The sequence below is a fragment of the Pikeienuella piscinae genome (assembly GCF_011044155.1).
In the GTDB taxonomy this organism is placed as follows: domain Bacteria; phylum Pseudomonadota; class Alphaproteobacteria; order Rhodobacterales; family Rhodobacteraceae; genus Pikeienuella; species Pikeienuella piscinae.
Window position 1 is genome coordinate 2481537 of the sequence record NZ_CP049056.1, and the last position, 115343, is coordinate 2596879.

General features: G+C 66.6%; 96 protein-coding genes and 2 pseudogenes (2 of these 98 cut by a window edge). 48 read left to right on the forward strand and 50 right to left on the reverse strand.

The window, feature by feature from the left end; genetic code table 11:
• A protein-coding gene (gene rpsB / locus G5B40_RS11860) for a 30S ribosomal protein S2 (RefSeq protein ID WP_165098855.1) crosses the window boundary here: on the reverse strand, positions 1 to 447 show its 5' portion. It extends 402 nt beyond the left edge of the window; the window shows 447 of its 849 coding nt (coding positions 1-447); it begins with the start codon at positions 445 to 447; the stop codon falls past the left edge of the window.
• A gap of 371 nt (positions 448 to 818) precedes the next feature.
• On the opposite strand from rpsB, the gene G5B40_RS11865 reads away from it, so the two are divergent.
• Both G5B40_RS11865 and G5B40_RS11870 read left to right on the forward strand, forming a co-directional pair.
• Positions 819 to 1706: a PfkB family carbohydrate kinase gene (locus G5B40_RS11865; protein WP_165098858.1), complete on the forward strand. Its 888-nt coding sequence runs from the start codon at positions 819 to 821 to the stop codon at positions 1704 to 1706.
• Positions 1703 to 2614, forward strand: coding sequence for a pseudouridine-5'-phosphate glycosidase (locus G5B40_RS11870; protein ID WP_165098861.1), 912 nt, complete (start codon positions 1703 to 1705; stop codon positions 2612 to 2614). Before G5B40_RS11865 ends, G5B40_RS11870 begins: the two co-directional genes overlap by 4 nt.
• Before the next feature lie 4 nt (positions 2615 to 2618).
• Here G5B40_RS11870 and G5B40_RS11875 read toward each other — a convergent pair whose 3' ends face one another.
• A complete protein-coding gene (locus G5B40_RS11875) occupies positions 2619 to 3230 on the reverse strand; it encodes an HAD family hydrolase (protein WP_165098863.1) in 612 nt (203 codons plus the stop codon).
• Positions 3231 to 3361: 131 nt separating this feature from the next.
• Here G5B40_RS11875 and G5B40_RS11880 point away from each other — a divergent pair, with 131 nt between their 5' ends.
• From G5B40_RS11880 to G5B40_RS11930, 11 genes are all read left to right on the forward strand, one after another.
• On the forward strand, positions 3362 to 4210 hold the full coding sequence (locus tag G5B40_RS11880) for an FAD binding domain-containing protein (protein ID WP_165098865.1): 849 nt from the start codon (positions 3362 to 3364) through the stop codon (positions 4208 to 4210).
• Entirely contained in the window at positions 4203 to 6962 is a 2760-nt protein-coding gene (locus G5B40_RS11885; RefSeq protein ID WP_165098868.1) for a molybdopterin-dependent oxidoreductase, read from the forward strand. The genes G5B40_RS11880 and G5B40_RS11885 overlap by 8 nt, the downstream gene beginning before the upstream one ends.
• Positions 6959 to 8440 carry a 6-hydroxynicotinate reductase gene (locus G5B40_RS11890; RefSeq protein ID WP_165098871.1) on the forward strand — a complete coding sequence of 494 codons (1482 nt, stop codon included), beginning with the start codon at positions 6959 to 6961 and terminating at the stop codon, positions 8438 to 8440. The genes G5B40_RS11885 and G5B40_RS11890 overlap by 4 nt, the downstream gene beginning before the upstream one ends.
• 3 nt (positions 8441 to 8443) lie before the next feature.
• A complete protein-coding gene (locus G5B40_RS11895; RefSeq protein ID WP_165098873.1) occupies positions 8444 to 9316 on the forward strand; it encodes a UPF0280 family protein in 873 nt (290 codons plus the stop codon).
• Positions 9309 to 9893: an amino acid synthesis family protein gene (locus G5B40_RS11900; RefSeq protein WP_165098875.1), complete on the forward strand. Its 585-nt coding sequence runs from the start codon at positions 9309 to 9311 to the stop codon at positions 9891 to 9893. The genes G5B40_RS11895 and G5B40_RS11900 overlap by 8 nt, the downstream gene beginning before the upstream one ends.
• Complete coding sequence (locus G5B40_RS11905; RefSeq protein WP_165098878.1) at positions 9890 to 10474, forward strand: amino acid synthesis family protein; 585 nt, start codon at positions 9890 to 9892, stop codon at positions 10472 to 10474. Before G5B40_RS11900 ends, G5B40_RS11905 begins: the two co-directional genes overlap by 4 nt.
• Before the next feature lie 19 nt (positions 10475 to 10493).
• A complete protein-coding gene (locus G5B40_RS11910; RefSeq protein WP_165098881.1) occupies positions 10494 to 10943 on the forward strand; it encodes a MarR family winged helix-turn-helix transcriptional regulator in 450 nt (149 codons plus the stop codon).
• 80 nt (positions 10944 to 11023) lie between these two features.
• Positions 11024 to 12535 carry a YifB family Mg chelatase-like AAA ATPase gene (locus G5B40_RS11915; protein ID WP_165098883.1) on the forward strand — a complete coding sequence of 504 codons (1512 nt, stop codon included), beginning with the start codon at positions 11024 to 11026 and terminating at the stop codon, positions 12533 to 12535.
• 689 nt (positions 12536 to 13224) lie between these two features.
• On the forward strand, positions 13225 to 13860 hold the full coding sequence (locus tag G5B40_RS11920; RefSeq protein ID WP_165098885.1) for a primase 1D-like protein: 636 nt from the start codon (positions 13225 to 13227) through the stop codon (positions 13858 to 13860).
• Positions 13861 to 13883: 23 nt separating this feature from the next.
• Positions 13884 to 14597, forward strand: coding sequence for a hypothetical protein (locus G5B40_RS11925; RefSeq protein WP_165098887.1), 714 nt, complete (start codon positions 13884 to 13886; stop codon positions 14595 to 14597).
• Positions 14590 to 15141: an HD domain-containing protein gene (locus G5B40_RS11930; RefSeq protein WP_165098889.1), complete on the forward strand. Its 552-nt coding sequence runs from the start codon at positions 14590 to 14592 to the stop codon at positions 15139 to 15141. Before G5B40_RS11925 ends, G5B40_RS11930 begins: the two co-directional genes overlap by 8 nt.
• Positions 15142 to 15417: 276 nt before the next feature.
• Here the strand turns inward: G5B40_RS11930 and dapB are convergent, their stop codons facing one another.
• From dapB to G5B40_RS11970, 8 genes are all read right to left on the reverse strand, one after another.
• Positions 15418 to 16230 (reverse strand): 4-hydroxy-tetrahydrodipicolinate reductase, encoded by an 813-nt coding sequence (gene dapB, locus G5B40_RS11935; protein ID WP_165098891.1) that lies wholly within the window; start codon positions 16228 to 16230, stop codon positions 15418 to 15420.
• Positions 16231 to 16335: 105 nt separating this feature from the next.
• Positions 16336 to 17475, reverse strand: coding sequence for a TFIIB-type zinc ribbon-containing protein (locus G5B40_RS11940; RefSeq protein ID WP_165098893.1), 1140 nt, complete (start codon positions 17473 to 17475; stop codon positions 16336 to 16338).
• A 7-nt stretch (positions 17476 to 17482) separates the two neighbouring features.
• Positions 17483 to 18598 (reverse strand): SPFH domain-containing protein, encoded by a 1116-nt coding sequence (locus tag G5B40_RS11945; RefSeq protein WP_165098895.1) that lies wholly within the window; start codon positions 18596 to 18598, stop codon positions 17483 to 17485.
• Positions 18599 to 18612: 14 nt separating this feature from the next.
• A complete protein-coding gene (locus G5B40_RS11950; RefSeq protein ID WP_165098897.1) occupies positions 18613 to 18999 on the reverse strand; it encodes a DUF805 domain-containing protein in 387 nt (128 codons plus the stop codon).
• Positions 19000 to 19013: 14 nt separating this feature from the next.
• Entirely contained in the window at positions 19014 to 19871 is an 858-nt protein-coding gene (locus G5B40_RS11955) for a DUF2927 domain-containing protein (RefSeq protein ID WP_165098899.1), read from the reverse strand.
• Positions 19871 to 21040, reverse strand: coding sequence for a toxic anion resistance protein (locus G5B40_RS11960; RefSeq protein ID WP_165098901.1), 1170 nt, complete (start codon positions 21038 to 21040; stop codon positions 19871 to 19873). The genes G5B40_RS11955 and G5B40_RS11960 overlap by 1 nt, the downstream gene beginning before the upstream one ends.
• Before the next feature lie 49 nt (positions 21041 to 21089).
• Complete coding sequence (locus G5B40_RS11965) at positions 21090 to 22001, reverse strand: 5-bromo-4-chloroindolyl phosphate hydrolysis family protein (RefSeq protein ID WP_165098903.1); 912 nt, start codon at positions 21999 to 22001, stop codon at positions 21090 to 21092.
• 173 nt (positions 22002 to 22174) lie between these two features.
• The gene (locus G5B40_RS11970; RefSeq protein WP_165098905.1) at positions 22175 to 22570 is read right to left on the reverse strand and encodes a GFA family protein; all 396 of its coding nucleotides are present in this window, start codon (positions 22568 to 22570) and stop codon (positions 22175 to 22177) included.
• Between G5B40_RS11970 and G5B40_RS11975 the strand changes: the two genes are divergently transcribed.
• Entirely contained in the window at positions 22569 to 23495 is a 927-nt protein-coding gene (locus G5B40_RS11975) for a ChaN family lipoprotein (RefSeq protein ID WP_165098907.1), read from the forward strand. The genes G5B40_RS11970 and G5B40_RS11975 overlap by 2 nt on opposite strands.
• 3 nt (positions 23496 to 23498) lie before the next feature.
• Here G5B40_RS11975 and G5B40_RS11980 read toward each other — a convergent pair whose 3' ends face one another.
• The 3 genes from G5B40_RS11980 to G5B40_RS11990 form a co-directional block, all read right to left on the reverse strand.
• On the reverse strand, positions 23499 to 23723 hold the full coding sequence (locus G5B40_RS11980) for a sulfurtransferase TusA family protein (protein ID WP_425500061.1): 225 nt from the start codon (positions 23721 to 23723) through the stop codon (positions 23499 to 23501).
• A 2-nt stretch (positions 23724 to 23725) separates the two neighbouring features.
• The gene (pth, locus tag G5B40_RS11985; protein ID WP_165098913.1) at positions 23726 to 24415 is read right to left on the reverse strand and encodes an aminoacyl-tRNA hydrolase; all 690 of its coding nucleotides are present in this window, start codon (positions 24413 to 24415) and stop codon (positions 23726 to 23728) included.
• A 92-nt stretch (positions 24416 to 24507) separates the two neighbouring features.
• A complete protein-coding gene (locus G5B40_RS11990) occupies positions 24508 to 25161 on the reverse strand; it encodes a 50S ribosomal protein L25/general stress protein Ctc (RefSeq protein WP_165098916.1) in 654 nt (217 codons plus the stop codon).
• Positions 25162 to 25275: 114 nt separating this feature from the next.
• On the opposite strand from G5B40_RS11990, the gene G5B40_RS11995 reads away from it, so the two are divergent.
• Positions 25276 to 26811 carry an AMP-binding protein gene (locus G5B40_RS11995; protein WP_165098919.1) on the forward strand — a complete coding sequence of 512 codons (1536 nt, stop codon included), beginning with the start codon at positions 25276 to 25278 and terminating at the stop codon, positions 26809 to 26811.
• Positions 26812 to 26905: 94 nt separating this feature from the next.
• Here the strand turns inward: G5B40_RS11995 and G5B40_RS12000 are convergent, their stop codons facing one another.
• The 3 genes from G5B40_RS12000 to G5B40_RS12010 all read right to left on the reverse strand — a co-directional run bounded on the left by G5B40_RS12000 (position 26906) and on the right by G5B40_RS12010 (position 30320).
• Complete coding sequence (locus G5B40_RS12000) at positions 26906 to 28003, reverse strand: PA0069 family radical SAM protein (protein ID WP_165098921.1); 1098 nt, start codon at positions 28001 to 28003, stop codon at positions 26906 to 26908.
• A gap of 200 nt (positions 28004 to 28203) precedes the next feature.
• Positions 28204 to 28884: a polyamine aminopropyltransferase gene (locus tag G5B40_RS12005; protein WP_165098923.1), complete on the reverse strand. Its 681-nt coding sequence runs from the start codon at positions 28882 to 28884 to the stop codon at positions 28204 to 28206.
• Between the two features lie 1001 nt (positions 28885 to 29885).
• On the reverse strand, positions 29886 to 30320 hold the full coding sequence (locus tag G5B40_RS12010; RefSeq protein WP_165098925.1) for an SRPBCC family protein: 435 nt from the start codon (positions 30318 to 30320) through the stop codon (positions 29886 to 29888).
• A gap of 140 nt (positions 30321 to 30460) precedes the next feature.
• On the opposite strand from G5B40_RS12010, the gene G5B40_RS12015 reads away from it, so the two are divergent.
• Together G5B40_RS12015 and G5B40_RS12020 are read left to right on the forward strand one after the other, a co-directional pair.
• The gene (locus G5B40_RS12015; protein ID WP_165098927.1) at positions 30461 to 31462 is read left to right on the forward strand and encodes an LLM class flavin-dependent oxidoreductase; all 1002 of its coding nucleotides are present in this window, start codon (positions 30461 to 30463) and stop codon (positions 31460 to 31462) included.
• Positions 31463 to 31496: 34 nt separating this feature from the next.
• On the forward strand, positions 31497 to 31862 hold the full coding sequence (locus G5B40_RS12020; protein ID WP_165098929.1) for a Rieske (2Fe-2S) protein: 366 nt from the start codon (positions 31497 to 31499) through the stop codon (positions 31860 to 31862).
• A 39-nt stretch (positions 31863 to 31901) separates the two neighbouring features.
• Here the strand turns inward: G5B40_RS12020 and G5B40_RS12025 are convergent, their stop codons facing one another.
• From G5B40_RS12025 to G5B40_RS12050, 6 genes are all read right to left on the reverse strand, one after another.
• Entirely contained in the window at positions 31902 to 32792 is an 891-nt protein-coding gene (locus G5B40_RS12025) for an NAD(P)-dependent oxidoreductase (RefSeq protein WP_246209487.1), read from the reverse strand.
• 13 nt (positions 32793 to 32805) lie between these two features.
• Positions 32806 to 33687 (reverse strand): phytanoyl-CoA dioxygenase family protein, encoded by an 882-nt coding sequence (locus tag G5B40_RS21225; RefSeq protein ID WP_165098934.1) that lies wholly within the window; start codon positions 33685 to 33687, stop codon positions 32806 to 32808.
• Complete coding sequence (locus G5B40_RS12035; protein WP_165098936.1) at positions 33687 to 34781, reverse strand: mandelate racemase/muconate lactonizing enzyme family protein; 1095 nt, start codon at positions 34779 to 34781, stop codon at positions 33687 to 33689. The genes G5B40_RS21225 and G5B40_RS12035 overlap by 1 nt, the downstream gene beginning before the upstream one ends.
• An 8-nt stretch (positions 34782 to 34789) precedes the next feature.
• A complete protein-coding gene (locus G5B40_RS12040; protein WP_165098938.1) occupies positions 34790 to 36373 on the reverse strand; it encodes a TRAP transporter large permease in 1584 nt (527 codons plus the stop codon).
• 4 nt (positions 36374 to 36377) lie between these two features.
• Positions 36378 to 36941 carry a TRAP transporter small permease subunit gene (locus tag G5B40_RS12045; RefSeq protein WP_165098940.1) on the reverse strand — a complete coding sequence of 188 codons (564 nt, stop codon included), beginning with the start codon at positions 36939 to 36941 and terminating at the stop codon, positions 36378 to 36380.
• Between the two features lie 78 nt (positions 36942 to 37019).
• Positions 37020 to 38039, reverse strand: a complete 1020-nt coding sequence (locus tag G5B40_RS12050; RefSeq protein ID WP_165098942.1) for a TRAP transporter substrate-binding protein — start codon at positions 38037 to 38039, stop codon at positions 37020 to 37022.
• A 165-nt stretch (positions 38040 to 38204) separates the two neighbouring features.
• On the opposite strand from G5B40_RS12050, the gene G5B40_RS12055 reads away from it, so the two are divergent.
• The 4 genes from G5B40_RS12055 to pcaB all read left to right on the forward strand — a co-directional run bounded on the left by G5B40_RS12055 (position 38205) and on the right by pcaB (position 43672).
• Positions 38205 to 38891 carry a GntR family transcriptional regulator gene (locus tag G5B40_RS12055; RefSeq protein ID WP_165098944.1) on the forward strand — a complete coding sequence of 229 codons (687 nt, stop codon included), beginning with the start codon at positions 38205 to 38207 and terminating at the stop codon, positions 38889 to 38891.
• Between the two features lie 64 nt (positions 38892 to 38955).
• Positions 38956 to 40164 carry an acetyl-CoA C-acetyltransferase gene (locus G5B40_RS12060; RefSeq protein WP_165098947.1) on the forward strand — a complete coding sequence of 403 codons (1209 nt, stop codon included), beginning with the start codon at positions 38956 to 38958 and terminating at the stop codon, positions 40162 to 40164.
• Positions 40165 to 40167: 3 nt separating this feature from the next.
• On the forward strand, positions 40168 to 42312 hold the full coding sequence (locus tag G5B40_RS12065; protein ID WP_165098949.1) for a 3-hydroxyacyl-CoA dehydrogenase NAD-binding domain-containing protein: 2145 nt from the start codon (positions 40168 to 40170) through the stop codon (positions 42310 to 42312).
• A gap of 49 nt (positions 42313 to 42361) precedes the next feature.
• Complete coding sequence (gene pcaB, locus G5B40_RS12070; RefSeq protein WP_165098952.1) at positions 42362 to 43672, forward strand: 3-carboxy-cis,cis-muconate cycloisomerase; 1311 nt, start codon at positions 42362 to 42364, stop codon at positions 43670 to 43672.
• A 2-nt stretch (positions 43673 to 43674) separates the two neighbouring features.
• Here pcaB and G5B40_RS12075 read toward each other — a convergent pair whose 3' ends face one another.
• Both G5B40_RS12075 and G5B40_RS12080 read right to left on the reverse strand, forming a co-directional pair.
• On the reverse strand, positions 43675 to 44967 hold the full coding sequence (locus G5B40_RS12075; RefSeq protein ID WP_165098954.1) for a dipeptidase: 1293 nt from the start codon (positions 44965 to 44967) through the stop codon (positions 43675 to 43677).
• A gap of 13 nt (positions 44968 to 44980) precedes the next feature.
• Entirely contained in the window at positions 44981 to 45601 is a 621-nt protein-coding gene (locus tag G5B40_RS12080) for a flavin reductase family protein (protein ID WP_165098957.1), read from the reverse strand.
• Between the two features lie 120 nt (positions 45602 to 45721).
• Between G5B40_RS12080 and G5B40_RS12085 the strand changes: the two genes are divergently transcribed.
• The 3 genes from G5B40_RS12085 to miaB all read left to right on the forward strand — a co-directional run bounded on the left by G5B40_RS12085 (position 45722) and on the right by miaB (position 48388).
• Positions 45722 to 46231: a GNAT family N-acetyltransferase gene (locus G5B40_RS12085; protein WP_165098959.1), complete on the forward strand. Its 510-nt coding sequence runs from the start codon at positions 45722 to 45724 to the stop codon at positions 46229 to 46231.
• 245 nt (positions 46232 to 46476) lie between these two features.
• A complete protein-coding gene (locus tag G5B40_RS12090; RefSeq protein WP_281350501.1) occupies positions 46477 to 46953 on the forward strand; it encodes a Ros/MucR family transcriptional regulator in 477 nt (158 codons plus the stop codon).
• Between the two features lie 97 nt (positions 46954 to 47050).
• Positions 47051 to 48388 (forward strand): tRNA (N6-isopentenyl adenosine(37)-C2)-methylthiotransferase MiaB, encoded by a 1338-nt coding sequence (miaB, locus tag G5B40_RS12095; protein ID WP_165098961.1) that lies wholly within the window; start codon positions 47051 to 47053, stop codon positions 48386 to 48388.
• Positions 48389 to 48466: 78 nt separating this feature from the next.
• On the opposite strand, the gene G5B40_RS21400 is transcribed toward miaB, so the two are convergent.
• Positions 48467 to 48682 (reverse strand): hypothetical protein, encoded by a 216-nt coding sequence (locus G5B40_RS21400; protein WP_281350502.1) that lies wholly within the window; start codon positions 48680 to 48682, stop codon positions 48467 to 48469.
• Between the two features lie 145 nt (positions 48683 to 48827).
• A pseudogene (locus tag G5B40_RS21405) lies at positions 48828 to 49067 on the reverse strand (hypothetical protein); the annotation flags it as partial.
• 144 nt (positions 49068 to 49211) lie between these two features.
• On the opposite strand from G5B40_RS21405, the gene G5B40_RS12105 reads away from it, so the two are divergent.
• Positions 49212 to 50852, forward strand: a complete 1641-nt coding sequence (locus G5B40_RS12105; protein ID WP_165098964.1) for a thiamine pyrophosphate-binding protein — start codon at positions 49212 to 49214, stop codon at positions 50850 to 50852.
• Here G5B40_RS12105 and G5B40_RS12110 read toward each other — a convergent pair.
• Both G5B40_RS12110 and G5B40_RS12115 read right to left on the reverse strand, forming a co-directional pair.
• Positions 50806 to 52074, reverse strand: a complete 1269-nt coding sequence (locus tag G5B40_RS12110; protein WP_165098967.1) for a glycosyltransferase family 4 protein — start codon at positions 52072 to 52074, stop codon at positions 50806 to 50808. The genes G5B40_RS12105 and G5B40_RS12110 overlap by 47 nt on opposite strands.
• Positions 52071 to 52586: a hypothetical protein gene (locus G5B40_RS12115; RefSeq protein WP_165098969.1), complete on the reverse strand. Its 516-nt coding sequence runs from the start codon at positions 52584 to 52586 to the stop codon at positions 52071 to 52073. Before G5B40_RS12115 ends, G5B40_RS12110 begins: the two co-directional genes overlap by 4 nt.
• Positions 52587 to 52682: 96 nt before the next feature.
• Between G5B40_RS12115 and G5B40_RS12120 the strand changes: the two genes are divergently transcribed.
• Together G5B40_RS12120 and G5B40_RS12125 are read left to right on the forward strand one after the other, a co-directional pair.
• The gene (locus tag G5B40_RS12120) at positions 52683 to 54788 is read left to right on the forward strand and encodes an HAD family hydrolase (RefSeq protein WP_246209849.1); all 2106 of its coding nucleotides are present in this window, start codon (positions 52683 to 52685) and stop codon (positions 54786 to 54788) included.
• Positions 54789 to 54820: 32 nt separating this feature from the next.
• Entirely contained in the window at positions 54821 to 55723 is a 903-nt protein-coding gene (locus G5B40_RS12125; protein WP_165098973.1) for a sulfotransferase domain-containing protein, read from the forward strand.
• Positions 55724 to 55738: 15 nt separating this feature from the next.
• Here G5B40_RS12125 and G5B40_RS12130 read toward each other — a convergent pair whose 3' ends face one another.
• A complete protein-coding gene (locus G5B40_RS12130; protein ID WP_165098975.1) occupies positions 55739 to 56644 on the reverse strand; it encodes a ribokinase in 906 nt (301 codons plus the stop codon).
• Positions 56645 to 56807: 163 nt separating this feature from the next.
• Here G5B40_RS12130 and G5B40_RS12135 point away from each other — a divergent pair, with 163 nt between their 5' ends.
• Genes G5B40_RS12135 through G5B40_RS12150 form a run of 4 tightly spaced genes read left to right on the forward strand, consistent with a single transcriptional unit; the run spans position 56808 to position 61478 of the window.
• Entirely contained in the window at positions 56808 to 57812 is a 1005-nt protein-coding gene (locus G5B40_RS12135; RefSeq protein ID WP_165098978.1) for a BMP family lipoprotein, read from the forward strand.
• 2 nt (positions 57813 to 57814) lie between these two features.
• A complete protein-coding gene (locus G5B40_RS12140) occupies positions 57815 to 59398 on the forward strand; it encodes an ABC transporter ATP-binding protein (protein WP_165098981.1) in 1584 nt (527 codons plus the stop codon).
• Complete coding sequence (locus G5B40_RS12145; protein ID WP_165098983.1) at positions 59395 to 60507, forward strand: ABC transporter permease; 1113 nt, start codon at positions 59395 to 59397, stop codon at positions 60505 to 60507. Before G5B40_RS12140 ends, G5B40_RS12145 begins: the two co-directional genes overlap by 4 nt.
• Positions 60504 to 61478, forward strand: a complete 975-nt coding sequence (locus G5B40_RS12150) for an ABC transporter permease (RefSeq protein WP_165098985.1) — start codon at positions 60504 to 60506, stop codon at positions 61476 to 61478. Before G5B40_RS12145 ends, G5B40_RS12150 begins: the two co-directional genes overlap by 4 nt.
• Positions 61479 to 61484: 6 nt before the next feature.
• Here the strand turns inward: G5B40_RS12150 and G5B40_RS12155 are convergent, their stop codons facing one another.
• From G5B40_RS12155 to G5B40_RS12180, 6 genes are all read right to left on the reverse strand, one after another.
• Positions 61485 to 62180 (reverse strand): ABC transporter ATP-binding protein, encoded by a 696-nt coding sequence (locus tag G5B40_RS12155; protein WP_165098987.1) that lies wholly within the window; start codon positions 62178 to 62180, stop codon positions 61485 to 61487.
• Positions 62180 to 62893 (reverse strand): ABC transporter ATP-binding protein, encoded by a 714-nt coding sequence (locus tag G5B40_RS12160; protein ID WP_165098989.1) that lies wholly within the window; start codon positions 62891 to 62893, stop codon positions 62180 to 62182. The genes G5B40_RS12155 and G5B40_RS12160 overlap by 1 nt, the downstream gene beginning before the upstream one ends.
• Entirely contained in the window at positions 62890 to 63834 is a 945-nt protein-coding gene (locus G5B40_RS12165) for a branched-chain amino acid ABC transporter permease (RefSeq protein WP_246209488.1), read from the reverse strand. The genes G5B40_RS12160 and G5B40_RS12165 overlap by 4 nt, the downstream gene beginning before the upstream one ends.
• Positions 63831 to 64712 carry a branched-chain amino acid ABC transporter permease gene (locus G5B40_RS12170; RefSeq protein ID WP_165098992.1) on the reverse strand — a complete coding sequence of 294 codons (882 nt, stop codon included), beginning with the start codon at positions 64710 to 64712 and terminating at the stop codon, positions 63831 to 63833. Before G5B40_RS12170 ends, G5B40_RS12165 begins: the two co-directional genes overlap by 4 nt.
• Before the next feature lie 36 nt (positions 64713 to 64748).
• Positions 64749 to 66053, reverse strand: coding sequence for an ABC transporter substrate-binding protein (locus G5B40_RS12175; RefSeq protein WP_165098995.1), 1305 nt, complete (start codon positions 66051 to 66053; stop codon positions 64749 to 64751).
• A 97-nt stretch (positions 66054 to 66150) separates the two neighbouring features.
• The gene (locus G5B40_RS12180) at positions 66151 to 67554 is read right to left on the reverse strand and encodes a hypothetical protein (RefSeq protein ID WP_246209489.1); all 1404 of its coding nucleotides are present in this window, start codon (positions 67552 to 67554) and stop codon (positions 66151 to 66153) included.
• A 36-nt stretch (positions 67555 to 67590) separates the two neighbouring features.
• On the opposite strand from G5B40_RS12180, the gene G5B40_RS12185 reads away from it, so the two are divergent.
• The 3 genes from G5B40_RS12185 (at position 67591) to G5B40_RS12195 (ending at position 72206) form a co-directional block, all read left to right on the forward strand.
• The gene (locus G5B40_RS12185; protein WP_165098998.1) at positions 67591 to 68352 is read left to right on the forward strand and encodes a copper chaperone PCu(A)C domain-containing protein; all 762 of its coding nucleotides are present in this window, start codon (positions 67591 to 67593) and stop codon (positions 68350 to 68352) included.
• A 66-nt stretch (positions 68353 to 68418) separates the two neighbouring features.
• The gene (locus tag G5B40_RS12190) at positions 68419 to 70479 is read left to right on the forward strand and encodes a hydantoinase/oxoprolinase family protein (protein WP_165099001.1); all 2061 of its coding nucleotides are present in this window, start codon (positions 68419 to 68421) and stop codon (positions 70477 to 70479) included.
• On the forward strand, positions 70476 to 72206 hold the full coding sequence (locus G5B40_RS12195) for a hydantoinase B/oxoprolinase family protein (RefSeq protein WP_165099003.1): 1731 nt from the start codon (positions 70476 to 70478) through the stop codon (positions 72204 to 72206). The genes G5B40_RS12190 and G5B40_RS12195 overlap by 4 nt, the downstream gene beginning before the upstream one ends.
• A gap of 33 nt (positions 72207 to 72239) precedes the next feature.
• Here G5B40_RS12195 and bfr read toward each other — a convergent pair whose 3' ends face one another.
• From bfr to G5B40_RS12210, 3 genes are all read right to left on the reverse strand, one after another.
• A complete protein-coding gene (gene bfr, locus G5B40_RS12200; protein WP_165099006.1) occupies positions 72240 to 72725 on the reverse strand; it encodes a bacterioferritin in 486 nt (161 codons plus the stop codon).
• Positions 72722 to 72967 (reverse strand): (2Fe-2S)-binding protein, encoded by a 246-nt coding sequence (locus tag G5B40_RS12205; RefSeq protein ID WP_165099009.1) that lies wholly within the window; start codon positions 72965 to 72967, stop codon positions 72722 to 72724. Before G5B40_RS12205 ends, bfr begins: the two co-directional genes overlap by 4 nt.
• Before the next feature lie 377 nt (positions 72968 to 73344).
• A complete protein-coding gene (locus G5B40_RS12210) occupies positions 73345 to 74565 on the reverse strand; it encodes a cation:proton antiporter domain-containing protein (RefSeq protein ID WP_165099012.1) in 1221 nt (406 codons plus the stop codon).
• A 401-nt stretch (positions 74566 to 74966) separates the two neighbouring features.
• On the opposite strand from G5B40_RS12210, the gene G5B40_RS12215 reads away from it, so the two are divergent.
• Both G5B40_RS12215 and G5B40_RS12220 read left to right on the forward strand, forming a co-directional pair.
• The gene (locus tag G5B40_RS12215) at positions 74967 to 76451 is read left to right on the forward strand and encodes a BCCT family transporter (RefSeq protein WP_165099014.1); all 1485 of its coding nucleotides are present in this window, start codon (positions 74967 to 74969) and stop codon (positions 76449 to 76451) included.
• An 810-nt stretch (positions 76452 to 77261) separates the two neighbouring features.
• Complete coding sequence (locus tag G5B40_RS12220) at positions 77262 to 79955, forward strand: right-handed parallel beta-helix repeat-containing protein (RefSeq protein ID WP_165099016.1); 2694 nt, start codon at positions 77262 to 77264, stop codon at positions 79953 to 79955.
• Positions 79956 to 80339: 384 nt separating this feature from the next.
• On the opposite strand, the gene G5B40_RS12225 is transcribed toward G5B40_RS12220, so the two are convergent.
• Entirely contained in the window at positions 80340 to 81611 is a 1272-nt protein-coding gene (locus tag G5B40_RS12225) for a DUF445 domain-containing protein (protein WP_165099018.1), read from the reverse strand.
• Positions 81612 to 81924: 313 nt separating this feature from the next.
• Here G5B40_RS12225 and G5B40_RS12230 point away from each other — a divergent pair, with 313 nt between their 5' ends.
• The gene (locus tag G5B40_RS12230) at positions 81925 to 82383 is read left to right on the forward strand and encodes a phasin family protein (protein WP_165099021.1); all 459 of its coding nucleotides are present in this window, start codon (positions 81925 to 81927) and stop codon (positions 82381 to 82383) included.
• A 104-nt stretch (positions 82384 to 82487) separates the two neighbouring features.
• On the opposite strand, the gene G5B40_RS12235 is transcribed toward G5B40_RS12230, so the two are convergent.
• From G5B40_RS12235 to G5B40_RS12275, 9 genes are all read right to left on the reverse strand, one after another.
• Positions 82488 to 85583 carry an efflux RND transporter permease subunit gene (locus G5B40_RS12235; RefSeq protein ID WP_165099023.1) on the reverse strand — a complete coding sequence of 1032 codons (3096 nt, stop codon included), beginning with the start codon at positions 85581 to 85583 and terminating at the stop codon, positions 82488 to 82490.
• On the reverse strand, positions 85580 to 86671 hold the full coding sequence (locus tag G5B40_RS12240) for an efflux RND transporter periplasmic adaptor subunit (RefSeq protein WP_165099025.1): 1092 nt from the start codon (positions 86669 to 86671) through the stop codon (positions 85580 to 85582). Before G5B40_RS12240 ends, G5B40_RS12235 begins: the two co-directional genes overlap by 4 nt.
• 276 nt (positions 86672 to 86947) lie before the next feature.
• Entirely contained in the window at positions 86948 to 90097 is a 3150-nt protein-coding gene (locus G5B40_RS12245; protein WP_165099027.1) for an efflux RND transporter permease subunit, read from the reverse strand.
• A gap of 6 nt (positions 90098 to 90103) precedes the next feature.
• The gene (locus tag G5B40_RS12250; RefSeq protein WP_165099029.1) at positions 90104 to 91279 is read right to left on the reverse strand and encodes an efflux RND transporter periplasmic adaptor subunit; all 1176 of its coding nucleotides are present in this window, start codon (positions 91277 to 91279) and stop codon (positions 90104 to 90106) included.
• A gap of 376 nt (positions 91280 to 91655) precedes the next feature.
• Positions 91656 to 93176: a hypothetical protein gene (locus G5B40_RS12255; protein ID WP_165099031.1), complete on the reverse strand. Its 1521-nt coding sequence runs from the start codon at positions 93174 to 93176 to the stop codon at positions 91656 to 91658.
• 174 nt (positions 93177 to 93350) lie between these two features.
• On the reverse strand, positions 93351 to 98321 hold the full coding sequence (locus G5B40_RS12260; protein WP_165099033.1) for a cadherin-like domain-containing protein: 4971 nt from the start codon (positions 98319 to 98321) through the stop codon (positions 93351 to 93353).
• Between the two features lie 376 nt (positions 98322 to 98697).
• Positions 98698 to 99795, reverse strand: coding sequence for an acyltransferase family protein (locus G5B40_RS12265; protein ID WP_165099035.1), 1098 nt, complete (start codon positions 99793 to 99795; stop codon positions 98698 to 98700).
• Positions 99796 to 100286: 491 nt separating this feature from the next.
• Positions 100287 to 101147: a VOC family protein gene (locus G5B40_RS12270; protein WP_165099038.1), complete on the reverse strand. Its 861-nt coding sequence runs from the start codon at positions 101145 to 101147 to the stop codon at positions 100287 to 100289.
• Between the two features lie 16 nt (positions 101148 to 101163).
• A complete protein-coding gene (locus G5B40_RS12275) occupies positions 101164 to 101892 on the reverse strand; it encodes an SDR family oxidoreductase (RefSeq protein ID WP_165099041.1) in 729 nt (242 codons plus the stop codon).
• A 183-nt stretch (positions 101893 to 102075) separates the two neighbouring features.
• Between G5B40_RS12275 and G5B40_RS12280 the strand changes: the two genes are divergently transcribed.
• The 11 genes and pseudogenes from G5B40_RS12280 to G5B40_RS12330 form a co-directional block, all read left to right on the forward strand.
• Entirely contained in the window at positions 102076 to 103674 is a 1599-nt protein-coding gene (locus tag G5B40_RS12280; RefSeq protein WP_165099044.1) for an ABC transporter substrate-binding protein, read from the forward strand.
• A gap of 45 nt (positions 103675 to 103719) precedes the next feature.
• Positions 103720 to 104694 carry an ABC transporter permease gene (locus tag G5B40_RS12285; RefSeq protein ID WP_165099047.1) on the forward strand — a complete coding sequence of 325 codons (975 nt, stop codon included), beginning with the start codon at positions 103720 to 103722 and terminating at the stop codon, positions 104692 to 104694.
• Positions 104691 to 105572 (forward strand): ABC transporter permease, encoded by an 882-nt coding sequence (locus tag G5B40_RS12290; protein WP_165099049.1) that lies wholly within the window; start codon positions 104691 to 104693, stop codon positions 105570 to 105572. Before G5B40_RS12285 ends, G5B40_RS12290 begins: the two co-directional genes overlap by 4 nt.
• Positions 105569 to 107230 carry an ABC transporter ATP-binding protein gene (locus G5B40_RS12295; RefSeq protein WP_165099051.1) on the forward strand — a complete coding sequence of 554 codons (1662 nt, stop codon included), beginning with the start codon at positions 105569 to 105571 and terminating at the stop codon, positions 107228 to 107230. The genes G5B40_RS12290 and G5B40_RS12295 overlap by 4 nt, the downstream gene beginning before the upstream one ends.
• A gap of 15 nt (positions 107231 to 107245) precedes the next feature.
• The gene (locus G5B40_RS12300) at positions 107246 to 108553 is read left to right on the forward strand and encodes an NAD(P)/FAD-dependent oxidoreductase (protein WP_165099053.1); all 1308 of its coding nucleotides are present in this window, start codon (positions 107246 to 107248) and stop codon (positions 108551 to 108553) included.
• Between the two features lie 21 nt (positions 108554 to 108574).
• A complete protein-coding gene (locus tag G5B40_RS12305) occupies positions 108575 to 109042 on the forward strand; it encodes an L-2-amino-thiazoline-4-carboxylic acid hydrolase (RefSeq protein ID WP_165099055.1) in 468 nt (155 codons plus the stop codon).
• A gap of 5 nt (positions 109043 to 109047) precedes the next feature.
• Positions 109048 to 110220, forward strand: coding sequence for a M20 aminoacylase family protein (locus G5B40_RS12310; protein ID WP_165099058.1), 1173 nt, complete (start codon positions 109048 to 109050; stop codon positions 110218 to 110220).
• 439 nt (positions 110221 to 110659) lie between these two features.
• Positions 110660 to 112018, forward strand: coding sequence for a hypothetical protein (locus G5B40_RS12315; protein WP_165099060.1), 1359 nt, complete (start codon positions 110660 to 110662; stop codon positions 112016 to 112018).
• On the forward strand, positions 111936 to 112595 hold the full coding sequence (locus G5B40_RS12320; RefSeq protein ID WP_165099062.1) for a hypothetical protein: 660 nt from the start codon (positions 111936 to 111938) through the stop codon (positions 112593 to 112595). Before G5B40_RS12315 ends, G5B40_RS12320 begins: the two co-directional genes overlap by 83 nt.
• An 89-nt stretch (positions 112596 to 112684) precedes the next feature.
• Positions 112685 to 113017: a hypothetical protein gene (locus tag G5B40_RS12325; RefSeq protein WP_165099065.1), complete on the forward strand. Its 333-nt coding sequence runs from the start codon at positions 112685 to 112687 to the stop codon at positions 113015 to 113017.
• Positions 112951 to 113271: pseudogene (locus G5B40_RS12330) on the forward strand (ATP-binding protein); the annotation flags it as partial. The gene G5B40_RS12325 and the pseudogene G5B40_RS12330, both read left to right, overlap by 67 nt.
• 376 nt (positions 113272 to 113647) lie before the next feature.
• Here the strand turns inward: G5B40_RS12330 and G5B40_RS12335 are convergent.
• On the reverse strand, positions 113648 to 114649 hold the full coding sequence (locus G5B40_RS12335) for a glycosyltransferase (protein WP_165099068.1): 1002 nt from the start codon (positions 114647 to 114649) through the stop codon (positions 113648 to 113650).
• Between the two features lie 5 nt (positions 114650 to 114654).
• Positions 114655 to 115343 carry the 3' portion of a class I SAM-dependent methyltransferase gene (locus G5B40_RS12340; protein ID WP_165099070.1) on the reverse strand. It continues 406 nt past the right edge of the window, so the window shows 689 of its 1095 coding nt (coding positions 407-1095); its start codon lies off the right edge, out of view; it ends in the stop codon at positions 114655 to 114657.

A 115343-nucleotide genomic window follows, 5' to 3' on the forward strand; every position in this document is an offset into this window, starting at 1 on the left:
CGAGGCGGTGAGCTTGGTGCGCTCGCGGTCGAGATTCAGCCGCTCCTTCTTGGTCAGCGCCGCCGCGCCGCCACCGTCGAGCAACTCGTCCAGCTTCTTCATCCGCGAGATCGAGTTGGAAACGGTCTTCCAGTTGGTCAGCGTGCCGCCGAGCCAGCGGTGATTCATGTAATACTGCGCACAGCGCTCGGCCGCCTCCGCGACGCCTTTCGCGGCCTGCCGCTTGGTGCCGACGAATAGGATGCGCCCGCCCTTGGAGACGGTGTCGCGCATCGCCTGCAGCGCCGCGTCGAGCAGCGGCACGGTCTGCGTCAGGTCGATGATGTGGATGCCGTTGCGATCGCCGTAGATGAACTGCCCCATCTTGGGGTTCCAACGATGCGTCTGGTGGCCGAAGTGCACGCCCGCTTCGAGAAGCTGACGCAGGGAGAATTCTGGCAGTGCCATGTTCCGGTCGTCCTTTTCCGGTTTCGCCGCTGCGGGGTCAGGGCGCAAGCCCAACCGGCGGACCGCGCGGGATGTCTCCCCGTTCGGCCCAATCCCCGCATGTGGATTTCGTGCGCGGCCCTTAACGCCCCCCGGCGCGGGATGCAAGGGGCGCGCCGGCGCGCGAAGCGGCGCCCGGCCGGCCATCTGCGCCCCGATCCGGGCGGTGAAACCCGGCCGCAGCGGCCGTTCCGGCCGGTAAACGAAACACCAATTTTTTGATTCCATATATACTTCAATGCCTTGACCCCCCTATCGCGTGCGATAACGCACTTTTCCCGTCGCCGCCCGCCGCCCTTGCGCGCCGGGCGGACGCGGGTCAGAAGTTGAGAATGCGCCCGCGTCCCCAAATCCCCTGCATCGGCGCCGTCCTCTGGGACGTGATCGGCCACACCTGGGTTTCGATGCCGCCCGGCGCCGACCGCCCCGGCCGGATTCACCGCCGCCCCGGCGGGGTGGCGATGAACGTCGCCGCCGCGCTCGCCCGCGAGGGCCGCCGCCCCGCCCTGCTCGGCCAGGTCGGAACCGACGCCGAGGGCGAGGCGCTGATCGCCGCCGCCGCCGCGCTCGGGGCCGAGACCGGATTCCTCGTCCGCGATCCCGCCATCGCCACCGATGTCTACATGGCCGTCGAAGGCCCCGAAGGGCTGGTCGCCGCCATCGCCGACACGCGCGGACTGGAGGCCGCCGGCGCCGCGATCCTCGAACCGCTCGGCGACGGACGGCTTGGCTCGGCGGCGGCGCCCTTTTCCGGCCTCGTGGTCCTCGACGGCAATCTCACCACCGCGCTCCTCGCCGAGATCGCCGCCTCGCCGCTTTTCGCCGCCGCCGATCTCCGCCTCGCGCAGGCCTCGCCCGGCAAGGCCGAACGTCTCCGCCCGTTCCTCGCCCATCCCGGCGCGACGCTCTATGTGAACCTCGAGGAAGCCGGCCTGATCGCCGGCGCGTCCTTCGTCGACGCGCCCGCCGCCGCCGCCGGGCTGGTCGCCCGCGGCGCCCGCCGCGCCCTCGTCACCGACGGCGCCCGCGCCGCCGCGGATTGCGGCCCGGCGGGCGCGGAGACGGCGATCCCGCGGCAGACCGTCGCCGCGCACGTCACCGGCGCCGGCGACGCCTTCATGGCCGCCCATATCGCGGCGGAACTGCGCGCCGAGCCGCCGGGCGCGGCGCTGATCGCCGCCCTGAAGGGCGCCGCCCGGCATCTGGAGGAAGGCCCATGACCCCGCCCGTCGCCACCCCGCCGCTGGTCTTCTCGCGGGAGATCGAAGCCGCCCGCGCCGAGGGCCGGCCGGTCGTCGCCCTGGAAAGCACCATCATCACCCACGGGCTGCCGGCGCCCCGCAATGTCGAGGTGGCGCGCGAAGCGGAGGCGGTCATCCGCGCCGCCGGCGCCGCCCCCGCCACCATCGCCGTCCTCGACGGCGCGCTCCATATCGGCCTCGACGCGGCCGCGCTCGACAAGCTGGCGGCGGCCCCGCGCGTCATGAAGCTTTCGCGCGCCGATCTCGCCGTCGCGCTCGCGACCGGGCGAACCGGCGCCACCACCGTCGCCGCCACGATGATCGCCGCTCGGCTCGCCGGAATCGCGGTTTTCGCCACCGGCGGGATCGGCGGCGTCCATCGCGGGGCGGAGCGGGACTTCGACATTTCCGCCGATCTCGAGGAACTGGCCGAGACCCCGGTCACCGTCGTCGCCGCCGGCGCGAAGGCGATCCTCGACCTGCCGAAGACGCTGGAGGCGCTGGAAACCCGCGGCGTGCCGGTGATCGGCTACCGGACCGACGAACTCCCCGCCTTCTGGTCCCGGTCCAGCGGCCTCAGGGCGCCCCTCCGGCTGGAGAGCGCGGCGGAGATCGCCGCCGCCCACCGGTTGCGCGCCGCCCTCGGCATCCGGGGCGGGCAGCTTGTCGCCAATCCCGTCCCCGCCGAAGCGGAGATCCCCGCCGGGGAGATCGGCCCGATCATCGACGCGGCGCTCGCCGCCGCGGCGAACGTGAGCGGCAAGGACGTCACGCCCTTTCTACTCGCCCGCATTCTTGACGCGACCGGGGGGCGGAGTCTCGAGACGAATATCGCCCTCTATCTGAACAATTGTCGACTCGCAGCCGAGATCGCGCAAGCGCTCTGAGCGATCAGATCTCCACCCCGGCGGCGAGAAGCGCCTCCCGCGCTCCGGCGGCGCCTTCAAAGACATGGCCGCCCCAACCCCTGGCCCGCGCCGCTTCGACATTCGCCGGCCGGTCATCGATCAGGAACAGTTCCGCCCCCGACCGGCCCGCGCGCCGTTCCAACGCTTCATAGATCTCCGGGTCGGGCTTCACGGCCTTCACATCGCCGCTGATCACCAGCCCGTCGAACTCCTTGAGCTCGGGGTAAAGCCTGACGCAGCGCGCCCAACTGTCGGCGGCGAAATTGGAGAGCGCCCAGACGCCCAGCCCCGCCCGCCGCGCCGCATCGCGGATCACGACGCTCTCCGCGATCAGCCCGCCGCACATCCGCTCCCACCCCGCCCACCAGGCGAGGATCAACGGCGCATCCTCCGGATACCGCTCCGCCATCGCCTCCACCGCCGTCTGCAGCCCCCCGTCCCGGTCGCCGGCGAGATTCATCTCGTCAAGCGGAAGACGGGCGAAGAACGCGGCGCGCAGCCCGTCGTCGGGGATCAGCCGCCGATAGAGATGGGCGGGCGACCAGTCGAGCAGAACGTTACCGATGTCGAAGACGATGATGGTGGGCGAAGTCATATTGGGCGCTCCTTTTGCGGCTCATCCTTAGCGCTCCCTCGGCCGAGGGGAAGCCGCCCGGCAGAAATGATTTGACAGCGCCCGGCGCCGGGCTCGACTATTCGTACACTAACGGTTTCAGGAGCTGAGAGATGGCTTACGTCGCGGCGCGGTCGCTGGACGAGGCCTTCGCCGCCCTCGGCGCGGAGGGCGCGATCGTCGTCGCTGGCGGGACCGATGTTTTCCCCGCCCACGCCGGAAAGCCCGCTCCTTCGCGCATCCTCGACATCACCCGTATCGACGAAATGCGCGGAATCGAGGCAAGCGCCGCAGGCTGGCGGATCGGCGGTGCGACGCGCTGGAGCGAGATCATCGCGGCGGATCTGCCGCCCGCCTTCGATGGCCTGAAAGCGGCGGCGCGCGAGGTCGGCTCGATCCAGATCCAGAACGCCGGCACAATCGCCGGCAATCTCTGCAACGCGTCCCCGGCGGCGGACGGCGCGCCACCGCTTCTGACGCTCGACGCCGCGGTGGAGATCGCTTCGGCTAATGAGCGCCGAACCGTCCCGTTGGCGGATTTCATCACCGGCCCGCGGCGCACCGGCTTGAAGCCGGGCGAACTGGTCACGGCGATCCTTGCGCCTCCGCAGCCGACAGGCGCGCGTTCGGCGTTCCTGAAGCTTGGAGCCCGCAAGCATCTTGTGATCTCCATCGCCATGACCGCCGTCCTGATCTGGCCCGACGCGGCCGGTCGGGTCGGCGGCGCGCGGGTGAGCGTCGGAGCCTGCGGCCCGGTCGCGCGCCGGCTCGGCGAGCTGGAGGCGGCGCTTCGCGGGCGCGCCTTCTCCGATCTGGCGGAGCCCGGTCTGATCGCGCCGGGCCATCTCGCCCCGCTCGCTCCGATCAACGACATTCGCGGCGGCGCCGGATACCGGCTTGACGCCGCGGCGACGCTGATCCGCCGCGCGCTTCTCGAAGCCGCCGGAGCGCGGCATGGATAAGCGCGTCGCCAACGATCTGACGGCGTTCCGCCTGAACGGCGCGCCAGCCGCCGCCGCACCCCGCGCTGGCGAGCGGCTTTCCGAGACGCTGCGCGAACGGCTTGGCGCGCGCGACGTGAAGGTCGGCTGCGACGCCGGCGATTGCGGCGCCTGCACCGTTCTGATCGACGGCGCCCCGGTCTGCGCCTGCCTCACGCCCAGCCTGTCCGTCGCCGGCGCCGAGGTGGAGACGCTCGCCGGGCTGATCCGAAGCGCGCCGGAAGCGCGGGCGCTGGCCGAGGCGTTTCAGGATCACGGCGCCGCGCAATGCGGCATCTGCACACCCGGAATGATGGTTGCGGCGGTCGCCCTGCTTCGGCGCGCGCCGGCGCCGGGGGTCGCCGCCGTGGAGCGGGCGCTGGCCGGCGTCCTCTGCCGCTGCACCGGCTATCGCAAGATCATCGACGCGGTGATGGACGTGGGCGCGCCCGCCAGACACGCGCCGGAATCAGGCGAGGTCGGCGCCGCCATCCGGCGCATCGACGGCGCCGCCAAGGTCGAGGGGCGGGAGTCGTTCGGCGACGATGGCGCCCCGCCGGATACGCTGGCGCTCCGCGTGATCCGTTCGCCGTATCCGCGCGCCAGCTTCCTGATGGGCGATCTGGATGACTGGGCGGCGGCGCGTCCGGGCGTCGTCGCGACGCTGACGGCAACCGACATCAGGGGACGGAACGCCTTCGGGGTGATTCCGGCCTTCGTCGATCAACCCGTCTTTGCGGAACGCGAAGCCCGGTTCAGAGGCGAAGCGGTGGCGGCGGTGATCGGCGCGCCGGACGCCATTGCGGCGCTAGACGATAAGGATTTCCCCGTCGAGTGGACGCCGCTCAACGCCGTTGAGACAGTTCCGGCGGCGCTTGACGCGGGCGCGCCGCAACTGCACCCGGACCGCCCCGGCAACATCATGTGCCGCGGCTTCGTCCGGACCGGCGACGCCGAGGCGGCGCTGGCGCGCGCCGACATCGTCGCGGAAGGCGTGTTCGAAACCGGCTTCGTCGAGCACGCATATATCGAGCCCGAAGCCGGCTACGCGACCCTCGAAGGCGACCGCGTCGAGATTCACGCCTGCACCCAGGCGCCGGTGATGGACCGCGACTCGCTGGCGGAGATCCTCGACATGGATCGCGCGCACGTCCGCATCGTCCCCACCGCAGTCGGCGGCGGCTTCGGCTCCAAGCTCGACCTGTCAGTGCAACCGTATCTGGCGCTCGGCGCGCTCAAGACGGGCCGGCCGGTGCGGCTGACCTATTCGCGCGGGGAATCGATGCGCTCCACGACCAAACGCCACCCGGCGACGATGCGCGTCCGGATCGGCGCAACGCGGGACGGCCGGCTGAGCGGGCTGTCCTTCAGTGGCGATTTCAACACCGGCGCCTACGCCTCCTGGGGGCCAACGGTGGCGAACCGGGTCCCGGTGCATGCGTCCGGACCCTACCGGATCGCCGACTATCTGGCCGAGGCTCGGGCCGTCCACACACACAATCCCCCTTCCGGCGCCTTTCGCGGCTTCGGCGTGCCGCAAGCCGCCATCGCGCAGGAATCGCTCTTTGACGAGCTGGCGGAGCGGTTCGGAATCGATCCGCTGGAGTTCCGCATCCAGAACGCGCTGGAGAACGGCGCACCGACCGTATGTGGGCAGATATTCAGGCAAGGCGTCGGCGCCCGCGCCTGTCTTGAAGCACTCCGCCCGGCGTGGAAGGCGAGGCGCGCAGAGGCGCGGGCGTCCAACGACGCGGCGAAGCGAGGAGGACGGCCGGAGCGGCGCGGCGTCGGCGTCGCCGCCGGCTGGTATGGCTGCGGCAACACTTCGCTGCCCAATCCCTCCACCATCAAGGCGGGCGTCGATGCTTCGGGCGTCATCACCCTCCATCAGGGTGCCATGGATATCGGCCAGGGGGCGAACACGGTGATCGCGCAGATCTTCGCCGAAGCGCTCGGCGCGCCGGTGGAGCGCCTCCGGCTGCTCGGGGCCGATACCGACATCACACCGGACGCCGGCAAGACCTCCGCCTCGCGCCAGACCTTCATCACCGGCAACGCCGCCCGCCTCGCCGGCCAGGCGCTGCGCGCGGCGCTCCTGAAACTCTGCAACGCCGGGCCGGAGGCGCGGATCGAACCCGAAGCCGGCGCGATCCGGGTGATCGAGGACGGGCGCGCACATCTCCTGCCGCTCGCCGGCATGGCGACCGACAGCGAGGGCTACGTCCTGAAGGTCACGGAGACCTACGATCCGCCGACCAAACCGCTGGACGAGAACGGCCAGGGCGAGCCTTACGCGCAGTTCGGCTACGCCGCGCATCTCGCCGTGGTCGAAGTCGATATCGAGCTTGGAACGGTGCGGGCGACCGGCTTCACCGCCGCCCACGATGTCGGCAAGGCGATCAACCCGATGCTGGTCGAGGGGCAGGTCCAGGGCGGCGTCGCGCAGGGGCTCGGCATGGCGCTGATGGAGGAATACCTGCCGGGCCGCACCGAGAACCTGCATGATTACCTGATCCCGACCATCGGCGACGTGCCCCCGATCGAGACGATCATCGTCGAGGAGCCGGACGAGCACGGCCCTTACGGGGCCAAGGGCCTTGGCGAGCATGCGCTCATCCCGACCGCGCCGGCGCTCTTGAACGCGATCCGCGCCGCTTGCGGCGTCCGGATCAGGCGGGTTCCGGCGACGCCTTCGCGGGTGAGGGCGTTAATCCGGGGAGAGGAGCTGGAATGACGGCGCAGGGTAAGGTCATCCCGCCAGCGGAAAAGATCCGCTGCGACGCCTGCCCGGTGCTCTGCTTCATCGCCGAGGGAAGGAGCGGGGCCTGCGATCGCTACGCCAATCACGGCGGCGCGCTGGTCCGGCTCGACCCGCTAACGGTGATAGAGAATGGCGCCCCGGCGACGCCGTTCCTCGACGCGGGCGAGGATGCGGACGAATGGGATGGCGACATCGTCAAGGGCGCGCGTCCCTTCGTCACCGCGCTCGGCGCCGGCACGACCTACCCGGATTACAAGCCCGCCCCCTTCATCGTCAGTCAGAAGATCGAGGGCGTCGACATGGTCACCGTCGTGACCGAAGGCATTTTCAGCTATTGCGGCGTCAAGGTGAAGATCGACACCGACCGGCATATCGGCCAGGAGCGCGCGCTGGTGCGCGCCGATGGCGAGCCGGTCGGCCATGTGACGACCACGGAATACGGCTCGAAGATGCTCTCCCTCGGCGGCGTCGAGCATCTGACCGGCGGCGGCAAGAAGGAGGGGCGCGTGACCTGCGACACGCTGCTCAGGCTGTGCAACCGGCAGGAGGTCGAACTGACCATCGACGAGGGCGCGGCGCTCACCCTCGCCGCGGGCAAGGCGCCCATCATCGATGGCGAGGCGGAGCGGCTGATGCGGGTCGGCTGCGGGTCCGCCGCGATCGGCATGTTCGCGACGCAATGGGCGCCCCATGCCGACGAGGTGATCGTCGTCGACGACCATATCACCGGCGTCCTGACCGAACATCAGGCCGGCAAGATGCTCGACGCCCGCCCGAGCGGGTTGCGGGTGAAGGGCCGGCGCTCCACTCCGGGCCGCTATTTTCAGGTCGCCGGGCCCGGATCGGGATGGGGCGGAACCGATATCTCCGACCCGCTGTCGATCCTTCGCCCCGCCGATCCGAAGATCGCCTGGCCGGGGCTCCGGCTCTTCATGATCTCGACGACCGGAGAGGACTGGGCCTATTTCGTCCTCAACGACAATCTCGTCCCAGAGCCCGCCGAAACCCCGCCCGCGTTGCTCGCCTCGGCCACGCGGGTGGCGGAGAATTGCGAGCCGGCGCTGGCGTCGGTCCTCTTCATGGGCGGCGCGGGCGGCTCGCTTCGCTCCGGCGTCACGGAAAACCCGGTGCGCCTCACGCGGTCAGTCCGCGACGCGCTGGCGAACGTCACCTGCGGCGGCGCGCCGACCTATATCTGGCCGGGCGGCGGCATCACGCTGATGGCGGACGTGATGGCCATGCCGGAGAACGCCTTCGGCTATGTGCCGACGCCGGCGCTGGTCGCGCCGATCGAATTCACCCTTCGGCGCGAAGATTACGCCGCTCTCGGCGGACATCTCGATCAGATCCGCGAGATCGGGACGGTCGTCGACGACGGCGTGCGCCGGATCGGCGCGACCGGAAACGGCGTCGACCCGCGCGATCGGCGTAATTTCAGCTGGGGGCGGTGAGGGGTGGAGCGCCCCTTCGCCCGATTCTTGCCCGATGAACGGCGGCTTCACCTCAGACACGGGCCGATCGACCTCGTGATCGACGCCGAGGGGCCGGGCCGAATCGCGGCGCTCGGCGCCGCCGAGGCGCGCTTCGCCACCATCCTTGAAGAACTTGTCGCAGAGCTGCCGCGGCTGCGACGCCAATCCGGTGGCGCGCCGCCCAAGGGCGCCGTCGCCCGCCGGATGTTCGCCGCCGCCCTGCCCCACGCCGCGCGCGTTTTCGTCACGCCGATGGCGGCGGTCGCCGGCGCCGTGGCGGATGAAATCCTCGCCGCGATGCGCGCCGCAGGCCCCCTCTTGAAGGCGCATGTCAACAATGGCGGCGATATCGCGATTCATCTCGCGGACGGCGAAAGCGCCGCGGCGGCGATCTGCGGCCTCGATGGCGGTGAGATCGGACGCATCCGCATCGGCGCGAGCGATGGCGTCGGCGGCGTCGCCAGCAGCGGACGGGGCGGACGCTCGCTCTCGCTCGGGATCGCTGAGAACGTGACCGCGCTGGCGTCGAGCGCCGCCGCCGCGGACGCCGCCGCGACGCTGATCGCCAACGCCGTCGACCTGCCCGGCCATCCCGCGATCGCCCGCACGCCGGCGCGCGCTCTCGACCCCGACAGCGACCTTGGCGAACGGCTGGCGACCACGGGCTGCGGCCGGCTCGCGCCGGGCGAGGTTGCGGCGGCTCTGGACGCCGGGCTCGTCGAAGCGCGACGGATGCAGGCGGCCGGCCTTATCAAGGGCGCCGCGCTGACGCTTCAGGGCGTCACCATCGCCGCGACGGACGGCGCCGGCCGGATCGAGATGAACAGAATGAAGGGAATCGCCGAACATGCCTGAGGTCGAGATACGAAAGATCGTCACCGTGCTGGAGGAGATCCGCCACGAAGGCGGCCCGCCGCCCGCAATCCCCCTCCGCCGGGCCGGGATCATCGCCGTGATCGCGAACCCGTTCGCCGGCCGCTTCGAGCCGGAGATTACCGGCTTCATGGAGAACCTGAAGCCGCTCGGCCTCGACATGGCGGGCCGGCTGGTCGCGATGCTCGGCGGCGATGCGGGCGTTGTCGAGGGCTATGGGAAAGGCGCGGTGATCGGCGCGGCGGGCGAACTTGAGCACGGCGCGCTCTGGCATGCGCCGGGCGGCTACGCGATGCGGGAATTGCTCGGCGACGCGAAGGCCATCGTCCCTTCGGCGAAGAAGGTCGGCGGCGTGGGCGCCCGGCTCGACGTGCCGGTCACCCACATAAATGCGAGCTATGTCAGAAGCCATTTCGACGCGATGGAGTTGGGCGTGAGCGACGCCCCCCGCGCCGGTGAGATGGCGCTGATGCTGGTGATGACCACCGGCGCGCGCATCCACGCCCGCGCCGGCGGGCTCAGCGCCGCGGATGCGAGGGGCGGGGACGGTCTGCGATGAAAGCCACCATCCGGAAGATCGTCGTCACCGTGGAGGAGACCCGGATCGAAGCCGGCCGCGCCATCGCCCCGCCGACGCGAAAGGCCGTGGCGGCGGCGATCATCGCCAACCCGTTCGCAGGGCGGTATGTCGACGAGCTTACCCCGCTGACCGAGATCGGCGAGGAACTCGGCGCGCTGCTGGGGAAAGCCTGCGTCGAGGCGCTTGGCGTCGCGCCGGCGGCGGTGGAAAGCTACGGCAAGGCCGCGCTGGTGGGCGAGGATGGCGAGATCGAACATGCGGCGGCGATCCTCCACCCGCGCCTCGGCGCGCCGCTCCGCGCAGCGGTAGGCGGCGGCGCGGCGCTGGTGCCGTCCGGCAAGAAACGTGGCGGACCGGGGCGGACACTCGACATTCCCCTCGGACACAAGCGCGCCGCTTACGTCCGCTCTCATTTCGACGGCGCCGAAATCACCATCCATGACGCCCCGCGCGCCGCCGAGATCGTCGTCGCCATCGCCGTGACCGATAGCGGCCGCCCCGCCCCGCGCGTCGGCGGCCTGACCGCAGAGGGCGCGGAAGGGCGCGACGGGCTTCGTTAAGGCGATCCGGAGGAAGCGAATGACGAGCGACGCGACCGCCGACCAGACGCAGACGACGCCCCGTTACCGGCTGGACAAGCAGGTTGGTTTCCTCCTGCGGCTCGCCAACCAGCGGCACACGGCGATCTTCCAGCAGAACGCGCTGCGCGAACTCACCCCGACGCAGTTCGCGGCGCTGATGAGGATCGCCGAGATCGGCCCGGTTTCACAAAATCAACTCGGGCGGATGACGGCGATGGACGTCGCGACAATCAAGGGCGTGGTCGAAAGGCTTCGCCGCAAGGGGCTGGTCAGGTCGGGCCCCGATCCGATCGACCGGCGGCGCACCCGCATCGCGCTGAGCGAGTCCGCGGAGGCTCTGCTGGACGACCTGCGCGACATGGGGCGGCGGATCACCGAAGAAACCCTCGCCCCGCTCTCCCCGACCGACCGCCGCGTCTTTCTCGCACTGCTCGCCCGGATGATCTGAGCCGCGGACATTTCGAAGCTTAACGTTTCGTTAACTTCTCGCCCGACCAAGTGGCGACCAATCCGGGACGGAGGATTCTCATGGCGTTGGCCTATACGGTCGCATTTCAGGGCATGGAGGCGCGCGAGGTCGAGGTGCAGTGCCATCTCGCCGCCGGCCTGCCGGCGTTCACGCTGGTCGGCCTGCCGGACAAGGCGGTGGCGGAGTCGAAAGAGCGGGTGAGGGCGGCGCTGAACGCCATCGGCCTCGCGCTGCCGCCGCGGCGGATCACCATCAATCTCGCGCCGGCAGACCTGCCCAAGGAAGGCGCGCATTACGACCTTCCCATCGCGCTGGCGCTGCTCGCGGCGCTCGAGGTCGCGCCGGCGGAGGAAGTGGCGCGTTGCACGGCGATGGGGGAGCTTTCGCTCGACGGGCGGATCGGGGCGGTGGCGGGGGCGTTGCCCGCCGCACTCGCTGCGGCGGAGGCGGAGCGGGACTTCATATGCCCGGCCGTCTGCGGGCCGGAGGCGGCGATCGTCGGCGCGGTGCGGGTGCTGGCGCCTGAGACGCTGGTTGCGCTGATCAACCATTTCTCGGGCCGCCAGCCGCTCGCGGCGCCGGAGCCGCTGGCGCCCACGAATGACGGCGCGCTGAAGGACCTTGCGGATGTGCGGGGCCAGGAGATGGCGCGCCGGGCGCTGGAGGTGGCGGCGGCCGGCGGGCACAACATGCTGATGATCGGGCCGCCGGGCGCGGGGAAGTCGATGCTGGCGGAGCGGCTGCCGGGGATCCTGCCGCCGATGGAACCGGGCGAGGCGCTTGAGGTCTCGATGATCCATTCCGTCGCCGGGCTGATCCGGGACGGGCGCATCCCGCGGCGGCGGCCGTTTCTCGACCCGCATTACGGGGCCTCGATGGCGGCGATGGTCGGCGGCGGGCGGCGCGCGGCGCCGGGGCAGATCAGTCTGGCGCATAACGGGGTCCTCTTTCTCGACGAGTTGCCGGAGTTCGCCCGGCCGGTGCTGGAGAGCCTGCGCCAGCCGCTGGAGACCGGGGAGACCTTCATCGCCCGGGCCAACGCCCATGTCCGCTACCCGGCGCGATTCCAGCTGGTGGCGGCGATGAACCCATGCCGGTGCGGGCAGTTGTCGGATCCGGCGCTGGCCTGTTCGCGGGCGCCGACCTGCGGGCTGGATTACCAGGCGCGGATTTCGGGGCCGCTCTTGGACCGGCTCGACGTGCAGATCGAATTGCCGGGGGTGACGCCGCGCGATCTTTCGGAGGCCCCGAAGGGGGAGCCATCCGCCCCCGTCGCGGCGCGGGTGGCGCGGGCGCGGGCGGCGCAGCGGGCGCGGTTCGAGGAACGGGAGGTGAAGCTGCGGAGCAATGCGGAGCTTTCGGGGGAATTGCTGGAGGAGATGGCGGCGCCGGACCGGGAGGGGCGGGAGCTTCTGGACCGGGCGGCGGAGAAATTGCGGCTGACCGGGCGCGGCTATCACCGGGTCATGCGGCTGGCGCGGACCATCGCCGACCTTGAAGGGCGAGAGAAGGTGGGGCGGGCCCATATCGCCGAGGCGGCGGGCTATCGGCGGGCGCCGTTGAAACGGTGAAAAAGGGGAGGCCGAGTGCGTTATCGCACGCGATAAGGGTTTAATATATTGATTTTATTGTATAAATTAATTAACGTGCGAAATCTATCGCATTTGACGCCTCCCATATGAACTGACTGGCGTGGTCACGGCGGCGCTTCCGTCGCGAATTCCACCGGGAAAAATCGGGGGGAGAGCCATTGGGGGCGGCGCGTCAATCTCCGCCTGAACGCGACTTTCTATGTGTTGCGTGATTTATCCGCACTTCCTTCGTACTCGCCGTGCGGTAGAGTGGCTTCTCAGGATTTATTGGCCGCAATGGGCGGAGAACGGTCGTCCGCTGCAACGCAGCATAGGTTCTCAAAATCACCAGTCCAGACATACAGCCTTTAATCCGCAAGCCCCAGAGTTAAGCAACACAGGGTTTATGGAGTTGAGATACTGTGATCCACTTGGGTAATTTTCAACGGAATTGCAGTCATTTGCGATTCCGGTCGGTCGCCAGAATGACATGCCTTATGAAATGCTTGCCTTCAGGAAGGTCGCCTAACAGATTTTCATGCTCAATCGGATTAATCTCGGTCATGAGAACCCGATAGTGGACATCTTGCGAGGGGTGTTGCCAGCAATCTGATACTTCCAGCTGCATGAAAGGTGTGTCTATCTGTTGGAATCTCGTTTGGGCATGTCAATTTTGGATTGATTTACCTATGAAAGACTTCGGAAAAAGTTCACTGGAATTGGGTGCAGAAGCTTCGCGTGTTGTCGCACATATATGCCATCGACAGGGGGTCGATGAGGTGACCATGCTTTGCCATGCTGCGTCGACGAATTGGCGCCAGCGCTATACGACCACAAGGCAAAGATTAGATAATTTGGAGGCGTGTCTTGAGTACAAGGTTACTAAAAGGCAACCAATAAATCTCCTAACTGAGCAGGTGTCACAACTTGGAACCGACGGCCTCAAATCAACTTGCGATACTACATTTGGCGGTGGTGTTATGTCGATTACATCTTCGGTGCATCACGGTATCGCTCATATTCCTATGATGAATTTGCATCCGAATGAAGGTGTTTTGATTGAAGATATTGTAACGTTTATTAGGCATATTTATCCGGGAAGGCCGGGATATATACTAAGTAGTGGGCGTCATTTTCACTATTATGGCGACTTCCTAGTTGACGAATCCGGATGGCGAGAACTATTAGGCTACTTCTTGATTGCATATGATTTTGTGCATCCCGGATACTGTGGATTCAGGTTATTTGACGGATATTCAACCTTAAGATTAACTGCCCAACCACCCTACAAACCACATGTTCCAAAGCTGGTGGCCACAATATGAGAGTTTTCAGAGATTCAATAAACATGGCAATCTATGTTATTGCTAGTATTATCGCTCTGGCAACGGCGTTCGCCTTTGACCCATCAGCTTACCTTGAAGTCCTCTTTCAAGGCATGACCCCACAAATGAGTTATGAGAATCTAATTGGTTGGGTCAGCCTCACCCTCAAGTTTATATTAGTGTTAATAATTTTTTCGATCTGTTTCTGGACTACCAAAAGGCGTGCTGGCCCGAAAAGCTTCACATACGAAAATTTGGCGGACGAACTTCTGAAACTTCGCAAGAAACATGTGAAGATCGAGTTGATTGGTTACTCCCTTGGGTTTGCGAACCCAATTAAATTCCGTCTTGAAGACCGTCCCTGGAACGATCTGGATGTCACGATCTACACCATGAAGAGGGACGCCATCATTGCAAACTTCCACGAACAAAAATCACTTGACCATCGAGTGGACGTGATATCGGAAAGATTGGGTGAATGGAGAGCGCTTAGAGACCAAGGAAATATTGGCTCATTAAAAGATGTTGAGGTTTCGGAGCTAATGCCATTTGCGGCTATTGTAATCGACGGTGACCGACTTTTTGTATCCAACTACAAGTGGAAAACTAAAGATGGTCGGCTGGGCCTTCAAAAACTCCCAGCCCCCGAGCGGTTGTTTTTCGAGATAAGCAACGTAGATGGAGCGTATGAGACGGTGATGGCAGTCATAAAAACGTTTAGGCGACACGTTGGATAACGAGAATCTTATTGCAGTAAGAGATTACGCTCGCAAGATCCACAATGGACAGCTACGAAAAGGCGGAGATCCCTACTTTCATCATGTCGTCGAGGTTGAAGAATTGTGTCGCGAGTTATTCGACGGCAACCAACTCGGCCTCCAGGGCGATGACGAGAGATTTAACGTTCTTGCGACCGCATTACTTCACGACAGCATTGAGGATACGGCAGCAGACTATGAAGACATAGAGCATGTGTCTAATCGCCAAGTCGCTGACTGGGTCAAACTGCTTTCTGAAGATAAAAGAAAGCCAAAGATAATTCGACGGCGCGAATACCTTGAGGTATTAGGCGCGTCGTGTTCCGTGGTCCAGGCGATCAAACTCGCTGACATATACTCAAACGTTACAGGAATTACGTTCAGAGAGGAAAATGACTGGATTAAACGTTACCTTGAATTATCCCTTGAGGTTATTGAAAGATTACGGTTAGTTAAAGAGTTAGATTTGTATTTTAAATGCCTCGATGCGATTTCGGTCGTTGAGTCAAAGCTCACAATATAGACCTGCGTAGTTATAATAAATCGCAAATACCCCCCAATGGGATCCATTAACACATGACCTAACTTAGGTCTTGATATATCCGCCATCCTGCTTAGCCGACTTTTTTCCCGGTAATGCTACACGACATCCGAATGACTGTATTTGAAGATCTGCACTGCGGCATGGGGCAGCGGGTGAATGTCCGCTATGGGCCGAAAGCCGAAATCATGCGTCGCGCGAAGCCGTGCCGCTCCGGGCTCCGAACGATCCACCAAACCACTCGACCACCGACGCCCTCTACTTCCCCAACTCCAGCACATCCATCATGTCATACTCCCCCGGCTTCCTCCCCCGCGCCCAGAGCGCCGCCTTCACGGCGCCCCTCGCGAACAGCATCCGGTCGGTGGCGATGTGGCGGAGGATGAGGCGTTCGCCTGTCCCGGCGAAGATCACGTCGTGTTCGCCGACGACGTCGCCGCCGCGGAGGGCGGCGAAGCCGATATGGCCGCGGGCGCGGATTCCGGTCTCGCCGTCGCGGCCGCAGTCGGCGACGGCGTCGAGCGCGACGCCGCGGCCGGCGGCGGCGGCTTCGCCGAGCATCAGCGCGGTGCCGGAGGGGGCGTCGATCTTCATGCGGTGATGGGACTCGACGATCTCGATGTCGAAATCGGCGTCGAGGGCGGCGGCGACCTTGCGGGTCAGCGCGGCGAGGAGATTGACGCCGAGCGACATGTTGCCGGCCCGCACGATGGCAGTGTGGCGGGCGGCGGCGGTGAATTTTTCGAGCTGGCCGGGCTCATGGCCGGTGGCGCCGACGACATGGACGGCGCGGGCCTGGGCGGCGAGTTCGGCGTGGGCGACGCTGGCGGCGGGGGTGGTGAAGTCGAGGACGGCCTCGGACCGGGCGAAAACTTCCAGCGGGTCGGTCTCGACCTTCAGGCCGCGCTCCGGGCCGCCGAGGCAGGTCCCGAGGTCGCGCCCCGCCCAGTCGTGGCCTTCGCGCTCGGTCACGCCGACAAGGCGCGCGCCCTCGTTCTCGTCCACCGCGCGGATCAGCATCCGGCCCATGCGGCCGGAGCAGCCCAGCACTGACACGTTCATCGGCTCCATCGCGCTCTCCCTCTCCGGTTTTCCCTCGCCTATGCCGCGCGCCGGGTCAGCGCAAGCCGCCTCACCGCGCTTCGCGTTGATGCAGAGGCCGCATGTGAGTCAACGTCAACGCAAGCCGCCGGAGGCGTGGAGCGCGTAGCCGACGGCGCCGGCGGCGACGAGGCCGAGGATCACGGCGGCGGCGATCTTCCAGGCGGACCAGGGCCGCTCCCCCTGCACGGCGCCGGTGCGGCCGTTGACGATGAAGCGGTAGGTCTGGCCCCGGTATTTATAGGCGGCGAGCCAGACCGGGAGGAGGATATGCTTGAAGGTGGCGCCGGAGATCGTCGTCTCGACCGCGTTGATGCGCTGCTGGTCGCCGCCGATGTCGAAACGGATGTCGCGGCGGATGACCTCGTCCATCTTCGCGCGGGCTTCGGCGTAGCCGTCCTGCAGGGGCACGGTGTAGGCCTCGGCCCGGAAGCCGGCGAGAAATGCGGGGCGGTACGGGCGAAGTTGGGAGAGATCCCAGGGGCCGAGCTTGTCGGCGTATTCCTTCGGGAGCGAGCGGGAGGCGAGGACGAGCACGTCGTCGAAAAAGCGCGCGACGCGGCCGGAGGCGGCGGACCAGCGGATTTTCGGGACCTGGCGCAGCTGCATCTGCGTCTTGCCATTCACCGTCACCGGAACGCGCCGGGTGACGTAGTAGACGTCGCCGCGCTGGCCGCGATAGCGCGTTTCGGTGTCCGCGTCATAGGTCCAGTAGGGAACGTAGAGCCCCTCCATCGGCCGGCCGGCGCGGGCGTAGTCCTTGAGGCCGGAGGGCGCGAACCAGAGGCGGCCGAGCCAGTCGGTCATCGCCTTTCGCGCCTCGCGCTCGGTCAGGCCGAAGGGGAGGACGCCCTTCGGCTTGATGTGCCGGTTGGCGGAGGTTTCCGTCACGATGGGCGAGGCGCAGAACGGGCAGGTTCCGGCGTGGGTGTCCGCGTCGAACTCCACATCGGCGCCGCATGAGTCGCAGTGGACGGTGCGGGTCTCCTCGATCTCGGCTTCGTCCAGCTTGCCTTCGAGGGCGCGGGCGAGGTTCTGCTCGTCCAGCGCGGCCTCGCTTTTCTCGACGGCCCAGGGGTTCGCCGGCTCCTCGATCCGGTTCTCGGCGCCGCAGAACGGGCAGCGGGTGACGGCTTCGCCGGGCGCGAAGACGAGGGCGGCGCCGCAGGTCTCGCAGGGGAATTTCCCGGGCTGCGGGGCGGTTTCGTCCGTCACGGGCGGCTCACGCGGAGGGCGGCGGGGGGGGCGGCGCGATGGTGAAGAGCTGGGCGAGTTCGGTGATCTCGCCGGCCGGCTTCCAGCCCTCGTAGCCGGGCGACCAGACCAGGGTTTCGCGGCTGAACGCGCCCTCCTGAACCATGCGGCCGAGATCGCCGCGCCCGTAGGGGCCCTTTGTCGCGCCGTTCTCGGCGAGGTGCCAGACCCGCTCGGCCGGGGGCGGCGGGGGTGGAGGAGCGGCGGCGGGGGCCTGGCCCCAGGGGCCGGGTTGCGCCATCCCTCTCGCCATGCCCATGCCCATGCCCATGCCGATCCCGGCGCCCATGCCGCCGCCGGCGGCGCCGGGGTTCTCGGCCGCAGCGCGCATGGCTTCGGCGGCCTGGAACTGCGCGTATTTGCCAAGATCGCCGACGACGCCCATCGAGGTCCGCCGGTCCAGCGCCTTCTCGACCTCCTGCGGGAGGGAGATGTTCTCGATCATCAGCGCCGGGGTTTCGACGCCATAGGCCGCAAGCTCCGGCGCGACGCGTTTCCGAAGAAGCTCCGCCAGTTCATCGGTGTTCGCCGCCAGATCGAGCGCGGCGATGCCGGAGGAGGCGAGGGCGTTGGAGAAGCGCGAGACGATCACGTTCCGGAGTTGGAAGGCGACCTCTTCCGTCGTCACCTCGCCATCGGTGCCGACGATCTCGGTCAGGAAGAGGGCGGGGTCGATGACCCGCGCCGAGTAGGTCCCGAACGCCCGGAGCCGGATCGGGCCAAACTCCGGGTCGCGCAGCATGACCGGGTTCTTCGTGCCCCATTTCAGGTCCTGGAACCGGCGGGTGGAGACGTAATAGATCTCCGACTTGAAGGGCGACTGGAAGCCGTGATCCCAGTGCTGAAGCGTGGTCATCACCGGCATGTTGTTGGTCTCGAGCATGTAAAGGCCGGGCTGGAACACGTCCGCGAGCTGGCCCTCGTGGACGAAGACCGCGGCTTGCCCTTCACGCACCGTCAGCTTTGCGCCGTACTTGATCTCGGCGCCGTGGCGTTCGAACCGCCAGACCATGGTGTCGCGGCTGTCGTCCGTCCATTCGATGACGTCGATGAACTCGCCGGTCAGCTTGTCCCAGAGGCTCATGGGGTCGTCTCCCTCTATTGCGGTGCGGCCGCGGCGGCGAGCGGATCCGGACCGAAGCGGTTCTCGCCGGTCGTGCCGCGCTGGATGTAGAAATAGATCAGCACAAGAAAGCCGATGACCGGAACGAGTACGATCAGCAGCCACCAGGCCGAGCGGTCGGTGTCGTGGAGCCGTCGGCCGGCGACGCAGATGTTCGGCAGGAGGATCGCCAGCGCGTAAAGCCCGCTGAGCGGCCCGCCGCCATCCGGGGAGCCGATGCCGAGAACGGCTTCGAGAAGGCCGACGCCGAGCCCGACGAGCCATGTCGCAAGCACCCACCACCAGAACTCCGAGCGCCGGGCGCGGCCGGAGATCGTGGCGTATTTGCTGAGGCAGGTGGAAACCGCTTCACCCAGTTCCATCGTTACGTCTCCTCTCATTCGGCGGCCGGGTCGGCGCCGCCGGGCCGCAGTTCATCGACAATCCCCGCCACCAGCGGCAGCGCCTCCTCCGCCGTCATGCCCGGCCGGAGGCGCGGATGATAGAGGATGCGGAGGAGATATTCGTCATGCTCGGTCAGCAGCGCGAATTCCTGATCGTCGTTGAAGATCGACGGCCGCACGTCCGGATCGTCATTCATCAGGCCGAGCGTCTGCGCCAGTTCTTCATGGATGCAGCTGCGCCGCAGCATCCCGTCAAGCTCGGCCTTGATCATGATCATCGCGCCGGAGATCCGGCCGCTCTCCGCATCGTCGTACCCGACCTGGCCGATGCAGGGATAGGCGACGTCGCCGGCCCATTGCAGAACGAGCGGCAGGCGCGCGGCGGCGCCGTCCTCCTCCAGCGCCTGGATGAAGGCGTAGCGCTCCGACGGGCCGAGAATGAGGATCGAGAGATTCGGCGCGCCGGAAGTTTCCGCGAGATCGAGCCCGGTCAGCGCGCCGATCCGCCGCGCCAGCATGGCGTATTCCGCGCGGTCGGCCTCGGTCGCGCCGGCGCCGACGATCTGGTAGCGGATCGGGTCGGTCCAGCGGCTGATCCGCGTCGGCGTCAGCTCCTGCACCAGCCGCCCGTCATCATCGCGGCGATATTCGCGAAAAAGCGCGATGCGGCCGAAATCCATCGCGAGATCGGCGTTGGTGAAGGGCGCGTCCGCCGGCGCGGTGTCAGACCGAAGCCCGCCATCCGCCGCCAGCATCGCGGCGTATTCGCGATAACTCGCGCCCTGATCGGCGGCGCAGGCGCAAAGCGCCAGGACCGCGAGCAGAGCCGGAAGGACGGCGCGCGGGCGCATCAGGCCTGCGGCGGGGCCGGGCGGCCGGCCTTCGCGGCGGCCAGCGTCGATTTCAACTCGCTCTCCATCGTCTGAAGCTCGGCCTCGGCGGCGGCGCGCTTCGCCTTGCCTTCATCGGCGATACGGAGGCTTTCCTCGATCGTCTCGATCAGCGTGCGGTTCGCCTGCTTCACCGCCTCGATGTCGAAGACGCCGCGCTCCATCTCCTTCCTGACTTCGCGATTGGCGTCCTTCAGGTTGGCGGCGTTCTTCGTCAGCAGCTCGTTGGTGAGGTCGGTCGCCTCCTTCACCGTCCCGGCCGCTTCGCGCGAGCGGTAGATCGTCACCGCCTGCGCCAGTTGCGTCTCCCACAGCGGGACGGTGTTGACGAGCGTGGAATTGATCTTGGTCACCAGGCTCTTGTCGTTCTCCTGCACCAGGCGGATCGAGGGGAGCGACTGCATCGTGACCTGCCGCGTCAGCTTCAGGTCGTGCACCCGCCGTTCGAGATCGTCGCGCGCGGCGCGAAGATCGCGGAGCTCCTGCGCCTCCATCACGCCGTCGGGGCCGGTTTCGGCCTCCACCTGCGCGGCTTTCGCGGGGATTTCATCCTCGTCGAGCCGGCGCAGCTTTTCCTCGCCCGCGGCGATGCAGAGCGCGAGATGATTGTAGAAATCGAGGCTCGTCTCATAAAGCTTGTCGAGCGACTTGATGTCTTTCAGCAGCACCGTCTCATGGGTCAGGAGCTGGTCCGATATCCGGTCGATCTGGCCGCGCACGCCTTCGTATTTCTCGATGAAGTCGGCGACAGGGCGGGCCTTGCCGACAAGCCGCTCCCACCAGCTGCGCTTGCGGTCGGGGTTCAGTTCATCGACATCGAAGCCGCGGATGTTCAGCACCATCTCGCGCAGCGACTGCCCGGCCGGGCCGACATCCTTGTTGCGCACGCCGTCCAGCATCGCGGAGGAGATCGTCTGCAATTCGGTCTGCGTCGACGAGCCGAACTTGATGATCGACTGCGCGTCGGACATGTCGAGCTGGTCGATAAGCGCTTCGACCTCCTTCGCTTCCTCCGGCGTCATCCGGTCGGCTGCGACGATATCGGCGGCGGGTTCGGCCAACGGCGCGGCGGTCACCGCCTCCGCCTCCGCGACCGCCGCCTTGGCTTTCTCGCGCATGTCTTCGGTCATCGTGTCATCCTTTTGATCGGGCGTTCCTGTCGGGTTTCCCTGTGTTTCATCAAAGCGCGCCTTCCTGCTTCAGCCGGTCGCGGAGCACTTCGATCTCCACTTCCAGCGCGGTCTGATCGCTCGCCACAAGGCGTTCGCGCTGTCGGGCGAAACTTGTCTCCAGGTCGCCAAGCAGAGCCTCGTATTCGCCGCGCAGCGCTTCGGCAGCGCCCTTTTCCCGCGCGGCGGCGAATTTCAGCGTGGAATCGCGCAGGCCGACAAGGTGGACGGAGAGAAAGCGCCGGGCGCGGACCATGTCGCGCGGGTCGCTCTCGATCTCGCGCAGGATATCCCTGGCGGCGAAGGCGAGCCGGTCGATCCGCTCGCTCAAGCCGCGGTCGCGAAGCCGGTCGGCGGCGGCCGCTGTCTCTTTCACCACGGCCTCGGCCGTCTCCAGCTTTTCCGCCACACGGTCGAGATCGACCGACGAGACCCCGGCCCCGCCTTTCGCGCGCAGCGGGTCCGGCCCGAACGCGGCGACATGCGCGCCAGCGGCGAGCACGCCGTAAAAGAGCGAGATCGGCAGACCGAGACCGGCGCCGATGAAGCAAAGTCCGGCGATACTCAGCCCGGTCAGGGCGGCCGCGACCAGTTTTCGCGGAAAGGCCGGCGGGCGGGCGATGATCCGTTCGTCATAGGCGGCGGCGGCCTTCACCCCTTCGCCGGTCAGCCTGGCGGCGAGGATCAGCGCCGCCCAGCCGCCCATCGCCCAGAGGATGCGCGGCAGATCGGCGGTGAGGATCGCGCCGACGCCGGTGAGAAGAAGCGGCGAGGGCGCAAGATAGAGGCCGAGGATGCGCCAGCTGAAGCCCCGCGTCTTGCGCCCGGAGAACCATGATCGGCGCGCCGGACCCGCAGCGCCGGGCGTCGGCCGCGCGTTTCCGGGCGAATGGGCGCCGCCAAAACGCTTCGCCCCGCTCATTCCGATACCGCCACGGCGGGCGCGCGCGCCTCATGATCGGCGACGAAGGCCGCGCAGGAAGCGGTGAAGATGGTCAGCGCCAGAACGACATAGGCGAGCGTTTTCACGCGAATTTCCCTTTCTGCGGCCGCCGGTGCGCGACTGGCCCAATATAGGCGCCGATGCGCCCCGCGTCAGTCGGATTCGGGAAAGATACCCGCTCCGTCCGCCAGGTCGTAGTAATCACCCTTGTATCGGGCGAAAATATGCCGGGTGAGCGAGAGGCCGGTCGGCGCGTCGAGCGTGCCCGCGAAAATCGAAATCGTCGCGCCCCCGACGCGCCGCCAGAAGAGGTTGCCGCCGCAGCGCCCGCAAAAGCCGCGCTCAGCCCCCGCCGAGGAGCGATACCAGCGGAGAGTCTCCTCCGCGGTGAGCCTGTGCGCCTCCGCCGGCGCCGCGGTGGCGGCGACATGATGGCCGGATGTCTTGCGGCATTGCCGGCAATGACAGCCCCAGACGGCGCGGAGCGGGCCGTCGACCTCATAAGCGACCCCGCCGCAGAGGCACGATCCGGTGTGCGTTTCGGTCATGTGCTTGGCCTTTCATATCCATTCGGTCTATCTCACGATCATGCTTTCGCGCGTCGCCGCCCTCTTCGCCCTTTCGGCCGTCCTGGCGGCGCCCGCCGCGGCCGCGCCCTGCGCGCGCGATGTCGGCGCGATCTGCGCCGGCGGCGCGGCGCTCACCGAGGCGGAGATGATCGACCGCCTCCGCGCCGCCGATATCGTCATCCTCGGCGAACGGCATGACAACCCGGCGCATCATCGCTGGCAGGCGAAGATCGTCGGGGCGCTGGCGCCGAAGGGCCTCGCCTTCGAGATGATCCCGCGTTCGCGCGAGGCCATCGCCAACGAGGCGCGGGCCCGCGGCGCGGACCTGGGCGCGGCGCTCGACTGGGCGCATTCGGGCTGGCCGGACTGGGCGCTGTACGCGCCGATCTTCGCCGCCGCGCCGGAGGCGCGGATCGCTGGCGGCGGCGTTGAACGCGCGGCGCTGACAGCGGCGGTGAAGGACGGCGCGGCGCGTGCGTTCGGCGCCGGAGCCGCGCGCTACCGGCTGGAGGAACGCCTTCCCGAATCGGTGATCGACGACATGCTGGCGGAGCAGAAGGCCGCGCATTGCGACGCGCTGCCGGAGGCGATGCTGCCCGGCATGGTCGAGGCGCAGCAGCTTCGCGACGCCGCCTTCGCGGACGCCGCGTTACGGCTGGTCGAGGCCGGCCATGCGCCCGCCGCGCTGATCGCCGGGAACGGGCACGCGCGCGCGGACCGGGGCGCGCCGCTCTATCTGCGCCGCGCGGCGCCTGCGCTTCGCGTCTCTTCGGTGGGGATGATCGAGGTCGGGCGGGATGAAGCGGCTGGGGACGGCGCGCTCTTCGACATCGCGATCTACACGGAGCCCTTCGACCGGGGTGATCCCTGCGCGGACTTCATCGAGTCGCGACAGAAGCCTTGAGCCTCAGCCGCCCTTCCTGATCCGGTAAAGCGTCGCGCCCGCGTCCCGCGGCGTCGCCGAAAGGAGCTCATGCCCGGCTTCGGCGCAGAAATGCGGCACATCGACGATCGCGGCGGGGTCGTCCGCCAGCATCTCCAGCACCGCGCCGGGGGCGAGTGGGCCGAGGCGCTTTCGCACCTTGAGCACCGGAAGCGGGCAGAGCAACCCGCGCGCATCCAGCACCGCCACGGTCAATTCCGAAACCGGTCCAGAAGCCGCGCGAAGGGAGAGGCGGAGGCCGGGTCCGGCGCTTCCGGCGCGGCGGACGGCGCCGGCGCTTCACTCTTGGCGGGCTTCGCGGGCTCTGGTCGCTGCGGCCGGGTGCGAAGCGCGACGGCGTTCATGAAGCCCGCGTCGTCGCCCGCGGCGAGAAGCGGCGCGCCGTCGGCGACGCCGCGCAGAAGATCGTCGAGCCAGGCTTCGTCGGCCTTCGCAAAGTCGTGGAGGACGTAATTCGCCACCGCCGCCTTGTCGCCGGGATGGCCGACGCCGATCCTCACCCGCACGTAATCCGGCCCGATATGCTGGTGAATCGAGCGCAGACCGTTATGGCCGGCATGGCCGCCGCCGCGCTTCACCCGGCATTTCGAGGGCGCGAGGTCGATTTCGTCATGAAGGACGATGACGTCTTCGGGCGCGATTTTCAGGAAACGCGCGGCCTCGCCCACCGCCTGGCCGGAAAGGTTCATCATCGTGCCGGGTTTCAGGAGAGTGCATTTCGCGTCGCCGAGGCGGCCCTCGGCGATCTCGCCCTGGAACTTGCGCCGCCAGGCGGAAAAACCGTGAGCACCGGCGATCCGGTCGACCGCCATGAAACCGACATTGTGGCGCGTGCGCGCATAGCGCGCGCCGACATTGCCCAACCCGACGATCAGTTTCATCGCGCGGCCCTCCGCTCAGGGCGAACGCCGCCCGGAATCCGGGCGGCGTCTGTCGCAATCGGCAAACGGCGCGGGCGCATGGCCCTGCGCGCTTACTCCTTGGACGCTTCCTCTTCAGCCTCTTCGGCGTCGGCCTCGGCCTCCTCGCCCTCATCCTCTTCCGCATCGGCGGAGAGAAGCGCCGACGGCGCCGAGATGTTGGCGATCATGAAATCGCGGTCGGTGATCATCGGCCGCGTGCCCTTCGGCAAATCGATCTTCGAGATCGTAATCGTATCGCCGATATTCATCCCGGAAAGATCGGCGATCAGCTTCTCGGGGATCGAACCGGCGGTCACCTTCAACTCGACCTCGTTGCGCACCACCGTGAGAACGCCGCCGGCGCGCAAGCCCGGGCAATCGTCTTCATTGATGAACTCGACCGGGATGTAGAGGTTGATCCGGCTTCCTTCGCTCAGACGCAGGAAATCGGCGTGGATCGGCAGATCCTTGACCACATCGCGCTGCACGTCGCGGCAGATCACCCGGTTGTCGACGCCGTCGACGCGGACATTGATCAGGGTCGAGCGGAACTTGCCCGCCTTCAGGGCGCGCATCAGGACGTTGTCCTTGATCGCGATCGGCTGCGGGTCTGCGCCGCCGCCATAGATCACGGCAGGCACCATGCCCTCGCGCCGCGTCCGTCGGGCAGCCCCTTTGCCCGCTTCGGCCCGGGTCCGGGCCTCGATGATTGGCATGTCAGCCATTTTTCTGTCTCCTTGACATGGCGGCGATCCTCCAGGGGTGTAAGCGCCGCGAAGGCGGGCTTATAGTCGAAACGTCGGCGGTGTCAAAGCCGGGCTCGGGGCGTGAGGGATGCGATGACGGGAACGGTCGCGAGCGACGCGGACGGTTCGATCGACCGCAACGCGCTGGAGGCGCGGGGCGCGAAGGGCGCCGGCGCGCTGATCGCGCTCGGCGTCAGGCCGGACGACGTGGTCGCCACGATTCTGCGCAACGATCTGGCGCATCTCGAGGTGATGCGGGCGACGGCGCTGGCGGGAGCGGTGCTCTGTCAACTCAACTGGCACGGCGCGGCGCGCGAGGTCGAGGATATCCTGACGGATTGCGACGCCCGCGCGGTCATCGTCCATCGCGATCTGGTCGACCCGCTGGCGCAGGCGCTGAAAGGCCGGACGGTGATCGCGGTCACGCCGGGACGGGCGATGCGCGCGGCCTACGGCGTCTCGCCCGAAGCGGCGGCGGCGCGCCCCGATCTCGGGGAATGGGCGGCGCTCCGCGACGCCGCAGCGCCCTTCGCCGGAAACGAGCTGATGCGCCCGATTCTCCGCTACACTTCCGGCTCCACCGGCAGGCCGAAGGGCATCAGGCGCGCCACGGCCGGGCTGACGAAGGACAGCGCGGAGACACGGCGCCGGATCGCGGTCGAGATGATGCGGATGCGGCCCGGCGGGCGATTTCTGACCGCCGCGCCGCTCTATCATTCCGCTCCGTCGTCGCTGACGACGATGGCGATGGCGACGCCGGAGACGAGCGTTCATATCCTGCCGCGCTTCGACGCGGAGGGGTTCCTGCGCGCCGCGACCGAAACGCGGGCGACGCATATCTATCTCGTCCCGACGATGATGAGCCGGATGTTGAAGCTGCCCGACGAGGTGAAGGCGCGCTACGACCTCTCGGCGGTCGAATTCTGCCTCTCGACCGGCTCGCCCTTTCCGCACGACCTGAAGACGGCGATGATCGACTGGTGGGGGCCGGTGTTCTGGGAAAGCTACGGCGCCTCCGAGATCGGCTTCATGACCATGGTCTCCTCGGCGGAGGCGCTGGCGCGACCGGGGACGGCGGGGCGGGTGCAGATGGGCGGCTCGATCCTGATCCTCGACGCAGAGGGAAACGCGCTGCCGCCCGGCGCGGTCGGCGACATCCATGTGCGGGTCGAGGCCTATGGCGATTTCGCCTATTCGAACGACCCCGAGGGCCGGAAGGAGGCTGAGCGGCGCGGCCATGTCTCGGTCGGCGACATGGGCTGGCTCGATGAAGAGGGTTATCTCTTCATCTCAGACCGGAAGAAGGACATGATCATCTCCGGCGGCGCGAACATCTTCCCGGCGGAGATCGAGGGCGCGCTCATCGAGGCGCCGTTCATCGCCGACGCCGCGGTTTTCGGCGCGCCCGACGTGGAATTCGGCGAGCGCATCGTCGCCGCGATCCAGCCGGCGGCGGGCTGGTCCCCCGACCGGGCCGAGGTACTGGCCTGGCTCGACGGACGGCTCGCACGGATGAAGCACCCGCGCGTCATCGAATTCCACGACGCGCTGCCGCGAGAGGACAGCGGCAAGATCTTCAAGGCCCGGCTGCGCGCGCCATACTGGCGAGACGCGGGGCGCAATATCTGACCACTAGGAAGCGCCGCATCAACTGCGTCGCCCGCGGCGACCGGACGCCAGCGGCGCGCCGCAACGCCGGCGCGCGCGGCGACGGGCGCCCGGATCAGCTGTCGAGCCGGTCGAGAAAGGAAAGTTGCGGCGCGACGGGGATCGCGGCGGGCGGTGTGAAGAGATCGGTGCGGAGCGGCTTCACGGGCCGGTCGAGCCCGTGCGCGGCCGCGGCGCGGCGAAAGCGGCGGCCGATAAGATCGGCGTAAACCCCTTCCCCCTTCAGCCGCTTGCCCCATTCCGGGTCATAATCGCGCCCGCCGTGAATCTCGCGCACATAGCGCATCACCCGCGCGGCGCGGTCGGGGAAATGCGCCTCCAGCCATTCGACGAAGAGATCGCGCACTTCGAGAGGCAGACGCAGAACGACATAGCCGGCGCTCGTAGCCCCGGAGGCGGCGGCGGCGCGCAGGAGCGCCTCGATCTGCTGGTCGTTGATCGCAGGGATCAGCGGGGCGGTCATCACGCCGACCGGACAGCCCGCCGCCGCCAGTTGGCGCATCGCCCAGAGCCTGCGGTCGGGCGTGGCGGCGCGCGGCTCCATCTTCCGTGAAAGACCGGCGTCCAGAGAAGTGAGAGAGAGCGAGACCCGCGCCAGCCCGCGCCGCCCCATCGGACCGAGAAGATCCACATCGCGCGCCACCATCGCCGATTTGGTGACGATGGTCACCGGATGGTTGAACTCGGAAAGAACCTCCAGCAGCCCGCGCATGACGCGGTGGGTTTTCTCGATCGGCTGGTAGGGGTCGGTGTTGGTTCCGATGGCGATCGGCTCCGGCCTGTAGCGGGGGCGCGAGAGCGCGCGGCGCAGGAGCTCAGGCGCCCTTGGCTTCACCGTGAGTTTCGTTTCGAAATCGAGGCCCGGCGAAAGGCCGAGATAGGCGTGGGTCGGCCGGGCGAAACAATAGACGCAGCCATGCTCACACCCGCGATAGGGGTTGATCGAGCGGGTGAATGGCAGATCGGGCGAGGCGACGCGGCTGATGACCGATCGCGATCGGTCGATACTGATCTCGGTCTTCAGCGGCAGGGGTACGTCCGGCGTCCAACCGTCGTCGAACGCCTCACGCGTCGTCGGCTCGAACCGACCCGCGCGATTGGAGACGGCGCCGCGTCCGCGTCGCGTCCGGCTGCCGATTTCCGACCCGTTCATTCGAATCGACGCTCCTCAATAAGAGGAACATTATAGGAACATTTAGCGTGGTGAGCGAGTCCGGAAATTGACGCGGCCCGATCCGGAGACGCCGGCGGAGATTCTTCATATCCGCCATGCGGCGCGCAGGCCCCTATCGCGCTTGCGGCGCGCCGTTCAGAGCCGACCGAGGGCCCGCCCGGCCGGATCGCCGCCAGACGTCACTCACTTCGCTGCGTGGCGAGCCAGACCGTATGACGCGCGCCGCGTTTCGCGCGCACCGCCCGGACCTTCGTCACGCTGGTCGCGAACCCGCAATGCGACAGGCGTCGCGAAAAACCGGGGTCGGGCGCGGCGGACCAGATGGCGAGGACGCCACCGGGCGTCAGCGCCCGCCGCGCCGCCAGCAGGCCCGCCTCCCCATAGAGCGCGTCGTTGCCGGCGCGGGTCACGCCGTTCGGCCCGTTGTCGACATCGAGCAGAATCGCGTCGAACGCCGCCCCCGCCGCGCGGATCACGGCGCCGACATCGCCGGTGTTCAGCTCGACTCTCGGGTCCGAAAGGCAGTCTCCGAACACGTCCGCCATGTGCGCCGTCGCCCAGTCGATCAACTCGGGAACGATCTCCGACACGATCAGGCGCGCATCGGAACCCGCAGCGGCCTGCGCGGCGCGGAGAGTGAAGCCCATGCCGAGCCCGCCGATCAGGATGCGGGGCGCCCGGCGTCCAGCCAAACGCTCGATGGCCAGGGTCGCGAGCGCCTCCTCCGAAGCGGCGAGACGGCTGTTCATCAGTTCGTTGCCGTCGCGGAGGCGAATCGAGAACTCCGCGCCCCGACGCAGAAGCCGCAGCGTGGCGCCGTCCGGCATCGTCGCCGTCGCCAGATGTATCCACGGCAGCATGCAGGGGCGTCCCTTGTTCAGGCGAGGCCTCCGCGTACCCGATCGAGGGACGGAGGTGAAGGCCCGTCGTCGGTTGAAGTCAGACGGCTGTCGCTGTTCGGCCGCCCGTATCCGTCAGCGCGGGCCAGCGGGTTTCAGGACTCCGAAATCCGGCTCGTTGACGGCCTCACGGCACGACGACGCGCCGGTTCCACATCTCACGGGATTGCATCTGAGCGCGTTCAGCGGCTCAACAGGTCTTGAGAATCTCCGCCGGCGCCCCGGGATATCCGTGCGCTCTCAATCGGCGTGTTCGGTGATGAATTGCTGGCCGCGCGGGATCGCCCCGCCGGCGGGGAGGGTCCGGCGCGCCCCACTGGCCGGACCCTCCCTGGCGCTTCGCTTCAGGCAACAAACACGCCCGTCGAAAAGCTTGCACCCACTTCCACACAGGCCCGGCGCGCCCCACTGGCCGACCCTCCCCCAGGCGTTCCTCTCCGCGCAACAAACACGCCCGGCTAAGAAGCCCAACTCGCTTCCACACAGGTTGGGCGCGCCCCGCCACCCGACCCTCACACTCTCTCACCCCAGGCAACAAACACGCCCGACGAACAACCCGGAGCCGCCACCACAATGCTTCGCTCCTGCATGGTGTTTCGCAAGGCGCGTGCCAAAACCATCGCGGGCGGCGCCAATTGCGGCGCCACCATGACGTGCGCGCGCTAACGGGTTGTATTGACGGCATAACTTTATCTCAGCGCGAGCAGACCGCGCTGGATCAGCGGGGACGCCGGGCCCGTCCGAGACCTTTGCATTCCGCAAATCCATCGCGGTTCGCATTGGCGGAATGCAATTCCGGCGCATACGAAACCGCAAAGGTTGTCCCGCGGCGCGTTCCGGCGGGTGCGATTGTCGCGCAGGTTGTCCTGCGCGACGTCCGATGGGCCGCGCGGCGGAATGATCGGGGCCGGCCATTCCTTTCACCGGCCCGGCGCAAACGCATTTCGCGCACGGCGCGCGCTTCAGCCGAAACGTTCCCGAAGCGCCCTGAGTCCGATTTCGTAGAACGCGCCGACGATGTCGTCGGGAACCCGTCCCGCGTCCTCCGCCGGGGTGAAATAGGCCGACCAGAAGACCCGGCAGCCGTCCGCCTCGGCGACGCAGCTCAGCGTCGCGCGATAGTCGCTGACCGGCAGCGGCCCCTCGACCACTTCATAGGTCAGATGGTGCGGCCCGACCTCGATCAGCCGTTCGAAGAACAGTTCGTCATCGGTGGTGGTGAGATGGCGAAACGTGCGGCCCTCGATTTCGGTCAGTTCCACCGAGGCGATCAGCGGATGCCAGCCGGCGATCGCGCCGAAGCCGCCGATCTCGGCCCAGACGACGTCGCGGTCGGCGGCCAGTTCGACCATGCGCTGGACCCGGTCATGGTCCGCCTGATGACGGTTGTCGTTCATTCTTCGCGCCCTCCGGGCTCTGCCGACGTTCATTCGCCGCTCGCCCGGAGCGTAGCGCCCCCGGCCAGCGCTGCAAAGCCGCCCCTTTCGCGGCGCCTGCCGGACCATTAGGTTCCCCGGCAACCTGAAAAGGACGTCAGATGCGTTATTCGATCCTCGATCTTTCACCGATCCCCGAAGGAAGCGACGCCGCGACGGCGATCGCCAATTCGGTGGCGCTCGCCCGCCATGCCGAGACGCTGGGCTATCACCGGTTCTGGATGGCCGAGCATCACAACATGCCCGGTATCGCCAGCGCTGCGACCTCGGTTCTGCTCGGTCACATGGCGGCGGCGACGTCCACGATAAGGGTCGGCGCCGGCGGCGTCATGCTGCCGAACCACGCGCCGCTCACAATCGCGGAGCAGTTCGGAACACTGGCGACGATCTATCCGGGCCGGATCGACCTCGGGCTCGGCCGGGCGCCGGGCGGCGACATGGCGGTGATCCGCGCGCTGCGCCGGGGCATGGATAATTCCGACCGGTTCCCGGAGGACGTGGCCGAGCTTATCGCCTATCTCGGCCCGGCGCGGCCGGGGGCGGAGGTGCGCGCGGTGCCGGGTGAGGGAACGGAGGTGCCGGTCTGGATCCTCGGCTCCTCGCTCTATGGCGCGCAGCTTGCGGCGCATTTCGGCCTTCCCTACGCTTTCGCCTCGCATTTCGCGCCGGATGCGCTGGAGCAGGCGCTGGAGCTTTACCGGGCGCGCTTCCAGCCTTCCGTCGCGCTTTCGAAACCCCGGTTCATGCTCGCCGTGAACGTCTTCGCCGCCGCCGACGATGAGACCGGGGCGTTTCTGCGCACGACCATGCAACTCGCCTTCGCGCGGCTGAGAACTGGCCGGCCGGGCAAGCTGCCGCGCCCGGTCCGCGATATCGACGCGGAGATCGGGCCGGAGATGCGCGCTGCGGTCGATCACGCGCTTCGGGTCTCCGCCGTCGGATCGCAGGAAAGCGTGCGCCGCAAGCTCGCCGAACTGATCGAACGCTACGAGCCGGACGAGTTGATCCTGACCGGGCAGATTCACGATCACGCGGCGCGGCTCGAGTCATTCCGCATCGCGGCCGCGGCGCTGGCGGAGATCGCCGGAAACAAGGCGGCCTGAGCGGTGAAGCGGACGGAAGAACGGGCGCGGGCGCATGAGCGAGACCTGGAAAACCTACGCCCATGCGCCCGCGCCGGGCGCGCGGGTTTGCGCCGCCGGCGACGTGCCGGCTTCGGGGACGCTCTGCGTCAATCTTGGCGGCTATCCGCTTCTGATCCTCCGCGCAGGCGGGCGGGTGCGCGCCTATGTCAACGCCTGCCCGCATCAGTATCTGCCGCTCGACCATCGCGGCCCGAAGCTGCTTTCCGCCGATGGAGGGGTTCTGCGCTGCACCAATCACGGCGCAGGCTTCGACGCCCTCACAGGCGAGGGCGTGGAGGGTTTGGGCCTCGGCGCCGCGCTCGACCCGGTGCCGGTGGAGGAGACCGCCGACGGCGATCTCGTCATCGGGGCGGGCTGAGCGGGCGCCGCCCCGGTTCGCTCCCGGGGCCGCGACGTCCTATTTCGTGGCGAAGAGCTTCTCGAAGAAGCCGACCATCTCCGGCACCATCTTCTCGCCATACCCTTCGGCGACGCCGAGTGAGAGCGTCTGACGCGCCGCACCCGACATCAGCGACACCGCGCCGGCCGCATCCGCCATCGCGCCGTAATAGCCGACATCCTTTTTCGCGTTCTTCACCGCGAAGGAAAGCTGGTTCGGATCGCCATCGACGGCGGCGGCCTTGATCCAGTCCATCATGCCGGAGCGCAGCGGGCCGGCGGACATGATCTGGTAGAGATTCTCGCGCGGAACGCCGACCTTGTCGGCCATCGCGAAGGCCTCGGACATCGCCATCGCCGTGGTCATCGCGAAGAAGTTGTTGATCAGCTTGATCTTGTGGCCGGACCCGAGCGGGCCGACATGGAAGGCGTTCTCGGAGATGTCCTTCAGCACCGGCTGAACCTTGCCGAACGCCGCCTGATCGCCGCCGATCATCAGATTGATCTTGCCCTCGAAAGCCTGCGCCGGGGTGCGCGAGATCGGGCTGTCGAGATAGACGCCGCCCGCCGCCGCGACTTCCTCGCCGAGCGCCGTCGTGCTGTCAGGGAGAGAGGTGCCGAAATCGATCACCACGGCGCCCGGCTTCAGTCCGGCGATCACGCCCTCCGCGCCGCGCATCCGGCTTTCGACATTGGCGGATGTGTCCATGCAGAGCATGACGATATCGGAGGCGGCGGCGACTTCCTTCGCCGTCTTCACCTCTTTCGCGCCGCGCTCCACCGCCTTGTCGACCCAGGTGCGGGTGCGGTTGGCGATCACCGTCAGCGGATAGTCCATGTCGAGCAGGCGCTGACACATGGCGCCCCCCATCAGGCCGAGCCCGATGAAGCCGATTGCGGGTTTGGACATGGATGTCTCCTTTTCAGACTTTTTCGAAGGACCGGGCCCTGAGCCCGGACTGCAATTCGTAGATCGAGCCGGCCTTGGCCGGCTTCGGCAGCGGGATGCGGACCGGAACCGGCGCGAGGCGCGGGCGGTCGGTCGGCGACCCACATAGCATCCGCTCATTGTAGTCGTCGAGAGAGGCGAATTTCGTGTCGGACCCCATGATCGGAAACGCGTCCGCCGCCATCATCTCGTAAAACAGCATCCGCCGGTCGCGATCCGAGCGGTTGAGCGCCGAGCCGTGGACAGCCCGCCCGTGATGGATCGAGATCGACCCCGCCGGGCCGGTCAGCACGGCGGCGTCCTTCACATCGAACCCGTCTCGCGCCAGATCCATCGCGCCGACGAAGACGCCATCGTCGAAATGGTCGTGGATCGGCCCCTTGTGGCTGCCGGGAAAGACCATCAGCGGCCCGTTCTCTTCGGCGAGATCGTCGATCAGCACGCCGACCGCGAGCACGTCGTCATTGGTGTGCGGATAGAATGCAAAATCCTGATGCCACTCCACCGCCGCGCCATAGCCGGCGGATTTCATGTTGAGCTTGGTGGTGTGGAGCCGCAGATCCGGGCCGATCAGGTCGCGCACCGGCGCGAGGACATGATCCGATTTCATCAGCCGCGCGACCGGATCGCTCAGCGTATGCGGAAGCTTGATCCTGCGGACGCGCGGCTCGTCGGGCCGATGGCTGTCCTCAAGGTCGAGCCGGTCGTTGGAGGCGGTCATGCCGCGCGCTTCTTCGGTGAACCGGGCGATCTCGGCGCGGATCTCCTCGATGATCGGAATCGGAATTCGGCTCTCCAGCATCAGATAGCCGTTTTCCTCGTAAAAGGATTTCTGCTTCTCCGTCAGCGCTTCCATCATGTCCTCCTGAGACTTTCGAGACCGGTCCAGTCGAAGTTCACGCCGTGGCCGGGGCGCTCCGGCGCCATCGCGACGCCGTCGCGAATCTCCATCGGATGCTCGATGAACGCATCCAGCCCGAAACCATGCGCCTCGAGATAGGAGGCGTTCGGCGCGGCGGCGAGCAGATGGACGGTGAAGTCATGCGCGCCGTGGCTGGTGACGGGGAGGCCGAACGCTTCGGCCAGTTTCGCGATCTTCATGAAGGCGGTGACGCCGCCGCAATTGGTCACGTCCGGCTCCGGGAAACTGACCGCGCGCATGGCGATGAAATTGCGGAAATCCTGCACCGTTCGCAGATTCTCGCCATTGGCGATCGGGAGGCCGCCTTCGGCGAGAACGCGGGCGTTGCCGGGAATGTCGTCCGGCTCGCAGGGCTCCTCCAGCCAGTAGGGGTCATAGGGCAGAAAGGCGCGGGCGGCGCGGATCGCCTGGTCCGCGGTCCACTTCATGTTGGCGTCGAGCATCAGCGGAAAGCCGGCGCCGAGGTGATCGCGCATCGCGGCGACCTTGGCGACATCCTCCGCCAGATCGTCGCGCCCGACCTTCATCTTGATCGCCCGAAACCCCTTGGCGAGGTTCCCTTCGGTCTGCGCGATCAACTCGTCCGCGGAAAGCATCAGATCAATCCCGCCAGCGTAGCATTTCACCGCCGGGTCCGCGCCGCCAAGATGCCGCCAGAGCGGCTGGCCGGCCCTTTTCGCCGCCAGATCCCAGAGCGCGATGTCGAAGGCGGAGAGCGCGAGCACCGTTGGCCCGCCACGCCCGCCGTAATGCGTCGCCCACCAGATCTTGCGCCAGAGATGCGCGATCCGGCTCGGCTCCTCGCCGGCGGCGATCTCGGCGATCTCGCGGCCCAGAATGTCGTGGACGGCGCCGCCGTTGTGTCCGCATGTATAGGTGTAGCCGACGCCCTCGGCGCCGTCCGAATCCGTCACACGCGCGGTGATGATCTCGAAACCCCGCATCTCCCCATGCATGGAATCGGTCAGCGGGACTTCAAGCGGAATGACGTAATGATCCGAACGGACCCGGTCGATCGTCGCAGCCATGGCGGACCTCAGAGGAAGACGGTGGTGATTTGCGGAAAGCAGAGGATCACCGCGAGCACCAGCAGCTGGATCGCGATGAACGGCAGGAAACCGCGGAAGATGTCCGGCAGCGTGATATGCGGCGGCGCCACCGATTTCAGGTAGAAGGCCGCCGGACCGAAGGGCGGCGAGAGGAAGCTCACCTGCATGTTGACGCAGAAGAGGATGCCGAACCAGACCTTGACCAGGGTCGTCGCCTCCAGTCCGCCGAAGAGGCCGAGCTCCTCCTTCGGCAGTTTCAGGACGATGGGAAGGAAAACCGGCATCACCAGAAGCACGATTCCGGTCCAGTCCATGAAGGCGCCGAGAAAGAGGAAGATGAGCATCATGAAGAGAAGGACGCCCATCGTCGGCAGTTCCATGCCGAGGATCAGGTTGGCGACATAGGTCGGTCCGCCGGCGATGGTGTAGGCCCCGGCCAGGGCGGTGGCGCCGAAGGTCACCCAGATGATCGTGCCGGTGGACTTGAATGTCCGCATGGAGGCTTCGCGCAGAAGCGTGAACGAGAACTCCCCACGTATGACAATCAGGACGAGGACGGCGACCGAGCCCATGCCAGCCGCTTCGGTGATGCCGGTGACGCCGCCATAGATCGAGCCGAGAACGACGAAGACGATCAGCAGCGGCGCCACGAGCCCCTTGCCGTTCGCCCAGGCGGCGGCGGCGATCTCCCGCCCCATGAACGCGAAGATGTAGAGGAGGCAGACAATGAGCACCCCGCCCCAGGTGATCGCGGTCCGCATGTCGAGCATCCGGCTCTGATCGTCGAAGGCGCCCGTGATGTTGAGAACCACCATGCGCAGCAGGATCGCCGCGGCGACAGCGCCGATCATCAGCATGATGAGCGTCGAGCCGTAACGCCGCTTGTCGGCGCCGGTCATGTCGGTCTCACTCGGCTCCGGCAGCGGCGCTTCCTCCGGCCTGAGCCGGGTGCGGATCATGATGTAGACGATGTAGCTTCCCGCGAGCAGGAAGCCCGGCAGAAAGGCCGCCGTGAAAAGCGCGCTGATCGAGGTTTCGGTGATGAGGCCGTAGAAGATCAGCACGATCGATGGCGGAATCATCGTGCCGAGCGACCCGGAGGCGCAGATCGTGCCGATCGCCAGGTTCTGGTTGTAGCCGAGCCGCAGCATCTGCGGCAGCGCGATCAGGCCGAGCAGCACCACCTCGCCGCCGATGATGCCCGACATCGCCGCCATGACGATGGCCATGATCGCGGTCACCATGGCGATGCCGCCGCGGGTGCGCGACATCCAGGCGTTGAGCGAGGTGTACATGTCGCGCGCGATGCCGGATCGCTCCAGCAGCGTCGCCATGAAGATGAATAACGGGACCGAGATCAGCACGTAATTCGTGGTGATCGAGTAGAGCCGCTGCGCGAGAATGTTGAGCGGGCCGGTGCCGAAGGTTCCGAAAAGCAGCTCCGGCCCGAATTTCAGCACCATCACGACGACGGCGAGAAAACCCGAGGCGAAGCCGAGCGGCATGCCGATCGCAAGCAGGACGAACATGCCGATCAGCACGATGAGGGAGATCGTTCCGATGTCGAGCATCGTATCAGTCCCTCGGCTCGTCGGCGCCGATCGCGGCGCGGATTTCCTCGATCTCGTCGTCCTCCGCCTCGTGCGTCTCCTCCCGGTTCCAGTCGTAGAACAGGTTCGAGACCGACTGGATCGCGAGGATCACCAGGGTGAGCAGGATAAGAGGCTTGATCGTCGCCGGAATCGGCGGGTTCCAGGCGGTGCCGAACTTCTCCCAGCGCAGCAGCTTGGCCCAGGCCTCGCCAAAGCCGCCCCAAACGACGGCGAAGGCGAAGATCAGAACGCAGGCGACGGAGAGAACGTCGCAGGTTTTCTTCAGCCAGCGCGGCGCCGCGTCGTAGATGATGGTGATGCGGATATGGCTTCGCTGCTGGAGCGAATAGAGCCCGGAGACGAGATAGATGCCGCCGGCGATCCAGAGCGACATCTCGTTCACCCAGATTGTCGGCTTGGCGAAGACATAACGCATCGTCACTTCGTAGAAGATGATGACGACGACGAAGGCGGGCGCCCACATCGCGATCCGGCTGAACCCCTGTGTCACCAGATCGACGGGGCCGGTGCGCTCATGCTCGATCATGGCCGTTTCCCTGAAATCGCCGGACGCGAGGGCGGGCGGCCCGTATGGGACCGCCCGCCGACAGTCGTGATCGCGCCCCTATTCGATGAGGCCGAGAACCTTCAGGTAGGCCCTGTGGCTCTCGACCAGCGCCTGCGCTTCCGGCGTGGAGGCGAAATCGTCCCACTGGCCGAGCGCGGCCTCGCGGAAGGCGGCGCGGTCTTCGGTCGACCATTCGGCGACATCGACGCCTTCCTCACGCAACTTCGCGGCGGCCTCGTTGTTCGACTTCTCGAAGGTCAGCGCAGTCTGCAGCGCCAGCGATTCCATCGCCCGCTCCATGATCCGGCGGTGATGCTCCGGCATCGCGTCCCATTTCGCCTTGTTGCAGGCGAGATGGTCGGACGGCATCGAGTGGAAGCCCGGGAAATTGGTGAACTTCGCGATGTCGTAGAGCCCGAGCCCGACATTGTTGGCGATGCCCGAGGCGTCCGCGCCGTCGATGATGCCGCTTTCCAGCGCGGTGAAGATCTCGGTGAAGTCCATCACGATCGGGCTGGCGCCGAGCGCGGCGAAGATGTTCGTCTCGAGACCCGGCGGGGAACGGAATTTCCAGTCCTTCAGATCGGCCACGCCGCGAATCGGCTTCGTGGAGGCGAGGCTTTCCTGCCCGTAGACCCACCAGCCGACGAGCTGCATATCGAACTTGTTGTAAAGTTCCTGCGCCGCTTCGAGGCCGCCGCCATAATAGAGCCAGGAGAGCTGCTGATAAGGCGTGTCGTAGCCGCCCATGATGTCGCCGACGAACTGGAAGGCCGGGTTCTTGCCGGTCTGGTAGGCGGCGCCGGTCATGTCGCAGTCGAGAATGCCGGTCGCGGCCGCGTCGAAGGTCTCCACCGAATTGACGACGGAAGAGGAGAAGAACATCTCGATCTGGATCTCGCCGTTCGACATGATCTGCACGTCATCGACGAAGCGTTGCGCGAGCTTGCCGGAGACGGTTTCGGGCGCGTAATGCGTCTGGATCCGAAGCGTCGTGGTCTCCGCCGTCGCCGCCGAAGCGAGCATCGCCGAAACCGCGGCCGCGCCGAGCGCGGATGCGAGATGGTTCAGTTTCATGGTATCCTCCCTGGGATGGTTGACGTCTCGTTGGGCGCCCCGACTTTCGCGCCGCAGCTTGACGGGAACGCTAGCAAGCCGATTCCCCCCCGACAACTTCATTCTCGAAATTATTGGGAATTTCGAAATTCTTTCGTATGTTCGCGCGAACCAGTCGGAGCGCGGATGTCCAGCGAAATCGATGAAGGCGGCCACAGCGAAGCCATGGGCGTTTACGCCCGGCTTCGCGAGGTTCTGGTCGCCGGCGGCGTCGCGCCCGGAGAGAAACTGATGCCGCGCAGCCTCGCGCCGCGCTACGCGGCCTCGGCGGCGACGGTCCGTGAGGCGCTCTTGCGCCTGGCGGCCGAGGGGTTCGTCGACAGCGCGCCGCAGCGTGGCTTTCGCGCCGTGAAGCCGAGCGCCGGAACGGTCTGGGAGATCGCGCATTTCCGCGTCCTCCTGGAGGCGGAAGGCGCCCGGCTCTCGATCGAGCGGGGCGGGATGGAGTGGGAGGCGAACCTCACCGCCGCGCATCACCGGCTCTCGCATCTCGAAGCGCGGATGCGCGGTGAAGCGATCGACCCGGCGCTGCTGCGCTTCTGGTCGGGCTGCGATCGCGCCTTTCACGAGGCGCTGATCGCCGAATGCGGCTCGCGCCGGCTCATCGCGGAGCACCGCACGGTGTTCGACCAGTTCAAGCAGCATGTCGTCGCCCGCGACCCCTTGCTCGGGTTTCGCGGCCCGGATCTGGTGCGCGAGCATTCCGATATCCTCCGCTCCGCGCTCGACCGCGACCCGGTCGGCTGCGCCGACGCGTTGCGCCGGCATTTCGAGGCGTTCCGGCGTTCCGGCGTCGCGCAGGCGGAGATTTGAGGGGCGTTTCCCTCCGGCGCGATCCCCCATATAGAGGTCCGTGACGCCGGAAGGAGCCCCCGCCATGACCGAAGCCGCCTATATTTTCGACGCGATCCGCACGCCCCGTTCGAAAGGGAAGCCGGACGGAACGCTGCACGAGGTCAAACCCATCAGCCTTGTGACGACCCTGCTGGACGAGATGAGGGCGCGGCACGATCTGGACACCAGCCGCGTCGACGACGTGATGCTCGGTTGCGTGATGCCGGTGATGGAGCAAGGCTCGGTTCTGCCCAAGGTCGCGCTGCAAAAGGCCGGTTGGGACGAAAGCGTGCCCGGCGCGCAGGTCAACCGCTTCTGCGCCTCCGGGCTGGACACGTTCAACACCGCGGCGGCGAAGGTCGCGAGCGGGTGGGAGGACCTGGTCTGCGCCGGCGGGTTCGAATCGATGTCGCGGGTGCCGATGGGCTCCGACGGCGGCCCCTTCGCCGAGGACCCGGAGACCGCCATCGCCACCAGTTTCGTGCCGCAGGGGATCGGCGCCGACCTGATCGCCACCATCGAGGGCTGGAGCCGCGACGATGTCGACGCCTTCGCGATGGAGAGCCAGAAGCGCGCCGCGCATGCGCGCGATTCCGGCTGGTTCGACCGCTCGGTGGTGCCGGTGCGGGACGAGAACGGCGTCGCCATTCTCGAAAAGGACGATTTCATCAAGCCCGACACCGACATGCAGAAGCTCGGCGCGCTGAAGGCCAGCTTCGCCGGGCCGGGCGCCATGGGGTTCGACGCGGTGGCGCTGGCGAAATACCCCGAAGTCGAGCGGATCGACCATGTCCACACGCCGGGCAACTCCTCCGGCATCGTCGACGGGGCGTCGCTGGTCATGGTCGGCAATGAACAGGTCGGCAAGGATCTCGGCCTGACGCCGCGCGGCCGGGTGCTCTCCATCGCGCTGACCGGGACCGACCCGACGATCATGCTGACCGGCCCCGGCCCGGCGTCGCTGAAGGCGCTGGCGAAGGCCGGGCTGACCATCGACGATATCGACCTCGTGGAGATCAACGAGGCCTTCGCCTCCGTCGCGCTGCGGCTGCAGAGGGACCTGAACGTGCCGGACGAGAAGCTGAACGTCGTCGGCGGGGCCATCGCGATGGGCCATCCGCTCGGCGCGACCGGCGGCTGCCTTGTCTCGACCATGCTGGACGAGCTGGAGCGGCGGAAGCTGAAGCGGGCGCTGATCTGCATGTGCGTCGGCGGCGGCATGGGCGTCGCCTCGATCATCGAGCGGGTCTGAGCCATGAGCGACCGGAACGAGGATATCCGCTACGAGAAGGATTCGGACGGGATCGTCACGATCACGCTCGACATGGCCGGCCAGTCCGCCAACACGATGAGCGCGCGCTATCTGCCGGCGATGGACTGGGCGCTGGCGAAACTGAGGGCGGAGGACGGGCTGACGGGCGTCGTCTTCGCTTCGGCGAAGAAGACCTTCTTCGCCGGCGGCGATCTCAATCTTCTCGGCTCGATGGAGAAGGCCGACGCCGAAACCCTGCGCTATGTCGAGGAGAACAAGCGCCCCTATCGGGAGATCGAGAAGCTGCCTGTTCCCTGCGTCGCCGCGATCAACGGCGCGGCGCTCGGTGGCGGCTATGAGCTCTGCCTCGCCTGCAACCGCCGCATTCTGCTCGACGATCCGAAGGCGGTGGTGGGCCTGCCGGAAGTGACGCTCGGCCTTCTGCCCGGCGCAGGCGGCGTCGTGCGCCTGACCGCGCTTCTGGGCCTGCAAAAGGCGCTGCCGATCCTGCTGGAAGGCAAGCATCACGCGCCGGAACAGGCGCTGAAGCTCGGCCTTGTCGACGAGATCGTCGCGACGCGGGAGGAACTGATCCCGGCCGCCAAGGCGTGGATCAGGGCCAACCCGGAGGCGCATCAGCAGCCCTGGGACGCGAAGGGCTTTCGCTATCCCGGCGGCGACGCGACCAGCCCCCAGCTTCGCCCGGTGATCCAGATGGCGCCGGCGATGCTGGTGAAGAAGACCCGCGGCCTGACGCCCGCCCCCGAGAAGATCCTCGACATCGCGATCAACTCGATGCGGATGAGCTACGACGCCGCGCTCCGGGTGGAGAGCCGCGGCCTCGTCGCGCTGATGGTGACGAAGGAATGCAAGGCCGCGATCGGCACGTTCTTCTTCGGCATGCAGGCGATGAAATCCGGCAAGGCGCGGCCCGAGGGCGAGGTCTGGACGCCGAGATCGGCCGCCATTCTCGGGGCCGGGATGATGGGCGCCGGCATCGCCTGGGCGAACGCCGCGGCCGGGTTGCCGTCGGTCCTGAAGGACACGAGCATCGAGAACGCGGAGAAGGGCAAAGCCTATTCCGCCGGGCTCGCGGGGAAACGGGTCGAGCGGGGAAGGATGGACGAGGCCGGGCGCGACGCGCTTCTCGTCCGGATCACGCCGACGGCGGCGGATGCGGATTTCGACGGCGTCGACCTGATCATCGAGGCGGTGTTCGAGGATGTCGCGCTGAAGGAGAAGGTGATTCCCGAAACATTCGGGCGGCTCGCGCCCGGCGGGATCTATGGCTCCAACACCTCGACCCTGCCGATCAGCCTGCTGGCCGAAAGCTGCCCGGAGCCGACGCGCTTCATCGGTCTGCATTTCTTCTCGCCTGTCGACAAGATGAAGGTGGTCGAGATCATCCTCGGCGAGGAGACCTCGGACGAAACGCTCCGCAAGGCTTATGATTACGTCCGCAAGATCGGCTACATGCCGATCGTGGTGAGGGATTCGCGCGGTTTCTTCACCTCGCGCGTCTTCGGAACCTACATGGATGAGGGCCAGGCGCTGCTGATCGACGGGATGAGCCCGGCGGCGATCGAGCGGGCGGCCTGGAAGATCGGTATGCCGGTCGGCCCGCTCGCGGTGCATGACGAGGTCTCGATGGTGCTCTCGAAGAAGGTGCATGACACGCATCTCGCGCTCGATGAGCGGCTCGGGGTGAAGGACGGCTTTCCGGCCGACGCCTCGCACACGAAAGCGGTCGGTCACGAGATGGTCGCGATGGGCCGCGGCGGGCGCCGTTACGGCGGCGGCTTCTATGACTATCACGCCGACGGAACCAAGACGCTCTGGCCCGGTCTCGCGCAGTTCAGCCAGGGCAACGGCGCGATCCCGATGCAGGAGGCCGAGGATCGGCTGATTTACCGGCAGGCGATCGAGACGCTCCGCTGCCTCGACGAGGGCGTGCTTCGGTCCGAGGTCGAAGCCAATCTCGGCGGCATTTTCGCCATCGGCTTTCCGGCCCATACCGGCGGCGCGATCCAGTTCATCCGCGGCGTCGGGATCGAGGCGTTCGCGGCGCGCGCGGCCGAGCTGGCCGAAGCGCATGGCGACCGGTTCAAGGTGAAACCATCGGCGCTGGAGCGTTTGCGCGCCGCCTGAGGCCCGGCCCCTGCGCCTGGCCGCGGGATGCGGAGGAGGAGCGCCAGAGATGGCCGTAACACCTTTCGACAGCGCGCTCTGGCGCGAACTTTATGGCGACGCGGAGCTTCAGGCGCTCTTCACGGACAGCGCCGAGATCCGCGCGATGCTGCTGGTCGAAGCCGCGCTGGCGCGCGCGCAGGCGCGGCTCGGCGTCGTGCCCGAGACGGCGGCGGCGGCGATCGGGCGGGCGGCGGAGACGGTGATGATCGATCCGGCCGCGCTGGCGCCCGGCGCGGCCTCCGCCGGCGTGCCCGTTCCGGCGCTGGTGGCGGCATTCCGCGAGGCGATCGCGGCCCCCGAACATGCGCGGCACGTCCATTTCGGCGCCACCAGTCAGGACATCGTCGACACCGGGCTCACGCTGCGGCTCCGCCGCGCGCTCCAGATCATCGACACGCGGCTCGAGGCGCTGACCGCCACGCTTGGCGAAAAGGCGCGCGCGGAGGCGGATACCGCGATGGCCGCCCGCACCCGCAGCCAGATCGCGACGCCAACGACGTTCGGCGCGCGGATCGCGGTCTGGCGCGCGCCGCTCCTGCGCGCCCGTGACCGGCTGGCGGAACTGCGCCCCCGGCTCTTGCGCATATCTCTCGCCGGCGCTTCCGGTACGCTCGCGGCGATGGGCGCTTCCGGGCCGCAGGTCGCCGCGCTGATGGCGGAGGATCTGCGCCTTGGGCATGATCCGGTTCCCTGGCACGCGGCGCGCGACAATATCGCCGAACTCGGCGGCGCGCTGACGCTGATCACCGGCGCGCTCGGCAAGATCGGGCTGGACCTGACGCTGATGACCCGCTCGGAGGCGCGCGAAGCCGCGGCGGGGGCGCCGGGCGGCTCCTCTACCATGCCTCAGAAGGCGAATCCGGTGGGGCCGGAGACGCTGGTCGCGCTCGCCCGCGCCAACGCCGGTCTGATCGGGCGGCTCTACGAGGCCCAGCTTCACGCCGAGGAGCGCGAGGGCGCGGCCTGGGCGCTCGAGTGGCTGACGCTGCCGCAGATCGTTATCGCCGCCGGCGCAGCGCTTCGGCATGCTCAGGCGTTGGCCGACACCCTGGAGGCCCGGCCCGATGCGATGCGCCGGACGATGGCGGCGACAAACGGGCTGATGCTGGCCGAGGCCGCGACATTCGCCCTCGCCCCGCATGTCGGGCGACCGGAAGCCGAGGCGCTGGTAAAGGCGGCCTGCCGGCGCGCGGCGGCGCAGGAGCGGCCGCTGGCGGCGCTGCTGGCGGAGATGAGCGACGCGCCCGTCGACTGGGCGGCGGCGCTCGACCCCGGGGCCTATCTTGGCGCCGCTCCGGCGATCGCGCGCGGCGACTGAATTCAGTTCAACGCCGACTGAAGCACGCGCCGGGCGTTCTCTCCCGCGATCAGCGCCAGCTTCTCCGGCGGGAACAGGGGCTCGCCGGCGCCGTCATCCGCCGCCGCCAGCGCCGCGACGACATGACTGACGCCGGTCACATCGAAGGCGGTGGTCACCGCGCCGTCGAAGTCGGAGCCAAACCCGAGATGCTCGTGGGGGTCGTAGCGCCCGAAACGGCCGATCATCTCCTCCTCGAAATCCTCGGCCGAGAGAATCGCCAGCGCGGCGCGGAATGTCTCAACGATCCGCCCCATCTTTTCCGCGAAACTCTGCGTGTCGCTCCAACCCATCGCGCCGCGCCAGAAGCCGATCCCGATCATGCCCCCGGTCGCGGCGACGGCGCGGATGTCGCCGACCGAGAGATTGCGCGAGATCGGGTTCACCGCCTTCACGCCGCAGTGCGAGACGATGACCGGGCGCGGTCCTTCGTCCCGGGTCAGCGCGATGCCGCAGGCCTCGCGAATCACGGCGGGCGAAGCGTGCGCGAGATCGAGCGCGATCCGCCGCTTCAGGCAGGTCTTCACGAAGCGCCGGCCGGCGGCGGAAAGCCCGACGCGGCCGTCGGAATCCTCGTTCGAACCGCCGAGTCCGTTCGAGAACCGATGCGTCGGCGCCATCATCCGGTAGCCGGCGGCGTAAAGCTCGTCGACCGCGGCCTCGACCTTTTCCCGGGGCGCGCTGGCGCGCTGCCAGTGCAGCCCCTCCAGCGCCAGCATCACGCCGATCTCGGGCCGGGCCGGGCCGGCGCGCGGCCTCAGCCGGTCGAAATCCGCCGCCTCCAGAATCGGCAGCGCGCGGAACGGCGCATGCCGGTCCTGGCTCGCCTCGATCATATCGTGAAACCGGCGCGCGATGCGCAGCGCCCGACGCCGTTTCAGCCCGTGCCGTCGACCGCGACTGAATATCTCGGTCGGGAAAAGCGCATGCGACTGGTCGAAGCCGCGCGCGTTCACGACCAGGCGTGAATCCTCACGCCGGAAGGGCAGCGGCGTCCAGGTCGGCGCGGCGAAGACCTGAAGCCCGACGCCGGACGCCGCCAGTCGCGGCCCGTCGAGATGCCCGCCGGAGCGCGGCGCCAGCGGCTCTATCCCCCAGAGCAGCGTGTCGGCGTGAAGATCGGCGAGGAAAAGCCCGGACGCCGCCTCATGATAAGGCAGGTCGCGCAGATCGGTGTGGTTGGAGGCGCGTTCGGCCATCCGGGCGATGGCGCCGGGCAGGCCGCGCGGCAACGTCGTGGCGTCGACGGGTGTCATGTCCGATCTTCGTTCAGTCGGGACGATTCATCGCGAAGACGTCCTCGATTATTGCGTAATCCAGATAACCCATTCGCGCCAGAGGTCTGAACAGCGACGGAACGACGAATCCGTCGCGCAGGATCTCATCCGCGATATGGACCCCGACCACCTGCCCGAACACTGTCGTGTTTTCGCCCGGCCCGTCGTTCGGCAACTCGACAAGCCGGATCAGGCGGCACTCGAAGCAGGCCGGGCTTTCCGCGACCCGAGGCGCGGAGATCAGCTCGCAGGGGGACTCGGTCACACCGACCGCGTCAAACTCGTTCTCGCCGGCGGGCAAATGAGCGGAGGAGGCGTTCATCTCATCCTTGAGCGCCGCCGGCACGATGTTGACCGCGAACTCCCGCGTTGCGCGGATATTGGCGAGCGTATCCTTGCGCTCGTCCTCCAGATCCCCGGTCTTGGCGCCGGTGAAAGCGACGGAGACGATCGGCGGCGTGTATGCGGCGGCGTTGAAAAAGCTGAACGGCGCGAGATTGGCCGCGCCGTCCGGGTCGCGGGTCGAGACCCAGGCGATCGGGCGCGGGGTGATCAGCGCGTTGAACGGATTGCGCGGCAGGCCGTGATCGTCCTGGCCGGGACGGTAGAACATAAATCTTCCCTCGGTTTCCCGCGCTGGACGCGGCGGTCGCGCGCATGCTACCGCCCGGCGGGACGGGCGCAAGGGGGCGATGGAGACTCCCGGCGGCGCCGGGCGGCAGGTGCAGGCGTCATGTTTACCTTGAGTGAGGAACGCGCGGCGGATCAGGATGAGGTCGAATGGCTTTACGACCTCGCTTTCGCGCCGGGACGGCGGGCGCTCTCCTCCTATCAACTCCGTGACGGCGTGGCGCCGGTCGCCGATCTTTCTTTCGTCGCGCGCGACGAGTTGGGGGTTCTCGGCGGCGCCATCCGCTACTGGCCGGTGAGGATCGGCGCCGCCGGCGCGCCGGCGTTGCTTCTCGGTCCGATCGCGGTGCATCCGACGCGGCAGGGAGAGGGGCTGGGCGCGCTCCTGATGATGGAGACGCTGACGAGGGCGCTGGAGCGCGGCTGGGGCCGCGTCGTTCTGGTCGGCGACGAGCCCTATTACCGCCGCTTCGGCTTCAGTCGGGAAGCCGCGCGCGCATTGACCTTTCCGCCGCCCACCAATCCGGACCGCCTGCTCGCGCGCGCGCTTGCGGCGGGCGCATTCGATGGCGTCGAAGGTGAAGTCAGGCGCTGGGAGCCGGCGGGGGCGTAAGCCAACCGCGCGCCGGACGCGAATGCAACTATCGCGTGCAGATCGATTCACGCTCGTCTCTTCGGAACATTTCGACAACAACTCGGCGGGAAGAAAATCCTGCCCGGCGCCTGTTGCATAAAGCGCGAAATACATTCCTATCCAATCAAGTAAAAGGGGCTTGCAATTGGCGATAGCTCTTTTAAATAAGGCGCGAACAAGAAAGTGGCTTTTCAGGGGCGCATACCGCGTGCGGTGGATGTCGGGTGCGGTTGAAATCGTCGGGGCTGAGACAAGTCCACTCGCAACACGTACGTATCAGGAGATGTAAATTGACGGATGACCAACTGGACAGGTCGGAGCTTCTGGCGCTCACGTCTGAAATTGTATCATCGCACGTGTCGAACAATGCGGTGAATCAAAGCGATCTGACGACGATGATCGAATCGGTGTTTGGGACGCTCGCCGGCCTTGCGCATCCGCAAGAGGAACCGGTTGTGGAATTGAAACCGGCGGTTCCGGTCAAGAAGTCCATCACCGACGACCACATCGTCTGCCTCGAGGACGGCAAGAAGCTGAAAATGCTGAAGCGCCACCTCAAGACCGCCTATGACATGACCCCAGAGGATTACCGCGCGAAATGGAGCCTGCCGGCGGATTATCCGATGGTTGCGCCCGCATATACGCGCAAGCGCCAGGAACTGGCGAAGAAGATCGGCCTCGGCCGCAAGAAGAAGCGCTGATCCGGCGCGCCCGTTGCGGGCGCGGCCGGAGACGGGTAGAACGCGGCGCGCCGCCGGAACTCCGGCGGCGCGCCGCTTAGTTATCAAGGGGCCGGAAATGGCCGCGCCGAAAAAGCTCTACATCAAGACCTATGGCTGTCAGATGAACGTCTATGACAGCGAGCGCATGGCCGAGGCCATGGCGGGCGCCGGCTATGTCGAAACGGCGACGCCCGAGGGCGCCGACATGGTGCTGCTCAACACCTGTCATATTCGCGAAAAGGCGGCCGAGAAGGTATATTCCGAACTCGGGCGCATCCGGAAACTCGCGGATGCGAAGCGCGCCGCCGGCGACCGGATGCTGGTCGGCGTCGCCGGCTGCGTCGCACAGGCCGAGGGCGAGGAGATCGTCCGCCGCCAGCCGCTGGTCGATATCGTCGTCGGACCGCAGGCGTTCCACCGGTTGCCCGAAATGGCGGCGCGCGCTGTGGCCGGCGGCGGCGCGGTGATCGACACGGATTTCCCCGAGGACGACAAGTTCGCCGCGCCCCGCCCGAAGGCGCGGCGCGCGCCGGCGGCGTTTCTCACGGTGCAGGAGGGTTGCGACAAGTTCTGCGCCTTCTGCGTCGTTCCCTATACGCGCGGCGCGGAAATCTCGCGCCCGGCGGCGAAGGTGCTGGCGGAGGCGCGCGATCTGGTGGCGCGCGGCGTGGTCGAAATCACTCTCCTTGGCCAGAACGTGAACGCCTGGCGCGGCGAAGCGCCGGACGGCGCCGGGCGCTGGGGGTTGGGCCGGCTGATCCGGGAGCTGGCGGAAATCGACGGGCTGAAGCGCATCCGCTACACCACATCGCATCCGAACGACATGGACGAGGACCTGATCGCCGCGCATGGCGAGGTGGACGCGCTGATGCCCTATCTGCACCTGCCGGTGCAATCCGGCTCCGACCGGGTGCTTAAGGCGATGAACCGGCGCCATACCGCATCGGCCTATCTGCAGCTGATCGAGCGGATTCGCGCCGCGCGTCCCGATCTGGCGCTCTCGGGGGATTTCATCGTCGGCTTTCCCGGCGAGACCGAGGCCGAGTTCGAGGAAACGATGGCGCTGGTGCGCGAGGCGAACTACGCGCAGGCCTACTCGTTCAAATACTCTCCCCGCCCCGGCACCCCGGCGGCGGACCTGCCGATGGTCGACCCCGACGAAGCGTCGGAACGGCTTCAACGGCTTCAGGCGCTACTCGGCGCGCAGCAGGCGGCGTTTCAGGAAAGCTGCGTCGGGCGCACGCTGCCGGTGCTGCTCGAGAAGCCGGGCCGGCGGGCCGGCCAGATGATCGGCCGCTCGCCCTATCTTCAGGCGGTCCACATGCACGCCGACGCCAATCTCGCCGGGCGGATCGTCGAGGTCGACATCGTCGGCGCCGGCCCGAACTCGCTCAAGGGGCGGCTCGCGGCCTGACGGCGCAGACTGTCGGGACGGCGAATCACGTCTGCGGTTGAAGGTCTCGCGACCCTAGCAGCGCGGCCGCGCCGATCATCATGCGCCGCAGATCCGGTTCGAAAGCCCGAACGAGCGGCGTTTCAGCGCGTTCGCGGCGCGGACGCCGAGCCAGCCCCAAAGCAGCAGGGTCGCGCCATCGATCACCAGATATGCCGCGCCAAGCGCAAGGAGTTGCGGAGTTACCGGCGCCGTGGGATCGATGAATTGTGGGAAAAGCGCGCCGAAAAACACGACCGCGAAGGGATTCGCCATCGAGGTGACGAAGCCCTGCCGAAACCGGTGGACGGGGGGGGCCGGTCCTGCTGGCGTCGACGCTCTTCTCGCTGGGCATGGTCAGCCTCAAGCCGATCCAGACGAGATAGGCGACGCCGATCCACCTGATCAGGGCGAAAGCACCCGCTGAAGTCGCTATGATCGCCGCCAGCCCGAAGGCCGCCGCCGCCATCTGGATCCAGTTTGCGGTCAGGTCGCCTGCGATCGTGAACGCGCTTCGCTTAAGCCCGTACCGGATGCTGTTCGAGATGATCAGGAGTTGGCTCGCGTCCGGCGGGAACGCGAAGAAGACGGCGACGGCGGCGAGGCAAAGGAGATAGACGTCGAGGGACATGGGGCGGCCCCGGCGCGAATCACACGACATTGGTGGCGAATCTCCTGGCGTCCAACCTACCTCTGCGCCGCCTTCGCCGGTGTTTTCCGGGCGGGTGCCGCCAATACCCGTCGGCGCCGGTTGCCAAATCCCTCACGCTCCGGTCATCTCTCGCCAGATGACAAGCGAGGACCCATGAAGACCGGCGGCGAAATTTTGATCGAGTGTCTCCTGGCGGAGGGTGTGGAACGTCTCTTCTGCGTGCCCGGAGAGAGTTATCTCGCGGCGCTCGACGCGCTGCATGGCGGCGCCATCGAGGTGATCAACGCCCGTCAGGAGGGCGGCGCGGCGATGATGGCGGAGGCCGACGGCAAGCTGACCGGGCGGCCCGGCGTCGCCTTCGTCACGCGCGGGCCGGGCGCGACCAACGCCGCTTCGGGCGTGCATGTCGCCAAGCAGGATTCGACGCCGATGGTGCTGTTCGTCGGCCAGATCGGTCGACGGATGAAGGGGCGGGAGGCGTTTCAGGAGGTCGATTACCGTCAGACCTTCGGCGACCTCGCGAAATGGGTCGAGGAGATCGACCACGCCGACCGGATCCCGGAGGTCATCTCCCACGCCTGGCATGTCGCGATGAGCGGCCGCCCCGGCCCGGTGGTGCTGGCGCTGCCCGAGGACATGTTGAGAGAACAGGCCGAAGCCGCGCCGGCGCCCATGACGCGCGTCGCCGAACCGGCGCCGTCGCCGCGCGAGGCTGCGCACTTCGCTGCGCTGCTGGCGGAAGCGAAGCGGCCGGTTCTCGCGCTCGGCGGTTCGCGCTGGGACGCGGACGCGGTCGCGGCGGCCCAGCGCTTCGCGGAGCGCCATGACCTGCCGGTCACGGTGACGTTCCGCCGGCAGGGGCTCTTCGATCATGAGCATCCGAATTACGCCGGCGATCTCGGCATCGGGCCGAGCCCGAAGCTGCGCGCGCTGGTCGCGGAGAGCGATCTCCTGATCCTGCTCGGCGCGCGGATGTCGGAGATGCCGTCGCAAGGGTTCGAGCTGCTCTCGATCCCGACGCCGCAGATGAAGCTCGTCCACATCCATCCGGGGGCGGAGGAACTGGGCCGCATCTATGCGCCCACGCTGGCGATCAACGCGACGCCAGGCGTCTTTCTGGAATCGATGGAAAGCGCCCCTCCGCGCGGCCGGACCGGCGCCGCCGAAGCGGCCCACGCCGCCTATCTCGACTGGTCCGGCCAGCCGCCCGCCACGCCCGGCGATGCGGAGATGGGGCCGGTGATGTCACATCTTCGCTCTGTCGCTCCGGACGCCGTGATCACCAACGGCGCCGGGAATTACGCGACCTGGATTCACCGGTTCTGGCGGTTTCGCCGCTTTGGCGCGCAGCTTGCGCCGATTTCCGGCTCGATGGGCTACGGGCTGCCGGCGGCGGTGGCGGCCAAGCTCCGCGACCGCGACGCGGAGGTGATCTGCTTCGCCGGCGACGGCTGCTTCCAGATGACCGGACAGGAGTTCGGCACGCTGGCGCAATACGGCCTCGGCGTGATCGTGATCGTCGTCGACAATTCGATCTACGGCACGATCCGCATGCATCAGGAGCGCGACTATCCGGAACGGATTTCGGCGACCGATCTGGTGAATCCGGATTTCGCCGCCCTCGCGCGCGCTTATGGCGGCCATGGCGAGACGGTGCTGAAGACCGCGGAATTTCCCGACGCCTTCGCCCGCGCCCGCGCCGCCGGCAAGCCGGCGATCATCCATATCAAGACCTCCGCCGAGGCGATCACGCCGACGGTGACGCTATCCGGGCTTCGGGCGCGGAGCCGGTGATGCTGTCGAGAAGGCGCATCACCTCGGCCGCCTGATCGTCATAGCTGATGATTTCCGCCGCGATCCGGGCGCGCCCCTCCTCGCTCGGGTCCGGAACGCCGTCATCGACCAGTCGCCGCACGGCGCGGCGAAGCATCCTGGCGGAGCCGAAACCCGGCAGGATCGTCGCCGTGTCGCCGTCGATCAGGTGTTCGACCGGGGCGCCGCAATCGGTGGCGAGGACATGCACCCCGCGCTGCGCCGCCTCGCGGCTGGTGAGGCCGAAGGTCTCCTTCCAGGTCGAGAGGAAGAGAAGGACGTCGAGCCCGGCGAAAAATTCGTCGATGGTCTCGCGCGTATAACCGGGAACGATGGTCACATGCCGCGCGAGCGGTCCGAACTTGTACTGCTCCCACCAACTCGCGCTGATATGCGTCGCGGCGTCGACGACGACCAGTTCGACCTTTTCCGGATCCAGCGCCTTGAACGCGCGCTCAATCATCGCCCAGCCCTTCAGCGGCCCCGGCCCGCCGATATAGCCGAAGCGCAATCGCCGCGACGGCTTCGCCACGCGCTTCGCGGGGTAATCCGGGCCGGGCGCGGTGACGCCGTTCGGCAGGACCAGGCCGGTCGCTTCGGGCGCTCCGTTGCGCTCATATTGCGCGCGGGCGGTGCGGCTCGGATAGGTGACGACCGCCGGTTTTCGCAATGTGGCCAGCGATTTTTCCCAGCGCGCGTCGAGCGTCTTCGCGTCATGCACGCAGGATGCGCAGACCTTCCTGTCGATCACCTCCTGACCGCAATAGCGGCCGAGATGATTGAGCATGAAGATCTTCTCACAGAGCCACCAGTAATCATGCGTGGTCAGGATGGTCGGCGCGCCGGCCTCGTCAAGAGCGTCGATCAGACCCGCGCCGAGTCCTTGCACGCAATGAACATGCGCCGCGTCTGGCTTCAACTCATCGATCAGGCGACGGATCGCGGCCGTCATCGCGGGGTTATCGAAGTCGACATAGGGGACGCGCATGCCCCCGAGATTAATCGTGTAGTGATCTATCCCCCCAGGCAAGCGGGTGCGGATCACCGTCGGCATCTGCTGATCGCCATAGGCGGAGAAGGAAAGCGCCGTGACGCGCCATTCGCCGCTCGCGGCGACCCTTCGCGCCAGTTCCTCCGCCACAATCGTGGCGCCCCCGAAAGACCGCGGCGCGAACCAGACATTGCAGACGAGAAGATGTTTCATGCGGCCCGTATCGGCTCATTGGCGAGTTGACGCAAAGCCGAGCGAAGCGGTTCGGACAACTCGGCGGTCTCGATGAACGCCAGGCGCGCGGCCTTCGCGCGCTCGGGGTCCGTCGCGGCCTGCGGCAAGCCGAGGCGCGCCGCCTCAAGACTGAGCGCCGGGAAGGCCGGATCGTCCACGAGGTCGAGAAAGGTGACGCCGCCGGCGGTCTGCAAGGCGGAAACGATCGAGAGCGGCGCGTAAGTCAGCGACCGCGTCACCGTCAGGCGCGCGCCGGTTCCGGGCGGCGCGCGAAAAACGCCGCCGGCCAGCGCGGCCTCCCAACTGCGGGTCAGGCCGCGCAGACCGAGCGTGTCCGGCCCTTCGTCCGCGGCGCGGCCGGCGCGCCGTTTCGCCGCCTCGCGCCGCAGGATCCACGGAATGTCGCCCGGACGCGAAAGCGCGGCGCCCAGGAAATAGGCGATATCCTCCATTTTCGGGGGTTTTCGCGCGAGGTCGACAATGAATGACATGATGTGCGAGGTAGCAGCAAGAACGGGTTGCGGCAAGCAATCGACTCGACCCGGCGAGGCCAGGTCGTCGGGCGCGCGACGGGGCGGCGGGTGATTATGATCGAAAGCTTCATTGCCTTCTTCGAGGCGCGAATCCTGCCATGGGAGACCGCCCGGCGCGGCCGGCGCCACGCTGCGGGGCTCACGCCGGACGACGGTGGCGCGATCACCACGCTCGCTGCGGTCGCCGAGCGCTTGGGCGGCGCGAAGGTGGTCAGCTTCGATCTCTTCGATACGCTCCTTCTCAGGCGCGGCCTTTCGCCCGAGGCGACGCACCGAAAGACCGCGGGGATGGCGCGGCTGATCGGCGGCGCTGCTGCGGGCGAGGCGATTTTCGCCGCGCGCCACCAGCTTTCCGGCCTGATGAAGGCGCGGATGATCGCCGAGGGAAGCGGCGACGAGCCGCCATTGATCTCTATCTTCCGGGAAGCGTTGACCGGCGCCGGGTTTCGCGGCGACGCGGCGGCGGCCGCCGCGCGGCTCGTCGCCTTCGAGGCGGAGAGCGAGGCGCAGGGCATTGTCGCGGCGCCGGGGGTGGCGAAGCTGCTCCGCGGGTTGAGGGCGAACCGGCTGAAGGTGATCGCCGTCACCGATATGTATTTCCATCGGCCCGAAATCGAACTGATCCTGACGCGCGCCGGGCTCCGCGACCTCTTCGACGAGGTTTTCGTCTCCGCCGATCTCGGCTGGACGAAACGCGGCGGAAAAATATTTCCGCTGGTCGCCGGGCGGCTCGGCGTCGCGCCGGAGGATATCCTACATGTCGGCGACCGGCCCGATAGCGACGTCGCTCCGGCGCGCGCCGCCGGCTGGCGCGCGTTGCACTATCTGGATCGCGCCGGCGTCGCCGATACGACGGCGGCGCACCTCGCCGAAAGTTACGTCCCCTCACCCGGCCTGCGTCGCCGGCGCCTCGCCGCAGCTTACGATATCGCGGCCGACGGCCCGCTTGGCGCACCGGAGCGCATAGTCGACCAGTTGGTCGGCCCGGCGGTGGGCCTGCTGGCGCTCCGCGCGCTGACATTCGCTCAGCGGCGCGGCGCGGCGCGGCTCTATCATCTCACCCGCGACGCTTCGATCATCGGCGAGATCGCGGAAGCGGCGCTGGCGCGCCATCCGCATCTGGCGGAGGACGGGCTACGAATTGTCGAGCTGGCGATCAATCGCGCGCTCGGCGCCCGCCTTCAGGTCCGGCGCGCCGCGGATCTCTGGCGGCTTGGCCCGCTGACCAGCTATATCGCCAAGGAGCCGTTCTCGGTGGCGGCGCTGGCGCGGGCGTTCGACCTGCCTGAGTCCGCGTTCACCGGGCGCCTCCGCGGCGCTTCCGGCCCGGAACTTCAGCAGGCGTTTCGGGACGGCGTGGATACGGAGCCGCTTCTCCAGGCGCTCGACGCCGGGCGAAACGTCGTCGAAACCTATCTGGAGGCGCAGGGTCTGCTCGCCGCCGCGCCCTCGGTCGCCGTCGATATCGGCTATTCCGGCACCTTCGCCGTGCAACTCGCGCCGCTGCTTTTCGATCGCCCGGCGCCGGGCCGGAGCATCGATTTTCTGTTCCTGATGACGAGCCGGTATTTCAACGGCAACACCCGGCGCGTTCATCCCGAGACGCGGATACACCCGGGCCTCGTGCTCGATCATCGTCGCCGCTCTTCGCGCTGGGCGACGTGGAACTTTTCCTGGATCGAGCCCTTTCTGGTCGATCCGGAGCGCGGCCGTCTCCTCGGTTACGAGGCGGGCGAGCCGGTCTTCGCGCCGAGCCCTCATGACGACGCGACGCGGGCCGCGCTGCTGAAGCTGCGCGCGCGAATCCGCGCGCGCGCGCTCAGGTTCATCGACGATTTCCATGGCGCACCGGGCGATCTGGAAGAGGTCGCGGCGCTGCTCCAGCGCCGTTTCTCCCGGTTCGCCGGCCGGCCCCGGCGGGCGGAGATGCGCGCGCTCCGCGCCCTCGCCCATCAGACCGGACAGGTCGAGATCGCGCTTCGCGACCCGACGCGGCGGGTGAACCCGCTGCGGCTTCTCAGCGAGTTGCAGGACATGAAGATGAGCGACAACTGGACGCAGGGCAGCCTGACGCGATCCGGGCTCGGCTTCGTCAACGCGGTGATGGCCGACCGGCCGGAGCGCGACCGGCGCGCCGACACCCGCGCGATGTGGGATTGATCGGCGCCGGACCGGCCGAATAGAAGGGCGACATGAAAAAACTATTCCTCTGCGTCGGGGCGGCGAAGACCGGGACGACCTGGCTCTACAGCACGATCCGAAAGAATCCGGATCTCTGGTTCACGCCGGAGAAGGAGCTGAATTACTTCTTTTCCGTCCACGGCCGCTTCGACCGGCTGACGCAGACGATAAGGGACAAGAAGCTGGAGCGGGTCCGCGAATGGGCCGAAGGCCCCGGAAGCGAGGCCGCGCAGCGCGAGACGCGGCTGGACTGGTACCGGCGCTACGCCGCCGGCCCGATCTCGGACGCGTGGTATCGCGATCTTTTCGCGGGCGCGCCGGAGGACGCCTGGGCCTGCGACTTCAGCCCCTCGACATCGCTCTTGCCGGATGCGGGATGGGAGGCGGTGATGCGCTTCGCGCCGGAGATCCGCATCGTCTACGTCCTGCGCGAACCCGAGGCGCGGCTCTGGTCCCACGCCAAGTTTCACGCCGCCTATATCGGCAAACTCGACGAATTCCAGAACATGTCCCTCGCCGAAATGGAGCGGTTCATCAATCGCTACAGCCTGACGGAGGACGGCGATTACGGCAGCCATCTCAGCCGCATCTATGCGCGCGCGCCGCGCGAGAACGTTCTTCTCATCAAATACGACAGGATCGCGAAGAACCCGCGCGAGGTGCTGCTGGAGGTGGAGGAGCACCTGGGAGTCCGGCGCACCCCGATCCGGTTGCAGCGGCTGGCCGAGCGGGTCAACGTCTCCGAGGACGTGAAGCGCCCGAAAGGGTTCGGCGAAGCCTATCGCCAGCAGTTCGCGCGCGAGATGGACTCTCTCGTCGAGCAGGGCGTCGAGTTCGCGCGCCCCTGGGCCGAACTTCACTCTCGCCGACCGATCGCCCGGCTTCGACGGGCGGCGCGCCGCCTCCGCATCTGACGCGGCGCTGGCCGGTCAGCCGGCCAGCGCGCCGTCGATCTCCGCCCGGTCCGGCATACCGGACGCGGCCCCGTCGCGAGTGACGCTGATCGCGGCGGCCGCGGCGGCGAATTCCAGCGCCACGTCCAGCGGCGCGCCTTCGGCCAGCCGCGCCGCCAGCGCGCCGCAGAAACAGTCGCCGGCGCCGGTCGTGTCCCGCGCCTCGGCCGGTCGCGCCGGCACGCGAAGCCGCCCCGCCTCCGCCAGCGCCAGCGCGCCGCGGGCGCCGAGCGTGACGATCAGCGTCTGGCCGGGGCGGCGAAGCCCGCGCGCGGCGCGTTCGATCTCATCCTCATCCGCCGGATCGGCCGGCTCCGCGCCGGCGTAGCGCGCGAGTTCCGTCTCGTTCACGATCAGGATGTCGGTGAGCGCGAAGAGATCCTCCGGCGGATCGACCGCCGGCGCGGCGTTCAGCACGGTCCGGGCGCCGGCGGCCTTATGCGCGCGGAACGCATCCCGCACCAGTTCGGGCGGCAGTTCGAGCTGAGCCAGCAGGAGCGCGCCGGCGCATGACGGCCCGGCCGCCGCCATGCGCCCGTTCGCGCCGGGGCTGACGACGATCGTATTCTCGCCCTGCGCATCAACGGTGATCAGCGCCGCACCCGAGGCGCCGGCCAGGGTCGCGACGCCCGTCATGTCGACTCCGTAGCCCTCCAACGCCGCGACGGGGTCGAGACCGAAACTCTCGGTCCCGACCGCGCCCCGCATTGCGACCGTCGCCCCGGCCCGCGCGGCGGCGACCGCCTGATTGGCGCCTTTGCCGCCGAGCCGAACCGAAAGCTCGCCCCCCGCCACGGTCTCACCCGCGCGCGGCAGGGCGTTGACGCGCGCGCCGATATCGACATTGATCGACCCAAGCACCACCACGTTTTCCGGCTTCATGCGCCGCTCCTCCGCTCGACGGAGGCCGAGCTTATCCGCTTTGATCAGGGGAATGAAACGCTCTCGCGATCCGGGGCGCGGCGGAATTGACTGCCCGGTCGAATCTCCGGATGCTGCGTCGATGTTATCGCGCCCGCAGCGGGCGCCGACAGGGAGACAAGAGATGAATCTCGTGAAGCTCGCCGCCGCCGCGCTGGTCGCCGCGGGGGGCGCGACCGCAGCCCTCGCGGCCGATATCAAGCCCGCCGTCGTCTATGACATGGGCGGCAAATTCGACAAGTCCTTCAACGAGGGCGTCTATACCGGCGTCAAGAAATTCACCAACGAGACCGGCGTCGCGGTGATGGAGTTCGAGGTCACGTCGGAGACCCAGCGCGAGCAGGCGCTGCGCCGGATGGCAGAACGCGGCGCGACGATCATTCTCGGCGTCGGCTTCGCGCAGGCCGACGCCATCGCCAAGGTCGCCGCCGAGTTTCCGGATACGGAATTCGCCATCATCGACGTCACCTGGCTCGACGCGCCGAATATCCGTCAGTACGGCTTCAAGGAGAACGAGGGCAGCTACCTGATGGGCGTCGCCGCCGCGATGGCCTCGAAGACCGGCAAGGTCGGCTTCGTCGGCGGCATGGACATCCCGCTGATCCGGCATTTCGCCTGCGGTTACGTGCAGGGCGTGAAGGCGACGAAGCCCGGTGACGAGGTGTTCCAGAACATGACCGGCTCCACCCCCGCCGCCTGGAACGATCCGGCCAAGGGCGCGGAACTGGCCCAGAGCCAGATGGACCGCGGCGCCGACGTGATCTATCACGCCGCCGGCGGCACCGGCGTCGGGGTGATCCGCGCGGCGGCGGACGCCGGCAAACTCGCCATCGGCGTCGATTCCAACCAGAACGGCATGGCGCCAGGCCATGTGCTGACCTCGATGCTGAAACGGGTCGACGTCGCCGCCTACGAGACCTTCAAGGACGCCGCCGCGGGCGAATTCGAGACTGGCGTCCGGGTTCTCGGAGCGGCCGAAGGCGGCGTCGATTGGGCGCTCGACGACAACAACGCCGAACTCATCACCCCGGAGATCAAGGCGGCCATAGAGGAGGCGAAGGCGAAGATCATTTCCGGCGAGATCAAGGTCGCCAGCTATTACGACACCGAAAGCTGCCCGGTGAACTGATCTTGGCCGACCACGACAAGGGGGCGGGCGTCGGGGGAGCGGCGCCCGCCTTTGCGCTGGAAGTCCGGGGGATCGACAAATCCTTCGGCGCCGTCAAGGCGAATCGTGATGTTCGCCTGAAGGTCGCGAAAGGCTCAATCCACGGGATCATCGGCGAGAACGGGGCGGGAAAATCCACCCTGATGAACATCCTTTACGGGATGTACGCCGCCGATCGCGGCGAGATCCTGATCGACGGCGAGGAGGTGAAAATGACCTCCTCCGCCGTCGCCATCCGGCACGGGATCGGCATGGTCCATCAGCATTTCATGCTGGTCGCGCCTTTCACCGTGCTGGAGAATGTCATGCTCGGCGCGGAGAAGGATTTTCTCCTCAAGGACTCGGTCGCCGCGACGCGGGAGCTGATCCGCGGCATGGGCGCGGATTACGGACTGGTCGTCGACGCTGACGCGAAAGTCGCGGATCTTCCGGTCGGGCTTCAGCAGCGGGTCGAGATCATCAAGGCGCTCAGGGGCGGCGCGAAGATCCTGATCCTCGACGAGCCGACCGGCGTTCTCACACCGCAGGAGACGGAGGGCTTTTTCGCCATTCTCCGCGCCCTTCGCGACGAGGGGGTGACGATCCTCCTCATCACCCACAAGCTGCAGGAGATCATGGCGCTGACCGACCGGGTCTCGGTGATGCGCCAGGGCGAGATGGTCGCGCATCGGGCGACGGCGGAGACCAGCCGCGAGGAGCTGGCCGAGCTGATGGTCGGGCGCAAGGTGCTGCTGCAAGTCGAGCGGCCCGCGGTCGCCGCCGGCGCGCCGGCGCTGCGGGTCAGCGGATTGCGCTATTCCGACGCCGATGGCGTCGAGCGGATCAAGGGCCTCGATTTCGAAATCAGGGCGGGCGAGCTGCTGGCGGTCGCCGGCGTGTCCGGCAATGGCCAGTCGGAGCTTCTGGACGTCATCGCGGGGATTCTCCAGCCCTCCGACGGCCGCATCGAGATCGGCGACGTGGTGATCGACCGCAGCCATCCGCGCGGCCCGGCGGAAATGCGCGATCTCGGCGTGAGCCATGTGCCCGAGGACCGACATCACCGCGGCCTGATCCTGCCCTTCGACGCGAAGGAGAACTGCATTCTCGGCTTTCAGGACGGGCCGGCGGCCGGTGCGGGCTATACGCTCGACCGGGCGCATATCGCCGCGCGCGCGGCGCGGCATGTGGAGGAGTTCGACGTCCGCCCGCCGACGGCGGAGCTGCGCGCTGCGCAATATTCCGGCGGAAACCAGCAGAAGCTGGTGCTGGCGCGCGAGATCGACGCGGCGCCAAAGGTGCTGCTGGTCGGGCAGCCGACGCGCGGCGTCGATATCGGCGCCATCGAATTCATCTACAAGCGCCTGATGAAGCTGAAGGCGGCGGGCTGCGCGATCCTGCTCGTCTCGGTCGAGCTCGAAGAGGTGCTGTCGATCGCCGACCGCATCCTCGTCATGTCGAATGGCGAGCAGACAGGGCTGATCGACCGGGCGGAGGCCGACGAGCGTGCGCTCGGCCTGATGATGGCCGGGGTGACGTCGGAAACGGCGCTGGAGGCGGCGACATGAACCACCCGCCGCTGCCGGCCTGGGCCGATCTGGGCCTTCTGCCGCTCCTCAACATCCTCGCCGCGTTCGTCGTCTCCGGGTTGATTATAGCGGCCATCGGCGAGAACCCGCTCAACGCGCTGGTGGTGATGATGAAGGGGGCCTTCGTCTACAAGGGCGGGCTCGGCTACACGCTCTATTACACCACGAACTTCATCTTCACCGGGCTCGCGGTCGCCGTCGCCTTCCACGCCGCGATGTTCAATATCGGCGGCGAGGGGCAGGCCTATATCGGCGGGCTCGGGGCAGGGTTGGCGGTCCTGGTCGCCGACCAGTTCCTGCCGGGGATTCTGCTCATCCCCTTCGCGGTGATCTTTTCGGCGCTGTTCGGCGCGGCCTGGGCCTTCATCCCCGGCTGGCTGCAGGCGACGCGCGGCAGCCATATCGTCATCACCACGATCATGTTCAACTTCATCGCCGCCTCGCTGATGGTCTCGCTGCTCGCCGGGCCGCTGATGCGCTCCGGGCAGGGCGCGCCCGAGACCCGGCCCTTCGCCGAGGCGGCGAAGATGCCTTATGTCCACGACATGCTGGCGGCGGTCGGGATCGAGACCGCGCGCTCGCCGCTGAACGCCTCGCTGTTGATCGCGCTTGGCGCCGCCGTGCTGGTCTGGTTCGTGGTCTGGCGCACCCGGTTCGGCTACGCGCTACGCGCCATGGGGGCGAGCCCCGGGGCGGCGGAATACGCCGGCATGAACACGGTGCGGATCACCGTGCTCACGCTGCTCTTGTCTGGCGGGCTGGCCGGGCTGATGGCCTCCAACGCGGTTCTGGGCGAGCCGCACAAACTCGTCCTCAACTTCACCGGCGGCTATGGCTTCACCGGGATCGCGGTGGCGCTGATGGGGCGCAATCATCCAGTCGGCGTGGTCCTCGCGGCGCTCCTCTTCGGCGCGTTGACCCAGGGCGGCACCGAGCTCGACTTCGAATTCCAGACCATCACCCGCGAGACCGTGCAGGTGGTGCAGGGGCTGATCATCCTCTTCTCCGGGGCGCTGGCCTATCTCTTCGCGCCGGCGGTGGCGCGGGCGCTCGCGCTCATAGCCGCGCGGCGGGGGGCTGCGGCGTGAGCGAGTTCCTCTTTCAGCTCGCGCTCACTTTCGACGCGACTCTGCGGGTCGCGACGCCGCTGATCCTCGCCGGCATGGCGGGCATCTTCTCCGAGCGTTCCGGCGTCATCGACATCGGGCTGGAGGGGAAGATCCTCGCCGGGGCGTTCTCCGCCGCCGCGGTGGCGCATCTCACCGGCTCGCCCTGGATCGGGCTGCTGGCCGCCATCGCCACCTCGATGCTGCTGGCGCTGCTGCACGGTTTCGCCTGCATCACCGCGCGCGGCAATCAGGTGATCTCCGGGCTGGCGATCAACATCCTCGCCTCGGCGCTGACCGTCACCGTCGGCATCGCGCTCTTTCGCCGGGGCGGCGGGACGCCGTCGCTGGCCCCCGATGAGCGCCTGCCAGCGATCGACCTGCCGTTTGCGGATGCGCTTTCCGGCGTTCCGCTGATCGGCGCGCTCTATTCCGAGATTCTGTCGGGACACCGAATTCTCGTCTATGTCGCGCTGCTCGCGGTGCCGCTGACCGCCTGGCTGCTTTACCGGACCCGATTCGGGCTTCGGCTCCGCGCGGTCGGCGAAAGCCCGGAGGCGGTGGACAGCGCCGGGGTCTCCGTCCACCTGATGCGCTACAAGGCGGTGCTCTTGGCCGGCGTATTCACCGGGGTCGCCGGGGCCTATCTATCCATCGCCCATGGCGGCGAGTTCGGGCGGGAGATGTCGGCGGGGAAGGGCTATATCGCGCTCGCGGCGGTGATCTTCGGTAAGTGGCGGCCCGTTCCGACGCTCTTCGCCTGCCTCCTCTTCGGGTTTCTCGGCGCCGCCGCCGACCGGCTCCAGGGGCGGGAGTTGCCGCTGATCGGCGCCGCGCCGACCGACCTGATGATCGCGCTGCCCTATATCCTGACGGTGGTGCTTCTGGCCGGGTTCATCGGCAAGGCGACGCCGCCGCGCGATATCGGCGAGCCTTATCCGAAATCGAAGTAAGGCGGCTCAAACGCCGAGCCGGGCCTCAAGCAGCCCTGGCTCGGCGCGGAGCGCGTCGCCGGTCAGCGTCTCCCGGTTGCGGCCGTTCTCGATGAAGCAGGCCCGATCGGCCAACGCCAGCACCGCGTCGATCCGCTGCTCGACGAGGACGACAGCGACGCCTTCCCGTTTCAGCCGCAGCGTCACGTCGCGAATGAGATCGACCATCGAGGGCTGAAGCCCCTCTGTCGGCTCATCGAGGAGGAGCACCCGAGGCTCGAGGCAGAGCGCGCGGGCGGTCGCCAGCATCTGCTGCTCGCCCCCGGAAAGCGTATCCGCCCGCTGGTCGAGCCGCTCGCGTAGCCGGGGGAAGAGATCGAGCGCGCGCTCGCGAACATCAGACCCGGCGCGGCGGACCATCAGCGCGATCTCGATATTCTCGGCGACTGTAAGCTCGGCGAAGAGTCGCCGTCCCTGTGGGACGTAGCCGACGCGGCGGCGCGGAACCTCATGGGCGGGCAGCCCCGCGATCTCCTCACCGTCCAGCATGACGCGGCCGGCGCTGGCCGGTATGAGGCCCATTATCGCCTTCAGCGCCGTCGTCTTGCCGGCGCCGTTGCGACCAAGCAGGCAGGTGATCTCACCGGACCGCGCGATCAGGTCAAACCCGAAGAGGATGCGGACGTCGCCATATCCGGCGTCGAGTCCTTCCACGCGCAGCATCAGACGCGCCCGAGATAGGCGGATTGAACCGCCTTGCTGGCGCGAATCTCATCGGGGCGCCCCTCGGCCAGCACCGCGCCGAAATTGAGCACGGTGATCCGGTCGGCGGTCTCCATCACCACGCTCATGTTGTGTTCGATCAGCAGAATGGTGACTTGGCCCTTCAGCGCCCGGATCAGCGCCTTGAACCCGGCGATCTCGTTCTCAGCAAGGCCCTGGGTCGGTTCGTCGAGGATCATGAGCCGGGGCGCCTGCGCCAGTCCCATCGCGATCTCCAGCAACCGCTGGTGACCGTAGGAAAGCGCGCCGGCCGGCGTCGTCTCGGGCTCGACCAGCCCGACCCGTTCAAGCGCGGCGCCGACCGCATCGGCCACCGCCGCCCGGTCGCGCCCGAGCCGGGGGCGGGCCGCGAGGGCGACATTCTCGAAGATCGAGAGTCTCGCGAAAACCGAGGTGATCTGGAACGTGTAGGCGATGCCAAGTCCGATCCGCCGATGCGCCGGCAGATGCGTGACGTCGGCGCCGTCGAAGCGCACCCGTCCGCCGCTCGCGGCGACGCGCCCGGAGACAAGGCCGACGAATGTGGATTTTCCGGCTCCGTTCGGCCCGATCAGCGCCCGGACCTCGCCCTGCGGCAGGTCGAAATCGACCGCGTTGACCGCGACCAGTCCACCGAAACGGCGGGTGAGGCCGGATGTGGAGAGAAGGCTCATGGCAGCCACCTCCAGATCCGCCGGCGAAGCTCTCCCGCCAGACCTTGCGGCGCGAAGAGCGTCAGAAGCACCAGCGCCAGCCCGGCGATCAGCATATAGGCCGTCGTGAAACCGGAGGAGAGATCGATCAGGTAGAACATCAGGAGCGCGCCGATCAGCGGCCCGATCAGTGTGCCGGCCCCGCCGAGAAGCACCCAGAGAAGCGGCAGGATCGAATATTGCACCGCCGCGAAGCTCGCGCCGGCGTAACCGAAAAGAAGCGCGTAGCCGGCCCCGGCGGCCCCCGACATCACGCCGGAGATGATCACCGCGAAAAGCTTCAGCCGCGTGACGTCATAGCCCAGCATCCGCGCACGTTCCTCGTTCTCGCGGATCGCGATCAGCGCGCGCCCGAACGGCGCCTGCACCAGCCACGAGAGGATCATTAGCGAGAGCGCGAAGAGAAGCAGCGCGGCGAAAAAGCGGTTCAGGCTGTCGGAAAGGTCGATTCCGGCCACCACGCGCTGCGCTTGTCCGATCACGAAACCCTCGTCGCCGCGGGTCAACTCGCCGAAAAAGAGGATCGTCAGATACCCCGCCTGCGCGAACATGAGCGTGACGATCATGAAGGCGACGCCGGAGGTGCGGAGCGCGAGAAACCCGACGACGGCGGAAACAACGAGCGCCGCGATCAATCCGGCGAGGAAACCCGGCTCCGGAGCGAAACCGAAATGCTCCATCGGTAGCGCCAGACCGTACATGCCGACGGAGAAAAAGAGGGCGTGCCCGAGGCTGAGAAGGCCGGTGTAGCCGAAGAGGAGATTATACCCCATCGCATAGACCGCGAGCACCATGATCCGCGACAGGTTCCCGGAATGATACTCCGGCAGCACGAAGGGCGCGGCCGCGAGCACGGCGATCAGCGCCCCGTGGAGGAGCGCGGCTTTCGTCTCCCCCCTCACGCCGCGCGCTTCCCGAAAAGCCCCTGCGGGCGAAAGACCAGGACGAAAGCGACAAGCAGCGTTGCGAGGATCTTCGCCAGCGTCGGGTCGAAGAAGATCGATATGATCCCGTCCGACATGCCGATCAGCACCGCCGCGACCACCGTGCCGGGGATCGAGCCGAGCCCGCCGATGATGACGACGATGAAGGAAAGGAGAAGCGGGTCGCCCCCCATCAGATAATGCGCCTGCTGGATCGGCGCGACGAGCACGGCCGCCATTGCAGCGAGCCCGGCCCCGAGCCCGAAGGTGAGCGCATAGACGCGACCGACATTGACGCCGAAAGCGCGCGCCATCTCCGAGTCCATCTGGCTGGCGCGCAGGAGGAGCCCGATGCGCGTGCGGGTCATCAGCAACCAGATTCCGCCGAGGACGATCGCCGCGGCGCCGACCACGAAGAACTTGTAGGTCGAGTAGCCGAACCACGGAAAATAGATCCGGTGGCTGAACGGCGCCTCGACCGGCCGCGCCTCCGGCCCGTAGGACATCAGCGCGGTTTGCTGAAGGATGTAGAGAATGCCGATGGTGGCGACGATGGTCGCTTCCGGGTCGTAATTCAGCCGGCTCAGCACCAGCCGGTCCACCAGCGCGGCGACAGCGCCGACGAAGAGGGGCGCGACGACCAGCGCCGTCACGAACCCCCAGACCGGCGCGCCGCCGACCTGATCGCCGATCCACCAGGCGGTGACCGCGCCGAGCATGAAGAACTCACCATGCGCGACATTGACCACCCGCATCACCCCGAAGACCAGCGACAGCCCGACCGCCGTCAGCGCCAGCACCGCCGCGGCGACCGCGCCCTCGAGCGAGGCGAGGAGGAGATAGGGGCCGAAATCCATCGTCAGGCGGCGCAGCCCGAAGGCCGCGCCGGGGTCTCAGAACGACATCGAAGTGTAGTCGACCTCATCCGGATAGAACGTATCCTCGATCGAGGTGGTGTGTTTGCGGATCAGCTTTCCGCCCTCGACTCTAGAGATGTACTGGTGGCCGAAAACCTGGTGGGTCTTGCCGTTGAAGATCTTGGCGCCCTGCGGGTGGTCGTCGGACAGCGGCATTTCGGTCATCGCCTCGACCGCCTCGACAAGCTTCTCGCGGTCTTCCGGCCCCTTGTAGCCAGCCGTCTCCATCCCGGCCTTGACGATGTTCAGCGTCTCCCAGCAGCCGAACATATGGGCGTAGGTCGAGACATCCCGCGCGTCGGAGATCGAGGCGCCGTTCTCGTCCACGCCGACCGCTTCGCGATACATCTTGTCATGGCTGGTCTGGTCGGCCTGCGCGTAGCGCGGCGCACCCTCCCAGAAATAGCTGCCCTCCAGAAATTCGAGGCCAGGAGAGGCGATATCGACCGCCTCCAGACTGTCGATAAACCCGAAGAGCGCCGGGGCGTTCGGCCCGTAGAATTCGCCAAGCTCCTTCACGAAGGTCAGGACGGCGGGACCGACCATGACGTGATAGATCACCTCTGTCTCGCGCGGGATCTTCGGGAAATACCTGGTGAAGGATGTCTCCGTCGGCGGGATGGCGATCATCTCCAGCACCTCGCCCCCCTGGGCCTTCAGCGCGGCCGAGAAGTTGTCGCGATGGTCGTGGCCGAAAGCGAAATCCGGGTAGATCATCGTGACTTTCTTGCCGAGATTCCCGCCGACGAAGGGCGCCATCGCCTGCACCTGGCTCTTCACGTCAGTGATGCCGGGCTGGAGAGTCCACCGGTTGAGCATGCCGGAGGCGACATGATGACCCTCGGAGACCACGAAATAGGGAATCTTCAATTCCCCGGCGCGTGGGGCGGAACCGATCACGACGTGGCTGAAGAGCGTGCCGAAGGCGATGTCGCAGCCGTGCTGGGTGGCGAATTTCTCCACCACTTCGGCGCCGCGCTTGGGGTCCGTCCCGTCATCTTCGGCGATGATCTCGACCGGGCGGCCGTTGATCCCGCCCATGTCGTTGATACGTTTCGCGGCGGCCTGCGTCGTCCGATCGTACCAGCGGCCGTAGGCGGCGCCGATGCCGGTGCGGTGAACCTGAAAGCCGATCCTGATCGGCGCGGCGCTTTGCGCCTGGGCCGGTCCGATGAGGCGTGGGAGCGCGGTCGCGCCGACCAGCGCGCCGGTTCCCGCGCCAATCAGTTTCAGCGCGCTCCGTCGCGTCGGCGCCGGATGCGAGAACGAATCCTTAGACATGCCAGTCCCCCTGCCTCATAGCGACGCCGCCGCGACTTCCGGATCCTGCGCCCAGCTGATGTGCGAATGAAATCATCGGTGCGGCGCGGCTTGGGCGTCAACCCCCTTTCGGCGCGGCGAGCAGCCAGAGGCCGAGGAAAGTGTAGCCGGTCATGAAGATTGAGAGCGGCGCCAGCGCAAGGCTGGCCCTCCGTCCCTTGCCGAAAAGGCGCGCGCCGAGCGCATGAGCGAGGAGCACGGCGAGGACATGGCCGGCGACGACCGCGCCAGCCTGCGCCAGAAAGATCATCCGCACCGTGTCGGTGGTGTTGAAGAACCCTGTCGTCACATAGAAGGTCCCGAGGCCGAGAAGATCGGCGCCCCGGCCCAGCGGGTCGGAAGTGGCGGCGAGGGCGTATTGGCCCTCGACCATCGCCGATGTCAGGTAATGCGCGAAGTGATAGGCGAAGCCGATCGGCAGGACCGAGGGCGCGAGCCGGCGGAAGGCCCGGGAGAGGCCCGGCGCCTCCGGCCCGTTGAGCGCGAGGCCGAGCCGGATCGAGAGCGCGAACGCGCCGATCAGAAGAAGGTTGACCGCGACCAGCCCCGCCAGCGTCTCGCCGATCAACGCGGATCGGCCGGGATGCTCCAGCGGGTTCACGCCGATGAAGGTGAACCAGTAAAAGGTCTCGTTGAGCCCGTCGAAACTTCCGGTTCCGAGGATCAGCAGCGTGAAGATCGCGCCGGAGAGCGCGGGCGGCGCGGCGGCGGCGATGCGCCATCCGGGCGGCCCGAGCCGGACGCCGCCGGGCCGAAGCCGAAACGGGGCGAGCAGGGCGAACCAGCGCATCAAGATGGTCAGGAATTCGGCTTGCCGGCGCCACGGCCCGGCGCCGAAGGCGAGCATCCCGGCCAGGGTCGCCGCCCAGTAGATCATGGCGAAGAACGCGAGCCGGTCGGGGTCCGTCGGCGCCGGGTCGGCGAGAGCGAAGCCCGCGAAGGCGAGCAGCAGGACGCATCCCGGCCAGCAGCCGAACGCGCGCGGCGAGCGCAAGGGCGCGGCCCCGCCCCGCGCGATCAGGCGGTAGGGGCCTTCCCACGGATTGAGCATCGACCAGAGATCGCCGAAGACACCCTGCGCCAGCACGAGACCGACCCAGAACACGGTCCAGAAATAGAGCGGCAGCGGATTTGCGAGGGGATCGCGCGCGCCGGTGAACCCTGCGGCGACAAGCAGCGCGAAAACGAGGAATGAGATCCAGGAGAGAACGGGCGCGGGACGCCGGCCCGGGCTGCGGCGGAGGCGCGCGCCGCGAAACAGCCGCGCGGCGCTCGCGGCCGGCGAGACTGAGGCGAGCCCGACGGTCAGCGCGACGACGGCGACCCCGGCGCCAAGATACATGTCGGTCGGCAACAACAGCACCAGCCCGCCCTCGGAAGCATGCGCGAGCGCGCGGCTGGGCGCCAGCACCGCGGGAAACGCGAATCCGGCGAGATTGACGATGCGACTTCGAGCCAACATGCTGACCGCAATACCCATGGGCGGCGGAGGCGACAAATGAATTTCCGGCTGGGGGCCGCGCTCCTGTTGTTGGTCCTGGCGTTCGGAGCCGCGCTCTATCTCAGCGGCGGCGACGATGACGCGCTCCGCCTCTCGGGCGCCGCAGCCCGGATCGCGCCGGGCGCGGACGGGGGGACGCTTGAGGTCACGATGGTGATCGAAGCCGCAGGCGGCCCCGACCGGCTGCTCGGCGCCTCATCGCCCGAGGCCGAGAGCGTCACGATCATCGGCGCGCGCGATCCCGCGGGCCTGCCGATCCCCGAAGGGGCGACCGCCAGCCTCGCGGCGGACGGCGCGCATCTTGTCGCGACCGGAGTTTCCGGCGCACTCGACGAGGGCCGACTCATTCCGCTCACTCTGCGCTTCGAAACGGCCGGCGAGGCGAGCGTGAAAGCCCGTCTGGGCGCGGGCGGCGGCATGAGCCACGCGATGATGGGTCACGCCATGGGCGAGACGCTGGACGCGACGCTTTCGCTGCAGGTGACGCCAGAGGGCGCGGGCTGGCGGATCGTCGCGACGGCGCCGGGGTTCAGCTTCGCGCCCGAGACCATGGACGGCCCGCATGTCGCCGGCGAAGGCCACGCTCATCTCTATATCGGCGGGCTGAAGATCATGCGAATGACCGCCCCGGAAGCGCTGATCGGGGCGCTGCCGCCGGGGTCGCATGAGGTGACGCTGACGCTGAACACCAATGACCACCGCCCCTACCTGAACGGTGGCGCTCCGATATCCGCTACGGCGCGGGTCGAAGTCGAATGACGCCGTTTCCGCTTTGACAGCGCGCGCCTTGTTCATCTCTATGCAAACAAAGGGAGAGGGGGCGCGATGATGGCGGACGGCGGACGGATTGTCGGCGTCGATGTGGGCGGCACCTTCACCGACCTCGTGCTGATAGACGGTGAGACCGGCGCGGTCCGGCTCGCCAAGGCGCCGAGCACGCCGGACAATCAGGCCTTCGGCGTCCTCGCCGCGCTGGACGAGGCGGAGGCCGCGTTGGCCGACGTCGATCTCATCGTCCATGGGACGACGACGACGACGAACGCGGTTCTGGAGCGGAAATTCAGCCGCACGGGCCTGATCACGACGGCGGGCTTTCGCGATGTGCTGGAACTGGGCCGGCGTACGAGACCGGCGCCCTATGGCATGGTCGGCGCGCACCGCCCGATCATTCCGCGCGATCTGCGCCTTGAAGTCGCCGAGCGGATGGACGCGGCCGGCGGAGTGGTGACGCCGCTCGACGAGGCCGGGGTCGCTGCGGCGGCGCGCTGGCTGCTCGACGCGGGCTGCGAGGCGCTGGTGATCCATTTCCTCCACGCCTACGCCAATCCGGCGCATGAGGTGCGCGCGGCCGAGATCGCCGGGACGCTCTGGCCGAACGCCTATGTCACGATGGGCCACGCGCTGCTGGCGGAGAGCCGGGAATACGAGCGCGGCGTAACGGCGGCGGTCAACGCCTCCGTCCAGCCGCTTCTTGAGCGATATCTCGCGCGGCTGGTCGATGAGCTGGCGACGAAGGGCTATCGCAAGGACGTCTTGGTGATGAACGGCAATGGCGGCATGGTCTCGGCCCGGCTGGTGGCGCGGGAGGCGGCGAAAACCGTGATGTCCGGCCCGGCTTCCGGCGTCATCGCGGCGGCGCGTACCGGGCGAGCGGCGGGGATCGGCGATCTGATCACCTATGACATGGGCGGCACCTCCACCGATGTCGCGCTGATCCGCGACGCGGTTCCGGCGGTCTCCTCGGAGATCGAGGTGGACTACGCGCTGCCGATCCATGTGCCGATGGTCGATGTCCGGACCGTCGGCGCCGGCGGCGGCTCCATCGCGCATGTCGACGCCGCCGGGCTCTTGCAGGTCGGGCCGGAGAGCGCGGGCGCGGCGCCGGGGCCGATCTGCTACGGGCGCGGCGGTATGCGGCCGACGATCTCAGACGCCAATCTCCTCCTCGGCCGGCTCGACCCGGCGCGGCTGAAATCGGTCGAGGGCGGCGTGACCGCGGAGGCGGTCGCGGCGATCTTCGCGGCCGAGATCGGCGCGCCGCTCGGACTCGATGCGACCGGCGCGGCGGCGGCGGTGATCGAGGTCGCGAACGCCCGGATGGCCGGCGCGATCCGCATGGTTTCCGTCTCGCTCGGCGCCGATCCGCGGGATTTCGCGCTGTTCGCCTTTGGCGGCGCCGGCCCGCTCCACGCCGCGGCGCTGGCGCGCGAAATGGGCGCGCCGCGCGTGCTGGTTCCGGCCCGGCCCGGCGTCACCAACGCGCTCGGCTGCGCGCTGGCCGATCTCAGGCACGATTTCGTCAGGACGCTGAATCGTCCGCTCGACGCGGTGGACGAGGCGGCGCTGCACGGGATTTTCGCCGAGCAGATCGCGGAAGGCGAAGCGCTTCTCGACCGGGAGAGTGTGGCGATGTGCGGCCGGGAGAAGTTTCACTCCGTCGATATGCAGTTCACCGGCCAGTCGCATGTTCTGAACGTGCCGCTCGAGGGGCCGACGCCAACGCGGAACGGGCTGCGCGAACGCTTCGCCGCGGTCTATTTCGCCCGTTTCGGGATCGAACTGACCGGCGCGCGGGTCAATCTCGTCAATGTCGCGACCTCCGTGATCGGCGAGCGCCCGGCGGTCGATCTCGCGGCGCTGATCGATCCGGCCGGGCGGCGCGGCTCGCTCCGGGAGGCGGAGACGGCGCGCCGGCCGGTCTGGTTCAAGGGCGGCTGGCGCCCGACGCCGGTCTACCGGCGCGAATGGCTGCCGCTCCGCTTCACGCTCAAGGGCCCGGCGGTGATCGAGCAGATGGACGCCACCGTGCTGGTCGGCCCCGGCGACCGGGCGACAGGCGACGCCATCGGCGACATCCTGATCGACGTGACGGGAGCGGCGGAATGAGCATCGATCCGATCACCCTTTCGGTCATTCAGGCCGGGCTTCAGCAGGCCTGCGCGGAGATGGACCTCGCCTTTTCCCGCGCCGCCTTCTCGCCGATCATCGCGGAGGCGAACGACCGCGCCGACGGCATATACGACGCCAGGGACGGCGCGCTGATCGCGCAGGGCATCAGCGGGCTGCCGGTCTTCGTCGGGGTGATGGAGGCCTCGACACGGACGATCATCGAGCGGATCGCATCGGGGGAGACGGCGGCGCCCGAGCCGGGCGACACCTATATCGTCAACGACCCCTATCTCGGCGGCACGCATCTGATGGATGTGCGGTTCGCGCGGCCCTACTGGCGTAAGGATGAGATTTTCTGCTGGCTCTCAAATACCGGGCACTGGCCGGATATCGGCGGCGCGGTGCCGGGCGGTTTCTCCGCCTCGGCGACGGCGGTGGAGCAGGAGGGGCTGCGCCTGCCGCCGGTCAAGCTTTTCAAGAAGGGCGTTCTGGACCCCGAGATCTACGCGATCATCTGCTCGAACATCCGCGTCGCCGACCAGCGCATCGGCGATGTGAAGGCGCAGGAGGCGGCGCTTCGTATCGGCGAGGAACGGCTCGGCGCGATTCTCGACCGCTATGGCGACGAAACGGTTCGCGAAGCGATCGCGGAGCTTCGCGTCCGCGCCGCGGCGCAGATGCGCGCCTGTCTCGACGAGGTGCCGGACGGCGACTATGCCGCCACGGCTTTTGTGGACAGCGACGGCGTGGTGAACGAGCCGCTGGCGATCCGGCTGAAGGCGGCGAAGGCCGGGGGGCGGCTCCGTTTCGATTTCGCCGGCTCCAGCCCGCCCTGCGCCGGGCCGATGAACTCGGTATGGGCGACCACGCTGTCCTCGGTCTATCTCGCCATGCGCCACATCTTTCCCGAGGCGCCGATGAACGCCGGCGCGTTCGAGCCGCTGGAGGTGATCCGGCCAACCGGAACCTTCCTCGACGCGCAGTACCCGCACCCGGTTTCGGGCTGCGCCGCGGAGGTCAGCCAGCGGATCGCCGAGGCGGTGTTCCTCGCGCTGGCCGAGGCTCTGCCACACCGCGTCACCGCCGCGCCGGCGGGCACCAGCGGCAATCTCGGCCTCGGCGGACATGATCCGGCGCGCGGGCGCGATTTCGTCATGTATCAGCTTTCGGGCGGCGGTTATGGCGGCTCGGCGCGCGGCGACGGGCTTTCGAACGGCTGCTCGACCATCGGCATCTCCAAGGCGCCTCCGGTCGAGATCATGGAACAGAATTTCCCGGTGCTCTATCGGCGCTATGCGCTCCGCGAGGGTTCCGGCGGCGCCGGGCGGCAGCGCGGCGGTTTCGGTCTGGATTACGAGATCGAACTCAGGCGCGGCGCGGCGCGCGCCAGCTTCGTGATGGATCACGGCCGTTTCGGCCCGCCCGGCGTCAGGGGCGGCGGCGACGGCGCGGTGAATGAGGTGACGCTCTGGCGTTGCGGCGAGACCTACAGGCCGGCGCACCTCTCAAAGGAGCAGGACATCCCGCTCTCCGCCGGCGACCGGATCCGGGTCCTGACGCCGGGCGGCGGCGGCTATGGCGCGCCGTTCGAGCGCGACCCGGAACTGGTGGCTGAAGATGTGCGCCTGGGGCGCTACGAAGCGGGAGAGGCGCGACGCCTTTTCGGCGTCGCGCTTGACGCCGGTGTAGTGGACGCGGCGGAGACGGCCCGGCTCCGCCGCTGAACGCTCTCACGCGAGAGCCGATCCGGTCCGGCGCTACTCGGCGGAATCCGCGCTTTCGGCGTTGAGCTGCATGTATCTCTCTTCGCCGATCTTGCCCATCAGTTCGAGCTGGGTTTCAAGAAAATCGATATGCCCTTCCTCATCGGCGATCAGCTCCTCGAAAAGCGCCTTTGAGATATAGTCGCCGATCTTTTCGCAATGCTTGCGCGCCTCCTTGTACAGCGCATGAGCGTCCTGCTCGGCGGCGAGGTCGCATTCCAGCGTCTCCTTCACCGTCTCGCCGATCCGGAGCGGGTCGAGCGACTGGAGATTCGGGTGCCCCTCGAGAAAGATGATCCGGTCGATCAGCTTGTCGGCATGGTGCATCTCCTCCAAGCTTTCCTCACGGGATTTCTTCGCGAGCTTGCCGACGCCCCAATCGGCCTGAAGCCTGTAGTGGAGCCAGTACTGGCTGACCGCCGTCAATTCGCTGCGCAGCGCGCGATTGAGGTAGTCGATGGCTTTGACGTCGCCTTTCATGGGCCTTCTCCTGATTTCCTGCCCCTGCGCATGTCGCGCAGGTCCGGCGGTAGGTCTGCACTTAGTTCGGCCCGCATATTATTCACGAAAAGGCGCATGCAGCCACCACATTCCGGCGAGCGGCCCAATGCACGATAAACCTTGCCGGGAGTAACGATCGCGGTCGGATCGGCGGCGCGCATCCAGGTGATCGCGGCGCGAATATCGGCTGAAGTGATTCCGGCGCAGGAGCAGACAATCATGACCTAAAGCCCACTGGCGAAATTTGTCGTCTTGCGAGAGCGCGTGCGATTCGCGCGGATCGCAACGGCGAAACCGCCGCCGCAGGTCGGCGTCAGGCGAAGTCGCCGCAAACAGTCCCGTTCAGTCAAGTCCGGCCTCCTCAAGGATTCGGTCCCGCCAGGCTGACGCCGAGGGGCCGAGAAAAGCCTGACGAAAAGCGTTTGTTATGTCAATCTGGTCGAGATCACCCTTTGCAGAGGCCACACCGTGATCCACGTAGTTTCGGGAGCGCGGTTGGCTGGCCGAGCGACCGGCTTCGTTCGGGACAATATCCGGCGGTAGTGGCCCGCTTCATGTCGGACGAGCCGCGACACAACGGTACTTCAAGGACCTTCAGCTATTCATCCTTCGCTCCATCTTTGGAAAACTTAAAGAGTTCAGGCGCGTATTTCGCGGTAATCCCATGAGCGAACGCGGAGATCAGCACCGCCGAGATCGCGATTTCGACGACATCTCCGATCATCTGCATGCCTTCGAAATCCATAGCCACGAAGACCGCGAAGAGCGCGGTGGCGAGGCCGCGCGGCCCGAACCAGCCGTAGAAAAGCCGTTCATTGGCCGAGGTCGCGGTCCCGATCAGCGAAATCCACATTGCAGCCGGGCGGACGACCACGAGCGAAAGAACGATGATCAGGAAGCCGGCGGGCGTCAGACGCTCGAGCGCCTCCGGAATGAAGAGCGCGCCGATGAAGAAGAAACTGAGCATGGCGAGGAACTGGCCGTCGCCTTCCAGGAAATGGCTCGCGGGCAGGGCCGAATCCTTCGCGGCGTTGGCGTAGGCGATCCCGGCGACGTAGACGGCGACGAAGGCGTTGCCCCCGACATGCTCGGCGGCGAAGTAGATGAACCCGACGAGCATCAGCATGGTCACCTGGCCCAGTTCCTTGTCCATCACTCCATGCTCGATGACATGGTTTTGCAGCTTGCCGATAGCGAAACCTCCCAGCAGCCCGACGGCGGCGCCAATGCCGATCTGGGAGGCGATGAGCCTTACCAGCGCGCCGTCCCCGAGTGTCGGGTCGGCTTCGCCCACGGCAAGGCCGGCGAAGAAGATCACGAAGGGGAGGGCGAGGCCGTCATTGAGCCCGCTTTCCGCGTTCATGGCGTCGCGAAAGGATTGTGGAATGCGTTCGTTGGACCGGATCGATTGCCCCAGCGCAGCGTCCGTCGGCGCGAGGAGCGCGGCCAGGAGGAAGGCTTCCCAGATCGGCCAGTTCGGCAGGATCATCAGGTTGATCAGCGCGCCGAGAACGATGGCGATCGGCAGCCCCAGCAGCAGCATCCGCCTCGTTCGTTGGCCGATCGTTTTCAGCGCCGTCCGGCGCAGGGTCGTCGCATCGGCGAAAAGCAGCACCGCCAGCGTGACCTCGGCCAGATGATGAAAGGTCGTGGCTGTTTCCACGGTCAGCGCCGTGGCGTTGTCTCCGACGATCACGCCGACGAGCAGGCCGAGTGCGAGGAAGACCATCGGCATCGTGACGCCAAGCGAGCCGATCCTGGCCGAGTACATGCAGTAGACGAGCATCGCCAACGCGATGTAGGCGAAATAATGTTCCATAACCCGCCTTGTTACTTGGTCAGGGGGCTTCTTCCAATTGCGAAATTTCTGTCACTTCTTCCGACGGAAGATGGGCGCCGGTTCGCGTTGCTCCGCTCCTGGATTCGTTCGACCGTCGGCCGCGCCCCAGTCGCCGTTCGGGGGAGACCCGCCCTCCACCACGATCCGCGCTCCGACCCTGCCGCGGCGCGGTCGTCGTCGCAACGGTAGCTTGAGGATCTTCAGCGCCGGCTGGCGGCCGGTTTTCGGCATCGCCCCACTGAACCGGGGCTGCGCAGGGCGCGCGGTCGAATCCGTCGTTGAAATTCTTCGGCGGTTTCGGGCAACGTTGCGCGCGCCCCGATTTCCTCAGGCCGGAAGGCGGCCCGTATCGCTCGGGGCGAGAGACAAGGACAGCCCGGATGAAAGCGAGCCTCTTGTTGATCACAGCGCTTGCGCTGAGCGCGGCGATCGCGCTTTGGGGCATACTGGACCCACAGGGACTGGGCGCCGGGGCCGCCGCCATCGTCGGCGCCCAGTTCGACAGCCGGGGCTGGTTCATCATGCTGACAGCCAGCGGGCTTCTGTTCGCCGCGATCTTCCTGGCCTTTTCCCCGCTGGGTTCGATCCGTCTCGGGCCGGAGGGATCGAAACCGGAATTCTCCACGCCGTCGTGGATCGCGATGCTGTTCGCGGCCGGCATGGGCGTGGGCCTTCTGTTCTATGGCGCCGCGGAGCCTCTTACACATTTCGGCGCGTTGAGCGCCCATTTCACGCCGCCCCGGGCCGCTGGCCTCGCCCTGTTCGTGACCTATCTGAACTGGGGTTTCCACGCCTGGGCCATCTACGGCATGGTCGGCCTCGTCATCGCGTATTTCGGCTTCCGACATGGTCGGCCGCTATTGCTGAGCGCGCCGGTGCGCCAATCCTTCGGCGATGCGTCATGGGTGCGCGCAATGGGCTGGGTGTTCGACCTGCTCGCCATCGTGGCCATCGCCGTGGGATTGGCCGGCTCGCTCGCCATGGGCGTCTTTCAGGTCCAGGCGGGCCTGGCGGGCATGCTTGGCGTCCCGCCCTCCGCGGCGATGACCGGCGGCGTTTTTGCGGCGATGTGCATCGGTTTCGCCATTCCGCTTCGGCTCGACCTGGGCGACGGCATGGCGCGGCTATCGAACATCGCCATGGCCATCGCCATCGGCCTGATGCTTTATCTCCTCGTGGTCGGCCCGACGTCATACCTGATGAACGGGATCGTCACCGGTTTCGGGCGATACGCCGCTCACGCGCTGCCCGCCGGCTTCGCCACGGCGGAATTCTTCGAGGACGATGTCATCGCCTGGTTTCAGGGCTGGACGCTCAACTACATGATCTGGTGGCTGGCCTGGTCGCCCTTCGTCGGAGTTTTCATCGCCCGCATTTCGCGTGGGCGCACGATACGCGAGTTTCTCGGCGGGGTTATCCTGGCGCCGACGCTCTTTTCCGTCATCTGGTTCGGGGTGTTCGGCGGGTTGGGATTCTTCGATGCGCTGCGCGTCGAGGGCGTGCTCGCCGCGGTCAACATGCAGAGCCTAGACGCCACGACCTTCGCCCTGCTTGAACGGTTTCCGCTCGCTGGGCTGACAACTGGAGCGACCATAGTCGCCGCATTTCTCTTCGTCGTGACCTCCGTGGTCAGCGCCGGTTTCGTCCTCGCCATGTTTGCGACGGGCGGCGACAAGAACCCGCCGGTGCGCCTGCGCCTGACCTGGGGGGCGGTGCTCGCCGCTCTGGGCCTGGCGATGGTTCTGGTCGGCGATGTCGAACTGGTTCGGGCCGTGATCGCGCTGTCTGCAATCGTCTTCATCTTTATCGTCCCGATCCTGGTCCTTTGCTTGTTTCGGTCCTTGTTGCGGGAGAACGACGGATGAACGGCTCTCTCGTCGACACCATGCTGAACCTGTTGGTCTTCGCCTATCTCGGCTTCCTGGTCTGGCTCGCCATTCGGCCACGTCCCTGATGCGCCGCGACCCGACGCTTCGCACGGACAAGGCGGCCGCCTGGCGCCCCTTGGCCGAATCCACGCAGCCCGCGCCTCCGTCGACATCGCCGACCGGGTGAGGGCGGCCCAAGCAAACCGCGAATGCGACCTCGCGCGGGTGACGATCCATCGAGAGCGATGATCCGACGATTCGCGTCTCTTGTCGGCAAAGCAACGCGGTGAGCGGCTGCGGAGGCGACGGCGACACGCCACCTCGACATCGAGTTCGAAGAACGCCGTCCCGCTTCAGCGTTACAAACCGTCCGGACGATCGCCGCCGCAATTTTTCCCGTTCAACCCGGACCCGGACGACTGGCGCCAGATGACCGCCGGAGCGTGGGACCGGCCTTCGCGCGCTTGGCCGAACCGCGAGATCGTCGACGCAATCCTCTCCGTGACGCAGGCGGGGCGACGGTGGCGGCGTTCGCGCGAGGCCCCGCGAACGTGGGGAGTTGTTCGCGTTGGCTTGCGCCGCCGCGCGGCGGGGGGAGGCAGGCCCGCGCGCCACGATCAACAGACGCGGAAAAGCGGCGACGACGCCACAGCCCGCAATTCTTTATGAGAGTCGTACTTTGACAATGCCTATCCTTGTGTTAATCGCCTAAAAGGGGAGTGGCGCTCAGTGCTCGCAGCACTGACCCCGGCGCGGCGCACTTGGATGAGGACGTGCCTACAAGAATACGCGGTTGGAGAGCGCCAAATGGTCATTACTGTTTCTGATAGCGCCGGGTTGATTCTGGCTCTCAACGCTGCGACCGGCGGAGAGCGAATCGAACTACTTGCGGGCGATTACGAGAGCGTCACGCTCAAGGATTATCGATTCGACACGCCGGTGACCATCACGAGCGTCGAAGCGGATGCGCCGACTATTTTCGGCGGCCGGGTGAACGTGGTGGACAGCGAAGGGCTTAACTTCGAAGATCTGCATTTCAAGCTCGCCGACGACGTGCCCGCCTCCTGGGCGGCGCAGTTCGCCGTGGTTGGTTCCGAGGATGTCTCGATCACAAATGTCGCGCTCGAGGGCCGCATCGCGACCACAGAGGACGGCCCGGCCCCGGAAGACGTCACGCCTGAAAACTACACGATGAAAGTTGTCGCGGACTACGCTTTCGGGCTCGGGTTCTCGATCGCCGGCAGCAACGACGTCACGATCGACAATGTGGATATATCCGCGGTCCGGATCGGTTTGAAGATATACGAAACGGAGAATTTCGAACTCGTCAATTCGCATCTCCACGATATTCGTAGCGACGGCGTGAACATCGCAGGATCGAGCGACATACGTATCGCGGACAATCTCTTCGACAGTTTTCATCCCTACACCAGCTACGAGTATCCCTTCAGCGACCACCCGGACTTCATCCAGTACTGGGGCACCAACGGCGAGGGCGGCATTCACGACCTGGAGATCGCCGGCAATCTCTTCCTGCAAGGAACCGGCGGCACGACCCAGGCGATCTACGGGCGGATGAACAACAACTCGGGAGATCTGGGAGATACCACCTTCACCGGCCTCTCGATTCACGACAATCTGATCAACACCTCGCATCCCAACGCGCTCCTGGTCAGCGATTGGCGTGATGTGGAAGTCTATAACAACACGCTGCTCCCGGCGCCGCCGCCGCCCGGCGTCCCCCTCACGACGGACGGACTGCCGCGGATTCTGGTGACGACCGACGCCAGGCCGATCGACGGCGGGTACGACCTCACCCTCGGGATTCTGCCTGAGAACGTAATGGTCGCGGACAATCTGGTTGTCGGCAAGAAGGATGGTTACGGCGTCTCCGTCGATTATTTCGACCCTCGGGAAATGGCCGATCAGAACGTGGTGATCGGCGACAACGCGTTGCTGAGCGTGGAGAGAACATCCTCGAATTTCTGGGGCAATCTGTTTCCCGACCTGCTGGATACGCCGGCTACAGACGTTTCGAACCTGATCGGACTCGATATCGGCGGCGTCACCGAAATCGCCGACTGGCTGGTCGAGGCGGCGGCGAAGGTCGATACGGTTTCGCCGAGGCAGGTCGCCGGCGGCGATGGCGACGACGTTCTCGTCGCAACCGAACTCGGGGGGACGCTGATCGGCGGCGCCGGCGACGACCTGCTCAGCGGCGGAGCGGGACAGGACCTGCTCATCGGCGGCCTGGGCGGGGATACGATGACGGGAGGCGGGCGTGGCGACACATTCAGCCTGTCCGCGCCTCCGAAAGGCGGCCACGCGGTCGATGTCATCACGGATCTGAATTTCGACGCCGGGGACCACATCATCCTGGGCGAGGGGTTTCCGAGGGGGTTCTTCGACGACGACCTCGACCCCGACAACGCGATGGGGACCTTCGCAGGCGATTCCGGCGTCATACTGCATGACGCCGCGGATATCGAAGAACTCCTGATGAGCGAGAATGTCACCGGTGTCACGACCGAGGCCGGGGACCTGGAATTGCGCTTCGATTTCGACGGCTACGGCGGCGTCGACTACGTGCTGCGGCTGGAAGGTTACGCGAAAGCCGAGGGCGACAGAACCGACGCGACGGACGGAAGCGGCGGGGACGACGCTTCAGACGGTAGCGACAGGGCAGACGCGTCAGATGGTAGCGACGGGGCGGACGCGCCCGATGAGGACGCGCCGACCGATACCGCCGCCGCCCCCGCAGGACAGGACATTATCGGGACGGAGAACGGCGATCGTCTTGTCGGCACGGCCGCCGCCGAGACCATCGACGGGCTTGGTGGACGGGATCTCTATTTTGGCGGCGGCGGCGGCGACATTCTGGTCATGGGCGACCAGGACGGCGACCAGTTCCGTGGCTTCGACGCCAGCGTCGACCAGCTCGACCTGTCGGCCTGGGGCGTCCAGGGATTTGATGAGCTCTCGATCTTCGAGCGGCCGTCGGGTTCCGCGTCGGAGAATGGGCCGTCGATCACCATCCGCGACCTCGCCGGCGTCAACGTCACACACACGTTCGGCGAAAATGGCCTGAGCGCCGCTGATTTCACGGCCGCGAACTTCATTTTCGCCGATACTGCGGATCTTGAGGTGATCGGAACATCCGATACGGCCGGCGAGCAGCTTTTCGGCCGGGCCGGGCACGACCGGCTCGACGGCGGCGCCGGCTATAACGCGATGACCGGATTCGGCGGTGACGACATCTTCGTGATCGGCCTCGGGCGCGGCGATATCGTCAAGGATTTCGGGAACGGCGCCGACAGGCTTGACCTGACCGCGTGGGGCGCTACCAGCCTCGACGATCTGAAAATCACCGAATCCGCCGGAATGATCTCGATCTCGGACTCGTCCTGGCGCCTGGCGCGTCTGGAGCGGGGGGAAACCGGGGTGAGCGCCGCCGACCTGACGGAAGAAAGTTTCATCTTCGCCGATTCGCTGGTCGGCTGACCGGGCGCCTCATCACGGCCTGTTGCGCCGGAAGCCGGCGTCAGCCACCAGCGCAAGCAAACTCAGCGTTCCCCGCGCCGCGCCGTCGCGACGACCATGGAGACGATGAAACAGGCCGCCGCAGGCGCGACGATGCTGGGCCCGGACGGACTGGCGAACACCCAGGACGCCCGATGACCCGGCGCCGCCGCCTGGTCGCCCCCTTTGTCGGCGTTTCACGTCATGTCGGCGATCTCGGGCGTTGGCGGATCGAAATCGGCGGCGAACTTCCTGAATATTTCGGAAACCGGATTCCACGTGGCGCGGCCGGCCATCGCCACTATCTCCTGCGGAAGCAGCGGCTCTTGGCGTCTCGGCCCGGCATGGAGGAACGAGAGCCGAAGATCAAACGCCGAGGATGTCGGCCAGAAGCACGTGCAGGCAAAGCCCGGCCAGCCCGCCGATCAGCATGCCGTTGAAGCGGATATATTGCAGATCGCGACCGATATTCGCCTCGATCAACAGGGTCAGCTGCGCAAAATCCCAGCCTTTCACCTGATCGGCGACAAAGCCAGAAACCGCCTGTTTCTGCTCCGCGATGAAAGCGGAAACCGCCGTTACGACGCCTTCGTTGATATCGGCGCGAAGCTTCGGCTCGGTCTCCAGATTGCGGGCGATATCCATGAAGAGTCCGGTCAGCCGTTCGGCCAGCACCGAAGTCTCCGCCGTCGCGTCCTCTTGCACATAGGTGCGAAGGCTGGCCCACATCTGATCGGCCACGGCGCCAAGTTCGGGGCGCGACAGGATCTGCGCCTTCGCCGCTTCAATCCGCGCGCGAAATTGCGGCGAGCGTTTCAGCCGGCGAAGATAGGCGCGGAAGAATTGCTCGAATTCGGCGCGCAGTTCATGTTCGGGATCCTTGCGCACATCCTCCATCAGCGCGCTCGCGGTTCGAAGAATCCGGCGCAAGATGATCGTGTCCGCGCGGAAGAAATTGAGAACGGTCGGCAGCTCCTCGGCCACCTTCTTGCGGATCGCCTCGATCGCATCCTTGTCATTGAGAAAGCGGTGGAGCGCGGAAATCACTTCATCCAACAGCTTCTGATGCCGGCCGTCCCGGGCCATGCCGTCCATAAGCTCCACCACCAAAGGCGCGATATCGGCGTCACGAAGCTGTCTCATGACGCGCTCGGCGGCGAATTCCTTCAGCCCCGTCTCCTCCATCGCGGCCATCATCTGTGGCGCGAGGCGCGCGACGAACCGGGCAAGGCCCTCGGACCGGTCGCGTGCGCCCAGCCAGCGGATCATCTCCTCCGCGAAGTCGACCTCGCGAAGCTTCCTGACGACGGGTTCCGGCGCGAGGAAGTTCCTTTCAATGAAGGCGCCGAGATTGTCGCCGATGCGATCCTGATTGCGCGGGATAATCGCGGTGTGCGGAATCGGCAGGCCGAGCGGCCGGCGGAAGATCGCGACGATGGCATACCAGTCCGCAATTCCACCGATCGCCGCCGCCTCCGCGAAGGCGGCGAGGTAGACGAAGGCGGGTGAGAACGGCGTCAGGAGCTTCGCCGCGACCAGGAGCGCTAGACAGAAAGCGAGCGCCAACGTGGCGAGGCGCTTTACCTTGCGCAACTCCTCCAGCTTGCGCCGTTCATCGGTGCCGAGTCGCGTGACCACGTTCCGCCATTCGCAGTGGGGGCCCGGGCAAGGGCCGATGTCATCATATATAGGTTGCGGGCCCTACGCCGCCCATGCTGCATCGCATCATTTTTTCACATGCAACGTTCAAGTCTGCCGCGCGCATGACGACGAAAAATGGATGAGCACCCCTATTTTATTGTAACAAATTAATTTTTTGGCACATAAGCCATTGCACACAGCGATTGCAAAATATGTTGCATATGCGAACACATCGCCTATATACGCCTTGTCCCGGGCCACGAAGCGGACGGGCGAGCACCATGGCTTCCAGCAAGAATGGATTATAGAGATGACCACGACCAGAAAGAAAACCACCGCCAAGAAGACCGAGCCGAATGCCGGCGCGACGAAAATCGCCGATGGCGCGCGCGAGTACGTGCAGCGCACCGCCGCCTCCGCCAGGGAGCGGACCGACAGCGCTTATGAGGGCGTCTCCAAGTTCAACTCCGGCCTTGAGAAGACGATGAACCGGCTCGTGACCGGCTATGTCGGCATTCTCGGCGAAGTCGCGGACGCGACCCGCTCGAACCTCGTTCACGCGATCAGCACGGCCGAGAAAGTGGCGCAGGCGAAAACCCTGGCCGAAGCCGCGCAGATCCAGATCGATTTCGCCCGCGATAACGCGACCGCGAATTACGACCGCGCCCGCAACGCCGTCAGCGCGACGCGCGACGTCGTGGCCGAAGGCGTAGACGCGATCCGCGAGGGTGTCTCCGGCGCGTGGTCCCATGGCCAGAAAGCCGCCTGAGCTTTCAGCCAGTCGAATACCGGACAGTGAGAGGACACGGCCCGCCCCATCGGGGCGGGCCGTTTTCGTCCGCAGGACCGCCGCAGCGCCCCTCCGGCGTGGCGCTATTCGCCCGGCGTCGGGCGCCCGCCGATCTCCCGCTCCAGCATTTTCTCGATGGTTCCTCTTGGCGTCGTGAAGCGCGCCAGAATGTCGTAGAGCACGGGCGTCACGAAGAGCATCAGAACCGTGGCCAGCGACAGGCCGGCGACGATCACGCTGCCGATGGCGATCCGGCTTTCGGCGCCAGCGCCGCTCGCCAGAACAAGAGGAAGCGCCCCGAGCACGGTGGCGACCGAGGTCATCATTATGGGCCGGACCCGAAGCACCGACGCGTCGATCACGGCCCGGCGCACATCGCGCCCTTCATCCCGAAGCTGGTTGGCGAACTCTACGATCAGGATCCCGTTCTTGGCCACCAGTCCGATCAGCAGAATGACCCCGATCTGACTGTAGATGTTCAGCGACAAGCCGCCGAGCGCCATCGCGTAGATCGCGCCGGCGAGGCCGATGGGCACCGTGAGCATGATCGCGATCGGGTGCACGAAGCTCTCGAATTGCGCAGCGAGCACCAGAAAGACGATGAGAAGCGCCAGCCCGAAGACGTAGCCCGCGCCGGCGGCATTATCCTTGAATGCGCGCGATTGCCCTTCGTAACTGAGCTGCGCTTCGGCCGGCAATATCTCCCGCGCCGTATCCTCCAGCGCGCTCAGCGCCGCCCCGAGATCGTAGCCTTCCGCCAGCGCGGCCGATAGCTGAATCGAGGGCAGCCGATCGTAGCGGCGCAATGAGGGCGCGGCGGCGTTCTCGGTCAGCGTGACCAGCGCGCCGAGCGGCACCAGCGTCTCCCCGTCGCCGGACCGCACGAAGATGTTGGCGATGTCGGAAGGGGTGCGCCGATCGGCGTCCTCCGCCTGCAGAAGAACGGGGTATTCCCGCCCGCGGGTGACGAAGCCTGTGACCTCGCGCGACGCCAGCATGGTCTGCAGAGTGGAGGCGATCGTCTCCGCCGAAATGTCGAGATCGTCGGCGCGGCGCCGGTCGATCTCGACATCGAGTTGCGGCAGATTCTCCTCGTAGTCGATCTCCGGGTTCACCAGGCCGGGATTGGTTTTCGCCGCCTCAAGCATCTTCGCGGCCCAGATCTTCACGCTTTCGAAATCCGGACCGCCGATCACGATGCGGACCGGCGTGGAGGAGCCGCGCAGGCCGAGCCCGGCCGGCGTCACCGGAAAGCCGCGCGCGACGGTCACCCGACCCATCTGGGGCGCGATATCGCGGACGATATCGGCGATGTTGCGTTCGCGCTCTTCCCAAGGAGCGAGGCGAAATACGACAAAGGAACGATAGGCGCGGCCATAACTCCCGGAAAAGGTGAAGATCGCGGCGATTTCGCCGCTCTCGCGGAACGGCGTCAATATCTCCTCGACCTGCCGCGCGGCGATGTCGGTATGCTCCAGCGTCGAGCCCTGCGGCGCGGTCAACGGCACGAAACCAACCCCGCGATCCTCCGGCGGGGTCAACTCGCGCGGCAGGCTTTCGTAGATCGGGACCGCGCCGAGGGTTACCGCGACGGTGACGGCGACGATGACGAGAGGCGCCCTCAGCGCGCCGGTCAGCAGACGCCGGTAAAGCCTCAGAAGCGGCCCTTCGCGGCTTGGCGAAGCGCCCGCCTTCCGCTCACGCCGCGCGGAGAGGACCTTTGAGGCGAGCGCTGGGCAGGCGGTCAGCGCGACGAAGGTGGAGATCGCCACCGCGCTCGCCATCACGAAGCCGAACTCCACGAAAAGCCGCCCGACCTGCCCCGGTAGAAATGATAGCGGAACGAACACCGCGATCAGCGTCACCGAGGTCGCCATGACTGCGAATGTAACCTGCCGCGCGCCGCGAAAACTGGCCGCGAGCGGGCTTTCACCTTCCTCGATGCGGCGCTGGATGTTCTCCAGCACCACGATGGCGTCGTCCACCACCAGACCGATGGCGAGCAGAAGCGCAAGCAGCGTCAGCGTGTTGATCGAGAAACCGAAAGCCCCGATCAGGATGAAACAGCCGACAAGCGCGACCGGAATGGTGATCGCCGGCACCAGCGTCGCGCGAACCGAACGCAGGAAAAGCAGGATCACCAGGATCACCAGCCCGAGCGAAATCATCAGCGCCCGCGTCACCTCGCGGATAGAGGCGCCGACAAAAATCGCGTCGTCTGAACCAATGGAGATCGCCATGCCTTCCGGCAGCGTGTCGGCGATCTCGGCGATCTCGGCGCGCACCGCCTTGGATATCGCCAGCGTGTTCGCCTGACTCTGGCGCAGGATCGCGACGCCGATGGCGTCCGCCCCGTCCGAGCGCACGATAGTGCTGTCGTCCTCGACCCCAGGCGCGACGCGCGCGACATCGCCGAGCCGCACCGGGTAGCCGGCGACCCGGTCAATGACGATATCGCGGAAATCGTCGATCGAGCGCAGCCGGCTGTTGAGCCGCACGGTGAGCTGGCGCTCGACCGACTTCACCTCGCCGGCCGGGAGTTCAAGATTGTTGCGCAAGAGCGCGGCCTCGACATCGGCGACGGTCAGGTTGCGCGCCGCCAGCGCCCGCCGATCCAGCCAGATACGCACCGCGAAGGGCCGCTCGCCATAGATGTCCACGGTGGCGACGCCGTCGATGGTCGAGATCCTGTCGGTGATGTAGCGATCGACATAATCGGTGATCTCCGCCGTCGTCATCCGCGTCGAAGTGATGGCGAGCCGGATCACCGGGTCGCCGTCCGCGTCGCTCTTGACCACCTGGGGCTGTTCGGCCTCTTCGGGCAACTGGCCCAGCACCCGCCCAACCGCGTCCCGCACATCGTTCGCGGCGATATCGACATCGCGCCCGGTCTCGAATTCGATCACGGTGCGGCTACGCCCCTGCCGGCTTTGGGAACTGATCGACCGGATGCCGGCGATGGTGGAGATCGCGCCTTCGATGGTCTCGGTGATATCGGTGTCGACGACTTCCGATGCGGCGCCGCGATACTGCGTGGTGACGGTGACCACGGCGGTGTCGACATCGGGCAGTTCCCGGATCGGCAGCTCCATGAGCGCGGAAGCGCCGAACACCAGGATCAGCAAGCTCGCAACCGCCGCCAGAACCGGCCGGCGAACGGAAATGTCGGAAAGCGTCATGATTTCGGCGTCTCTTCGGCCGACGCGACGCCGCCGATCACTTTCACCGCCGCGCCGTCGCGTACGCTCTGCAATCCGCGGGTGATCACCGCGTCGCCATTCGCGAGTCCAGACTCGATGGCGATGACGCCGGATTTCCTGAGCCCGGTCTTGACGGCGCGGCGCATCGCCCTGCCATCCTCCACGACGAATACGAACATGTCGGCAGCCTGCGTCACGATGGCTTCTTCGGGAACCACGAGCGATTCCTTGGCCGACAGGGTGAGCGAGAGCGACATGAACATCCCCGCGGGAAGCTCGCTATCGGGATTGGGGATCGTCGCGCGCACCTTGAACGAACGCCCGACCGGATCGACGCGGCTATCGATCGCAGAGACCTCCCCCGCGAAGACTCGATCCGCGAAGGCGGCGCTCGTCGCGGCGATCGGCATTCCGAGCGCGATTTCGGCGAAAAGCGTCTCCGGCAGCGAAAACTCGACCTCGATCTCGCTCAAATCGTCCAGCCGGGTCAGGACGTCGTCATCGTCGACGCGCGCGCCGATATCGACATCGGTCAGCCCGACATGTCCCGCGAAGGGCGCGCGGATCACCCGGTCCTCCAACCGTCGCCGGGCGCGATTGAGGGTCGCTTCGGCGACGGCGAGACGCGCGTGCGCCTGTTCGAGCGAGCTCGCCGCGATCGCCCGACTGCGGCGCAATTGCTCCGCGCGCTCGGTCGCCCGGCGCTGCTCGTCGACAAGGGCTTCGGCTTCGGTGAGATCCGCGCGCTGGATCTCGTCGTCGAGCCGCGCGAGCACAGCCCCCGCCGCGACCGCGTCGCCAGGCGCGATCGCAAGCTCCACGAGGCGTCCGGAGGCGAGCGGCGTGATCTCCACCGATTGGCGCGCGCGGGTCGTTCCGACCGCCTCAACAGTGCGCTCCAGCGTCACGACCTCGGCGATCGCGATCTCCACGGAGGCGGTGCGCGGACCGCGAGCGCCGGACTCGGTCGCTTCCGCCGCCTCGAAATAACGCTGGTAGCCGAGTAGCCCGGCGTAGCCGAGGCCGCTCAGCACAACAAGAATCAGCACTTGCCGCCAGATCGCCATTCACCGCTCCGAATTCACCCGGGCGGCGCGCCCACTGCGCCGCGCAGGTCACCCCGGGCGGCGGCCGATGCCGCCCAAGGTCAATATATCGCGGGCGGACGTCGAGGTCGACAACCTCTCACCAGCGCGCGCCCGCACAGCGTCTACACGCGCGATGCGCCCGAATCCGGCGCGGGGCGGCGGAAAATCGATGCAAGCGAATCTCTGGCTTCGACTTCGCGTTCGCGCCGGTGTTTCCGGCCGCCCTCGAAAGAGCGGTGATGGGCGGGCCCTTCATCACTCTTCCCCGGCGGTCTCCGGTCCTATCGGCTTGCCGATCAGCCGGTGAACCTTCTCACGGGACCACTGGGCGACGACGTAGAGCGCCGGGATGATGAAGATGCCGACGAGCGCCGCCGCAATCATGCCGGAGAACACGGGAACGCCAACGCCCTTGCGCGCGAGCATCGAAGCGCCAGTCGCCTGAACCAGCGGGAAAAGCCCGGCGATGAAGGCCAGGCTGGTCATCATCACCGCCCGGAAGCGGGCTTTCGCCCCTTCTGTCGCCGCGTCGATGATCGGCATGCCGTGTGCGCGGCGCTCCATCGCGAACTCGACGATCAGGATCGCGTTCTTCGCCGCGAGCGCGATCAGGACCACGAGCCCGATCTGCGCGTAGAGATTGTTGTCGAGCCCGAAGAACAGCAACCCGCCCAGCGCCCCGCAGACCGCGACGGACACCGAGAGCAGCACAGCCACCGGAATGGTCCAGCTTTCATAGAGCGCGACCAGAAAGAGATAGGCGAAGAGCACGGCAAGAACGAGCACAGCGGTGGTTTTGCCCGCCGCCTCCTTCTCCTGCTGCGCCGTGCCGGTCCAGTCGAAACCGAATCCGGAAGGCAAGGTCTCGGCGGAGATCTCCTCCATCGCCGCAATCGATTCGGAGGAGGAAAAGCCCGGCGCCGGCCCGCCATTGAGTTTCACCGTGCGGTAGTTGTTGTAGCGGGTGATCGCCTGCGGGCCGAGCACGAGCGAGACCTTCGCCACCGCCGCGATAGGCACCATTTCACCATTCGTGTTGCGCACATGGATGCGGGAGATATCGGACACCGCCGCACGGTCGGATTGCCGCGCCTGCACGCGCACCTGCCAGGTCCGGCCGAAAAGATTGAAGTCGTTCACATAAAACCCGCCAAGCGTGGTCTGCATCGCCGAGAACACATCGCCCACCTCCACCCCGAGCGTCTGAACCCGCTCGCGATCCAGATCGAGACGAAGCTGCGGAGACGCGGCGTTGAAGGTCGTGAAGACATTGGCGAGGCGCTCATCCTGATTGGCGGCGACCATCATGCCGCCAGCCGCCGCGGCGAGGTCATTCACTTCTCCACCCCGAAGGTCGAGCAACTGGTATTCAAAGCCCGAACCGGTGCCCAGACCGATGATCGGCGGCAGGTTGAACGGAATCGCCTGCGCCTGCCGCACGGCCGCGAATGTGCGGTAGGAATATGCAAGCGACGCGTTGACCGAATCCGCCGGATCCTCGCGCTCGCCGAAAGGCTTCATCATCGCGATGGCGAAGCCTCCGTTGGACTTCGCGATCCCGTCGAGAAAGCTGTAACCGCTGACCGTGAAAACATTCGCGACACCCGGCGCGCCCGCCATGACACGCTGGACGTCCTTCATCACCTCGTTGGTGCGGTTGGTCGAAGCGCCCTCCGGGAGCCGAACTTCAACGAAATAGGCCCCCTGATCCTCGATGGGCAGGAAACCCGATGGCGTCAGCTTGAAGAGCGCGCCGGCTCCGAAAATCGCAAAACCGAGGAGCACGACCCCAAGGATCGCGCGACGCGCGATCGCGCCCGCCACCTTGCCATATCCATCCCGCACACGGTCGATCTGGCGCGAGAACCAGCCGAGCGGGCCGCGTTTCGGGCCGGTATGGGGCTTCAGCAGTATGGCGCAGAGCGCGGGGCTCAGCGTCAGGGCGTTGATCGCCGAGATCACCATGGCGAAGGAGACGGCGACGGCGAACTGCTGGAACATCGTGCCGCTGATCCCCGGCACGAATGCGACAGGCACGAAGACCGAAAGCAGGACGAGCGTGATCGCGATGATCGGCGCGGTGATCTCCTTCATCGCTTCGCGCGTCGCGTCGGGGACCGACAATTCCGGCCGCGCCTCCATCACGGCTTCGACATTCTCGATCACCACGATGGCGTCGTCGACGACGATGCCGATGGCGAGGACGAGCGCGAGCATGGAGATGGTGTTCAGCGACAAGCCGAGCGCCAGCATGAAGGCGAGCGCGCCAATCAGCGAGACCGGCACCGCGATGAGCGGGATGATCGTCGCGCGGACGCTGCCGAGAAACAGATAGACCACCAGCACCACGAGGATGAACGCCTCGACCAGGGTGATCAGCACTTCGTCTATGCTGGCCTGCACGAACTCGGTCGTGTCATAGGGGATCTGCCACTGAACTCCCTCCGGGAAGGTGGATTCGAGGCGCTCGATATTCGTCCGGACGTTTTTCGCGGTATTGAGCGCGTTGGCCCCCGGCGCGAGATAGATGCCGACCATCGCCGTCGGCTGGCCGTTGAAGAGCGCGGTCGAACTCGAGCTTTTCGCGCCAAGTTCGACCTGTCCGATATCCTTCACGCGGATGAACGAACCGTCGGTTTCCGCCCGAACCACGACGTTCTCGAATTCCGCAACCGAGGTCAGGCGGCCCTTTGTCGTTATGTTCAGTTGAAAGAGCGGGTCCTCCGTCATCGGCTGCGCGCCGATCTGCCCGACCGCCGCCTGCACGTTTTGCGACTTGAGCGCGGCGACAACGTCGTTCGGCGTCATGCCGAGGCCTGTCAGCCGGTCCACATCGAGCCAGATGCGCATCGAATAGTCCTGCGCGCCGAACATGGTCGCGTCGCCGACGCCTTCCGCCCGCTTGATGCTGTCGAGCACGTTGATGGTGGTGAAGTTCGACAGAAAGAGGTTGTCGTACCGGCCCTCGCTATCGGTGATCGCGATCACCTGAAGCAGCGCCGAGGTTTTCTTCTTGGTGCTGACACCCGCCTGCGTGACCTCCGCCGGCAGAAGCGACGAAGCCTGCGCCACCCGGTTCTGCACATTGACGGTGTTGATATCGGGGTCGGTGCCGGACTCGAAGGTGACGGTCAGGGTGTAGCTGCCATCGGCGCCGCTGGTGGAGCTCATGTAGAGCATGTCGCTGACGCCGACGATCTGCTGCTCCAGCGGCTGGGCGACGGTCGCTTCCACCACCGAGGCGTCGGCGCCGGGATAGGAAGCGGTGACCTGCACCTGCGGCGGCACGATATCCGGGAACTGTTCGACCGGCATGCGGGTGAGCGAGATCAACCCCGCGAGGGTCAGCACGATGGAGATGACCAGCGCGAATCTCGGCCGGGAGATGAAGATGCTGGAGATCATGGCGCGCTACTCTTTGGCGGCCGGCGCCCCGGCCGGGTCTGCTGCGGTTTTTCCATCCGCTTGCGCGGCGTCGACCTTCTCGCCCGGACGGGCCTTATTCAGCCCTTCGGTGATCACCATCTCGCCTTCCTTCAGCCCGCTCTTGATCACCGCCACGGCGCCGGCCACGCGGTCCATCTCGACCTGCCGTTTCTCGACCACCCCGTCATCCCCCACCACGAGGACGAAATAGCCCGCCTGATCCTTCTGCAGCGCTTGCGGCGAAATGGTGAGCGAGGGTTCATCCGCTTCTCCACGCACGGTCACATTCACCAGCTGCCCGTCGATCAGGCGCCCTTCCGGGTTGGCGAACGATGCGCGGAGCGTGATCGTATCGGTGCCCTGCTGAACTTCCACGTCGATAAAGTCGAGTGATCCTTTCGAATCATATTCCTGACCATTCGCAAGCGTCAGCTCGACGATCACATTTTTCGCCGTCTCCTCGGGATAGCGCGCGCGCGCATCGAGGAGCGTCGCCTCGTCAATGGGGAAAAGGACGTTTATCGGGTCAACGCTGGTCAGGATCGCAAGCGGCGGATCGCCTAACGTAACGAAATCACCGACATCGACGCTCGCCAGGCCGATCCTACCGTCGGTTGGCGCGACGATCTTGGTGTACGAGAGGTCCAGCTCAGCGCGCTGAAGACTTCCCTGAAGCTGCAGCAGCGTTCCCTCGATCTTGCCGCGCTCGGCCTCGGCCCGCTGGACGACCGCTTCCGCGACATTGCCCTGTTTGAGCAGCGTGCTTTGCCGGGTGTATTCGATGTCGGCGAGGGTCTTTTCGGCCTCGGCCGATTTGATCTGGCCCTGTATCTCCATGACCGTGGCTTCATAGGCGCCGCTCTCGATCGTGAACAGCGTGTCGCCCTTCGCCACCACGCCGCCCTCCACGAAGGGGCGGCTTTCGACAAACCCCGAGACCCGCGGTTCGATCTCGATCTTCTCGACGGCGGAGACGCGCCCGGTGAACGTCCGCTTTTCACCGACGAGCGCGCTGGTGACCGGCGCAACCGTCACCGCCGGGGGAGGCCCCGCCTGTTGCGCGGACGCCGGAGGAGAGACGAGGAAACATCCTGCGATCAACACCTGCGCCGCGACCAGCGCGATAGCGCCGGCGTGACGCGAAAATCGATTCTCCGTCATGTTCTGCTCCCGCCCGTCCTGATTCCGGCGCCTACTCGCAAGCCGGGGCGGAACTTAGCCACAGCTCCTGAATAATTTCGACCCGCATCGAAAAAATTCGACACGGTTTAACCGCCTGAAGGGCGCGGATGAATTGCGCGATGTCCGATGTGAATACGGAATAGCGGCCTGGCGCCCTTCGGTTCGCCAATATCGCGCCGAACCTGACAGACCCGTGACATGAGGGGCAAATCCGCCGGATGCGCTGACCGCCCGGCCCGGTCCGGCGATCACTCGCGCGCCTGACATGCGCCGATCCCGCGGGCGAAGTTCAACCGCATGGGAATCGGGTCACGCGCAACGGCGCTTGGCGCCGCGCATTCACTGTCGTTCAAATTCACTGTCGTTCAAACAGACGCCACGGCCCGTAGGCGCCGCGGTAGGCGAGGCCTTCCATTTCCGCGACACGCGCGCTCAACGGCCCATCCATCAGGATCACAAACCGGATGCCGCGATCGGCAAGCGCGTCCACGCCCGCCGCAAGATCAAACCTGGGCGCGATATACTTGGCGTATATCTCCCTCGCCTCCGGCGTCTCGGCTGTCCGCCAGTAATCCTTGGCCCCGATATGGAGCGCGATACCGACAGGGTCGGTCCCGGTCGTGAATTCCGTGGCGGCGGGGCGATTCAGCGCGACCACCACATCAAGGAAGAATACCTTGTCGCTATCCACCAGGACCCGCGCGGTCGCAGGGTCGAGGCTGTTCCCGGCGGCGTCGCGCAGGGCCAGGATGTCCGCGTCGAAATTGAACGGCGACGCCAGCCGCCGCTCGACGATCTGCCACCCGCTCCAGGCGAGGCTCGCAACAGACAGCGCAACCCCGGCCGCCAGAACCGGCAGGCGGAAGGCGGCGCCCGCCTTATGCGCCAGCCACACGAGCGCCATTGCGGTGAACGGGACGAGTTGGCTGACCCAGGCGCCGGCGATACGCCAGGGCGCGGCCAGAGGATTGCTGCCCGTCGCCACGGCCGCAAGGGTCGCAAACCCCATCCCCAGCGCCGCGACCGCGATCACCGGGCGCGTGCGCGGCAGATACCGGAACGATGCGAAGGCGGCGATCAGCCCGAGGATCAAGGCCGAACGCAGCGCATCGCTCAGAAATCGCAGAAGATGGCTGTTGCGCAGGATCTCCACCGAGGATGTCTCGACCGTAATATTCTGGTCCCGCGCGGCGGTAACGCCGCTCAGATCGCCATAGTGGTATAAGGAGAGCCCTACCCATAGGAGCGGGAACGCCGCTGCGATCCCGACAGACAGAAGCGCACTTCCCCAGCCAGCGCGCCCTGAGCTGATGAAACGCCACAGGACAAGGGCGACAAAGGCGAGACATATGAACCAGCCCTCGAACCTGACCGTCCCCGACAGCATGAACATCAGCGCTGCGAAGATCAGCGCCGCCTGGGCGCGCCGCGCGAACCGGGCCAGCCCGAATGCGCCCCAAAGCACGAAACAGTTGAAGAAGATCTCGGACATCGGCGCCACGGAGAGCAGCAGCCGATGATGCAGGAACACCGCGAGAATGGCCGTCACCATGGCCACCACCCGGTCGCGAAACAGCTCCAACGCCAGCGCCGTCATCGCCCAGAGGCTCAGAAGGCCAAAAAGCATCGCCATTTCGCGCGGACCATAGAACAGGTCCGGATGCACCTTCAGCCACAGCCCCACCGCCACCTGGTAGAACGGGGGCCAGAGGAAGGGTGTGAACGCGGTCTCCCAATCCAGCTCCCGCGCCATGAGCGCCCGCGCGCTTTCATCCGCTGAAGCCGCCGTGAAGCCGGAGTTCAGAATACCGATCTGGAGGATGATCGCCAGGAGACAGCAGATACTCGTCCCCCAGAACAAGGCTGCTCGTGACATTTTCATACCCGCCCCGCGCTCTCGACCTCGCCTGAAGGCCGCAAGGCGATATCCTCCAGAATCAGGATATCACCACGCTCCGCCATTACGCTGCCCGGCGCCTCGTGCAAGTGGGGCCGTGCAAGTGGGGCCCGGGGGCGAGATTCTCCGGGGCGGGGCGATTGAACCCGCGGGTCAGGCCCAGAGCCCTTCCGTGAACTGGAACGCGTCCGCGTTGAGGTCGAGATTGTAGGTGTCCTTGACCACGGCGATAAGCTCGTCCGCCTCTCCCTGCCCTCCGGCGAGCCAGATGGCCGTGCCGGATGGCAGGCCCGCCTCGTCCTCGGTCAGGGTGTAATTCTGCGCTGCGCCGGCCAGCCTGATCGTGTCGCCTGTCGAGAAGTCCCAGATATATGCATAATCCTCGAGCCCGTTCGTAGCAGCGTCGCCGTCGTCATAAAAAACCGCGCCGCCATCCGCCAGAACGAACACGTCGTCGCCGCCATCGCCCAGGAACACGTCCAGTTCTCCCGCACCGGGCAACGGGTCCGAAACATCGACGGCGGACAACACGTCGTTCCCCTCGCCGCCCTTCATCACATCGCCGCCTTCGATCTCGGTGATCGTGATATCATGGAACGTCACATCCGTTAGATGGGCAAGAAGGCCGAAAGACCCTGTCGCGGGCGCATCGAAGGCGACTGTCTCGTCCATCAGCCAGCCGGTCGGCTCTTCCGCGCCGTCTTCCCAGACCTTCATCTTATAGGTCCGGTCGATGGCGCCCGACTGCTCCACCCGGATCGTGAAGTTGAACTTTACGTCTTCGGCCAGCGCATAGTTGGTCGATCCGATATTGTTGTAGATCTCGAAATGGGGGGTCCAGGAGTGACCGTTGTAAATCAACAGGGTGGAGGGCTCCCACCCGGTCTTGGGTTGCCAGCCCGCAACTGGGTCGTCGGTGTGCCCATTCCACCAGGGCACGAAGCCGAAACCGCCCCCCACAGCGTCCAGCTCATGCGGGGTGACGGAGACCTGAACCTCGAAGAAGTCCCAGGAATCGTCGCCCATGACCACCAATCGGTCATAGCCGGGATCTGCGATCCGCAACCCGTCCCCGGTCAACTCCCACTGACCATCGACGACCTGCGCGACATCACGGATATCCGCGACCGTGGACCAGTCGATAGAGTAGTCGGGGCTCCAATGCGCGCCCGCTTCGTATTGAACCGTGACGTCCTGCGTCACGACTGAGCCGCCATCGTAGCGTGCGACGATGCTGACAACGTCGTCCTGCGCCGTGGGATCAAGCTCGTCATAGGCGATATCGATATTGAAATCGCCCGCGTTGAGCAGGCGCGCGTTGTCCGGGCCGACGCTCAGTGTCCTCTCGGCCCCGCCGTTCAACGTGTAGCTGAGCGAAACCAGCCCCTCGATATAGACGTCCCCGAGGATATTGATCCATTTCTGCGGCACGCCGAGATGGCCGAACTCCTGCGTGGCGCCATGCCAGACGTCGATTTCCGGCCCGACCGCGATGGAGACCGTCGCGGTGTCGGTCAGGTCGCCGTCGCTGATGGTGTAGGTGAAGCTGTCGGGGCCCTCGTAGCCGGCGTCGGGCGAATAGGTCAGCGTGCCGTCGCCGTTGTCGGTCAGCACGCCATGCGCCGGCGCGCCCAGCTCCGTCACGCTGATCGGGTCGCCGTCCGGGTCGCCGTCATTGCCGAGAAGATCCGCGGCCATGTCCAGGACCAGGTCCGTGTCCACCAGCGTCCCCGCCGCGTCGTCCGCCGCCGCCGGCGCCTGGTTCACCGGCGTGATCGTCCCGTCCTCGCTCGCCAGCGGGTCGCTCGAGAACTCCACGTAGTCCACCTGCGCCACGAACCCCGTCGCGTCCAGCACGTTGCCCGCGAAGACCCCCGCCGCCGTCGCCGTCAGCGCCTGCTCGAAGCTCACCGCCGTCGTCCAGTTCTCGCCGTCCGTCGAATACCTGAACGTCCAGACGTCCCCCGTCCGCGCCACCTGAAGATATTCCGAACTGCCCGCCGGAACCGTCGCGTTCACCCGCGCCGAGGTCGAGCCATTGACCGTCACCCCCGCGAAGACGCGCAGGTTCGTCCCGTCCGAATGAATGTCGAACCGCAGCCAGTTGTCCGCGTCCTGCTCCACAAGGACGCCCTGTATCTGGAAGCGCTCCGTCGGCGTGCTCAGAAACCGGACCTCGACCTCGAAATCCTCGTCCGCGATATCCTGCAGCGCCCGCGCGCTGTTGTTCACGCGCCAGGCGTCATAGTTCCCGTCCGGCGTCACAAGCTCCAGATACCCGTCCGTCGCGCTCGTCCCGACGCCGCTCGAGATCCCCGATGGACCCTCGATCCGCCACGCCGCGTTCAGACCGTCGCTGAAATCATCCGACGCCGCCGACGGGGCCGACGGCTGCGCGGCCACGGTCAGGTTCACCGTCGCGGTGTCGGTCAGGTCGCCGTCGCTGATGGTGTAGGTGAAGCTGTCGGGGCCCTCGTAGCCGGCGTCGGGCGAATAGGTCAGCGTGCCGTCGCCGTTGTCGGTCAGCACGCCATGCGCCGGCGCGCCCAGCTCCGTCACGCTGATCGGGTCGCCGTCCGGGTCGCCGTCATTGCCGAGAAGATCCGCGGCCATGTCCAGGACCAGGTCCGTGTCCACCAGCGTCCCCGCCGCGTCGTCCGCCGCCGCCGGCGCCTGGTTCACCGGCGTGATCGTCCCGTCCTCGCTCGCCAGCGGGTCGCTCGAGAACTCCACGTAGTCCACCTGCGCCACGAACCCCGTCGCGTCCAGCACGTTGCCCGCGAAGACCCCCGCCGCCGTCGCCGTCAGCGCCTGCTCGAAGCTCACCGCCGTCGTCCAGTTCTCGCCGTCCGTCGAATACCTGAACGTCCAGACGTCCCCCGTCCGCGCCACCTGAAGATATTCCGAACTGCCCGCCGGAACCGTCGCGTTCACCCGCGCCGAGGTCGAGCCATTGACCGTCACCCCCGCGAAGACGCGCAGGTTCGTCCCGTCCGAATGAATGTCGAACCGCAGCCAGTTGTCCGCGTCCTGCTCCACAAGGACGCCCTGTATCTGGAAGCGCTCCGTCGGCGTGCTCAGAAACCGGACCTCGACCTCGAAATCCTCGTCCGCGATATCCTGCAGCGCCCGCGCGCTGTTGTTCACGCGCCAGGCGTCATAGTTCCCGTCCGGCGTCACAAGCTCCAGATACCCGTCCGTCGCGCTCGTCCCGACGCCGCTCGAGATCCCCGATGGACCCTCGATCCGCCACGCCGCGTTCAGACCGTCGCTGAAATCATCCGACGCCGCCGACGGGGCCGACGGCTGCGCGGCCACGGTCAGGTTCACCGTCGCGGTGTCGGTCAGGTCGCCGTCGCTGATGGTGTAGGTGAAGCTGTCGGGGCCCTCGTAGCCGGCGTCGGGCGAATAGGTCAGCGTGCCGTCGCCGTTGTCGGTCAGCACGCCATGCGCCGGCGCGCCCAGCTCCGTCACGCTGATCGGGTCGCCGTCCGGGTCGCCGTCATTGCCGAGAAGATCCGCGGCCATGTCCAGGACCAGGTCCGTGTCCACCAGCGTCCCCGCCGCGTCGTCCGCCGCCGCCGGCGCCTGGTTCACCGGCGTGATCGTCCCGTCCTCGCTCGCCAGCGGGTCGCTCGAGAACTCCACGTAGTCCACCTGCGCCACGAACCCCGTCGCGTCCAGCACGTTGCCCGCGAAGACCCCCGCCGCCGTCGCCGTCAGCGCCTGCTCGAAGCTCACCGCCGTCGTCCAGTTCTCGCCGTCCGTCGAATACCTGAACGTCCAGACGTCCCCCGTCCGCGCCACCTGAAGATATTCCGAACTGCCCGCCGGAACCGTCGCGTTCACCCGCGCCGAGGTCGAGCCATTGACCGTCACCCCCGCGAAGACGCGCAGGTTCGTCCCGTCCGAATGAATGTCGAACCGCAGCCAGTTGTCCGCGTCCTGCTCCACAAGGACGCCCTGTATCTGGAAGCGCTCCGTCGGCGTGCTCAGAAACCGGACCTCGACCTCGAAATCCTCGTCCGCGATATCCTGCAGCGCCCGCGCGCTGTTGTTCACGCGCCAGGCGTCATAGTTCCCGTCCGGCGTCACAAGCTCCAGATACCCGTCCGTCGCGCTCGTCCCGACGCCGCTCGAGATCCCCGATGGACCCTCGATCCGCCACGCCGCGTTCAGACCGTCGCTGAAATCATCCGACGCCGCCGACGGGGCCGACGGCTGCGCGGCCACGGTCAGGTTCACCGTCGCGGTGTCGGTCAGGTCGCCGTCGCTGATGGTGTAGGTGAAGCTGTCGGGGCCCTCGTAGCCGGCGTCGGGCGAATAGGTCAGCGTGCCGTCGCCGTTGTCGGTCAGCACGCCATGCGCCGGCGCGCCCAGCTCCGTCACGCTGATCGGGTCGCCGTCCGGGTCGCCGTCATTGCCGAGAAGATCCGCGGCCATGTCCAGGACCAGGTCCGTGTCCACCAGCGTCCCCGCCGCGTCGTCCGCCGCCGCCGGCGCCTGGTTCACCGGCGTGATCGTCCCGTCCTCGCTCGCCAGCGGGTCGCTCGAGAACTCCACGTAGTCCACCTGCGCCACGAACCCCGTCGCGTCCAGCACGTTGCCCGCGAAGACCCCCGCCGCCGTCGCCGTCAGCGCCTGCTCGAAGCTCACCGCCGTCGTCCAGTTCTCGCCGTCCGTCGAATACCTGAACGTCCAGACGTCCCCCGTCCGCGCCACCTGAAGATATTCCGAACTGCCCGCCGGAACCGTCGCGTTCACCCGCGCCGAGGTCGAGCCATTGACCGTCACCCCCGCGAAGACGCGCAGGTTCGTCCCGTCCGAATGAATGTCGAACCGCAGCCAGTTGTCCGCGTCCTGCTCCACAAGGACGCCCTGTATCTGGAAGCGCTCCGTCGGCGTGCTCAGAAACCGGACCTCGACCTCGAAATCCTCGTCCGCGATATCCTGCAGCGCCCGCGCGCTGTTGTTCACGCGCCAGGCGTCATAGTTCCCGTCCGGCGTCACAAGCTCCAGATACCCGTCCGTCGCGCTCGTCCCGACGCCGCTCGAGATCCCCGATGGACCCTCGATCCGCCACGCCGCGTTCAGACCGTCGCTGAAATCATCCGACGCCCACATTGCGCTTTCCCCCCGAAATAATCACGAACTACACCGAACAGGATGAAACCGAAAAACCGTCCCGACCTCATATGAACTCGAAAGGCTCCCTCTGGCCGAGGGGCTTGCGGATCGGATCGAACCAGCGCGATACGTATCCGAAAACGAGGCGCGGCTGGCGATTGTCTCTGGCGACTCTCCGTCAGTTCGCCAGGGCAGACATGTTATTCACAACTCAAAACATTTACGCAAAAATGCACCTGAATGACGCGATTGTCGCAGTTTCAGCAAGCGAAATCAATCAAAACTCGAACCGCCGACCAATCTCCGCACCCTGCATGCGCGGCGCCCCGGACCACGAGCCGGCGCCGCGCAAGGGGCGTGAAAGTCCCCGACATCATGAAGCGCTGTCGCTCCGCAGTCCCTTCGGAGTGTTCGGTCCGCCCAGCCTCTGCATCGGCTTTTCAAAATGGAAGTAGCTCAGATGCGCGATCGCATAGAGCGTCACGAGATAAAGAGTGAAAGGCGGCAGACGTTCTGCAACGGGCAACAGATAGGTCGTTCCCCAGATCTTGTTGAAGACATACTGCAGCGGCACATGGATAAGATACAGGCCATAGGACAGGTTGCCGGTGTAGACTAGGAAACGGCTGTTCAACGGCGCCACCAGCCACCGCCGTCCTTCCAGCACGCACAGGATGATGGCCGCGGACCCGTAGGTCAGCACGGAATAGGTCAGAAACGGCCGCCAGCCCCCCTCCGCATTGACGGAGAACGACGCGACGAAATGGCGAAGAACGGCGCCCGGCAGCAGGCTCTGCGCCCCAATGACGGTCCAGGCCAGAAACACGCCGAAGACCAGAAGCAACAGCCAGGGCCCATGCATCCGCCCCTGGCGGACCCGCTCCTCATTCAGCGCGATGAGCGCCCCGATGGAGAACGCGTCGAAATGACCGAGCGAGAACTGATAGACCAGCTCGCCTGAGCCGGGCGTACCGAAATACGCGGCGAGACCGATCCTCACCAGCGGCGCGATCACCAGCCACGCCGCCAGGAACAACGACAGCCAGGGACGGCTGAGATAGAGAAACACAAGCGGCATGAGGAAATAGAAGTGTTCCTCGATCGAAAGGCTCCAGAAGTGGTCAAAGATCAGGTTGACCTCGTAGCCCGGCGTCATTCGGTGGAAATTCACCGTCGCCGTAATCAGCGCCGCAAAGCTCATGCGCAGGTCCCAGAGGCGTCCGCCGCTCGGATCCTCGAGCATCAGGATCAGAGCGCCCGCCAGCATGACGGCGAAATAGAGAGGCAGGATTCGCAGCGCCCTGCGGCGATAGAATACGCCAAGCTTCGAACGCGCCGGCATCTCGGCCTCGTCCAACCCGATCAGCGAGCGGGTGATCACAAAGCCTGATATGACGAAGAAGACCCAGACGCCCGACCAGCCGAGAAACAGAAAAGACCAATGGAACAAAATGACCGAAAGAACCGCCAAGGCGCGCAGCCCTTGAATCGCTTGTATCTTGTCAGACGCCAATTTTCTGAGTCCTGAAAAGCAATCCGGTCAGCCGGAGCATGATTTCTGCTCGGTCACACTGGCGAACGTCAATGATTAAACGCGCACGGCGGTGCGACGCCTCCACGAAGGCCGCGGCCTGGTTCGGAGGGAAAGCGCCTGCCGCGTCGAGATTTTCGTGTTCATGGTTGCGGCCGGGCTGAGTTCCGCAATGAAACCGATGGCGCCGGATCCAGGCGCGAGGCGCTGCGCCGCAACTTGCAGAGCGAAGCAGGGGCCATGCGGGCTAAGGCCGACGGCGAGCGCTGATCGAGATTTCCCGGTCCAAGCGAACACAACGCGCCGGTCCGGCGCCGGGCCATCGAGCGAAAGCCCGCGATGTGACCCGGCCTTCCGATGGCTCGGCGTCCCGGGCGAAACCGGCGTGACACGATCGCCGTCTGGCGTCGCCCTTTCCGGCGACGTGCCGGTCAAGCAGCGACGAATTCGAGGACCACGCCGCAGGCGGCCTTCGGACCGACCGCGAGTCCCGCCGCGGTCTCAACGGGCGTGAAGCCGCCCCTGTCCAGCGCGGCGCGCGCCTTCGCCATGTCCGCGACGCGGATCCGCAGCGCCGCGTAGGCGCTCCGGGGGGTCGCGCTCATGTCGAAATCCGGATAGCGCGCCGCAAGCGCGTCGCGCGCAAGGATTTCCAGCGGGGCGGAGCGTGCGCCGGTCTCCACCCGCGCGCCGCCCTCGATGGCGGAAACCTTCCCCGCTGCGAAAAGCCGCGCGAAGCTCCGCGCCGCCGCGTCGGGGTCCTCGGTCGCCGCCACGATTGCGGCGAGTCCGTTGGCGCTGTTGGGATGCTGCAGCAGTTGGGGAATCCAGACATTCTCACGCGTCAGATGCTGGCACATGAAGCAGATGCCGAGCGGAACCTCCGCCGGCTTGAACTGGAACGTGCGGAATGACGCCATCGCCTCGCCGCCGCCAGGGAGCGGCACCGGGCGGGAGAAGCCCGTCGGCGTCTCCGTCGCGATCCCGAGCGCGTCGAGCGCCGTCTTCGCCCCGTCGGCGTCGTCGATCCGGCAGGCGACGGCGTGCAGACCCTGACCTTCGCGCGCGAGCATCTCGCGGCGACCGCGGTTGTCGGGGGTTTCGGCGATCAGGCCCAGAAGTTCGAAATAGTCGTCGGGAAACATGATGGTGTGGTTAGCCGCGCCCTTATTGGCGCTATGAACGCCGCGCGGCGACAGGGTGAAGCCGAGCCGGGCGTAGATGTCGCGGCTCTCATCGAGACTGTCGACCAGAACGAAGACGTGATCGACGCCCTTCACGGGATGGGTCATGGGGAAGGCTCCTGGCTTATCTGCGAACGGGTGCTACGGCGATTTCGTGGATGGCGACATTGGGGTTCATCCGGGCGACGAAGAGAGCCGCGTCGGCGAGGTCTTCGGGCTGTATCATCGCCGCCGCCGCGGCCGGGTCGTAGCCCGGGCGGCGAGTCATGAGCGGCGTCGCAACCTCGGCCGGGCAAAGCGCGGTGGATCGAACGCCGTTCGCGCCTTCCTCGGAGTTCAGGCTGGCGCTGATGTCGGTCAACGCATGTTTGGAGGCGCCGTAGGGCACGCCGCCCGCCGCCGAGTGGAACCTGCCGGCCCAGGACGAAGTGTTGATGACGACGCCGCCGCCTTGCGCGCGCATGATCGGCAGGGCCGCGGCGATGGCGTTGAGCGCGCCCTTGACGTTCACGTCGATCACCGCGTCCCAGCTTTCCCAGTCGATCTCCGCCCAGCGGCGCTTCGGGATGTTCAACCCGGCATTGTTGCAGAGCAGATCGAGCCGCCCGGTCTCACCGGCGATTTCGCGCGCGATGCGGGCGAGGCCGTCGCGGTCGCGCACGTCGGCGGCATGGACGAGGGCGGTTCCGCCGGCGGCAGTGATCTCCGCCGCAAGCGCATTCAGAGGGTCGGGAGAGCGCGCGGTGAGCGCGACGACGCAACCGGCGTCCGCGAAGGCGCGCGCCATCGCCGCGCCGATCCCCGAGCCCGCGCCCGTGATCCAGATCGTCCACCCGTTGATGTCCTGTCGCATCGCATCCTCGGTCACAACCGTTTCGTCCGAGCCATGACGAAAAGCGCCATGCCCCGCTGCGTGGCCATGGTGCGCCCGGAGAGCGGCGATTGACAAGCCGGCCGTATGATCGCGATAGTCGTCACGTCATCGACTCCGCTGCTGAAGTGGGGCCGACCCCTCGTATTGGGACAGGAGAGAAACATGACGATGCCGTTCAGGCTTGTCGGCCCCGCGATCGTCGGTGCGGCCTCGGTTTTGATGGCGGCCGGCCTTTCCGCTCAGGAAGAGCCGCGGCGCGGCGGGACCGTGGTCACGTTGATGAGTTCCGAACAACGCATCCTGAATCCGGCGCTGCGCGCGTCGACAGGAGTCTACAACATCACCGGCAAGATCGTGGAGCCGCTGATCGACAAGAGCTATGATGGCTACGTGCCTGTTCTGGCGACGGACTGGTCCTCATCCGAAGATGGGCTCGAGATCACGTTCAAGCTCCGCGAGGGCGTGAAATGGCATGACGGTGAGGACTTCACCTGTGAGGATGTATCCTACACCGCGATGAACATGTGGAAGGAGTTGCTGAACTACTCCTCCACGCTTCAGCAGAACCTGGAAGCGGTGGATTGCCCCGATCCGCATACGGCGGTGTTCAAGTATTCGAAGCCGATGCCGTTGGACCTGATGCTCGCCGCCATGCCGGATCTCGGCCACCCGATGCCCAAGCATCTCTATGAGGGCACGGATATCCTCAAGAATGAGTATAACACCGCGCCGGTCGGCACCGGCCCTTTCAAGTTTGTCGAATACAAGCGCGGCCAGTACGTGATGATGGAGCGCAACGACAATTACTGGCGGGGCGAGCAGTATCCCTATCTCGACCGGATCGTGGTCCGCTTCATCAAGGACAAGTCGGCCGCAGCCTCCGCTCTCGAAGCCGGCGAGGTTCTGGAATCCAGTTTCAACGCCATCGCCATGGCCGATGTCGAGCGGCTCAAGGATGATCCGCGCTTCGACGTGGGCACCAAGGGTTACGAGAACAACGTCGCCCACTCCACCATCGAGTTCAATCACCGCAACCCGGCGCTGGCCAATCTGAAGGTGCGCCAGGCGATCTATCACGGGCTCGACATCGACTACGCCATACAGACGATCATGCGGGGCTTCGCCAAACCCGGCCGCGGCCCGATCCCCTCCACCGCCGGCGCGAACTACACCGACGATGTGCCGACCTATCCCTATGACGTAGAGAAGGCGAAGGCGTTGCTCGATGAGGCGGGTTACCCCGAGGACGAGAACGGCGTGCGGCTGCGGCTGCGGCACCGGCCGGCGCCCTGGGGCGAATACACCCAGCTTTGGGGCGAGTATTTCGCTCAGGCGATGAAGGAGATCGGCATCGAGGTGGAGCTGCTGACCAACGACGCGCCCGGCTTCCTCAGCGGCGTCTATCGGGATCATGACTTCGACACCGCGAACGGCTGGCATCAGTTCCGCTCGGACCCCGCCGTGTCGACGACGGTCTGGATCCGCTCCGGCGCGCCCGTCGGCACCCCGTGGTCCAACCAGTTCGGCTGGCAGTCCGACAAGATGGACGAGATGATCGACGCCGCCGCTCAGGAACTCGATCCCGAGACGCGCGCGCAGATGTATCATGACATTCAGGCCATGGCGATGGCGGAGCTGCCGGTCATCTTCGCCATCGAGCATCCCTTCATCTCGGCGACTTCGAAGAGGCTGCGCAATCACCACAACACGCCGCGCTGGGTTTCGTCGAGCTGGTACGATCTTTGGCTCGCGGAAGAGTGACCTGATGGGGCGGCGGTCGCGCCGCCCCATCGCGAAAGAACGAAGATGCGAATTCTGAAATACGCTCTTCGCCGCGCGGCGCAGGCGGTGCCGGTGATCCTTCTGATCATGATCGGCGCCTTCCTGCTGCTCAAGCTCGCACCCGGCGATACGGTGGATGCGCTGGTCGGCGATATGGGCGGCGCGGACGCGCAATTCATCGCGCGGCTCCGCGCCGAATACGGGCTCGACCAGCCGGTCTGGGTCCAGCTCTGGCGTTATCTGCTCAAGATGGCGAGCTTCGATTTCGGCTGGTCCTTCGTCTTCGAGCAACCGGTGGCGACGGTGCTGCTCGATCGGCTCTGGATCACGCTGACGCTGATGTGCTCCTCTCTCTTTCTGGCGTTCACCATCGGCGTCGCGCTCGGCGCCATCGCCGCGCGGCGGGCCTATTCCGCGACCGACAACGTGATCTCCACGCTCGGGCTGGTGTTCTACGCCACGCCGAGCTTCTTTCTCGCGCTGATGATGATCGTGCTGTTCTCGATCAAACTCGGCTGGCTCCCGGTGGGCGGGGTCAAGGACATCGCGGCCTTCTACACCGGCTGGGACCATTATGTGGATGTGGCGCTGCATTTCGTCATGCCGACGGCGGCGCTCTCCCTGATCTATCTCGCGTTCTATCTTCGCCTGATGCGCGCGAGCGTGCTGGAGGTCGCCGAACTCGATTATGTCCGCACCGCGCGCGCGAAAGGGGCCGGGGAGGGACGGCTGATGATCCATCACATCATGCGCAACGCGCTCCTGCCGGTCGTGACCCTGCTCGGGCTCCAGTTCTCGACGCTGCTCGGCGGGTCGGTGGTGGTCGAGACGATCTTCACGCTGCCCGGCCTCGGGCAGCTCGCCTATCAGTCGGTGATCCAGCGCGACATGAACACCTTGATGGGCATCGTGTTCTTGAGTTCCGTCATCGTGATCCTCGTCAATTTCCTCACCGATCTGCTCTATGCGCGGCTCGATTCGCGGATCGAACTGTCATGAGCCTCGCAGAACCGGACGCCCTGCCGCCCCCCGAGCCGTCCCGCCTCCGGGTCTTCTGGCGCCGTTATCGCCGCAACCGCGCGGCCGTGCTGGGACTGATCCTGCTCTTTGGCGTGATCCTGATGGCCCTGCTCGCGGGGATCTACGAGCCGGTGGACCCGCTGCGCCGGGCGGGCGCCCCCCTGACCTGGCCGTTCACCGATCAGGCGACGCCGCTCGGCACCGACCAGCTCGGCCGCGACATCCTCGCGGGCATCCTCTACGGCGCGCGCATCTCGCTCATGATCGGGCTGGTGGCGACGCTGATCTCGATCACGATCGGCATCGTCATCGGCGCGGTCTCCGGCTATTTCGGCGGATGGATCGACGATGTGCTGATGCGGGTGACGGAAGCGTTCCAGACCATCCCGAGCTTTGTCCTGCTGCTCGCGCTGGTGGCGATTCTCGGCTCCTCGATCGAGAATATCGTGCTCGCCATCGGCATCGTCTCGTGGACCGCGCCGGCGCGGCTGGCGCGGGCGGAGTTCATGTCGCTGCGAAAGCGCGAATTCGTGGAGGCGGTGCGCAATCTCGGCGTGGGCGACGCCGCGATCATCTTCCGCGAGATTCTGCCGAACGCGCTGCCTCCGGTCGTGGTCTACGCGTCGGTCATCATGGCGCTGGCGATCCTGATGGAGAGCGCGCTGGCTTTCCTCGGGCTCGGCGACCCGAATTATGCGAGTTGGGGCAACATGATCGGTCAGGGGCGCGCGGTGTTGCGCAGCGACTGGTTCGTAGCGGCGATTCCCGGAATCGCCATCGTGTTGACCGTTCTTTCCTTCTCTCTTCTGGGCGAGGGCTTGAACGAGGTTCTGAACCCGAGGCAGAAGAAGGGATGAACGAGGCGCCCGGACCCGGAAACCAGACTCCGATCCTCGAGATCGAAGACCTCCGCGTCGAGCTGCCGCGCGGCTCGGACAGGCCCTATGCGCTCGACGGGATCAGCCTGAAGGTGAACCCGGGCGAAATCCTCTGCCTCGTCGGTGAGAGTGGCTCGGGCAAGAGCCTCGCCGCCGGCGCCGTGATGCGGCTGTTGCCGGGGCCGCAGGTGCGGATGACCGACGGGACGATCCGCTTCGACGGGCGTGATCTCTCCGAGCTTGGCGAAGCCGAGATGCGCGCGCTCAGGGGCGACCGCATGGCGATGATCTTCCAGGAGCCGATGACGGCGCTGAACCCTCAGAAAACCGTGGGCTGGCAGATCGACGAGGTTCTGAAGCTGCACACGGATCTCAGCCGCCGCGCCCGCCGCGCCCGGGCGCTGGAGATGCTCGAGCGGGTGCATATTCCCGATCCCCCCTCGGCGCTCAACGCCTATCCTCATCAGGTCTCCGGCGGCCAGCGCCAGCGCGTGATGATCGCGATGGCGCTCGCCATGTCGCCGCTCCTTGTGATCGCGGACGAGCCAACGACGGCGCTCGACGTCACCACGCAGCTTCAGATCCTGCGCCTGATCCGGGAGCTACAGAAAGACGAAGGCTCCGGCATCCTGTTCATAACCCATGATTTCGGCGTGGTGGCGGAGATCGCCGACCGCGTCGCGGTCCTGCGCCGGGGCGAGCTGGTGGAGCAGGGGCCGGCCGAGGAGATCCTGAACCGGCCTCGCCACGAATACACCCGCGCGTTGATCGCCGCGGTTCCCGGACTGCGTCCGCCCCCGCCGCGCGATTTCTCGGACGCGCCGGTGGTGCTGCGCGCCGAAAAGATGCTCAAGACGTTCAAGGCGCGCGGTGGCCTGCTGAGCGGCAGACGCAAGGCGGTGCCGGCGGTCAACGAAGTCTCCTTCGATCTGCGCCGGGGCGAGACGCTGGGCGTCGTCGGCGAGAGCGGCTCCGGCAAGACCACGGTTTCGCGTTGCGTGACCCGGCTGCTGGAGGCGGATGGCGGCAAGGCCGAGCTTGGCGGCCGCGACATCCTTCACGCCGACGCGCGCACCCTGCGCGCGATGCGCTCGGAAATCCAGATGGTGTTCCAGGACGCGATGGCCTCGCTCAACCCCCGGAAACGGGTGGTGGATCTGATCGCCCAAGGGCCGATCACGCACGGAATGAATCCGGCTCTGGCGCGGGAGAAAGCGCGCGAGCTGCTGGCTTTGGTAGAGCTCTCCCCCGCCGCCGCCGAGCGCTACCCGCATGAATTCTCCGGCGGCCAGCGCCAGCGCATCGGCATCGCCCGCGCGCTGGCGCTGGAGCCGAAAGTCATCGTCGCGGATGAACCCGTCTCGGCGCTAGACGTGTCGGTGCAGGCGCAGGTGCTCAAGCTCCTGACGGATCTGCGCGCCCGTCTCGATCTCTCGCTGCTGTTCGTCACCCATGATCTGCGGGTCGCGGCCCAGATCTGCGACCGGGTCGCGGTGATGGAGAAAGGGCGGATCGTCGAGATGGGCGTCACCGCCGAACTCTTCGCCGATCCGCAGCACCCCTATACGCGCAACCTGCTCCGCTCGATCCCCGGCCGCGACTGGACGCCGCCCACGCAGTGGGACGACGCCGCATAATCTGTCCGGAGAGTGATGAACAAACCATTTCCCCCCTCCATCTGGGCCGATGTCTCGGCCCCTCGTCCGCCCAAGCCGAAACTGCTGGGTGAGACCGAGGCTGACGCGGTCGTGATCGGCGGCGGCTTCACCGGCCTTTCTTCCGCTCTGCACCTCGCGCGGCGCGGGCTGAGCGTCGTGCTGCTGGAGGCGAACGCAGTCGGATGGGGCGCCTCGGGGCGCAACAACGGGCAGGTGATCCCGATCCTGACGGCGGCCGAACCGGATGCGATGATCGCCCGCCACGGCGCCGCCGGCGAACGTTTCGCGCGGCTCGTCGGCGCGAGCGCAGGCTATCTCTTCGATGTCGCGCGCGAAGAAGGAATCGAGGCGGAGGCCGAAGCCGAACAGGCCGGCTGGTTTCAGCCCGCCCATTCCCCCGGGCGCATCCGGCTCAGCGAAAAGCGCGTCGATGCGTGGCGCCGGCTCGGCTTTCCGGCGGAGCTGTTGGACGCCAACGCGTCCGAGAAACTTCTGGGCTCCGGATTCTGGCATGGCGGCATGTTCAACCCGACAGGCGGCCACGTGAATCCGCTGGGGCTGGCGCGCGGCCTCGCCGCCGCCGCGGAGCGCCGCGGCGCGATCATCCACGAAGACAGTCCCGCGACCGACTGGGCGCGCGAGGGTGATTTCTGGCGCGCGCGGACGGCGGAAGGCGCGGTAAAGGCGCGCGCTCTTGTTCTCGCCACCAACGCTTATACCGATCACTCCGTCGCTTCGCTCGCGCCTCGGCTGGCGCGGACCATCGTGCCAGTGCTTTCCTGGCAGATGTCGACCGAGCCGATCGGCGACAATCTGCGCGCGAATATCCTGCCGGGCCGGCAGGCGGTCTCGGACACGCGCGGCGATCTGCGCTTCTTCCGCTATGACGCGCGCAACCGCATCATCACCGGCGGCGCGGTGCTCGGGTCATGGAACGTGGCCGAACGCGTGAAGGCGACCGCGGCGGCGCGCATGGCCGAGGCGTTTCCGGATCTCGGCGCCCCGAAGATGACCCACGTCTGGTCGGGCTATGTCGGCATGACGCGGGACCGTTTCCCGCGCATTCACCGACTCGGACCCGACGGCTGGGCGTGGATCGGCTGCAACGGGCGGGGTGTCGCGCTTTCGGTTTCGCTCGGCCGCGAGATGGCCGCCGCCATCGCGGGCGAACCGGAGGCGGAGCTGGCCCTGCCGCTTTCAGAGCCGGATCCGCTGCCCGCTCATTCGATCGTGCGCCGTATCGCGCCATGGTATCTCGCCTGGCTGAAGCGCGCCGACCATAAAGAGCCGAATTTTGACTGACCCGCTCGGAAGGAGACACAGATGAGCGACATGGGCATTCTCGTGCGCCGCCGCATCGAGGCGCTGATCCTCAAACACGTCTATGAAGTGCTGAAGGCCCGCTCCGGCGAGGAGGAGGCGCAATCCGTGATCGGCGAGGCCGTGTCCAATTCCGCGATCGAGCACGGCAAGGGCTTCGCCGAGGCGCTTGGGCGCGCGCCGTCGCTCAAGGACTTTCTCGACATCATGCCGCTCTGGACGAAGGATGACGCGCTCCAGATCGAAATGCTGGAAGCGGATGAGGAGAAGCTCGACTTCAATGTTGTCCGCTGCCGCTATTCCGAGATGTACAAGGAGATGGGTCTCGGCAATATCGGCCACCTGCTGTCCTGCAATCGGGATGGTGATTTCTGCGTCGGCTACAATCCGGAGATGGAGCTGACCCGGACGCAGACCATCATGAAGGGCGCCAGCCACTGCGACTTCCGCTACCGTATGAAAAAGGACTGATCTCAATGGCCGTCGAAAACTGGGTGTCGAAGCAGATTGCGGACCTGACCGAATTCCGCCGAGACCTGCACCGCAATCCCGAGTTGCTCTACGATGTCTCCCGCACCGCCGGACGCGTGGCCGACGCGCTTCGAGCGGCGGGCGTGGATGAGGTGCACGAGGGGATCGGGCGCACCGGCGTTGTCGGCATCATTCGCGGGCGCTCCGACGCTTCGGGCCGGATGATCGGCTTGCGCGCCGATATGGACGCGCTGCCTATCCTGGAGGAGTCGGGCGCCGAGTGGACCTCCGAGATTCCCGGAAAGATGCACGCCTGCGGTCATGACGGCCACACGACGATGCTGATCGGCGCCGCGCGCGAACTGGCCGAAAGCCGCAATTTCGATGGCGCGGTGGCGGTGATCTTTCAGCCTGCCGAGGAGGGCGGGGCGGGCGCGAAGGCGATGATCGACGATGGAATGCTGACCCGCTTCCCGATGCAGGAGGTCTACGGCATGCATAACCAGCCTGGCCTTGCGCTGGGCGAATTCGCGGTCCGCTCCGGGCCGATCATGGGCTCGGTGGACGAGATCCGCATCACGATCGAGGGTGTCGGCGGCCACGCCGCCTTTCCGCACCAGACCACGGACCCGCTGATGGCGACCTCGGCGCTGGTGCAGGCCGCGCAGTCCATCGTCTCGCGCAATCTCGATCCGCTGAAATCGGCGGTGATCTCGATCACGACGATCCACGGCGGCGACGCCTTTAATGTCATCCCTCAGACCATCGAGTTGACCGGCACCGTTCGGACGCTGGACGAAGAAGTCCGCACGATGGTGGAGCGCCGGCTGAACCGTGCGGTCCAGGGTATCGCGGACGCGTTCGATGCGAAGGGAACGCTCGACTATATCCGGATGTATCCCGTCACGGTCAATGACGAGATGGGAGTGGAGCGTGCGGCCGAGGCCGCGGCCGAAGTCGCCGGGGCCGAGCGGGTGAACATGAACTGGACGCCCTCCATGGGCGGCGAAGATTTTTCATTCATGTTGAACGAGCGGCCGGGCGCAATGATCTTCGTCGGCAACGGCCCGAGCGCGGGGCTCCACCATCCCGCATACGACTTCAATGACGAGGTCTTCGCCTGGGGCTGCTCCTACTGGACGACGCTGGTGCGCCAACGGCTGCGCGCCGCGGAATGATCCACGGCGCCGCCTCCTGGGATTCGCCGTCGACCGAATAACGGCGACCAGGCGGCCTTGAGCGCCAGGCGCGGCGCTCCGCCATGCGCTGAGAAGGGTGGAAGAGCTCCCCGATGGGACGTCGCGCGAGCGTGGATGTTTGCGGCGCATCCGCCGACTTCCGCGCATGTCTTTCTTCACGCTCTCGCCGGCGCAGCGCCGAACGGTTGGTTCGGAGAAACTTCAGTGCGTTTGCGATACGCGCCGGACAGGTCGTCACCCCGCCGGCGCGCCGGTTCGCTTTCGCGGCGACGGGCGACTCTGCGCCAGAGGATTCGAAAGGGCAACGATGCACAACCTTTCAAGACTGACCCACCACCCGCATTAACTGTTTCTTGAAGCAGCTGCGCGACCCGAGTCACACTGGTAGAATTTTGTTCAAGTCGCGCGGAGCCTCGGCTTGAAAATGGAGCGACCGGAATCGGGCTTCTATCGGTCACGCGTTCGCCGGCTTGAGGATCGGGTGCGCCTGAACGCGGCGCCCGAAGCCGTCGTCTCCGATCTTCCCGACGATCAGTTCATCAACGAGGATTTCCAGTTCTCGGTGACGTTTGACAATGTCGCCGACGTGAACGACGCCGACCCGAACGACATCGGCTATGGCCCATTCGTCGACGTGACCGTCGGGCCGGGCGTCGCGGTCAACAATGTGAGCTATCTCGGCGTCTCGACTCAGGCGCAGGAGGTGGGCGCCTGGGACGGCTCGCAATGGGTGGACGCTTCCGGAGATCCGGTGACGGAGCATCCGCTCGATCAGGCCGGCGGTTTGCTGGAGATCCCCGACGGCGTCGCGCTCGGCCTGGACGAGAACGCGAGTTGGCTGAACGTTCTCGCACCTTTCGGCAGCTACACACCCGACCACCCCGAGATCGAACTCGTCTTTTCCGCGACGATGACCGAAAGCCCGGATACAATGACGCCCTCCGGCGCTGTGCCCGGGGATGATATTCTCATCACCGCGCAGGGCGACTTCCAGTTCGGTGGAGATCCGCTCGACAATCCATCGACCGATCCGCCGATCCAGCAGGGCGCGGCGCAGTCGGATTCGGTAACGCCGATCATCATGCGGCTCGTGAAGGCGGTCCAGCTTCCCGAGGCCGAGAAGGCGCAGGGGCCGAATTTCGATTTCACCTACACGATCACCGTCGAAATCGCGGATAGCGTGACGGCCACCGATCTCAACATCCGGGATCTGCTGCCAGACAATCTTTTCTTTCTCAACGCCGATGCGCCGGGAGCCGACACGATCGACGCGCCCGGCGCCGGCGAGTCGCAGGGCGTGCCCGGCGTAGGCACCGTGACCGAGGCGACGTTCACCTATGATATGGTCACCGGCACGACCGCCGGGAACGACATCGTCATCACACTCACCGCCTATGCGCCGGAATTCGCCGCCGACGGAACCGATCTCGACGCGATGGACGAAGACTCGCCCGCCGCCTATGTTGTCGCGACCAACAACGCAGAGGTCGTGTCAGCCGATTACATGGCTCCCGACGGCACGATCGTCCCGGTCGGCGGCACGAACAGCGGCCAGTTACAGGATAGCATCGACATCACCATCCGCCCCTACACCGTGCTGAAGGCCGTCGTGGTGGAGGGCGGCGGCGATGCGAAGCCCGGCAAGTATCTGGAATTCAATGTCGACCTCGGCGAAGAAGGATTTCGCCGGTGGGATGGACCATGTGCCGGTGTTGCGGGTCGAAATGAACGGCCAGACCTATTTCTTCCAGTTCAACACGACGGCTGGCGCGAATGATGAGCAGGAGCTTGCGGCCGCATTTCAGGGCGACGGCTCGCAGGATCTGACATTCTTCCTCAGCGCCGCCGTACGCAACGCCGGCGCCGCCGACGAAACACTCTATGGCGATCTTTTCCTTGATGACGGACAGCAGGGTCCCACGAGAATGACCCTCACCTACTACGCGCTGATCGAGGAGAATTACCGCAATGGCGATGCGCCCGTCGTCGTCAGCGACACGCTCGGCAACACCGTTACGTCCACGACGTTCAACAGTCAGACCAGCGGGAACGCGGCGCATCCGGACGGCTCCAGCAGCAGCGCCGACATCGCGCCGCCCGACTCGACCAAAGCCGTCGTGGCGATCAACGGACAACCGCCGTCGGGCGGCAACCCGGTCATCGCGCCGGGCGACGAGATTACCTACAGCATCCGTATCGAGGTGACGTCTGCCGACGTCAACGATCTGAACATCACGGATTATCTGCCCGCCCCGGTCTATGACGTCGATGGAAACGGCTCCGGGTTCGTCTATGTCGGCGGCATGGGCGCGCCGACCCATACGAGGTTACGCTCGGCGGCGACGACACGCTGATCTCCGGAGGGATCGCGCCCGCGCCCACGGTGCCGACGGACGGCGCGTCGAACGCGCTGATTTTTTCGTTTGGCGACTTCTCGGAGCAAATGTCCCAAGGCGGCGTGATCGAGCTGCTCTACACGATCACCGCCACTGACCGGCCGTTCGCGGACGGACTTCTCCTGACCAATCAGGCGCTTGTCCGGGACACCGACAGCAATGGCGTCGCGGATACGAACACGATCGTCGACACGATCGTGCCGCGTCAACCCGTCCTCGACCTCACGAAAGGCGCAGTGGCGACGGATGCGGACGGCGCGGTGGACAGTTCGCTGGCCTTCACGCCGGACGACACGAACCCGACCAATGTGGACTTCACGCTCGGGACTGCGGGGTTCTCCTGCGCCTGCAAAAGCAGATGGCGACGGTCGAGCTGCTGATCATTGACGAGCTTGGCTTAGTCCCCCTCTCGAAGACCGGGGCCGAGCTGCTGTTCGAACTGATCAGCCAGCGTTACGAACGCGGCGCCACGATCATCACCTCGAACCTGCCTTTCGACGAATGGACCGCCACGTTCGGCGAAGAACGCCTCACCGGCGCGCTTCTCGACCGCCTGACCCACCACGTCCACATCCTCGAGATGAACGGCCGCTCGTATCGCCTCGCTCAAAGCCAGGCGCGCAAATCCACCTGACATCCGACTGGCTCAACCACGGACGCGCTCTGACTCTTGCGGTCAGCGCGCCCTCAGCGCATGCCGCGAGATCAGAATGCAGCTGCGGCTGGATATTCGGGCGCCCAAGTGGCGGGTGTTTCCGGCGCCATTGACAGATGGACTGAGCGGCCAGCACGGTCGTCTTCGGGGCGCTCTTCACGAGGGGGGCGCCCTTTCTGTCGTGGATCCGCGCTTGCGCGGACTGCTGGATCGACGGCGGGCCACTCGACCAGACCTCCAACGCGAAGGTCGTCGCAGCCGCCGCCCAGCCCACGTTCGCATCACGGCATGGCGGTCTTCTCAGGCGCCATCCCCCATTTCGACCGTGATCCCGCTCCGCATGCCCACCATTAGGTCAGGGTAAGAGAATGGCTTCAAGCTGAGCCGCCAGAGACGATACGGAATAGTCATTCTCGGCCTTGCGCCGTCCTTCCCTCCCGAGCCTGGCCCTCAACTCCGGGTCGTTCGAGAGCCTCCCGAGCGCGGCTTCCCAGTCTTCCGCCGTCTCACAGAGGAAGCCGGTCTCGCCGTCTTCTACGAGAGCGGCGTTGGCGCCAACGCCGCTCGCCACCACCGGCAGCGCGCAACCCATGTATTCCAACGCCTTGAACGCGCACTTGTACTCGTTGAACGGCCCGGGCGAGAGTGGGTAGAGTCCAATGTCGAACGGTTCCACGGCGTCTGCGACCGCGTCGGGGCTCGACCAGTCGATCTGATCGATGAAGTCGATGGTTACGCCCTCCAAGGCGCCGAACACGTCATAAAGACGCCGAACCCCGCAGGCCCCGACCAGACGGAAGCGGATGGGCTGACGCGCTCCGAGACGTGAAAGCGGCTTGGCGAGGATATTCGTCAGATCGTCGGCGTAATGCGCGCCGTTTCCGATCCAGCCGAGGCATACCGGCCTCTGGTCCGCCGGTTGAGTGGGACGGTAGTTCTCAAGCCGGATACCGGAAGGGAAATGGTGCACAGCCTTCTGAGAGCGCCGCGACAGCTCGACCAGCGCTTCGCTCCCCGCCAGAACGCCGTGGCTCAGCGCCATCATCTTTCCCGCGCGTCGGCCCGCCGCGGAAGAAAGCACGCGGCTTGGCGCATCGTCGATGTCAAAGAAGAAGCGCTTGCCCAGCAGACGACAGATCCGCGCCGCCAGAATATCGTAGCGGCCGTATTTCTTCTGGAAAACGACGACGTCGGCGCGGAATATATCGGCCAGCAGCGTGGGGTATTGCGTGCGCCGGTCGGTTTGCCGAATCGTGACTTCGTGGCCCCGGTTCTCCAACGCCTCGGCGATCCAGTAGCCACGAACGCGTGAACTGGCCTTACGCGCGTCGCCTGCCAGAACCATCAGAATATGCATGAAATCTATCCAGCCAGGACGGCGAAATCCGGCGACAGACCCATTCCGCGCACCTGTTCGGAGATCTCGGCGCGATACAAGGCGTTCGAAATCAGGACGAGGTCGGGCGACAGTTCGATCAGGGCCTCGGGCGGCACGATCTCCAGCGCGACGCCCGGCGCGAACAACCCGTGCTTGCGCTCATTGAGGTCGACCATCGCCGCGAGCGCTCCGCCATCCGGCCCTAGCGCATTGGCGAACGTCACACCCTTGGATCCCGCGCCCCAGATAACGACCTTGCCCGATGCGCCCGCCAGTCGGGCGCGCCAATCCGCGATTTCACGTATGGTGGCGTCCCGGAAATTGTCGGCGAGAGCGGCGATGCGATCACTGCCAGCGACGCTGTCCGGAGTGTCAGCGCCGTCAGGGCGCATCTCGACCATCAGGAATTGCCCTGCATAGCCCGAGCGGACGGAAACCGGTTTGAATCCGGCGCGCCGGAACGCGGAGGCGATCGACGCCGCGCTCCAGTACCCCACATGCTCATAAATCACGTCCCATATCGAAACGCTTTCGAGCATCCATTCGGCGTTCGGCACCTCGAAATAGACAGGCACGTCGCGGTCGCCGATCGCGTCGCGGATCGTCTCCAACAGCGAACGCGGCGTATCGAGATGTTCGAGGACATGACGGCATGTGATCATGTCGAAGGGAC

What these genes read in the sequence shown, in the direction of transcription:
- G5B40_RS11875 (WP_165098863.1), bottom strand. Translation starts at nt 3,230, where the DNA reads ATGACTTCGCCCACCATCATCGTCTTCGACATCGGTAACGTTCTGCTC.
- G5B40_RS12235 (WP_165099023.1), bottom strand. Translation starts at nt 85,583, where the DNA reads ATGACGCTTTCCGACATTTCCGTTCGCCGGCCGGTTCTGGCGGCGGTT.
- G5B40_RS12280 (WP_165099044.1), top strand. Translation starts at nt 102,076, where the DNA reads ATGACGATGCCGTTCAGGCTTGTCGGCCCCGCGATCGTCGGTGCGGCC.
- G5B40_RS12275 (WP_165099041.1), bottom strand. Translation starts at nt 101,892, where the DNA reads ATGCGACAGGACATCAACGGGTGGACGATCTGGATCACGGGCGCGGGC.
- G5B40_RS12335 (WP_165099068.1), bottom strand. Translation starts at nt 114,649, where the DNA reads ATGCATATTCTGATGGTTCTGGCAGGCGACGCGCGTAAGGCCAGTTCA.
- G5B40_RS12040 (WP_165098938.1), bottom strand. Translation starts at nt 36,373, where the DNA reads ATGCTCGACATCGGAACGATCTCCCTCATCGTGCTGATCGGCATGTTC.
- G5B40_RS11870 (WP_165098861.1), top strand. Translation starts at nt 1,703, where the DNA reads ATGACCCCGCCCGTCGCCACCCCGCCGCTGGTCTTCTCGCGGGAGATC.
- G5B40_RS12195 (WP_165099003.1), top strand. Translation starts at nt 70,476, where the DNA reads ATGAGCATCGATCCGATCACCCTTTCGGTCATTCAGGCCGGGCTTCAG.
- G5B40_RS12075 (WP_165098954.1), bottom strand. Translation starts at nt 44,967, where the DNA reads ATGACACCCGTCGACGCCACGACGTTGCCGCGCGGCCTGCCCGGCGCC.
- G5B40_RS11920 (WP_165098885.1), top strand. Translation starts at nt 13,225, where the DNA reads ATGAAAGACTTCGGAAAAAGTTCACTGGAATTGGGTGCAGAAGCTTCG.
- G5B40_RS11990 (WP_165098916.1), bottom strand. Translation starts at nt 25,161, where the DNA reads ATGGCTGACATGCCAATCATCGAGGCCCGGACCCGGGCCGAAGCGGGC.
- G5B40_RS12295 (WP_165099051.1), top strand. Translation starts at nt 105,569, where the DNA reads ATGAACGAGGCGCCCGGACCCGGAAACCAGACTCCGATCCTCGAGATC.
- G5B40_RS12055 (WP_165098944.1), top strand. Translation starts at nt 38,205, where the DNA reads ATGTCCAGCGAAATCGATGAAGGCGGCCACAGCGAAGCCATGGGCGTT.
- G5B40_RS12305 (WP_165099055.1), top strand. Translation starts at nt 108,575, where the DNA reads ATGAGCGACATGGGCATTCTCGTGCGCCGCCGCATCGAGGCGCTGATC.
- G5B40_RS12220 (WP_165099016.1), top strand. Translation starts at nt 77,262, where the DNA reads ATGGTCATTACTGTTTCTGATAGCGCCGGGTTGATTCTGGCTCTCAAC.
- G5B40_RS12175 (WP_165098995.1), bottom strand. Translation starts at nt 66,053, where the DNA reads ATGTCTAAGGATTCGTTCTCGCATCCGGCGCCGACGCGACGGAGCGCG.
- G5B40_RS12120 (WP_246209849.1), top strand. Translation starts at nt 52,683, where the DNA reads ATGATCGAAAGCTTCATTGCCTTCTTCGAGGCGCGAATCCTGCCATGG.
- G5B40_RS12285 (WP_165099047.1), top strand. Translation starts at nt 103,720, where the DNA reads ATGCGAATTCTGAAATACGCTCTTCGCCGCGCGGCGCAGGCGGTGCCG.
- G5B40_RS11865 (WP_165098858.1), top strand. Translation starts at nt 819, where the DNA reads ATGCGCCCGCGTCCCCAAATCCCCTGCATCGGCGCCGTCCTCTGGGAC.
- G5B40_RS12025 (WP_246209487.1), bottom strand. Translation starts at nt 32,792, where the DNA reads ATGTCCAAACCCGCAATCGGCTTCATCGGGCTCGGCCTGATGGGGGGC.
- G5B40_RS12065 (WP_165098949.1), top strand. Translation starts at nt 40,168, where the DNA reads ATGAGCGACCGGAACGAGGATATCCGCTACGAGAAGGATTCGGACGGG.
- G5B40_RS12020 (WP_165098929.1), top strand. Translation starts at nt 31,497, where the DNA reads ATGAGCGAGACCTGGAAAACCTACGCCCATGCGCCCGCGCCGGGCGCG.
- G5B40_RS11950 (WP_165098897.1), bottom strand. Translation starts at nt 18,999, where the DNA reads ATGGAACTGGGTGAAGCGGTTTCCACCTGCCTCAGCAAATACGCCACG.
- G5B40_RS11910 (WP_165098881.1), top strand. Translation starts at nt 10,494, where the DNA reads ATGACGAGCGACGCGACCGCCGACCAGACGCAGACGACGCCCCGTTAC.
- G5B40_RS12045 (WP_165098940.1), bottom strand. Translation starts at nt 36,941, where the DNA reads ATGATCGAGCATGAGCGCACCGGCCCCGTCGATCTGGTGACACAGGGG.
- G5B40_RS21400 (WP_281350502.1), bottom strand. Translation starts at nt 48,682, where the DNA reads ATGGCGAATCCCTTCGCGGTCGTGTTTTTCGGCGCGCTTTTCCCACAA.
- G5B40_RS12015 (WP_165098927.1), top strand. Translation starts at nt 30,461, where the DNA reads ATGCGTTATTCGATCCTCGATCTTTCACCGATCCCCGAAGGAAGCGAC.
- G5B40_RS12145 (WP_165098983.1), top strand. Translation starts at nt 59,395, where the DNA reads ATGAACCACCCGCCGCTGCCGGCCTGGGCCGATCTGGGCCTTCTGCCG.
- G5B40_RS12125 (WP_165098973.1), top strand. Translation starts at nt 54,821, where the DNA reads ATGAAAAAACTATTCCTCTGCGTCGGGGCGGCGAAGACCGGGACGACC.
- G5B40_RS12085 (WP_165098959.1), top strand. Translation starts at nt 45,722, where the DNA reads ATGTTTACCTTGAGTGAGGAACGCGCGGCGGATCAGGATGAGGTCGAA.
- G5B40_RS11955 (WP_165098899.1), bottom strand. Translation starts at nt 19,871, where the DNA reads ATGCGCCCGCGCGCCGTCCTTCCGGCTCTGCTCGCGGTCCTGGCGCTT.
- G5B40_RS12260 (WP_165099033.1), bottom strand. Translation starts at nt 98,321, where the DNA reads ATGTGGGCGTCGGATGATTTCAGCGACGGTCTGAACGCGGCGTGGCGG.
- G5B40_RS12190 (WP_165099001.1), top strand. Translation starts at nt 68,419, where the DNA reads ATGATGGCGGACGGCGGACGGATTGTCGGCGTCGATGTGGGCGGCACC.
- G5B40_RS12160 (WP_165098989.1), bottom strand. Translation starts at nt 62,893, where the DNA reads ATGAGCCTTCTCTCCACATCCGGCCTCACCCGCCGTTTCGGTGGACTG.
- G5B40_RS11915 (WP_165098883.1), top strand. Translation starts at nt 11,024, where the DNA reads ATGGCGTTGGCCTATACGGTCGCATTTCAGGGCATGGAGGCGCGCGAG.
- pth (WP_165098913.1), bottom strand. Translation starts at nt 24,415, where the DNA reads ATGAAACTGATCGTCGGGTTGGGCAATGTCGGCGCGCGCTATGCGCGC.
- bfr (WP_165099006.1), bottom strand. Translation starts at nt 72,725, where the DNA reads ATGAAAGGCGACGTCAAAGCCATCGACTACCTCAATCGCGCGCTGCGC.
- G5B40_RS12215 (WP_165099014.1), top strand. Translation starts at nt 74,967, where the DNA reads ATGAAAGCGAGCCTCTTGTTGATCACAGCGCTTGCGCTGAGCGCGGCG.
- G5B40_RS12270 (WP_165099038.1), bottom strand. Translation starts at nt 101,147, where the DNA reads ATGACCCATCCCGTGAAGGGCGTCGATCACGTCTTCGTTCTGGTCGAC.
- G5B40_RS12115 (WP_165098969.1), bottom strand. Translation starts at nt 52,586, where the DNA reads ATGTCATTCATTGTCGACCTCGCGCGAAAACCCCCGAAAATGGAGGAT.
- pcaB (WP_165098952.1), top strand. Translation starts at nt 42,362, where the DNA reads ATGGCCGTAACACCTTTCGACAGCGCGCTCTGGCGCGAACTTTATGGC.
- miaB (WP_165098961.1), top strand. Translation starts at nt 47,051, where the DNA reads ATGGCCGCGCCGAAAAAGCTCTACATCAAGACCTATGGCTGTCAGATG.
- G5B40_RS11880 (WP_165098865.1), top strand. Translation starts at nt 3,362, where the DNA reads ATGGCTTACGTCGCGGCGCGGTCGCTGGACGAGGCCTTCGCCGCCCTC.
- G5B40_RS12255 (WP_165099031.1), bottom strand. Translation starts at nt 93,176, where the DNA reads ATGTCACGAGCAGCCTTGTTCTGGGGGACGAGTATCTGCTGTCTCCTG.
- G5B40_RS12210 (WP_165099012.1), bottom strand. Translation starts at nt 74,565, where the DNA reads ATGGAACATTATTTCGCCTACATCGCGTTGGCGATGCTCGTCTACTGC.
- G5B40_RS11960 (WP_165098901.1), bottom strand. Translation starts at nt 21,040, where the DNA reads ATGACCGAAGACATGCGCGAGAAAGCCAAGGCGGCGGTCGCGGAGGCG.
- G5B40_RS12110 (WP_165098967.1), bottom strand. Translation starts at nt 52,074, where the DNA reads ATGAAACATCTTCTCGTCTGCAATGTCTGGTTCGCGCCGCGGTCTTTC.
- G5B40_RS11890 (WP_165098871.1), top strand. Translation starts at nt 6,959, where the DNA reads ATGACGGCGCAGGGTAAGGTCATCCCGCCAGCGGAAAAGATCCGCTGC.
- G5B40_RS11965 (WP_165098903.1), bottom strand. Translation starts at nt 22,001, where the DNA reads ATGAGCGGGGCGAAGCGTTTTGGCGGCGCCCATTCGCCCGGAAACGCG.
- G5B40_RS12205 (WP_165099009.1), bottom strand. Translation starts at nt 72,967, where the DNA reads ATGATTGTCTGCTCCTGCGCCGGAATCACTTCAGCCGATATTCGCGCC.
- G5B40_RS11900 (WP_165098875.1), top strand. Translation starts at nt 9,309, where the DNA reads ATGCCTGAGGTCGAGATACGAAAGATCGTCACCGTGCTGGAGGAGATC.
- G5B40_RS12005 (WP_165098923.1), bottom strand. Translation starts at nt 28,884, where the DNA reads ATGCTGCCGTGGATACATCTGGCGACGGCGACGATGCCGGACGGCGCC.
- G5B40_RS12105 (WP_165098964.1), top strand. Translation starts at nt 49,212, where the DNA reads ATGAAGACCGGCGGCGAAATTTTGATCGAGTGTCTCCTGGCGGAGGGT.
- G5B40_RS12010 (WP_165098925.1), bottom strand. Translation starts at nt 30,320, where the DNA reads ATGAACGACAACCGTCATCAGGCGGACCATGACCGGGTCCAGCGCATG.
- G5B40_RS12250 (WP_165099029.1), bottom strand. Translation starts at nt 91,279, where the DNA reads ATGACGGAGAATCGATTTTCGCGTCACGCCGGCGCTATCGCGCTGGTC.
- dapB (WP_165098891.1), bottom strand. Translation starts at nt 16,230, where the DNA reads ATGGAGCCGATGAACGTGTCAGTGCTGGGCTGCTCCGGCCGCATGGGC.
- G5B40_RS12300 (WP_165099053.1), top strand. Translation starts at nt 107,246, where the DNA reads ATGAACAAACCATTTCCCCCCTCCATCTGGGCCGATGTCTCGGCCCCT.
- G5B40_RS12240 (WP_165099025.1), bottom strand. Translation starts at nt 86,671, where the DNA reads ATGGCGATCTGGCGGCAAGTGCTGATTCTTGTTGTGCTGAGCGGCCTC.
- G5B40_RS12050 (WP_165098942.1), bottom strand. Translation starts at nt 38,039, where the DNA reads ATGAAACTGAACCATCTCGCATCCGCGCTCGGCGCGGCCGCGGTTTCG.
- G5B40_RS12060 (WP_165098947.1), top strand. Translation starts at nt 38,956, where the DNA reads ATGACCGAAGCCGCCTATATTTTCGACGCGATCCGCACGCCCCGTTCG.
- G5B40_RS12325 (WP_165099065.1), top strand. Translation starts at nt 112,685, where the DNA reads ATGTCCCAAGGCGGCGTGATCGAGCTGCTCTACACGATCACCGCCACT.
- G5B40_RS11925 (WP_165098887.1), top strand. Translation starts at nt 13,884, where the DNA reads ATGGCAATCTATGTTATTGCTAGTATTATCGCTCTGGCAACGGCGTTC.
- G5B40_RS12290 (WP_165099049.1), top strand. Translation starts at nt 104,691, where the DNA reads ATGAGCCTCGCAGAACCGGACGCCCTGCCGCCCCCCGAGCCGTCCCGC.
- G5B40_RS12135 (WP_165098978.1), top strand. Translation starts at nt 56,808, where the DNA reads ATGAATCTCGTGAAGCTCGCCGCCGCCGCGCTGGTCGCCGCGGGGGGC.
- G5B40_RS12245 (WP_165099027.1), bottom strand. Translation starts at nt 90,097, where the DNA reads ATGATCTCCAGCATCTTCATCTCCCGGCCGAGATTCGCGCTGGTCATC.
- G5B40_RS12185 (WP_165098998.1), top strand. Translation starts at nt 67,591, where the DNA reads ATGAATTTCCGGCTGGGGGCCGCGCTCCTGTTGTTGGTCCTGGCGTTC.
- G5B40_RS12180 (WP_246209489.1), bottom strand. Translation starts at nt 67,554, where the DNA reads ATGTTGGCTCGAAGTCGCATCGTCAATCTCGCCGGATTCGCGTTTCCC.
- G5B40_RS12035 (WP_165098936.1), bottom strand. Translation starts at nt 34,781, where the DNA reads ATGGCTGCGACGATCGACCGGGTCCGTTCGGATCATTACGTCATTCCG.
- G5B40_RS11975 (WP_165098907.1), top strand. Translation starts at nt 22,569, where the DNA reads ATGTGCTTGGCCTTTCATATCCATTCGGTCTATCTCACGATCATGCTT.
- G5B40_RS11945 (WP_165098895.1), bottom strand. Translation starts at nt 18,598, where the DNA reads ATGAGCCTCTGGGACAAGCTGACCGGCGAGTTCATCGACGTCATCGAA.
- G5B40_RS12230 (WP_165099021.1), top strand. Translation starts at nt 81,925, where the DNA reads ATGACCACGACCAGAAAGAAAACCACCGCCAAGAAGACCGAGCCGAAT.
- G5B40_RS12170 (WP_165098992.1), bottom strand. Translation starts at nt 64,712, where the DNA reads ATGGATTTCGGCCCCTATCTCCTCCTCGCCTCGCTCGAGGGCGCGGTC.
- G5B40_RS11885 (WP_165098868.1), top strand. Translation starts at nt 4,203, where the DNA reads ATGGATAAGCGCGTCGCCAACGATCTGACGGCGTTCCGCCTGAACGGC.
- G5B40_RS11970 (WP_165098905.1), bottom strand. Translation starts at nt 22,570, where the DNA reads ATGACCGAAACGCACACCGGATCGTGCCTCTGCGGCGGGGTCGCTTAT.
- G5B40_RS12310 (WP_165099058.1), top strand. Translation starts at nt 109,048, where the DNA reads ATGGCCGTCGAAAACTGGGTGTCGAAGCAGATTGCGGACCTGACCGAA.
- G5B40_RS11995 (WP_165098919.1), top strand. Translation starts at nt 25,276, where the DNA reads ATGACGGGAACGGTCGCGAGCGACGCGGACGGTTCGATCGACCGCAAC.
- G5B40_RS12320 (WP_165099062.1), top strand. Translation starts at nt 111,936, where the DNA reads ATGGACCATGTGCCGGTGTTGCGGGTCGAAATGAACGGCCAGACCTAT.
- G5B40_RS12000 (WP_165098921.1), bottom strand. Translation starts at nt 28,003, where the DNA reads ATGAACGGGTCGGAAATCGGCAGCCGGACGCGACGCGGACGCGGCGCC.
- G5B40_RS12080 (WP_165098957.1), bottom strand. Translation starts at nt 45,601, where the DNA reads ATGTTCTACCGTCCCGGCCAGGACGATCACGGCCTGCCGCGCAATCCG.
- G5B40_RS21225 (WP_165098934.1), bottom strand. Translation starts at nt 33,687, where the DNA reads ATGGAAGCGCTGACGGAGAAGCAGAAATCCTTTTACGAGGAAAACGGC.
- G5B40_RS12130 (WP_165098975.1), bottom strand. Translation starts at nt 56,644, where the DNA reads ATGAAGCCGGAAAACGTGGTGGTGCTTGGGTCGATCAATGTCGATATC.
- G5B40_RS11905 (WP_165098878.1), top strand. Translation starts at nt 9,890, where the DNA reads ATGAAAGCCACCATCCGGAAGATCGTCGTCACCGTGGAGGAGACCCGG.
- G5B40_RS12155 (WP_165098987.1), bottom strand. Translation starts at nt 62,180, where the DNA reads ATGCTGCGCGTGGAAGGACTCGACGCCGGATATGGCGACGTCCGCATC.